This window comes from Pseudoduganella sp. jia 12 (assembly GCF_055502675.1).
Genome location: NZ_JBUXKP010000002.1, coordinates 57227 through 171263, shown reverse-complemented (window position 1 = coordinate 171263; position 114037 = coordinate 57227). Strand labels below are relative to the sequence as shown.

Genomic DNA, 114037 nt, shown 5'->3' with positions numbered 1-114037 from the left:
TCGTCGAACGAGAACACCGGGTCGCTCACGCCATGGAACACCAGCACCTTGCCGCCGCGGCTGCGCAGCGTGTCGAGGCGGCCGGGAGTCGGCGGCGTCATGAACGACATCGACGATTCCGTGAAGCGCCCGCTGGTCGCGTGGATCTTCGCGGCATCGGTGTCGAAGTTGAAATTCAGCGCGTAGTCGAGCAAGGCCGTGCCGCTTGCCGTCAGGGCGGCCGGCTCGGCCGGGGGCGTGGAAAAGATCAGCGCCATCGACGGCGCACCCAGCGTGGCCGTCAGGCCCGGCGCCGTCGCACTGCCCAGCTTCCAGGCGCGCCAGCCGGACGCGGCAAGGCCCGGGTCCCACGACCAGCGCGCATACAGCGCCGTGCCGGCCGAGTTCTTCGGGCCGTCGTAGACCTTCTGCAGCGCAGCTTTCTGCACCGTGGTGAGACACGAGCCGTCGGCCTCGCCCGTACACGTCGGCACGTCCTTCTCCAGCGAGAACGTGGCCTGGCAGCGCGCCGTATCGGCCACCATGCCGTCGGCCGCGCCGTCGAGCGCGTCGCACCGCGCCAGCACCCGGTTCGCCACCAGTGCCAGGTCGAGATTCGAGAAGCCGGCGCCGATGTTCGGGCGGCCGTCGGGGCCGCGTGGCGCGGCGCCGGCCAGCGCCTGGGCATCCCACATCTGCGTGACCGCCGCCTGCGGCAGGTTGTAGCCGGGCGCGCCGGCCAGCACGCCGTCGTACTGGTCGCCGTAGCGGCTGGCCGCCACGAGCCCATGGCGGCCGCCGTTCGAGCAGCCGACCATGTACGACCGGTCAGGCCCCTTGCCGTAGGCGGCCTTGATCAGGTTCTTCGCCATCGGCGTCAGCTGGCCCACCGCGTTGTAGCCATAATCCAGGCGCGCCTGCGGATCGAGGCCGTACACCTGGCCGGCGATCGCACCGGGCCGCGTGGCGTCGGGCACATGGCCCGCGTCGGAACTGATCACCGCATACCCCTGCAACAAGGCATTGCTCACGGGCCCGCCGCCCGGCAGGTTGCCAAAGGCCGCGTTGCCACCGGTGATGCTGCCGTCGTTGCCGCCATTGGCCTGGTAGAAGAAGCGGCCATTCCAGTCGCGCGGCAGGCGCATCTCGAAGCCGATCGCATATGGCCGGCCATCCACGCCGGTGCGTTCGTTCATCTTGCCGAGCACCACGCAGTGCTCGGGCATCGGCGTCGCCACGCCATTGAGCGTCTGCGTCACGCTGCCGGCGGGCGCCAGCGTGGCCGAGGTGATCGTCGTGCTGGCAAACGGCGCTTTCGCGGCGAGGTCCTGGCAACTGGCCAGGCTGGCGCCACTGGCGGCGGCCAGGTGCGTGGACGTCACGTGGGTGGTGCCGCTGCCGCCGCAGGCGGCCAGGGCAGCGGCCAGGGCCAGCACCGTCGGCACGGTCCGGTAAATCGGTGGTTGCATGGGTGTCTCCTCTTGTTGGTACAAGCGCGCGGGCACGGGCAATATGATCCGCCTTACAATGGCAGCCGCAGCGCGGTATCAGCGCAGTTGATATCAGGAATCCTGATATTGAAAACATACTAACCTCGTTCTTTGCCCTTTGACAAGCAGATTGCCGATGCCCAAACACGCCGATCCCTCCAAGCCCGCCGGCCTTGCCTACCTCGTCGGCCGCCTCGACCACGTGCTGAGCCGCCGCCTGCGCGACAGCCTCGCGCCGCTCGGGCTCACCGTGACCCAGTACACGGCGCTGTCGGTGTTCCGCGCCCAGGGTTCGCTGTCGAACGCGCAGCTTGCCGAGCGCACGATGGTGTCGCCGCAGTCGGCCAACGAAATGGTCAAGGCGATGGAGGCCCAAGGCTGGATCGAGCGCCGGCCCGACCCGTCGCATGGCCGCATCATCCAGATCAGCCTGACGATCGCCGGCCACGCCGTGATGGAACGCTGCGACGCCGAGGTGGTGAAAGTGGAAACGCTGATGTTCGCCGGCCTCTCGGCCGAGGAGCGCGGCGCCCTGCATGGCGCGCTGCGGGGGGCGGTGCGGGCACTGAGCGAAGCCTGAGCGGCCCGTATCCCTGGTCCTTATCCCTGGTCCATATCCTTGGCCCAAATTCGTGGCCCAAATTCGTGGCCCAGATCGGCGCGTCACACGGATGAAGCAAAAATCACCGATAATGGAGCACTTTCCGAACGAACAATATGACGCAACTATCCATCATCGTCGCCATCGACCGCCAGCGCGGCATCGGCGTGCGCAATACGCTGCCGTGGCACCTGCCGGAAGACCTGGCCCACTTCAAGCGCCTGACGACCGGCCACCCGATCATCATGGGCCGCAAGACCTTCGATTCGATCGGCAAGCCGTTGCCGAACCGGCGCAGCATCGTGATCACGCGCGACGCTGCATGGCAGCGCGATGGCGTCGAAGCGGTCCACTCGCTCGATGAGGCGGTGGCCCTCGTCGGCGACGCGCCGGCCTTCATCATCGGCGGCGCGCAGGTGTTCGACGCGGCCCTGGCCATCGCCGACAGCCTGATCGTCACCGAGATCGACAGCGAGTTCGAATGCGACACGTTCTTCCCGCCGATCGACGCGGCCACCTGGCGCGAAGGGGAACGCACGCACCACCAGTCGGCCAATGGCCTGGCGTTCGACATCGTTCGCTACGAACGCGCCGCCGGATGAGCATCGCGGCCCATGCCACGGTGGCGCCGCCGCCCGTGCATATCGGGTAATAATTTCCTACCTGAGCGGTGCGAATTCTGCGAGAATCGCGGACTTATTTTTTCCACACCCGTTTTTGCACCCCTGCCCGCCCGCCGACATGAGACCCGGGCGGTTCTTCTTTTTGTTGGAGACATCATGAAATTTCGTTTCCCCATCGTCATCATCGACGAGGACTTCCGTTCCGAGAACTCTTCCGGCCTGGGCATCCGTGCCCTCGCCGCGGCGATGGAAAAGGAAGGCATGGAAGTGCTGGGTGTGACCAGCTACGGCGACCTGTCGCAGTTCGCCCAGCAGCAGTCGCGCGCTTCCGCCTTCGTGCTGTCGATCGATGACGAGGAATTCGGCGCCGGTTCAAAGGAAGAAACGGACCACGCGCTGAAATCGCTGCGTGCGTTCGTCGAAGAGATCCGCTACAAGAACGCGGACATTCCGATCTACCTGTACGGCGAGACGCGCACGTCGCGCCACATCCCGAACGACATCCTGCGCGAGCTGCACGGCTTCATCCACATGTTCGAGGACACGCCGGAATTCGTGGCGCGCCACATCATCCGCGAAGCGAAGAGCTACCTGGACGGCCTGTCGCCGCCGTTCTTCCGCGCGCTGGTGCATTACGCGAACGACGGCTCGTATTCCTGGCACTGCCCCGGCCACTCGGGCGGCGTGGCATTCCTGAAGTCGCCGATCGGCCAGATGTTCCACCAGTTCTTCGGCGAGAACATGCTGCGCGCCGACGTCTGCAACGCCGTCGAGGAACTGGGCCAGCTGCTGGACCACACCGGCCCGGTGGCCGCCTCCGAACGCAACGCCGCGCGCATCTACAACGCCGACCACTGCTACTTCGTCACGAACGGCACGTCCACGTCGAACAAGATGGTGTGGCACTCGACCGTGGCGCCGGGCGACATCGTCGTCGTCGACCGCAACTGCCATAAATCGATCCTGCACTCGATCATCATGTGCGGCGCGATTCCCGTGTTCCTGATGCCGACCCGGAACCACCTCGGCATCATCGGCCCGATCCCGCTGGAAGAGTTCTCGATGGAATCCATCCAGCGCAAGATCGACAACAACCCGTTCGCCCGCGAGGCCAAGAACAAGAAGCCGCGCATCCTCACGATCACGCAGTCGACCTACGACGGCGTGGTGTACAACGTCGAAGTGCTGCGCGAAATGCTGGACGGGAAGATCGACACGCTGCACTTCGACGAAGCCTGGCTGCCGCACGCCACCTTCCACGACTTCTACAAGGACATGCACGCGATCGGCAAGGACCGCCCGCGCGCCAAGGAATCGCTGATCTTCTCCACGCAGTCCACGCACAAGCTGCTGGCCGGCCTGTCGCAGGCATCGCAGGTGCTGGTGCGCGATTCCGAGACCGTGAAGCTGGACAAGGACATGTTCAACGAGGCGTACCTGATGCACACGTCCACGTCGCCGCAATACTCGATCATCGCCTCGTGCGACGTGGCGGCCGCGATGATGGAAGCACCGGGCGGCACCGCGCTCGTCGAGGAATCGATCCTGGAAGCGCTCGACTTCCGCCGCGCGATGAAGAAGATCGACGAGGAATGGGGCAGCGACTGGTGGTTCAAAGTCTGGGGCCCGGACACGTTCGCCGAGGAAGGCATCGGCACGCAGGACGACTGGATCTTCAAGGACGAAAGCCAGGAGTGGCACGGCTTCGGCAAGCTGGCGCCGGGCTTCAACATGCTCGACCCGATCAAGGCCACCATCGTCAATCCGGGCCTGTCGCTGCAGGGCCAGTTTGCCGACACCGGCATTCCGGCATCGATCGTCACCAAGTACCTGGCCGAACACGGCGTCATCGTGGAGAAGTGCGGCCTGTATTCGTTCTTCATCATGTTCACGATCGGCATCACGAAAGGCCGCTGGAACACGCTGCTGACCGCGCTGCAGCAGTTCAAGGACGACTACGACAAGAATGCGCCGCTGTGGCGCATCCTGCCGGAGTTCTCGGCGAACAATCCGCGCTACGAACAGATGGGCCTGCGCGACCTGTGCCAGCAGATCCACGATTTCTACAAGGCCTACGACGTGGCGCGCCTGACGACGGAAATGTACACGTCGAGCATGGTGCCGGCGATGAAGCCGTCCGACGCGTTCGCCAAGATGGCGCACCGCGAAATCGAGCGCGTGGCCATCGACGAGCTCGAGGGCCGCATCACGTCGATCCTGCTGACGCCGTACCCGCCGGGCATTCCGCTGCTGATCCCGGGCGAACAGTTCAACCGCACGATCGTCGACTACCTGCGTTTCGCGCGCGACTTCAACGAACGCTTCCCCGGCTTCGAGACCGATGTACACGGTCTCGTCAAGCGCGAGGTCAATGGCAAGCGCGATTACTTCGTGGACTGCGTCAAGGGATAAGGGCCGAAGTATCCGGCAACGAAGCGGCCCGCGTGGCCGCTTTTTTTTGCGGCCACCGCGCGCCGGTATCGGTGTGGCAGGGCGATGTTCGCCCCGCGCGTTGGCGGAGCGATAGCGGCGAAACGATCTTCGCCGGCGGGGCGATGCGTCAGTGCGCGGTCAAGCCACGACGGCGACCGTCAGCGTGGCGACATAGCCATCCGTGGCATTGCCGGTCACCGTGGCCAGCTGCAGCGAGTAGTCGTCGCTGAAGACATTGTCGGTGGCGAAACTGATCTGTGCCAGGTTGCGCACGCTGGCGCTATAGCCGGTCGTCGCGTACACCTGGTTGCAGATATCGGTCGGGAACGCGAACTGCGACGTCTTGATGCGGTTCGACGCGCTTGCCGCCTTCGCCAGCGTGGAATACACCTCGAAGTGCACGTGCGGCATGCGGCCCGCGTAGCAGGCGGGGAAGATCGTGGTGAACGTGACGTCGCCGTTCGTATCCGCCTCCTGCACGCCGCGCAGGTAGTTCTGGTTCGTCACGCCGCCCGAGTACAGCGAGTAGTTGCCCTCGCGGTCGCAATGCCACAGATAGACGGCGAAGTTGCCCGCGGCCGCGCAGCTGTCGTTGGCATTGACGATGTGCAGCCTGATCGTCAGCGGCACGCCGGCCGCGGTGCCGCTCATCGTGCCGAAGCTGCCGCGGATGTCGCTGCGCACGACGCCGCTCTGCGTCAGCACGTTGACCACGCCGCTGCCGTTGCTGTTGGTACCGTCGGCCGGATACGGCCCGCCCGTTTCCTCGGGAATCACCGAGCAGCTGCCGCTCGTGGCCGTCGTCCCCGTCGTGCCGGTGTTAGTGGTGGTACCCGTGCCCGTGGTCCCGGTAGCGGTCGTGACGGTGTCCGCGCTTGTACTTGTACTTGTGCTGGCTTCGGTATCGGAAGATCCGCCGCATCCGAGGATGGGCAACGACGCCGCGCCGGCCAGCAGCCAGCGCAGCGACTGGCGCCGCCCGGCCGTGGTGTTCAGCATCGTTTGCAGGTCTTCTTCCAGGCTGTGGCCGTGATGTGCCATCGCTTGCTCCTTATCGTGGTGGTGGTGACTTACCGGGTGCCGGGGCGGCCTGGCTCGCGATCGCCCCCTTGCCGGGGCATCCGGGCGCTGTTCCGCTCTTCCAGCGACTTGCGCTGCTCCGCGGTCAGCACGGCCAGCACTTTCTGCTCGGTGCGCAGGTGCGACAGCGTGATGTTGGCGTCCGCCTGCGCGGCGGCCTGGGCCAGTTTCACGGCGGCGGCATCGTCGAGCTTCGCGGCGCCGTGCAGCGCGAACAGTGCACGGTCGGCTTTCTCGCGCGCTTTCGCCTGTTCGCGCAGGTACGGCACCTGGCCGTGCACGATGGCGAAGATCTTGTCCTGCTGGACTTCGCTCAGGTCGATGCCGCGCAGGTAGGGCGGCACGCCGTCGCAGCCGGGGCCTGGACCGAAGCCCGGCCCCTCCCCACGCGGGCCCCTCGGGCCGTCGTCCAGGCCGTCGTCATCCTGCAGCACCGGGCCCGGGCCGCGGCGATCATCCGCCCGCGCCCTGTCCGGGTGGCCGCCGCGCGGGCCGTCATCGCGGTCTTCGTCGCCGTTGCCTTGCGCCAGCGCCGCCAGCGGCAGGGCCAGCACGGTGGCAAGGAGGAGTCGTTGCAGGTGTTGTGTTGTGTTTTTCATCAGCGGTCCTTCGGTGACAGTGGAGCCGCCATTCTGTTGCGGGGGCGTGTAAAGCGCGGTCAGGCAGGGGTAAATCCATGTAAAGGGCGCCGCTGTAAAAGCGGGTAAAGGACGTTGCGGCAGTGCTCACCCGTGGGTGGCCGGCTGCTATCATGCCCCCTTTGCCGACTGATGAAGAAGTGATGAGCAAGGTTCTGTTGATCGACGACGATGTCGAACTGGTAAGCATGTTCCAGGAATATCTGGAGCAGGAAGGGTTCGACGTGAAGACGGCGCACGACGGCGAGGCCGGTGCCGCTGCCGCGCTGACGGGCCAGTATGCGATCGCGATCCTCGATGTGATGATGCCGCGGATGAACGGCCTGGAAACCCTGCGCCGCATTCGCGCGGCCAGCCGCATGCCGATCCTCATGCTGACCGCGCGCGGCGACGATACCGACCGCATCGTGGGCCTGGAGCTGGGCGCGGACGACTACGTGACCAAACCCTGCACGCCGCGCGAGCTGACGGCCCGTATCCGCGCGATCCTGCGCCGCACGGCCGGCACGCCGATGGATCAGCTGGCCTCGGCGCCGCTCGTCGTCGGCCAGCTGACGATGTGGCCGGAACAGCGCCGCGCCACGTGGGCCGGCGCGACCGTGGAACTGACGAGCACCGAGTTCAACCTGCTCGAAGTGCTGGCACGGAACGCGGGCAAGCCGGTCAGCAAGAACACGCTGTCCGAGCAGGGCCTGGGCCGGCCGATGGCGCGCTTCGACCGCAATATCGACGTGCACCTGTCCAGCTTGCGCCACAAGCTGGGCACGCTGGCCGACGGGCGCTCCTGCCTGCAGACCGTCTACCGCATGGGTTACCAGCTGATCAAGGATTGACGTGGGCCGCCTGTTCTGGAAGTTCTTCCTGTCGATCCTGCTGGCGCAGATCGCCGCCACCGTGGGCATCGGCGGCGCCCTCTGGCTGAAGAACAGTGCCGCCGAACGGGAAAAGCGCCCCGCGATCGACTTCAGCCCGCCGGCGGCGATGGCGATCGAATCGGCCGCCGCCACGCTGGAATTCGGCGGCCCGCAGTCCCTGAAACGCCTGCTGGAGAACATGGACCGCCACCGCGTGTTCGCCGTGGACGACCTGGGCAAGGAATTGCTGGGCCGGATCGTCAATCCAGTGCAGGTGGCGGCGGCCCGTGCCGTGCTCGACAAGGGCGACACGCGCGTGGTGCGCCGCATGACACTGCCGAACGGCCGCCGCTACCTGCTGTTCCTGCCCGCGCAGGACCGCTTGAACCCGATGAGCGCCGCCGACGCCCGCCCGCTGCTGGCCGGCGCCGGCATGCCGATGGCCGACGTCGCGCCGCGCGGGCCGGGCTTTCAGCCGAGCTTCCAGCCAACCTTCCAGCCGGGCCTGCAACCCGATTTGCCGCCCGGCCCCGTGGGCCGTGGCGAACCGCGGCCGATGGGCGCCGCCGGCCCGGGCCCGATGGCGATGGGGCCGGACGGCCCGCGCGGCCGCTTCCAGCCGCTGACACCTTTCATTCCAGTGGCCGCCGCGCTGGTCGCAAGCCTGCTGTTCGCCGCGCTGCTGGCCTGGTATTTCTCGCGCCCGATCCGCTCGCTGCGCCAGGCGTTCGAAGCGGCATCGAGCGGCGACCTCGCACCCCGCTTCGCCGACGCGGGCACGCGCGGCGACGAACTGACGGATCTGGGCCGCGATTTCGACCGCATGACCGCGCGCCTGCGCAGCCTGATGGACGGCCAGCGCCGCCTGCTGCACGACGTGTCCCACGAGCTGCGCTCGCCGCTGGCGCGGTTGCAGGCGGCGATCGGCCTGGCGCACCAGAACCCGGCGAGGATGGCGGCGTCGTTCCAGCGCATCGAACGGGAAAGCGTGCGGATGGACAAGCTGGTCGACGAGCTGCTGACGCTGTCCCGGCTGGAAGCGGGGGCGCTGGTGGGCACGCGCGAGGAGATCGACATGGGCGAGCTGCTGCACGGGATCGTCGGCGATGCGCAGTTCGAGGCAACGGCACAGGGGCGTACCGTTGCCGCGCGCGGCAGGGTCGACGTGCTGCTGCTCGGGCAGCCGGACCTGCTGGCACGCGCCATCGAAAACGTCGTGCGCAACGCGATCAAGCACAGTCCGGAAGGGGAAACGATCGTCGTCGACAGCGCCGCCGACGCGGCCACGCTGCGCATCCAGGTCCTCGACCGCGGGCCCGGCGTGGCGCCGCAGGACCTGCAGGCGATCTTCGAGCCGTTCTTCCGCAGCAGCGGCACGGAGAAGGACGTGGAGGGGCACGGCCTTGGCCTCGCCATCGCCCGCCAGGTCGTGCAGCAGCACGGCGGCACCATCGGTGCCGTCAACCGCGAAGGGGGCGGCCTGCGCGTGGAGATCGCGCTGCCGCTGGTGTAGTACAGGGCGCGTGAAAAAGGCACCCGCGGGTGCCTGGTCCTATGCGTGCTTCACGCCTTCGGCAGCGTGACGCCGTGCTGGCCCTGGTACTTGCCGTTGCGGTCCTTGTACGACGTTTCGCATTCCTCGTCGCTCTGGAAGAACAGCACCTGTGCGCAGCCTTCGCCGGCATAGATCTTGGCCGGCAGCGGCGTGGTGTTCGAGAACTCCAGCGTCACGTAGCCTTCCCATTCCGGTTCGAACGGGGTGACGTTGACGATGATGCCGCAGCGCGCATAGGTGGACTTGCCGAGGCAGACCGTCAGCACGTCGCGCGGGATGCGGAAGTATTCGATGGTGCGGGCCAGCGCGAACGAGTTCGGCGGGATGATGCAGACATCGCTCTTGACGTCGACGAACGAGTTCGAATCGAAATTCTTCGGGTCGACGATCGTGCTGTTGATGTTCGTGAAGATCTTGAACTCGTCCGCGCAGCGGATATCGTAGCCGTACGACGACGTGCCGAACGAAATGACCTTGCGGCCGTCCACTGACCTGACCTGGCCCGGTTCGAAGGGCTCGATCATTCCGGTCGATTCCGCCATCCGGCGGATCCATTTGTCGCTTTTAATCGTCATCGCAAAGGCTTTAGAAAGTCTGTTGGTGGGTGGTGCGGCCACGCCGCGTGGGCGCGATTCTACGCGAACTCGCCTTTCCCCTGAAGGCTTTTGCACGATTTCACGCCGGCTGGGCTTCCTTGCACAGCGCCAGTTCGCTACCGGTCAGCTCGCAAACCATGTCGCGCACCGCCTGTGCCGTCAGCACGGGAAACTCCATCGGGAACAGGTGGCCACCCGGCATCAGCCGGAAATTGCGCCCCACCAGCGCCTTCGTTGCAGTCAGGCCGGCCTGGCGGTTCTCGATGGAGATGCGGCCCGCCAGGTAGCCGACCGGCATCGGGAACTCACCGGCCACGAGCCGTCCGATGTGGTGGGGCAGCGTTCGGTAAACCGCCGTTTCGATGTCGCGCGAAAAGCGCAATTGCACGCCCTCCGGATGCGGCGCCAGCCCGGCGTGCAGGTAATCCTGCAGCACGCCCGGCGCCCACGCGGCGAACAGTTCCTTGCTGGCGAAGTGGCGCAGCGCTTCCGCCTCGCCGGGCCACACATTCCTGCGCCGCACCGACAGGCGCGACGGCGAATAGCGATCCTCGGCATTGAAGCGCTTGACCAGCCGCCACGCCAGCGCGCGCCAGCCCGCCACGACCGGCGAATCGAGCAGCACCACGCAGCGTGCCAGCTCGGGCCGCCGTTCGGCCGCCATCAGGCTCAGCATCCCGCCCAGCGAGTGGCCGACGAGGATCACCGGCTCGCCGCGATAGCGTGTTACCAGCTCGGCGATCAGCTCATCGACCAGTTCGTGCCAGCCATCGCGCACAGGGAAGGCCGGGTTGTGGGCATGCATGTCGAGCGCCTGGACGTCGAAGTCCCTGTCGAGCTGTTCGAATAACTGGCGGTAAGTGCCGGCGGGATAGCTGTTGGCGTGCGAGAAGTGCAGGATGGGTTTCATTGTGAGGGGCGCCGGGGCACCGGAACGACGGGCGCAGCGACAATACACGGTGAAACTTAGGTTTGCCTTATGTCAAACTTTTATCGAGAGCTCGCCGTGCGGAATCCGCTACGCCGGCCGGGCCACCGCTCCCTTCCTGCTTCGGCAGCGGCACCGGGGCGGCAGCAAACTGGACGCACGCCGGTTTCAATCGCGTGGCGGATCGGGCGCCGCATGGCCGCCATCCTGATAATGGCGATGGATATGGCGGCGCAGCGGCTCCACGGGTGTCTTCAGCTGCGCGGCGCAGCGCGCCATGTTGCCACCGCAGCTGGCGATCGATTGCGCAAGCTCTTCCGCGGGGATATGCTCCAGGCGCCGGATGTGCGGGTGACCTTCGAGCAGCTTGTAGAGCGATGGGCGGGAGATCCCGAGGGCCACCGCTGCCGCCTTGATCGTCCACCCGTTGTGCAGCATCGCGTCCAGCACGTCCTGGTCCGACAGGTCGGCGGGCTTCTTGCGCTGGGACGCATCCTCGCGCGGCGGCCCGGGCACCACGCGCGGTGCCGCGGCGGAAGCCGGGGCCGGTGCCAAGGCGCGGCCCGGCACACGCATCAACTGATCGAGCTGTACGGTACCGCCGCACTGGAGCTGCAGGGCCGCGCGCCTGAGCGTGTGGGCAAGCTGGCGGACATTGCCGGGCCAGTCATGGCAGGCAATCTCGGTGACGAACTGCCCTGGAAGCGCTGCGAGCAGTTCCCGTGATGGCAGCAGATGGACGATCAGGACGCCGATATCCTCGCGCCGCGCCCGCAGCGGCGCCAGCTGGATCGTGAAACTCTCGAGCCGCCGCAGCAGTGCCTGGTTGAACGTGGCCGCATCCAGGTCCTGGTCGGTCGCGGCGATCAGGCGGGCGGTGGCGCGCCGGTCGTGCGTCGCACCAAGCGGCCTGAAGTCGCCCCCCTCCAGTACCCGCAGCAGCATGGGCTGGATGCTGGCGGGCGCATTGCCTATTTCGTCGAGAAACAGCGTGGCGTGTTCCGCTTCGGCGAACAATCCCTTGCGTTCGGCCTGCGCCCCGGTGTATGCCCCCTTGACGGCGCCAAACAGGTCGGCGAGCGCCAGCGACTCGCTCAGCGCAGCCATGTTCACCGTGACGAGCCTTGCGCCCCTGCGCTCGCTGAGCGCATGGATCGCGCGCGCCACCACCTCCTTGCCGGTACCGGTCTCGCCGAGCAGCAGGACCGGCAGCGTCGTCGACGCGACCATCCGGACCTGCTCGCGCAGCGCGATGGCGCTGCTGCCGACGCCGACGAGGCCAGGCACGGGATCATGGCGCGGTACCACGCCCATCCAGTGCACGCACAACACGATGGCCCGCCCCAGGGTCAGGATCTGGCCCGCGGCAATCTGCGCGGCGCTCAGTTGCGCCGTTCCTTCGATGACGCGGCCGGCCAGTTGCGCCACCATGCGGCTGGCCGGCAAGGTGATCGTGACATTGTCCTTGCCGTCGCGGACGAAGCGCAGGCAGTCGCGGGAGACGCAGGCATGGCCCAGGGGCGAGGCTGCGCCGCCGGGGCGGCAAAACAAGGGCATATGACGGCTCAACTCGACGACAGGGCTGTCGCTGAGGTATTGCTCGCCAACGCGTGCGAGGTCCGGGTGCCAGATCACCGTGAGTGCCAGCGCGCTGAGCGCGCTGCAGTCGATGGCGCCTGCCGGCGAACTCAGCGTAGCATCGTGATCGATCATGATGGACCCCATGGCACTGCGTGCACCGCGGACCGGACCCGCGATGTGCTGGGCCGGCAGATGGCGGCCCGTCATGAAACCGGCTCCGGAAAGACCCGCCGTCGCACCCCGCGACGGCGGGCCTCCTCCTTGAAACGGCTCCTTGAAACGATACGACGTTTACGCCGATGTTGGTAACAACATTTTCGAAAAAACGGGGCGACTCGCAGCGTGCATTGCGTGGAAGGCACATATCGCCCTGCCTTGCCGGCGCGCATATCCTGCATACGGACTGCCCATACCGCCAGCCACGTGACGACCGGCAAGTTGCCTGCTACGCTGGCGCCATGGACAGACTCTCGACACCCGGCCAGGCGGCCCTCGCCCGCCCAGGCATCACCTCCCCCGCCGAATGGCAAACCCGCGTCGACCTTGCCGCGTGCTACCGGCTCTGCGCGCTGTACGGCTGGGACGACGGTATCTACACCCACATTTCGGCCGCCGTGCCGGGCGAACCGGGCCATTACCTGATCAATCCTTTCGGCATGCGCTTCGACGAAGTGCGGGCATCGAACCTGGTCAAGGTCGACGGCGACGGCCGTGTCGTCGGCCCGCCGCAGTACACCGTCAACCAGTCCGGCTTCCGGCTGCACGGGGCCGTGCACAAGGCGCGCCCGGACGCGGCATGCGTCATGCACCTGCACAACGTCGACGGCATCGCCGTCGGCATGCAGGAAGATGGTTTGCTGGCGCTGTCGCCCTACGCGCTGCGCTTCTACAACGAGCTGGCGTATCACGACTACGAAGGCATCGCCATGGACGAAGACGAGCAGGGGCGCCTGGTGCACGACCTGGGTTCGCGCCACGCCATGCTGCTGCGTCACCACGGCAGCCTGACGGTCGGCCGCACGATTCCCGAAGCGTTCGTGCTGATGGAAACGCTGGACCGCGCCTGTCACGTACAGCTGCGTGCGCAGGCGGCCATGGTGCCGCTGCGCCAGCCGCCCGATGCCATGTGCCGGAAGGCCAAGGAGCAATTGCTGGGCGATCATTCGCCCGAAGGCGCGCTCGAGTGGCCTTCGCTGCTGCGCCGGCTGGATGCGGAAAGTCCGCAGTACCGCACCTGATACCGACCCTGATCCATTTTCGAGGAGATGCAACGCATGCCGACCATTAATGTCCAACTGTTCGAAGGCCGTACCCCGGAGCAGAAGCGCGCCTTCGTGCAAGCCGTGACGGAAGCCACCGTCAGCACGCTGGGCTCGTCGCCCGAATCCGTCGACATCATCATCCACGAGATCAAGCGCGAGCACTGGGCCACCGGCGGCAAGCTGTGGTCGGAGGAGTGAACGAATAGCCACACTTTGGCAGAAAAATTGCTGAACTCATCCGCGCCGATCCGCCTATCATCGATCTCCACCATCGCCGAAGCCGCCACGTCCGTGGCTTTCGCTTTGCGAGCGATGCTTTCGCGCGGAGGCCCGGATGAACACAGCAATCGCAACAACGCTCGGCACGGCATGCCGGCTGGTGGCCATGGCCGCCTTGGCCGCCATGGCCGCATGCACCACGGTCCCCGCCACGAGCCCATACCCGGCCGACGCGGCCGACACGGCCGCAGTCGCGCAAGGCGGCAGCGATCCATGCACGGGCCGTGACCCGGCAACCGAGGCAAGCGCCACGCAGGGCATCTCCGCGACCTGGCCGAACAACCCCTACACCGGCAAGGACACCTACGCCAACGTCGCCATGAAGGCAGGGACGGTGTTCTATTCGCTCACGCCCGGCGACGCGCCCGGCTTTGCCGTCACCGAGGAAACGCTGCGCGACACCGGCGGCAGCTGGGAAAAATACTATGCGCTCGTACAGGTCACGACCGACCCCGGCACGGACAGGGCAGGCAAGGCGCGCAAACTGCGCGAAATGGTCAGGGCTTACCACGCCGCCGAGCCGCTCTGCGTTGCCGAGGGCATCGCACGGGAGAACCCGCAGTTCGGCCCCGGCGGCGGCAAGCAATACTACATTTCGCCCGCCGACAAGGCGAAGCTCAGGCCAGGCGAGCACCATGCGATCGCGCGCTGGCGCGTGGCGGGCCGATGATCGGCGACGGTGCGACGGATGACGGGGCGTGGATCGACAACAGCGGCGACGGCACCCTGCAATACGATTTCTATCCGCCCCGTGACTGGACGGACGAGCGCATCGCCGCCGAACAGGCGGCGATCGCCGGCCTGCTGGAACGCCCCGCCAACGCGCCGGCACCCGGCTGGCTGCGGCTCGCGTCGCGCCTCCCGGCAGGCTTGACGCGTGCCGTCATCGCCGAGCTGCGCGCCGGGAACCGCCTGACGGGCATCGGCAGCACCGGCTGGCCCGCGGATGGCAGCATCGTCGCCAACATGCGGGAACGTTTTTCGGCGGCGCGCCAGGTGCCTGGCATCGCCTGGCGCAGGCTCGACGATCCGCGCTATGCCCGCGAAGAATTGAGCGAGCAGGCCGATGGCGTCGAATGCCTCGTCATTACGTGACCCGGGCCCGCGTCGACCGGAGAAGCCCTTGCCAAAGGGCCGGGCTCGGACCCTCCGGCGCGTAGCCGGGATTTCAGCGGGCATCGCTCCCTTTCCGGCGCAGCGCTGCTGCCGTGCTGGCCAGTCCCGTCCTGCCGCCGTATCGGCTTCCGGGCCTGGCCTATCCGAACCGCATCACCGCCGCTGCCTGACTTCGCCCAGCGCGGCAACGAGCTTGCCGACATCGACGGGCTTGACGAAGTACAGGTCGAAGCCCGCGGCAATGGCCGCCGCGCGGTCCGATGCCTGGCCGTAGCCCGACAGGGCGATCAGCCGCGTTTCGCTTGTGCGCGGATCGGCGCGCAATTGCCGGGCCAGCTCCAGGCCATCGATATCCGGCAAGCCGATATCGAGCAGGCACACGTCGGGCCGCAATTGCACCGCACAACTGACCGCATCGCGCGAACTGGCCAGGCTGACGACCCGATGCCCGAGCGACGACAGCAGCATCTCCACCATGGCCAGCGCATCCTCGTTGTCGTCCACCGCCAGCACGCGCAGCGATGTGGCGCTGTGCGCCGGTTGCCAGGCGTGCGGCGCCAAGGCTTCTTCGACACTGTCGGCCAGTGGCAGGCACACGGTGAAGCACGTTCCCCTGCCCTGTCCCGCGCTGCGCGCATCGACGGTGCCGCCGTGCAGTTCCACCAGGCTGCGCACGAGCGCCAGTCCGATACCCAGCCCGCCCTGCTTGCGGTCCGGGCTGCGCTCGCCCTGCACGAACATGCCGAACACGGAGTCGATCATGTCCGGTGCGAGGCCGATGCCGTTATCGGTGACGGATGTCCGCACATGGCGCGCGTCGACGGCCAGCTCGATCTCGATCGTGCCGGCTTCCGGCGTGAACTTGGCGGCGTTGCTGAGCAGATTGGCGATGACCTGCACCAGCCGCTTCTCGTCGCCCAGCACGAGCGCCGCCAAGGGCGGCTGGTGTACGTGCAGCATGTGGCGGCGTGCCTCGAGCGCCGGGCGGGCCTGCTCCGTGGCCTGCGCGACGACACGTTTCATGTCCAGCGGCGCCTTGTCGAGGGTGATCAGCCCGCGGGTCACCCGCGCCACGTCCAGCAGTTCGTCGATGAGGCCACTCATGTGCGCGACCTGCCGGTGGATGACGGCGAGCGTCTGTTCCACCTGCCGTTCGTCGCGCCGGCCCATCGACAGCAGCGCGGCCGCCGCGCTGATCGGCGCCAGCGGATTGCGCAGCTCGTGCGCCAGCATGGCCAGGAACTCGTCCTTGCGGCGGTCCGCCACGATCAGTGCCTTTTCCGCTTCCACGCGGTCGGCGATATCCATGGCGATCGCGGTGGCGCCCGCCGGCTTGCCCGCGCCGTTCGCGACGGGCGCCGCCGACACCAGCACGATGCGGCGCGGATGGCTCCGGTCGAACGACTCCACCTCGAGCAGGCACTTGTCGACCGTTTCCCCGGCCAGCGCGCGGTACAGCGGCCAGTCTTGCGGCGCCAGCTTGACGCCGTCGCCGCCCGGACTGGAGGTCCAGCCGTTCCACGCCGCAAAGTCCAGCATGCCGTCGATGCACGGGATCGATGCGCCGAACAGCGCGTCGTTGGCCGGGTTGGCGTGCAACAGCTTGCCATGCTCGTCGAGCATCATGATACCGACCGGCGCCGACCGCAGCACCGCGGCGAGGTAGGCGCGGTGCGCTTCCGCGCTCCTGGCGCTACGCACCGCGTCTTCGCGCGCACCGCGCAGCGCCCGCTGCGCCAGTACCTCGGCCGTCACGTCCAGCGTCGTGTGCGAGATGCACAGGAGCTGCCCCGCCTCGTCGAAGATCGGCGTATTGGTCGCGGTCCAATACATGTCCTCGAACCACGTTTTTCCATCCTTCATCATGCGGACGGGGTAACGCTGGGCCGGCATCATGTGCGGCATGCGCGTGGCGATCGCCATGGCGATGGATCGCCCGAGCGGCCCCACGCCCGTGTCGCCCGTATCGCCGGGATCTTCGGCGAACGCCTCGAACAGCGGCTGGCCCAGCACTTCTTCGCGGCTGCGGGCGACCGCTTTCAGGAACGCGTCGTTGACCGCGATGATTTCCAGCCTGTCGGTCGGCGCAAGCAGGTACTGCCCGATCGGCGAGCGGTGAAATGCGGCGGTGAAGAGCGCGTCCATCATGCGGTTCCGGCGGATGAAAGCCCGATTGTGTCATCGCCCCGCCCCGCCCGGCGCCCGGAACGGCCGCGCACGCGCAGGAAGCTCGCCGACGGGCTATCATGGCGCACGGTACTGCCGCTGGTCGAGGATAAAACACCGCCGGCACGCCGTCATTTCAACCAATTGCACTGGAGAAACGCCAATGACCTATACCCTGCCACTCCTGCCCTATGCCTACGACGCGCTCGAACCGCATTTCGATGCGCGCACGATGGAAATCCACCACACGAAACACCACCAGACCTACATCACGAACCTGAACAACGCCCTCGCCGACGCGGGGGTCGAGGCCGTGCCGGTGGAGCAGCTGATCACCGCGATCGACAAGCTGCCCGCGCAGATCCAGACGGCCGTGCGCAACAATGGCGGCGGCCACGCCAACCATGCGCTGTTCTGGACCGTGCTGACGCCCGCGGGCTCCTCGCCATCCGGCAAGCTTGCGCAGGCCATCGAAACGGACCTGGGCGGCTTTGAAAAATTCCGCGAAGCCTTCACGAAAGCGGCGCAAACCCGCTTCGGCAGCGGCTGGGCATGGCTGACCGTGGATGCCAACGGCAAGCTGCTCGTTGAGAACAGCGCCAACCAGGACAGCCCGCTGATGGGCCAGTTCGCCGGCCTGTCGGGCGGTACGCCGATCCTCGGCCTCGACGTGTGGGAGCATGCCTATTACCTGAACTACCAGAACCGGCGCCCGGACTACATCGCCGCCTTCTTCAACATCATCGATTGGGATGAAGTGGCGCGCCGCTACGAAGCCGCGCTGAACTGATCCCCCGGTAGCACCCGCAGTCCCCTCCGCAGTCCCCTCCGCAGTTCCCTCCGCAGTTCCCTCCTTACCCGGACCAAGTCAGCCGACTGCCAGCCCGTTCCGGTCTTTTCCCACGCTCCCCCGCAAGTCTTCCGCTTCCCGCTTCCCGCTTCCCGCCTTCCACCGTCCGCCTCCCGCCATCGCCGCGCTCGCGCATCCCTTCGGTGCACGCCACGCAAGATATTGGGGCATGTCGCCCGGTCCGATTGTCGACAATTCCCTGCAGCGCTACTGATCCCGAAGCCACGTCCGGCAGCCCTGCCATCGCCCGAAACCCTGGCGGCATGCGCTTTCCAGCGCAGGCGACCAATGCGGATTGTCGACATTCGCATGTGTGGCACGCCGCTTGCTAATCAATCCCTGAGCCAACCAGAAATCAACGCCATGCCCGCTGCATCACCCTCCGCCCCATCGATCGCCATCGCCCCGCAAGAGCGCATGTATATCGACGTGTACGACGCCATCATGGCGCACCGCCTCCACGCCGGCACGAAGCTCACCGAGCAGGGGCTGGGCGACATCTACGGCCTGGCGCGCCACCACGTGCGCCGCGTGCTGGCCCGGCTGGCCGCCGACGGCCTCGTGGACCTGGAGCGCAACCGCGGCGCCCGCATCGCCAGCCCCGGCGCGCGCGAGGCGCAGGACATGTTCGAGCTGCGCCAGGTGCTCGAAGCGAAGGTGATGGACAAGCTGGCCGGGCATCTCACCGAGACGGACGACGCCGCGCTGCGCGACATGATCGCGCGCGAACGCGATGCGTGGATGCGCGGCGACCGGCCGCTGTGGGTGCGGCTGTCCGCCGACTTCCACATCGAACTGGCGCAACTGGCCGGCAACGCCTTGATCGTCGATGCGCTGCGCCGGCTGGTGTCGCGCACCACGCTGCTCATCTCGAACCTCGATACCGCCGGCCGGCAACCCTGCTCCTTCGACGAGCACGCGGCCGTGATCGATGCGCTGCGCGAGCCGGACAGCCGCCGCGCCAGGGCGCAGATGGCACGGCATCTGGACCAGTGCGCGTGCCGCCTGCTCGCCCGCGTGCCGGCGCCCTTCGACCTGCGCAGTGCCCTGGGCAAGGCGTGACCATTTCCATCAACTATTCAGCGGCGGCGCTTCGCCCGCCTTCACCACCGAAAGGAAGCATCATGCGTTCTCCCACCCGCTCTTCATTCTCTTCGCGCCTGTCACGGATCGCCGCCGCCCTGGCATTGGGCGTGCTGGCCCTGCCCGCGCTGGCCCAGGATACAAAGATCAAGTTCCAGCTGGACTGGCGCTTCGAAGGCCCGTCCGCGCTGTTCCTGGTGGCGAAGAGCCGCGGCTACTTCGCGCAGGAAAAGCTGGACGTGACGATCGATGCCGGCAGCGGCTCCGGCAACGCCGTCAACCGCGTGGCCTCGGGCGCCTATGACATGGGTTTCGCGGACATGGCGGCACTGATGGAATTCACGGCCAACAATCCCACCGCGCCCGGCAAGCCGGTCGGCGTGATGATGGTGTATAACGACACGCCCGCCGCCATCATGGCGCTGAAAAAATCGGGGATCAGGTCGCCGGCCGACCTGGCGGGCAAGAAGCTGGGCGCCCCAGTCTTCGATGCGGGCCGCCGTGCCTGGCCGCTGCTGGCCAGGGCCAACGGCCTCGATCCGGCGAAATCAAGCTGGACGAGCATGGAACCGGCGCTGCGCGAAACGATGCTGGTGCGGGGCGACGTGCAGGCCATCGCCGGCTTTTCGTTCACGTCGCTGCTCAACCTGAATGCGCGCGGCGTGAAGGACGCCGATATCGTCGTGATGCCGTATCCGCAGTACGGCGTGCGGCTGTACGGCAATGCGATCATCGCCTCCGATACGCTGGTCAAGGAAAAGCCCGAAGCGATCAAAGGTTTCCTGCGCGCGTTCGCCAAAGCGGCGCGCGACGTGATGGCCAATCCGGAAAGCGCCATCAAGGCCGTCAAGGAACGCGATGGCCTGATCGATGAAAAGCTCGAACTGCGCCGCCTGAAGCTGGCCATCGCCAGCGCGATCGCCACGCCGAACGCGAAGGCGGAAGGCTTCGGCCAGGTCTCCGCACCGCGCCTGTCGCTGATGGCTTCGCAGGTGTCGGACGTGTATGGCACGAAGACGCGCGTTGACCCGAAGGCCGTGTGGGTCTCCACCTTCCTGCCGTCGGCGGCCGAACTGAACGTGTTCCCGAAATGAGCGCGCTCCCGGATGCCCTGGCCGGCGAGACCTTCGTCGACTTCCGCGAAGTCTTCCTTGCCTACGACAATTCCAGCGAATGCGCGGTGGAGGACATCACGCTGCAGACCCGGCCCGGCGAATTCATCGCCATCGTCGGCCCATCGGGCTGCGGCAAGTCGACGTTCATGAAGCTGGCCACCGGGCTGAAAGCGCCCACGCGCGGCACCATCCACATCGGTGGCGAACCGGTCACCGGCCCGCTGAAGTTCGTGGGCATGGCGTTCCAGGCCCCCACGCTGCTGCCCTGGCGCACCACGCTGGACAACGTGCTGCTGCCGCTGGAAATCGTCGAACCTTACCGGAGCACGTTCAGGAAAGACCGGGCGAAGCACGTGGAGCGCGCACTCGCGCTGCTCAAGACCGTGGGCCTCGATGGCTATGCGAACAAGTATCCATGGGAGCTGTCCGGCGGCATGCAGCAGCGCGCCTCGATCTGCCGCGCACTGATCCACGAACCGAAGATGCTGCTGCTGGACGAGCCGTTCGGTGCGCTCGACGCCTTTACGCGCGAGGAACTGTGGTGCGTGCTGCGCGACCTGTGGACCGAGCGCCGCTTCAACGTGATTCTCGTCACGCACGACCTGCGCGAAGCGGCGTTCCTGGCCGACACGATCTACGTGATGAGCAAGCGGCCGGGCCGCATCGTTGCCCGCCGCGTCAACCCGCTGCCGCGGCCGCGCGACCTCGATACCACGTACACGGAGCCGTTCAGCGCCCTCGTGCACGAACTGCGCGAGCATATCGGCCGCGTGCGCAGTACCTGACTACATGACATCGGCATCTGAAGGATTCACCATGAACAGCAAGACCATCAAGACCTTTGCACCCTGGCTGCTGCTGCTCGCCATCCTGCTGCTCTGGCAGGCCATCTGCAGCGCGTTCGACGTGTCGGAGTTCATCTTCCCCAGCCCTGCCGCGATCGGCGCCGCGCTGATCGAATTCGCCGGCCCGATCGCGGGACATGCATGGCAGACGTTCTGGGTGACGATGACCGGCTTCGGCATCGCCGTCGCCGTCGGCGTGTCGCTCGGCGTACTGGTCGGCTCGTCGCCGGTGATGTACGCGGCCGCGTATCCGCTGATGACGGCCTTCAATGCGTTGCCGAAGGCGGCATTCGTGCCCATCCTGGTCGTCTGGTTCGGCATCGGCGCCGGCCCCGCGATCCTGACCGCGTTCCTGATCTCGTTCTTTCCCATCATGGTCAATATCGCCACGGGCCTGGCCACGCTGGAACCGGAGCTGGAAGACGTGCTGCGGGTACTCGGCGCACGCCGGCTGGACGTGCTGCTGAAGGTCGGCCTGCCGCGCTCGATGCCCTACTTCTTTGCATCGCTGAAGGTGGCCATCACGCTGGCGTTCGTCGGTTCCACCGTGTCGGAAATGAACGCGGCCAACGAGGGCATCGGCTACCTGCTCGTCTCGGCCGGCTCGTCGATGAAGATGCCGCTGGCGTTCGCGGGGCTGGGCGTGATCGGTGCGATGGCGATGGCGATGTACGAGCTGTTCGCCGTGGTCGAGCGGCGTTCCACGGCCTGGGCACACCGGGGAGCGCGCTAGGCGCCAGCGCGGCACATCGCTCATCGGGTTGATCGCTTCCGTATTGACAGCGCCGGCCGGGCCGCATCTACTGGCTGGCAGCGGTTCACGACAATATGGAGACAACGATGACCACGATGCGTACCCTTGCCGGGCTGCTGGGGGGATGCTGCCTGGCGCTGCCCGCACTGGCAGAAGCACCGGCGCAGCAGATAACGGTGCAGCACATACCGGTGCAGCAATACAGGAACCCGATCCTGCATGCCGACTACTCCGACCCGGACGTGATCCGGGTCGGCGAAGACTACTACCTCGTCGCCTCCAGCTTCCACTTTTCACCAGGCCTGCCGGTGTTGCAGTCGAAGGACCTGGTGCACTGGAAAATCGCCGGCCACGTGCTGCCGACACTCGGCTTTCATCCTTCCTACGACATGGGGCCGCCGTACACGCTGACCGACAGTATCTCGAAGCCCGTGGGCCCGGGCCTGCGCTACGCCGGCGGCGTGTGGGCCCCGGCCATCCGCCATCGCAACGGCACCTTCTACGTGTACTGGGCCACGCCGGACGAAGGCATCTTCATGAGCACCGCCACATCCCCGTCCGGGCCATGGTCGCCACCGGTGACCGTGCTGGCCGGTGCCGGCTACGAAGACCCGTGCCCGTTCTGGGACGACGACGGGAAAGCATGGCTGGTCCATTCAAAGGTCGGCGCCGGCCCGATCATCCTGCACGCGATGACGCCGGACGGCACCAGGCTGCTCGATGCGGGCACGACCATCGTCGAAGACAAGATCAACCTGCCGGTGCTGGAAGGCCCGAAAGTCACCAAGCGCGACGGCTGGTACTACATCTTCGCGCCAATCGGCGGCGTGGGTACCGGCCCGCAGGCCGTGCTGCGCTCGCGCACGATCCAGGGGCCGTACGAACACCGCACCGTGCTCCATCCGGGCAACGGCCTGAAAGGCCCGCACCAGGGTGGCTATGTCGAGACCCCAACGGGCGAAGGCTGGTTCATCCACTTCAACAGCACCGGTGCGTTCGGCCGCATCGCGCACCTGCAGCCCGTGACGTGGCAGGACGGCTGGCCGGTGATGGGTGCCGGCGGCCTGCCGGTGCCCGAGCATGCCGCGCCCCGCACGGTTGCACGCTCACCCGACTACCGCCTGCAGGACTCCGATGAGTTCTCCGGCACCACGCTTGGCCTGCAATGGTCGTGGAACCACAACCCCGATCCGGCGCGATGGAGCCTCGAGCAGCGCCCGGGTTTCCTGCGCATCGAGGGCAACCGGGCCAGGTATCTCGTCGGTGCACGCAATACGCTGACGCAGGTGCTGCAGGGGCCGGCCGCCGAGATCACGACACGAATCGAGCTGCAAGGGCTGTCGGAAGGTCAGCGTGCCGGGCTGACCCTCTTCGGTGTCAAGGTGCCGTGGATCGGCATCGTACGCGACGGCGGCACCAACTACGTCACCTATGCCGATGCGGGCGAGGAAACCCGCGGCGCAAGGATCGCCGGCGACGCCATCGTGCTGCGGGCCAGCGTGCGCAACGACCAGACCGTGCAGTTTGCTTACGCGCTGCGCGAGGGCGAGCCCTTCACGGCGTTCGGCCCGGTCACGGAGCTGGCAAAATTCTCGTGGTGGAAAGGCAGCCGGCCGGCGGTGTTTACCTATATCCGGGCCGATAGCGATGAAGCCAGGGCGGATCGGCCCGTGCACCAGATCCAGCGCAACTATGTCGACGTGGACTGGTTCAGGGTGCGGGTGCTAAGGTAGGAGAAACCGCAATCTTCGACGGCCAAAGGGGCGGGACCGGACTGCCAGGGGCTTTCCGACCACCTGCCTGCCGTGAAAAGCAGCACACGAGGAGCGCTTTCAAATGTCCAGCAACACATCTTCACAACGCAACTGGTTCGACCAGGGTGGCCAGGCATACGCCCGCTTCCGGCCCGAGTACCCGGCCAGCCTGGCCGCTTTCCTCGCTTCGACGAGTTCGGCATGCCGTCTTGCCGTGGACGTCGGGTGCGGAAACGGGCAGCTGACACAACTGCTGGTGCCCCACTTCGACCAGGTCATCGGCCTCGACCCGAGCGCCGACCAGATCGCCAATACGGTGGCCCATCAGCGCATCCGTTATCAATGCGCGCCCGCCGAGCAGTTGCCCGTGGCCGATGCGAGCGCGAACCTGATCACCGCGGCGCAGGCGGCCCACTGGTTCGATCTCGCGAAGTTCTATGGCGAAGTGCGCCGGGTCGCCAGCCCGGGGGCGATCCTGGCCCTGATCAGCTACGGGGTGCTGAATTTGGAACCCGCGCTGGATGGCCGCTTCCAGGACTTCTACTGGAAGGACATCGGCCCTTGGTGGCCGCCCGAGCGCAAGCTTGTCGATACCGGCTATGCGACGCTCGACTTTCCCTTCAACGAGCTGCAGGCGCCGGCCCAGGAAATCCGGCTCGAATGGCAATTGCCGGAATTCCTGGGCTACCTGCAAACCTGGTCCGCGGTGCGAAGCGCCAGGGAGGCAGGCAAGGAGGCGCTGCTCACGGGCTTCGCCGCCGATATCGCCGATGCCTGGGGCGATCCGCATCGCAGCCGTCCGATCCGCTGGCCCATCAATATGCGCATCGGGAAACTGTAGCGCCCTACAACCGCAAGTTCAGCGTGGCAAAGAACGTGCGTCCCAGCGGATCGAAGCTGGCCGATACCGTGTTGTTCGACGGCAGCTGGGTCGACCCCAGTACCGGCGGATCCCGGTCGGTCACGTTCCGAACGCCGGCGGTGAAGTTCACCGATTTGCTGAAGTCGTAGCCGGCCGTCAGGTCGAGGTAGGTATACGAGCCGATGCGCGGATTGGTCAGCGATTCGTAGGCCGGCGGCGTGACACCCCGGCGCTGCGGTATCAAGTAAGCATCCGTCGTCACGCTGCCGCTGTAGCGTGCCCGTGCGGACAGCATCAGCTTCCCGCTGTTCATCGTCACGCGCGCCGTGCCCTTCCACTTCGACACCGGCTGGCCGCACGTGCCGCCCCACGTGCCCACGCATTCGTTGGTCACGTCGGGAATGTCCTGGATCGGCGTGAACGTCAGTTCGTCGACATAGGTCCAGTTCGTGTCCAGATTCCAGCGCGTGCCCGCGCCGAGCAGGCCCCACGTGGTGTTGAAACCGTAGTGCGCCGCCAGGTCCACGCCGCGGGTCTTGATGCCGCCGATGTTCGCAGCGGTCGTCATCACGTACGTCGGCGCGGCGATCTGGCCGGTGACGGAATCGCGGTTGATCGCCCGGCAGTACACGCTGTCCACGTTCTGGATCGTCAGGTAGCACAGGTCCAGCACGGACTGGATGCCGCCGCCGCCCAGCGTGGAAATGGCGTTGTCCAGCGTGATCTTGTAGTAGTCGAGGCTGACCTGCAGGCCGCGCACCGCCGTGGGGGCGAACACGGCACCGATAGTGGTGGTATGCGACGTTTCCGCCGTCAGGTCAGGATTGCCGCCGAGGATCTGCGTGAGGAACTGGGTGGGCTGCACGGAAGCATCGAACACGAGTCCACCCGGCACGCCGGTGGCTTCGCACAGCGCGCGCACGGCGGCCGTTTGCTGGCCGGCCGGGGCGCGGCTGGAGCACGGGTCGATGGCGGTCGGCCCGTTGCGGCCCTGGCCGCCGAACAGTTCGCCCACGTTCGGCGCGCGGATCGATTTCTGCTTCTGCACGCGGAACGTCAGGCTGTCCACGGGTGCCCACTCCGTGCCGATCGAGTTCGTCCACACCTTGCCGACGGATTCCACATCGTAATCGGAACGGCGGAACGCGCCGCTCACGCTGAGGCTTTTCGCGAACGCCCTGTCCTTCAGCAGCGGCACGCGCGCCTCGCCGAAGAATTCCTTCACGGTCGCTTCGCCCTCCGTCGGCCGTGCGGCGTTCCAGCCCGACACGTCGCCCGACGCCAGGAACGCATCCGGCGTGTACTTGCTGTACGAATGGCGGCGTTCGAAGCCTGCCGAAAAGTCCACTGGGCCAGAAGGGAGCTCGAACAGCCTGCCCGTCACGTTGCCGGCCACGACCTGCTGCTCGGCGACGATATCGGAATTCGACGAAATCAGGATCGCTTCGCGCGCGGCGTCGCTGAGGTTCTGGCCGAAGGGATTCAATACCGGCGCCGCGCCGTTCTGCGACAGCAGCGCGTTCTGGAAGCGGCTCAGCGAGATCGAACCGGCCTGGTACTGCGATTCGGTGGTGCGGGCGTTCGTGTAGTACACATCGTATTTCAGGTCGTTCAGGTAGTGCTCCGACACGGCGGGCAGTTCACCCCGCAGTCCGATGGCCAGGCGGTAGACGGAATGGTCGGTCTCGGCGAGCCGGGTGCCGAGGTCGGACAGGCGGCGGTTCAGGTTGACGAGCGCCAGGCCATCGCCCGCGACCGTGGTCAACGTCTGCGAGCCATTCGTGGCGCGCAGCGTGCCGCTTTCGCGCAGGTCGAGCTGGCGCAGTACTTCCTGCATCGGTGCGCCCAGGTAGGGATTGTTCGCGTTGACGAGGAAGTTGCCGCTCGCGCTCGTCGGGCCGATCTGCACCTTGGCGATGTTGCTGCTGTAGTGCATCTCCAGGTAGCCGGTCGCGCGTTCGTTGAAGTCGTAATGGGCGAACGCATTGCCCATCCAGCGCTTTTGCGGCGTGACGACATACGACAGCGGGCCGATGTCGAAGCCATCGTCGGGCGCGACATACGGGCGCACCGCCTTGCCGCTTGCGTCGAAGATGGCGCCCAGCGTGCCCATGCCCTGCAGGCCGGCGGCGCGCAGCGCGGCATCGAGTGCCGGGTTCGACGCCGCCGAGCCGATCACGGGCAGGTTGCCGATCCGCCCCGTTGGCACGGTGGACGAACCGCTGTAGATGAGGCCCGGCCGGCCGCCGGCGGACAGGCACGTCTGCCCGGCCGGTACCGGCAACGGCGTGCCGGGGCGCGTGGCCGACCACGATGCCGGCGTCACGCAGCCGTCGCCCATCGACGGCATCGCGTAGCCGCCCAGCTCACCGCGCGTCATGCCTTCGCGGTTCATGTAGTTCAGCGACAGCACGGCGTTGCCGCGGTTGTTGGCGAAGTTGCCGCCCACGGTGAGGTCGACGCTGTTCGTGGGCGTGCTCGTTGGCTGGTCGCGCGTGTGCTGGGCGTTGATTTCCACGCCCTCGAAATTGTCGCGCAGGATGAAGTTGACGACGCCGGAAATGGCGTCGGACCCGTACACGGCCGAGGATCCGCCGGTGACGGTCTCGATGCGCCGCACCAGCGCGGCGGGAATGGCGTTGATGTCGGTGGTGAAGTCCGGCCCGGTGATCGCGAAGCGGCGGCCGTTGACGAGCACGAGGTTGCGGGTCGGGCCCAGGTTGCGCAGGTTCAGCGTGGCCGTGCCGGACGGCTGGCCCGCCTGCATCGTATTCGCCGTGGGACTACTGAGCTGGTTGGCTGTGAACTGCGGCGTATCCGTCAGCAGCGTTTCCAGGTTTTGCGTGCCGGTCACCTTCAGCTCCTGCGCATCGAGCACGGTGACGGGCGTGGGCGCCAGGAAGCCGCGGTTGACCAGGCGGGTGCCGGTGATGACGACCTTGGCGTCTTCGAGGGGCACGGCAGGCGCCTCCTGCGCGCTGGATATGCCGGTTGTGCAGGTGGCAATGAGCACTGCCGATATCGTCCTCCGTTGCTGGAGTTTCCTTTTGCTGCCGCGCTGCTGATGTGCCATGCTGTCGCCCCCGAATCGAAAATGAAGTGTTTCACCATCCGATGCTCCGGCAGTTCTTGAAGCAGCTTGCAGCCGTGAACGTAACTGATGGTATGAACCTTCGGACGAGCGCGTCAATGCGGGAACTGCTCAAGGGGATGACTAAAGTAACGGCAGTCAGGCAACTGCGCTGATCAGGCGGTTGTGTACTGCACCGTAAGCTTTTGGTCATGACAGGTGAGCGCGCGGACGATCGATCTGATCGGAACACGCCGCCGTGCGCAAGACGATGACCGGATTGGCTGGAGCGTCACTCGTGCCAGTAGCGCGGACGCGACAGCCGATACCCGTCCACGCGCAACGGCGTGGCGAGGTCGATGCGGATGGCACCCGCCGCATCGGTGCGCATCGCCGTGACCTGTCGCTTCTCGTACCGTTCCATGACTTCCCGCTTCGGGTGCCGGTAGCGGTTCCGGTATCCCACCTGGAACACGGCGACCGAAGGCTGCACGGCATCGAGGAACGCTTCGGTCGACGACGTGCCGCTGCCGTGGTGCGGCGCCAGCAGTACGTCCGACCGCAAGACGGCAGCGGAGCGGGCGAGCAGCTCGGCTTCCTGCCGCGCCTCGATATCGCCGGCCAGCAGCACGGCCTTGCCGCCGGCAGCGATGCGCAGCGTGCAGCTGCGGCCGTTGGTCTTGAGCGACGCATCGGCATAGCTGGCGGCCGTCGGGTGCAGCATCTCGAAGCGCACGCCGTCCCATTCCCAGCGCTGGCCGGCGGCGCAGTGGCGGTGCGTGGTCGACGCCAGTGCCACCGGGTGCCGCGGCGGCAGCGACGACAACGTCCATCCGGCCCGGATTTCCTTCAGTACCGCCAGCGCGCCGCCCACGTGGTCGGTATCGCCATGGCTGACGATCATGCCATCGAGCCTGCCGATCCCTCGCGCCCGCAGGTAGGGAACGATGACGCGGCTGCCCGCATTGGCATCGGGGCCGTAGGCCGGACCGGTGTCGTACAGCAGGCGGTGTCCGGCCGTTTCGACGAGCACCGCCATGCCCTGCCCCACGTCGAACGCCGTGACGCGCGCCGTGCCGGGCAGCGGCGTATCCGGCTGCGCACCCAGCAACGGCAGCCACGTGAATGCGCCCAGCCAGCGGGCCGGCCAGCCGCGCGGCGCCAGCAGCCACAGGGTGCCGGACAACGCAAGCGCGAACAGCCACCACGGCGGCACCGGCGCATGCCACACGGCCAGCGGCGCGGTACTGAGCCATTCCAGTGCCGCGGCGAGCCACTGCATCAATGCATGGGCCAGCACCAGCAGCGGCACTGCCAGCGGTTCCGGCAGCAGGCCGCCGGCCAGCGCAAGCGGTGTCACGAGCAGGCTGACGACGGGGATGGCGATCGCGTTGGCGAGCGGGCTGATGACGGATACCTGCGCGAACAGCAGCATCGTCAGCGGCACCAGGCCAAGCGTGACGGCGTATTGCGTGTTCACCGCGGCGGCCAGCGCCGCGATCGCCCGCTGGCGGCGGCTCAGCGGCGTCGCCCGGCGGGCATCGGGATCGATGGCCGCATCGTCGCCGGGATTCTTGTGCACCGCCGTGCGCCCGACCGTTGCATACAGGATGATGGCGACCGCGCCGAACGACAGCCAGAATCCCGGCCACATCACGGCCCACGGGTCCAGCAGCACGACAAGTCCCGCCGCCAGCGCCAGCACGTGCGACACGCAGGCGATGCGATCGAGCCAAAGGGCCAGGGCCACCACGCACAGCATGTACAGCGTGCGCTGGGCAGGCACGCCGAAGCCGGCCAGCAGCACGTACAGCAATGCCGCCACGATACCTGCCAGCGCGCCCACTTTCTGCGCCGGCAGCAGCAGCGGCCACTGCGCGCGGCGCAGGAAAAACGAGCGCCGCCACAGCGCCGAAGCGGCCCACGCGACCAGCCCCGCGATCATCGTGATGTGCAGCCCGGAGATCGACACGAGGTGGCCGATGCCGGTGCGCGTAAAGAGCTGCCAGTCGTCCTGGTCGATGCCGCGCTGGTCGCCCACCACGAGGGCGACGATCACTTCCGCGTAGTCGCGCCCCGCCAGCGCGCGCCGGATCTTGTCGCGCAGGCCGTGGCGCAGCCGTTCGACGACGTTGCGCAGGCTGAACGCGAAATCCTCGCGCCGCTCGTGCGGCCCTTCGGCGCGCACATACCCGGTGGCGCGGATACCCTGCTCCAGCAACCACAATTCATACTCGAAGCCGTGCGGATTGGCGTTGCCGCGCGGCCGCTGCAGCCGAACTTTCAGGCGCCACCGTTCGCCCGGCCGCAAATCGGGCACAGGCTGCGTTTCGCCACGAAAGCCGGCGTACCACGACAGGGCGATGCGGGGTGGCACCTCGACGCCTTCGGACTGTTCGACAGCGAAGAAGAAACGCGTGAACTGGGCGTTGTGGTTCGGCAGGTTGTCGATCGTGCCGGTGACGATGACGTCGCGGCCTTCGTCGGCCTTGGCCAGTTGCGGCGCCAGTGCGTGCGTCGCCAGGAGCGCGGCCCAGTAAAAGCCGATGGCTGCGCCGCACGCAGCGCCGGCGAATGGCGCCAGCCGGCCGCAGGCATGCCATGCGAGCATCGCCGCCAGCGCAAGCAGCAGGATGAGGACGTAAAGCGGATACGAAGGAAGCACCGCCTGCGTCTGCAGGAATGCCGCTCCGCCAACGAAACCAAGAATCGCGCTGCGCATGCCACCTCCCGGGAGAGCGGCACGCGCGGCGTACCGGAACGCTACAGGCCCGTGAGGGCGCGCAGCCGAGGCATTACGATATGCGCATTCGCCGTGGTGATACCTTGAAGTTCGTCAACCGGAATGCCACGCAGCTGCGCCAGCACCCCGGCAATGCCGGGCACCTGGTCCGGCGTATTGACGCCCGGATGCACCCACTGCGGCGCGATATCCGGCGCATCCGTCTCCATCACGATGGCCGACAGCGGCAGTTGTTCGGCCAGCCGCCGGATCTGTAGCGCGCGCGTAAAGGTGAGATTGCCGCCGAAGCCCAGCTTGAAGCCGATGTCGATATACCCCTGCGCCTGCTGGAAACTGCCGTTGAATGCGTGCGCAATACCGCCGGCCGGCGGGATCTGCCGCACGTGTTTCAGTACCTGGTCCTGCGACTTGCGCACGTGGGTCAGCACGGGCAGGCCGAATTCGCGGGCGATCTTCAACTGTTCGCGGAAGAACTGCACCTGTTTGTCGCGCATCTCCGGGGTGCACAACTGGGGCAGGAAGAAGTCGAGACCCACTTCGCCGATGGCCACGAAGTTCGGGTCGCCGAGCGCGGCGCGCACTGTTTCCCGCATCGCTGCCAGGTCGTCTTCGGTGGCGTTCGGCACGCAGATCGGATGGATGCCGATCGCATACGAGGCGTTCTCGGCAGCGGCGCCCAGCGCGCGTACCGCATCCCAGTTGCTCCGGTCGATGGCCGGAATGACGATCATGCCGACGCCCTTCTCCAGCGCGCGGGCGGCCACGCCGAGCGAGTCTCCGCCGAATTCGCGGGCATCGAGGTGGCAGTGCGTGTCGATCCACATGGTGTTATGCCGGCCGCAGGCCTTCGTCCGTCAGGCGCAGCACGCGGTCGCAGCGGCGCGCCAGTTCCGGGTCGTGGGTGACGATCACGAAGGCGGTACCCAGGGTGCGCGACAGCTCCAGCATCAGGTCGAAGATCGCCTCGGCCGTGGTGTGATCGAGGTTGCCGGTCGGTTCGTCCGCGAGCACGCAGGCCGGCTGCGTGACGAGGGCCCGGGCCAGCGCCACGCGCTGCCGCTCGCCGCCGGACAGTTCGCCCGGCACGTGCGTGACGCGCTTGGCCAGGTTCACGCGGGCCAGCATGGCCTGCGCCGCTTCCTCGGCCTGGGCGCGCTTCATGCGGCGGATCAGCAGCGGCATGGCCACGTTGTCCAGCGCCGAGAATTCCGGCAGCAGGTGGTGGAACTGGTAGACGAAGCCCAGCGCACTGTTGCGCAGGTCGCCCCGCGCCGCTTCGGACATGGTGGCGAAATCCTTGCCCTGCAACGTGACGTTGCCGGTGGTGGGCGTGTCGAGGCCGCCCAGCAGGTGCAGCAGCGTGGACTTGCCGGAACCGGAGGCGCCGATGATGGCCACGCGTTCGCCGCGCCGCACCTCGAAGTCGATGCCTTTCAATACCGGCACCGCGTAGCTGCCCTGTGTAAACGTCTTGCCCAGGTTGCGGCACGACAGGACGGGATTGTCGTTCATGGCGTTCATGGCTTCACTCATAGCGCAGCGCCTCCGCCGGTTTCACTTGCGAGGCCCAGCGGCTCGGCCAGATCGTGGCCACGAAGGCCAGCAGCACGGCGATCGTGCCGATCGTGGCCACGTCCGGCCAGCGCATGTCCGATGGCACGGTGGTGATGTAATAGATATCCTTCGACAAGAACTGCACTCCCAATGTTTGTTCGATGAATGGCACGATGACGTCGATGTTCGATGCCACCAGCACGCCGCCGCCCACGCCCAGAACGGTACCGAGCAGCCCCACCAGCGCGCCCTGGATGACGAAGATCTTCATGATCGAGCGGGGCGAGGCGCCCAGCGTGCGCAGGATCGCGATGTCCGGCTGCTTGTCCGTCACCGTCATCACCAGCGTCGATACGAGGTTGAACGCCGCCACCGCCACGATCAGCGTGAGGATGATGAACATCATGCGCTTTTCCGTCTGCACGGCGGCGAACCAGTTGGCGTTCAGCTTCGACCAGTCGCGCACTTCCAGGTTGGCCGGCATGAGTTTCTTGAGCTCCTCGGCCACCTGCGGCGCGCGGTGCATGTCGGCCAGGCGCAGGCGCAGCCCGGCGGGGGCCGCCATGCGCAGCATGCGCTGCGCATCTTCCAGGTGGATGAAGGCCATGCCGGCATCGAATTCCTGGTGCCGCGCGGCGAAGATGCCGACCACCATGAACGAGCGCATGCGGGGCACCAGGCCGGCCGGCGTGACGGTACCCTGCGGCAGCACCATCGTCACCTTCTCGCCAATGCCCGCGTTCAGCGACCGGGCCAGGTCGATACCCAGCACGATGTTGAATTCGCCCGGCCGCAGCGCCGTGAAGCTGCCCATCCTGATGTGCTTCGTCACGTCGGACACGGCCGGTTCCTGCTCGGGCAGCACGCCGCGCACCATGGCCGGGCGCAGCGCTTCGCCGCCATGCATCAGGCCCGCCTGCGTTTCCGAAAACGGTGCGGCGCCCTTGACTTCCGGATGGCGCAGCGCATTGCGCGCCTCCTGGCGCCAGTCCGGCATGCCGCCGGTCTTGTCGAACACCTCCACGTGCGCCAGCACCGAGAGCATGCGGTTCGTCACATCCTTCTGGAAGCCGTTCATTACGGAGAGGATGATGATCAGCGCGGCCACGCCGAGCGCGATGCCGGCCATCGAAATGAGCGAGATGAACGAGATGAAGCGGTTGCGCCCGCCGCGCTTGCCGGCGCGGGTATAGCGCAGGCCGACCTGCCATTCATACGGTAGATTCTTAACAAAGCTCATCGGTCACCATGCATTGAGGGAGCCGAAGTGTGCCACAAGTTTGCCCTATTCATATCTCAGCGCCTCCGCCGGCTTCACGCGCGCCGCCCACCAGCTCGGGTACAGCGTGGCGACGAAGGCCAGGCCCACGGCCGTGCCGCCGATCGCCGCCACGTCGCCCCAGCGCAGGTCCGAGGGCACGGCGCTGATGAAATAGATATCCTTCGACAGGAATTTCATGCCCAACACGCTTTCGATGGCGGGCACGATCACGTCCACGTTCAGCGCCAGCAGCACGCCGCCGGCCACGCCGAGCGCCGTGCCCACCACGCCGACCAGCGCGCCCTGCACCATGAACACCTTCATGATCGAGCGGGGAGAGGCACCCAGCGTGCGCAGGATGGCGATATCGGCCTGCTTGTCCGTGACCGTCATGACGAGGGTAGCCACGAGGTTGAACGCGGCCACGGCGATGATCAAGGTGAGGATGATGAACATCATGCGCTTTTGCGTCTGCACGGCGGCGAACCAGTTGGCGTTCAGCTTCGACCAGTCGCGCACGAGCAGGTCGCCCGGCATCGTCTGCTTCAGCTGGAACGCCACTTCCGGCGCCTGGTCCATGTCCGCGATCTTCAGGCGCAGGCCATAGGGGCCGGGAAGGTTCAGCAATCGCTGGCCGTCGGCCAGGTGCACGTAGGCCAGCGAGGAATCGAATTCGTTGTGGCCCGCCTCGAAGATGCCGACCACGGTGAAGGTGCGCATCGCCGGCGCACCGCCGGACAAGCCGCCTTCGGACAGCGCCATTGCCACCTTGCCGCCCACTTTGACTTCCAGTGCCCTGGCCAGCTCGACGCCGAGCACGATGCCCTGTTCGCCGGCCTTCAGGCCGGCCAGGCTGCCCTGCTTCACCTGGCGAGGAATATCGGATACCTTGCCCTCCTCTTCCGGCAGGATGCCGCGCACGATGGCGGGGCGCAGCACGTCGCCGCCATGCGCCAGCAGCGCCTGCAGCTCCACGAACGGGGCGGCGCCCTTCACTTCCGGGTTGGCGAAGGCATTGCGGGCCGTGGCGCGCCAGTCCGTCATCGGACCGCCCATCTGGTAGACCTCGATGTGTCCCAGCACGGACAGCATGCGCGTCGTGACCTCCTTCTGGAAGCCGTTGTAGACGGAGAGGACGATGATCAGCGCGGCCACGCCCAGGCCGATCCCCGCCATCGAGATCGCGGAGATGAACGAGATGAAGCTGTTGCGGCCGCTGCGGCGGCCGGCGCGCGTGTAGCGCAGGCCGACTTGCCATTCGAACGGCATCTTGTGCATGAAACTCATGGAGAAGGAGGGCTCCTGGTGCAAAGTGCGCAGTTTGCCATATAAACAGCATTGCCGGAGATACAGCTGAGCAGCCGGGCGGGAAGGCGGCGATCCGGGCAGGAAGGACATCGCTCCCGGGCGCCCCGGGCGCCGATCTTCTATAATGTGGCATGGCTTCCACGACCCTCGTTTTACCTTTCGGCCTGCCGCCGGCCGAAATGGCGCCGGACCTCGTCCGCGCGCTGCAGGCCCCTGCCCTGGCGACTTTACTTTCCCGCAATTCCACGCACACCGTGCATGCGTTCGACGCCGATTCGCGCATGCTGCCGCACGAGGCATGGCTGGCGCACGCGCTCGGCCTGGCGCCTGCGGCGGACAATGCGCCGGCCGCGCCGTTCGCGCCCGCCGTGATGCGCGGCCTGGGCCTGGCGCCGGATGCCGGCCATTGGTTCCTCTTCCACCCGGTGCACGTGGTGGTGGGCACGCACCTGATGATGCCTGACCTGCGTGGTTTGCGGATCAGCGCAGAGGAGTCTCGCGCGCTGTTCGATGCCGCGCTGCCGCTGTTCGAGGAACTGGGCAAGACGCTCGTCTACGGCGATGCTTACACGTGGTTCCTGCGCGCCGACGACTGGGCGGAGCTGGCAACGGCCTCGCCGGATGCCGCCACGGGCGACAACCTGCACCCGTGGCTGCCGGCCGGCGCCGCGGCGCGCGACTTCCGCCGCCTGCTGAACGAAGTGCAGATGCTGTGGCACGCGCACCCGGTGAACGAAGCGCGCCGGCAACCCGTCAATTCGTTCTGGCTGTGGGCCGGCGGGCCGGCTTCGCAGCCGCGCCCGGAACTGGCGCTGGCCACCAGCGCCTCTCCAGCCTGGGTCAATGCGCTGGCCACGCCGGAACTGCGCGATGCCACCTGTGTCCAATGGCTGGCAACGAAGGACCATGAGCGCGTGGCCGTGCTGGGCCACCTCGCGGGTGCCGGCCTGGCCGAGGATTGGCCCGGCTGGCTGGAATCGATGAAACAGCTCGAAGACCAGTGGTTCGCGCCGCTGCTGGGCGCGCTGCGCTCGGGGCAAACGTCCGCCGTGCGCCTCGTGCTGACCAATCGGCGCGGCTGGACCGACACCACCGCGACGAAACTGGCGCTGAACAAGTTCTGGCGCGCCGAGAACTTCAAGCACCTCCTCACCTGAATTCCTGGACCAAAGCCAACCTCATGACCCGTATCACCCACCGCCCCTGCCCGTTCCGCGAATCGGAAATGCTGCGCCAGGGAGGCATCCATCCCGTGCTGGCCCGCCTGTTCGCGGCGCGCGGCCTGACTGATCCGAAAGACCTGTCTTCCGAACTGTCGGCGCTGATCCTGCCGTCGGGCCTGCTGCACATCGATGCCGCCGCCGTGTTCCTGGCCGATGCGATCGCCGCCGGCAAGCGCATGGTCATCGTGGCCGACTACGATTGCGACGGCGCCACGGCCTGCGCCACGGCGCTGCGCGGCCTGCGCGCGATGGGGGCGAACGTCGACTTCATCGTGCCGAACCGCTTCGAGTATGGCTATGGCCTCACGCCCGAGATCGTGGCCCTGACGGCGCGCGAGAAATCGCCGGACATCATCCTCACCGTCGACAACGGCATCGCCAGCATCGATGGCGTGGAAGAAGCCAAGCGGCGCGGCATCGAGGTCGTCGTCACCGACCACCACCTGCCGGGCGACCGGCTGCCCGATGCGCGCGTGATCGTCAACCCGAACCAGCCGGCGTGCGGCTTCCCGTCGAAGAACCTGGCCGGCGTGGGCGTGGTGTTCTACGTGCTGCTGGCGCTGCGCGCGGAATTGCGCCGGCGCGGCGTGTTCGATGCGCAAACGCAGCCCAAGCTCGACTCGCTGCTCGACCTGGTGGCGCTGGGCACGGTGGCGGACGTGGTGAAACTCGACACGAACAACCGCATCCTCGTGGCGCAGGGCCTGAAACGCATGCGGGCCGGGCGCATGCATGCGGGCGTGGCGGCGCTGTTCCGCGTGGCCGGGCGCCAGGCGCGCAGCGCCACGCCGTTCGACCTGGGCTTCGCGCTGGGGCCGCGCCTGAACGCGGCGGGCCGGCTGGAAGACATGTCGCTGGGGATCGAATGCCTCGTCACCGACGACGAAGGCCGCGCCTGGGCACTGGCCCAGCAGCTCAACGAGATCAACCTGAAGCGCCGCGAGATCGAAGCGGAGATGCAGGATACGGCGCTGCTGCACCTGGATGCTTTCCAGCCATCGGAGAGTTCCACGATCAGCGTGTTCGACGAAACGTGGCACCAGGGCGTGATCGGCATCGTGGCTTCGCGCCTGAAGGAGAAGTTCTACCGGCCCACGATCACGTTCGCCCCGGCCGGCGACGGCTGGATCAAGGGTTCCGGCCGCTCGATCGCCGGCTTCCACATGCGCGATGCGCTCGACCTGGTGTCGAAGCGGGCGCCGAGCCTGATCGACAAGTTCGGCGGCCACGCGATGGCGGCCGGCCTGTCGATCCGCGCCGATGCGTTCGACGCGTTTTCGGCGGCATTCGAGACGGTCGGCCGCGCATGGCTGACGGAACAGCAGCTGGAACGGGTCGTCGAAACGGATGGCCCGCTGGAAGATGGCTACTTCACCACGGATTTCATCGAATTGATGGATGGCATCGTGTGGGGCCAGGGCTTCGCGCCGCCGGTGTTCTGCGACGAATTCCGCGTGATCAGCCAGCGTATCCTGAAGGATCGCCACCTGAAGCTGCTGCTGGAACGGAACGGTGCCCGCTACGATGCGATCTGGTTCGGCCGCACCGATGCGCTCGGCGACCGTGCCCGCATCGCCTTCCGGCTCGATGCCAACGAATACAACGGCACCACGCGCGTGCAGTTGATGGTCGAGCACGCCGAACCGGCTTGAAGTGCCGCGATGGTGGCTGAGCCGGCCGGCATGTCCGGCTCCGCCATCCGCCATGACCATTGTGCCGCTTGCGGTCGATCCGGAAACGGAGTATAAAGACTCCAGATATGGAGGAATTATGCACTTACCTCATGCGCAACCCAACGCATTTCCGTATGTCTATCCGAAGTCCCGCTACGAGCCCGTCGCGCCCGTCGACCTGAACGACCGCGAACAGCGGGAACGCCTGTCGCAATCGGCCCTGAAGGGCTTTTTCAAGCTGAAGGATGCGTGGAACGTGCGCGACGACGATGCGCGCGAGCTGCTGGGCGGCCCGTCCAGCAGTGCCTTCTACGAATGGAAGCGCAATCCCGCCCGCGTGCTCGAAGTGGACCGCATCACCCGCATCTCCTACCTGCTCGGCATCTACAAATCCCTGCACATCATCTACGGCGACCAGCTCGCCGACGAATGGATCCACCTGCCCAACAAGAATGCCATCTTCAGGGGCAGCACGCCGCTGGCCTACATGCTGGCCGGCGGCCTGCTGGCGATGCAGACCGTGCGCAAGCTGGTCGACGCGCGCCGGGGAGGCCTGTAATTGCCGGGCATCCCGCTGTTGCCCGTGCCGCCGTTGCGGCAGCTGCGCCAGTTCGACACCTGCCGGCTGATTCCTTCGCGCTTTGCGGACGTGGAGGATTCCGTGCTGGCGCCGCTGGCCGACAACGACGCCGAACTCGCCGACCTGTTCGAGCTCGATAACGCCACGAACGCGCGGCTGCTGGCCGAACATGGCGGCGCGCCCGGCATCGGCGTGGACGAGCTGCTGTCCCGGGTGCCGAACTTCCGCATCGTCAATGCCGCGTTTACCTACCCCCGCCCCGAAGGAAGCCGCTTCAACGACGGCGAGCGCGGCGCCTGGTACTGCGCGTTCGAGCCGGAAACGGCGCTTGCCGAAGTCATCTTCCACAAGACGGTGGAATATGCGGAGATCGACCGTTTCGACGACAGCGTCAGCTACCAGGCCATGCTGGCCGACTTCACGGCCCCGTTCCACGATATCCGCGGCTTGCCTGAATTCGCGCCCTGCCTCGCGCCCGACAGCTACGAAACGTCGCAACTGCTGGCCGAGCGCCTGCTCGCGGCCGGGGCGACCGGCATCATCTACCCCAGCGTGCGGCGCGCCACCGGCACCTGCCTCGCCTGCTTCCGGCCGGCGCTGGTGGGCAATGTTCGCAAAGGGCTGGCCTATCGGTTAACATGGCGGGGCAGCCCGGTGCCCGTCGTCGAGCCGCGCACCCCGTGAACCGCAGCAAAATCCACAGCAAAATCCACAGCAAAAACCCAGCAAACCCAGCATGCAACTGAATCCTGACAAAGATACCGAACTCCGCCAGAAGGTGAACCGTGAAACGGGCCGCTTGCCGTGGAGCGAACTGATGCGCCACTTCGCTTCCGGCAACGTGGTGTGGATCGCCGACGAGATGGACCTCGTCGAAGTGGCCGTGCGCATCGCCCACGACGACAAGGCCAGCGTGGGCCAGTGGATGGCCGCCGGCCAGATCGCCAAGGTCTCGGACCGGCAGGCGCAGGAATGGCTGGAAACGGATGCCTCGCTGTGGGCTTGCGTGGTCAGCCCGTTCATCCTCGTCCAGCAGCAGAAAAAGCCGCACTGACCGGGCGGGCGTACCGATGCTTGCCCCGCTCGACGCCCACCTGACCGATGCGCGCCCGCGCCAGTTGCGGGCATTCCAGCGCCCGCTCGTCGAGTTCCTGTATTTCGGCATCAAGGAAGCCCGCGCCTGCCTGTTCGCCGGCCTGTTCTTCCTGGCCATGTTCTGCATGCCGCGCGCCGGCCTGTTCGGCATGATTCCCCGCTACGACGCGCTGCTGGCCGTGGCCCTGGCCATCCAGGCGTGGATGCTGGCCACGCGCCTGGAGACGTGGGATGAAGTGAAGGCCATCGGCCTGTTTCATGTGGTCGGTTTCGCGCTCGAAGTGTTCAAGACACAGGTCGGCTCCTGGGCCTATCCGGACTTCGCCTACACCAAGATATTCGGCGTGCCGCTGTTTTCCGGTTTCATGTACGCGGCCATCGGCAGCTACATCATCCAGGCCTGGCGCCTGCTCGACCTGCGTATCCGGCACCACCCGCCGTATCCGATGGCGGCCGCGATCGCCATCCTGATCTACGTGAATTTCTGGACCCACCACTACATCGGCGACTACCGCTGGTACCTGGCCGCCTGCGCGCTGGGGCTGTACGCGCGCACCACCGTGATCTTCCGGCCGCTCGACCGCGACCGCAGGATGCCCCTGCTGCTGGGCTTCATGCTGACCGGTTTCTTCATCTGGGTGGCCGAAAACCTGGGCACGTTCGTGGGCGTGTGGCGCTACCCGAACCAGCTGGGCGCCTGGTCCGTCGTCCACGTGAGCAAGTGGAGCGCGTGGTCGCTGCTCGTCATCATGACGTTCACCATCGTGGCGAACCTGAAGCATGTGAAGGCGCGGGTGCACGTGCCGGAGTGAACGGCGCCCGAGGGCCTCGGAATCACCCTCCGGCTGCGGAAGCGACAGGCAGGCGCACCTCCGACGGCTTCGCCGGATACCAGCGCGCCCGCAGCCGTATGCATGGCGACTCCACCGCCCGATACAGCAGCCAGCCTCCGCACATGCCTGCCGCCATGACGCCGACAATCGTCGCGGGCGCCTCCGTGTCGATCCCCATCGAGACCAGTTCGGGGCGCAACGCCATGAACACGGGCTTGTGCACCAGATAGATCGCGTACTACCACAAGGCCAGGCGGGCCGCGCCGGGAACACGCAGGCGGTACAGCAGCGACGCGGGGCTGAGTGCCGCGCAGGCCAGCAAGGCAAAGCTGGCGGCGAGCAGCGGGAACCCGAAGGTGGAGGCCAGAAAAGCATTTGGCGCCTCGTTCATCACACCATACAGCACGCCGCCTGCCGCAGACAGGCCGGCAGCCAGCAACGCATTCCCGTACCGCAGCACGCGCGCAAATGCCGCGGGATGGAAATCCTTCAGCATCGTGATGGCGACACCCGGCAATAGTTCATCGAAGCGGCACAGCGTCGCGTAATACACGGGCGCCGCGAACATGTCATTGCCGTCCATGAAGGCCGTGCCACGCACCGCCATGCCGGCGGCGATCGCGGCAAGTAGCGCACACCACAGCAGGCGCGGCGACCGGCTGGTGCCGACCAGCGCCAGTACCGCAAGCGGCAGCGCCACATAGAACTGCTCCTCGGTGCACAGCGACCAGGAGTGCGTAAACGTCTGGCCATACTCCAGGCCGATGTTCTGCGTGAAAGTCAGATACCGCCACAGCGGCGCCATGGTGCTGCCGGCAATCGGGCTGTGCGGCAGCAGAACATACATGGCCAACACCACGAAATAGTTCGGCAGCGTGCGCAGGAGGCGACGCGCGAAGAACGTCTTCAGCGCCAGGCTCTCCCCGCGGCTTGCCGGCGCCAGCAACTGATTGCCGATCAGGTAGCCGCTCAGCACGAAGAACAGGTCGCCCCCGGCCCAGCCGATGCGGCCGGCGACGCCGAAGGTCAGCGCGTGGCTCACAAAGCCGTGATAGAGGGACATCAGCACCAGCACGATGGCCATGGCGCGCAGGGTATCCAGCCCGACCAGCCATGTTGGCCGGCCTCCCCAATCGCCGCCAGAGCGCCCCGAAGTTTTTGGCTATGAGATAAATATTAGCAATGCTACAATTTATTGACATAAAATTACGGGAGGTTTGAGATGCCATCCATGTTGTCCAGGCTTGTAACCGGCGCTGCTATTTGCTTGGCGACGTGCAGCGCCGCAACCGCTTCGCCCTACATTGCAACCTTCACGATGGGCGGCTTTCAGAGTGGCTCTCCCGTCGAAACAGTGAGTGGGACCATCAGTTGGGAAGCGGATTCGCTGTTCGGACCGATCCATCAAATAACCGCCATCGACTTGACCATCCTGGGACATGCGTACTCGGTCGATGAAGTTCATGTCGTGACGCAGACTTCGCCCCCGGGCGATTTTCCGTGGAACACCGTCATGATTTCGGGTGTGCTGAACGACCCAGACGCGGGAAGTGCGATCTACACTGAAACGGATGACTTCTGGCTCAGGTGGCACCGTGATACCAATGAATGGATTGATTTCCACTACGCGACAAGCGGTGTGGCGGGTATCTGGAGCGCCAGCCAGTGGGATCAGCCCCAAGTATCGCAACTGGACATCGCGCCGGCACCTGTGCCGGAACCTGCAACGTGGACGATGCTGATGGCCGCGCTACTGGTGTTTGGCGGTCAACGTGTCAGACACAGCAAGGGAATGCCGAAGTAGACCACATTATCTTCCGCCCTTCCTGATCGTCCGGCACGGTCGGGAAGGATAACCTGCAATCGTTCAGAGAGCGCTCCAGCGACTGGTCGCTCCCGCGTACTTCTTGCCGGCCGCTTGGGCACACGCGTCAGGCCGCTGATCCGGGGCGCAAGCGCAGTCAAGCGTTGGACGACACATCCCTTTGCACTAGCGACACATCCCTTTGCACGCAACGACATAAGCAGTTGCACGGTGAGTCTAGGCACATCGTTGGATCCAAGGGGAATGCATGGTGAGGCTGCACTTCTGACACGTCTGCCCCAGCGTTAATGCGACGAACCAGGTCGGTTCGTGTCAACACAACGACTGCAAGGCGCAACACTTCGTTCGATAAATTGACACCGCGCCTGTCTCAGGTGGATGGCCACCTGCACCCGCACCAGCCCAGCACCCGCGAATGATCAGAGGATTGACTCAAGTGCAGCGTCACTAAGCCCCACTTCCGCGCCGTTTTTGTTCAGTCGCGCCACTAGAAATTGCGCGACCACAGTGATGTGTTCTGCGATGCGGGAATCGATCACTTTATTTAGAAACATGAGTACATGGTTGGGGTGCAGTGTCAATCGCCCCACCATCAGAGCAACCAGGTATTCCTTTAAAGCGGGTCCGCCGCCCTGCCCTGCGGCAGTTACTTCGCCCGACTGGAAGGCGAGCATCCGCTCGCTGACGATTTCATCGCAATTGCCGTAGGCGATTTCTCCTTCCCGCGCCGCGCGAAGAAACGCTGCCTGAATTACGCCGTCACTAAACCTCTGGAAGCTCTCCGGCGAAATTACTGTGCGTTCATATGTTTTATATACAAGCTTCGGTTTCTTGGTGATGCCTTGACGATACTTGTGGAGCAGCGAAGCGATGATCGCAAACGTATCGGCCTGGCTAATGGCACGGCAGCCGTCGTACGTGGGGATCAGCGTGAAATCCGCAGCGAGCTTTAATGGAGCTCCGCCCGGTGGCGACCAGAAAAGGTCGTTCATCAATCCTGCGCTAGGCGCCAGCCGGAGCAGCTCGATACGCTCGGCGATCAGCGTGGGGACCTCGTATCCAGCCACGTCGCACCAGTAGCGCAATTCCTGCAACCGCGCAAACTCGCGCTGCCAACTGTGATCCGGCGCACACGGCGGCAGATCGATGGCAACTACGGCGAGAAGAGCGAATGTTTTTGGCCCCTGGTCGCCGAAAGTCAAGTTCGATTCCACGCGCCGACGTTCCAAGTCACTGCTGGCCCTGAAAATCGGACTGACGTATGTAATGCTGCCTCCGGATGTACGGTCCGTAGATCGCGGCTGATACCCATCAGTTCATACGTATCGTCCATGCAGCCCGAAATAACGAGCGTCGCTGCCTCCCTTTCAACGGCGGCCGACGATAAATCGCTTGCGTGGGTGACTATTAAGCCATCACGCAAGGCCTCCGGGAGCGGTACGTGCTTCGTTTGCAATCGCGGCAGCGCCGGGATAGCTTGTTGGAACAATGCGGCGCAAGTGCACAGTCGAGCCGCGGCGTACGAGGCGAGCGAGCTTACAACGAATGTCGTCAACGCGTTCCTGGGCGCTCGCTTCCCCCGCAGCGCCCTCGAGCATGTTCTCGACGTCTAGATAGAGCTCGAACTCACGCGTGCCGACGGATCTAAAGGCTTTGAACAGCCCGACGCTCGCCAACCTATCGAGCACGGCGCGGGATGCAAGCCCCCGGCAAGGGCTTCCGCCAGAACCTAGAAAGCTGCTCTCACGGTGGCCGGCGCATATTCACGCCAGGCCGTTGCCCAAGAAATTACTCTACCCGACGGAGACGATGTCATGTTCACGTGATTGTCCCAGGGTGGAACGCACGGTCGAATAAATCCCGCTAATTGCCAGAACTGCACCCTTTCTTGCACCAACGGGTTGTCCCGGTTTCGGTAAATCCAGCGCAATTCCGAATGCGTGATCGTACGTTCTTTATCATTGGTGTCAAGTGCTTTGCCATGCGGCCTATCACGGGCCAGCACAGCACCATTTTCGCCTTCAAAAAGGTGGGTCTTCGTAACGACTGCGCCCATATCGATGCTATCGAGTACGAAATGAATATGCCCGCGTTGCTGGCCTATCGTCCATGCCATTCCGAATTTTGACTTGGCGCGCCAGGCGGCATTTACTTTTTCAGGGGTGGCACTTCCAGCGGATAATTCCTCATCACAATTGAAGGCACGAATCATGACCATGTACTTACTATGTTTTCTGTGCACCTCATTAGCGCGAAGAAATTCCTGCCAAACCTTATGGGCTGCCGGGCCACGTTGCTCCACCAGACTCTTGCGGTATTGATCGACCGTAGCGACGCCCCCGGCGTTAATGATCTGCTCACCAAAATGGCTGACCAATTTCGGCCGCTCTGGAGCGAGACCATAAATCAGGTCCCCATTCTCGAAGTTAAATTTAAATGGGTTGCGAAATGGCATATTCACGATCCTCCTGTTAGTGGCGCGCAGCTGCATGATCTCCGGAAAGTCGGCGCTTCGGCACAGGCTCTGGAAAAGCTTGGGGTGCCGCAGGGAAGTTCGCCGGTTCGGGCGTCTTACGCCGGCAACCGGTGCGCCGTATTTCGCTCATTTACGGAATTGCCAAGCCGAAACAATCACTGATCTTATTGGTAATAAATATGGTGCGCGTCGCTGTCTGCCTCACCAAAATGGGCATCGAGAACGTAGTTGCGTAGCGCCACGTCGGTTTGAAATCCCGCCGTGTATGGAAGGCTGAAATACGGCATGAACATCAAATCCCGATCAAACGATTGCCAGGTACGGTATGGGGCCCCTGGGAGAGCGGGGTTCAGTTGCGGACTGTAGTTTCTGTTATCCAAGTCGTTATGCTGACCATAGGTGCAAATATGAAAGTGGCCGACGCGCGTTCTAGCTAGTAACGGGTTGCCCCATGACACTTGGGCATGTAGGTCATTGGTGTGCTCAACAATCAACAATCGACCTCGGGGACCACCGCCGTAATCGAATAGCCTTCCTTGCCGGGCATCGCCAGCAGGCACTTGGCACCTGATCTGCGCCCCTTCATTGTGTGCAATTAGAGCGACGCAATGGTATGTCCGCCGTGCATTGCGACTCACGCCTGCGAGACTTTTAGTGCGAGCCAATGCCAACTGGCGGCTCGCCCATATCTCGTTGCGGCTTGCGGTGGCAGCATAAATATGGGTTGCAGGAGCATTCGGCGGATGCCATGTCCTTGTCTTGTCGAGTGTATGCTGGGCCAGGCCACCATGGTTTTGACACTGCCGAATGGCCCGGCCACCGAATTCATTCGGGGCAAGGAGCGTCAACGGTGGTAATACCGCTCCAGCCATGAAGGCCATGGCAGCACGATCTGCTTCATCTTCAAGCTCGTCACTGTCGAGCACCGACAACAGACCGCCCGGCCCGGCGTGCCAGGTGCATTGCTGAACCACATGCGCGAATTCATGCGCCAGCACTGCATGCAGATTGTCACGTCCACGCTCAAGGGTTCGGCGCTGCAGAACAACGGTCCGTGCTTCGCAATATGCCTCTGGCATCCCAGGCAATTCCTCGCCCGTGACGAACACCTTGACGTCTCGCGCGAGCGCCCCGTAGAAGTGGGTCAGCTGTTTCCGTAACGCCGGATCAACATCGAAATTGATGAGTTGAGTAGGAGTATTGGCACTTTTCTGGACAATTGTCTCGACTGAAACAAGTGCGCGTCTTACAACCTTCGGGGGGAAACGCGTTGTTGGGGTCATCTTGATCTCGCTTGTCGCATGTGGTCACGCTCAATTGGCTACACGGTGGTTTGCTTGCCTCATGCCAGCCAGTTGCTCGCATCGGCACCCGCCGCACAAGGTCCGTCGACTTGCTGAACCGGTATTATCTAATCGCTGCAGTTTCAGGTTAGAAGCAATGTCACGCGTAACACAAGTAACAATCCATCTGTAATTGATGGCCCGAGGCGCGCTTGGCATTGCGGGGGGGCGAGTATGAGTTCGGCTTGAATGCCGGCTGCGTGGGATTGGCCGCCAAATATGGAAGCTGGCCGTCGACACCGATGCATCCTGGCAGAAGGCAGCGATGGTCTTGCCGCTCTGCGCATGCCGAAGCAAGCGGGTACGCCAGGCGGCTTCCTTTGAGGAGATTCCAGCTTTTCCATGCCCTGCTCCGTGTCGTTGAACTCGGAGAGGATTGTTCCGGCTTGAAAAAACGAACGATACAACGCCGCTCAGGAACCTCTTACCGCTACTGCGACGACGGGATGATTGAAATCGATAACTCGGCCGCGGAGCGCGCGCTGCGCGGCGTTGCTATCGGTCGGCGCAATTACCTGTTCACCGGCGCCGACACCGGGTGGCGAATGCGCAGCCGCACTCTACTCGCTGATCGGGACGGCCAAGCTCAACGGTGTCGACCCCGAAGCCTGGTTGCGCCATATGCTAGCCCACATCGCCGATCATCCCGTCAACCGCGTTGACGAGTTCCTGCCCTGGCATTGCGCCGGGCAGCTGGCACCTGCCTAAAAACACGCCGCTTCCCAGCGGTGTAATGCCATCATCTAGGAAATCGGCAGTCAGCTCAAGACGGTGCTGGGGCGACGCTTACGGATGAGAAGCACATACAAGCGCTGCCAATGCCTACCGTACGATGACTTTTAGAATACGAACACCGTATTGGTAATAAGAAGGCGCTCCCCTGACGGCGGAAAGATAGTTCTTGGTAGCCACACAGACAAAGTTTCGGTGCGGGCCTTGAAGAGTCTACGCAAATGCCTGTTGCAGAAAACCGTGCAAGTAGTTGTGTCGCTTTCTGATCACCGTGCAAGCAGATGTGTCGTTACGTGCAACTGGATCTGTCGCAGAACATTCTAAGCAGTTGATTTAGGTACCCTCCACGTGCAAGCGGATGTGTCGTCCAACGTCAAGGCAACAGCGTCTCCGTGGCGTCCTGGCTGCTGGCTTCATGCGCATGGCCAGACCCCAGCGCTCCCAGCGAACCACCCGATACCGTCATCGACCATGTTTCAACGCATGCGCCAAGGTCTTCAGCAATGCGCTGGCACGTTCGCCGTCCCCTGCCTCGTGCGACATCTGCGCAAGCTGCTGCAGCGCGGCCGGGTGTTCGCGCGCAGCCGCACGCTCGAGCCACGCATGGCCGCCAACCGGGTCGGCCGCGCCGCCCTCGCCCGCGATCAGCATATTGGCCAGCAAGAACATGGCCTCGGGTACGCCGCCGCGGGCGGCCTGCTCCAGCCAGCAGATGGCGGCCGCGCTGTCGGGCGCCGTGCCCTTGCCGTTGCGGACCATCAGCCCGGCCCAGTAGGCGGCGCGCGCGTCACCCGCCCGCGCGGCGCTCCCGAAATCGGCCAGCGCCCGTGGCCACCCCGATGGCGGCCCGGCCAGCGCCGCATGCGCCGAGGCCAGGTCAGCCGCGAATGCCGGAGCGGCGGCCAGCAGCAGCGCGGCCAGCGCCAGCGTGGCCCCCTTCATCGCGCCAGGTCGATCGCGTAGAGCGCAAAGCCCTTGCCGCCGCCATCGTCGGGGCGCAGCTCGCGCACATTGTCCAGGCCGGCTTCCCGCGCCAGCCCTGCCTTGCCGGGTGCGGAGTGGAACACCACCGGGCCCTGTGTTGCCACGCGCTCGAAGCGCCAGCTGCGGCTGTCGCCGTGGGCAGCACGGGTCAGGCTTCCCTGCTTGCGGATGTATTCGATCAGCACATCGCGATTGTTGTCAGGCGCGGCAACCACCGTGCTGCTGCCGTCGAGCCCAGGGAAGGCGCCGCCGCCGCTGGCGCGGTAGTTGTTCGTCGCCACCAGGAACGCCTGGTCCGGGCCGACGGGCATGCCGCGGAAGCGCAGGTTTTTCACGCGCTGGCCGGGCGGCTGGGTGATGTCGATCTCGTATTGCAGCTCGGTGCTGGACGGCATGTCGAAGTTATACCCGGGGAAGCCGGTGTTCACCAGTTCCTGCGGCTCCGTGCGCTGTGGGTCGATCGTGTTGAACCGCCCCGCCGCCTTCTCCAGCCAGGCTTGCAGACCGGCGCCATCCACCATCACGCCGTACAGCGCGTTCGGATACAGGTACAGGTCGGCCGCGTTGTTCAGCGCGATGGCGCCGGCCTGCACGTCGGTATAGTCCGTCACGCCGGCAGAACCGGTCTTGAACGGCGAAGATACCGACAGTACCGGCAATTGCGCGTAGTGCGGCAGGTTCGCCTTCACGTACTCGCGCAGGTAGGCTACCTGCGCTTCGTTGACGACCTGGATCGCGCTGACGTCGCCTGCGTCGGCGAAATACGTGGACATGCGGAAGTCGGTCTTGCCGATCGGTGTCTTCACATAGCGGATCGTGGCCTCGTGCTCGGCCCGCACCAGCGGCGCGATCGCGGGATCGGCGGCAACGGCATCGCGGCCGGCAGCGATCGGCCGGGCCTCTACCGTGGTGCGTTCCTTGTCGATCACCCAGGCCTTGCCGTTCCACGCCATGTGCAGGCCGATCACGCCCAGGTGCTTGCCCCACAGGCCCGCCATCACGGTCGGCACGCCGTGCACGAGGCCTTTTGCCTTGTCCACGCCCGGCAGGTCGAACTGCGGCACGGTGCTGGCCGCGTTCGGGAACACCTGGTGCGAATGGCCGATCAGCATCGCGTCGATGCCGGGCACCTGCGCGAGGTGCCAGCTGCCGTTTTCCATCGTGGGCGAGTACGCCGCCGCATCGAGGCCGCCGTGCGAGATCGCCACCACGATGTCCGCGCCCTTCGCGCGCATTTCCGGAATGTAGCGCTGCGCCGCTTCGCGCACGCCGGTGGTGTACACCTTGCCCTCCAGCCAGCGCTTGTCCCACGTGAGGATCGTGGGCGGCGTAAAGCCGATGATGCCGACGCGCAGCGTGGCCAGCACCGCCGTGCCGTCCGGGGCAGTGGCGACGATGCGCTTGTCGATGATCGCGTACGGCGCGAACAGCGGCTGGCGCGACTTGGTGCTGGCCACGTTGCTCAGCACCTGCGGGAACTTCGGCCCGGCGCATGCCTGCGTGGCGGTGACGCCGTCGACGTCGAAGCGGCTGCCCGACACCTGGTTCAGGTACGCGAGGCCGTAGTTGAAATCGTGGTTGCCGATGCCGGTGCCGTCGTAGCCCAGCGCGTTGAAGGCCTTGTAGATGGCCAGCGTTTCGCCGCAGTCCAGCGGCTGGACGATGGCCTGGTAATCGGACAGCGCCGTGCCCTGGATCGTGTCGCCGTTATCGAGCAACACGTTATTCGGGAACTCGGCGCGTGCCTGTGCAATCAGCGTGGCGGTGCGCTCGAGGCCCAGCGTGGGTTCGGGCGACAGCTTGTAATAGTCGTAGCTGACCACGTTGCCATGCAGGTCCGTCGTTTCAAGGATGGCAACCGTGGCCTGGCTGCCGGCGGGCACGCCGGAAGGCAGAACCGTGCAGCCGGCCAGCAAAAGCGGCAGGGAAATCAGGACCGGATTTTTCATTACTGAAGGAGGAAAGGAAAAGGTCATGATACGCAACGGATGGGTGCACGGACAAGAGGCGGCAGGAATGGCGTGACGGCCAGACTATATTTATCGCCATGACGAAAAAACAGCAAACTGAACAATAGATCAATTGCAACGTGATAACCTCAATACTGCTCTACAAGGGCAGCATATCGACAACCACCAACTCACGGGCACACAATGAAACTGAAGCAATTCCTGGGCACCACCGCGGTCGCGACAGCACTTCTGTTCACAGGCGCAGCAAAGGCCGACCTGTACCAGTTCACCGTCACGGGTGACTATTCCGCGACCTGGCAACTCGATACGGACGTGGAACCCGACGTGGTGATCGAGCAGCTTGGGCTCACCTACTATGACATAGCCGGCTCGTACGACGGCGCAGCTTCCGGATACGCCCACGTATCGTTCTTCTACGGCGGTTTCGGCGGCGGCCTCAGCCTGGAAGACAGTGTCACCGGGGAATACCTGCTGGTGGCGGATGGCCCGCAAATCTATGCCGGCGACGGCCTCACCCCGTCGTACGCGCCCGGCACGTATGCGCTGACCGAATACCAGGGCTCCGGCGCCTACACGCTGACGATCTCGGCGGTCCCGGAACCGGCGACGTACGGCATGCTGCTGGCCGGCATGGGCATGCTGGGCATCGCGCTGCGCCGCAAGCAGCATTGATGACCGCCTGGCGCTGTCCGCCCGGACGGCGCCGTTCGCGCTCCATCTCAATACCCTACGCGTCCGGCATAAGGAAGAATGCGGTCCCCGTAGTGCCCTCCCCACTGGTACGTGTACCGGCTCTCCACGCCGATCTTCATGATGTCGTACTGCTTGCCCACGCCCGGTGGCTTGTCGGTCGGCTGGCGGCCGCAGAAGAAGCCCGTATCCGTGGCCAGGTCGTAGAAGCGGTACCAGCTCGTCGCCCCCGGCCGGTGCACGAACGGATTCGCGCCCGTGGGCCGCGTGGCATGCGGGTCGAATGCCATGTCCCGCATCTGCACCGCGCTGCGGCGGTACCAGGCCACGCCGGCCTTCGCGGCGGCGGCCACGGCGGGGGTCTGGGGGCGGCTCATCAGGAAGGCGATCACGAGCACGGATTCCTGGCCGCTCTTCGACGGCAGTTCGAACGAGCGGCCCGTGACCGGCACATGCGTGACAGGGTCGTGCTGGGCACACCACACGGTCTTGACGCCATCCTGGACGATCTGCGCCTTCAGGATGAAATCCTCGGCGCGGCCGATCGCGTCTTCCATGCGGGTGCGCTGCCGGTCCGTAAAGACGTCGCCCACGAACGGGGGCCGTTGCCTGGCGGCGTCGTCCAGCAGTTTCAATACGCGGACCATGGCGTTGTCGTTGAACGTGACGTTGTTCGAGTAGACCGTGCCGGTGCGTGCCGGGTACACCTGCGGGTAGCCGCCGGACGGGTACTGCATCCGCAGCAGGAAGTCCATCGCCCTGCGCGCCGCGTCGCGATGGACCGTATCGCCGCCGCGCCCGTACACATCGGCCAGCACGCAGATCTCGGCAACGGTGGCGCCATTGTCGATCGTGCCCAGCTCGGCACCGCCGGCGCCGAACCAGCCGGAACGCGGCGCCGTGCCGTTCCATGGGTGGGCGTACCACCTGGTTTCCTTGTAAAACCCGCCATGCGGCATCTGCCAGGAGGCGATGTGGTCGGCCAGGCGCCGGTCTTCGGCCAGCGCCGTGGCGGCGTCGGTGCTGCCGCTGAGCCAGCGGCGATAGGACGCCAGCTCGCCGTTGAGCGGATTGCCCTCCTGCGGCAGCATCGGGGCCGCTTGCCTGCCGCGTGGCGCACCGGCACAACCGGCAGCCGACAGGGCCACCATGGACAAGGTGATAAGGCAATCTCTTCGTTGCATGGGCGCCCTCATATGGTTGGTACCGATTCTAGTTAATCGTTTAACTCCCGTAAACGACCGGCAGCTCATTGGCAGCTCATTGGCAAATTTCGAAAGCCATGCTGGTGATTTTGGTGGCGGTCACGGTGGAAGTATCCATGCAGCAACCATCATTGCCAGGATGTGATGCCGCGCAGTGCCCGTGCGCCTGGACGCCCGCATACTCGCCCTCCCGCCGGCACTGCCGGCCAATGCATGGAGGCCGTATGTTCGTTCGCCAATGGTGCGCCCCGCTGACCGGGGCGATCACGCTCTTCTATTTTGTTCTTGTGTACTTCGTCACGACCAGCCCGAGCCCCGGTGTGCTGATGAAGGCGCTCGCCGCGCCGGGGCTGCTTGCCCTCCTGCTCGGAACGCCGTTGATGGAACAGTTCGGCCTGGCTGAATGGCGCTGGATGGGCTACATGCCGACGAGCCTGGGGTTTGCTGTTCTCGTCGTGCTGTACACATTCGCCCTGTCGTCCCTGGCCGGATTCCTGGCCACGTTCACGCGACGCTGAGGGCCGGGCGACGCGCCCGGGCATGGGCAGCCCGGGCGCGTCGCCGCCTAGGGTATAATCGGAGGTTTGATCGCCCTCAAGAGACATAAAAATCATGGAAGCAGAACGCATCAATTCCCTCGCCGCCCAGCTCGCTGACCTGACGGCCCGCGAGAACGAACTTCGGAGGTATCTTTGACTTCGATGTGAAGTCGGAGAAACTGGAACAACTGAACGCCGAACTCGAAGATCCGGCGGTCTGGAACGACCCGAAGAAGGCCCAGGACATGGGCCGCGAAAAGAAAGCCCTGGAAGCCATCGTCGACACGCTGGCGAAAGCGAAAAGCGACCTGGCCGACATGGCCGAGCTGTTCGCGATGGGCAAGGAAGAAAACGACGACGACACGCTGGAATCCGTCATCGGCGATACGGCGGAAATCGCCAAGGTCATCGAAGGCCTGGAATTCCGCCGCATGTTCAACAACCCGATGGACCCGAACAACTGCTTCGTCGACATCCAGGCCGGCGCCGGCGGCACCGAGGCCCAGGACTGGGCGTCGATGCTGCTGCGCCAGTACGTGCGCTATTGCGAACGCAAGGGCTTCAAGGTCGAGGTGATGGAACAGTCGGACGGTGAAGTCGCCGGCATCAAGACAGCCACGCTGAAAGTCGAGGGCGATTACGCCTACGGACACCTGCGCACGGAAACCGGCGTGCACCGCCTCGTGCGCAAGTCGCCTTTCGACAGCGCCAACGGCCGCCACACGTCGTTCACGTCGCTGTTCGTCTACCCGGAAGTGGACGACTCGATCGAGATCGAGATCAACCCCGCGGACCTGCGCATCGACACCTACCGCGCATCGGGCGCCGGCGGCCAGCACATCAACAAGACCGACTCCGCCGTGCGTCTGACGCACGCGCCGTCCGGCATCGTCGTGCAGTGCCAGAACGACCGCTCGCAGCACCGCAACAAGGCCGAGGCGATGGAAATGCTGAAGGCCAAGCTGTTCGAGCAGGAACTGCGCAAGCGCATGAGCGAGCAGCAGAAGCTGGAAGACTCCAAGACCGATGTGGGCTGGGGCCACCAGATCCGCTCCTACGTGCTGGACCAGTCCCGCATCAAGGACTTGCGCACCGGCTTCGAGACCGGCAACACGAAGAACGTGCTGGACGGCGACCTGGACGACTTCATCGCCGCCTCGCTCAAGCAAGGGGTCTGACGCATGACCCATCATGCTTCCCGCGCCTTCATCTTCGACATGGATGGCACGATCGTCGACAACATGGCCTTCCACACGAAATCGTGGGTGGCCTTCTTCGAGCGGCGCGGCCATGCGATCGACGCGGACGATTTCTTCCGCGCGACCGCCGGCCGCCAGGGCCATGAAATCATGCGCACCTACCTCGGCGCGGACCTGACGAAGGACGACACGGTGCTGCTCGACGCGGAGAAGGAAGAACTGTACCGCGAACTGTACGCGCCGCACCTGGAAACGGTGGCCGGCTTCGAGCAGTTCATCGAAGCGGCGCAGGAGCAGGACGTGCGCCTGGCCGTGGCCACGGCCGCGCCGCCGGCCAACATCGTGTTCACGCTCGATGGCCTGGACCTGCGCCGGCACTTCGACGCGGTGGTCGGCGCGGCCGACGTGGCCCGTGGCAAGCCGAATCCGGACGTGTTCCTGCTGGCGGCCGAACGCTGCGGCGTGGCACCCGAACACTGCATCGTGTTCGAGGATGCGCCGCTGGGCGTGGAAGCCGCGCGCCGCGCCGGCATGCGGGCCGTGGTGCTGACCACCACGCTGCCGGCCGAGGCGTTCGCCGAATTCGACAACGTCATCTGCGTCGCACGCGACTTCTCGGAGCTGGACATCGCCACGCTGTTCGACACGACCAACAACATTCAACAAGCACAGTAATCATGACGACCGAAAACCAAGCGGAACCCCAGGACCAGGCGCCGGGCCTCGACGACAACAAGATCATCGCCGAGCGCCGCGCCAAGCTGGCCGCCATTCGCGAACAGGGCATCGCCTTCCCGAACGATTTCCGCCCCGAGCACAAGGCGGCCGACCTGCAGGCGCAATTCGCCGGCAAGTCGCGCGAGGAACTGGAAGCCGAGCCCGTGCCCGTGGTGCTGGCCGGCCGCATGATGCTCAAGCGCGAAGCCGGCAAGAAGGCCGCGTTCGCGACGCTGCAGGATTCGTCCGGCAAGGCCTGCGACGGCCGCATCCAGATCTACGTCACGCTGGACGCGACGGGCGAAGCGGCGATGGAAGCGTTCCGCACCTATGACCTGGGCGATATCCTGGGCGTGAAAGGCACGCTGTTCAAGACCAAGACGGATGAACTGACCGTCAAGGTCAGCGAACTGCGCCTGGTGACCAAGTCGCTGCGCCCGCTGCCGGACAAGTTCCACGGCCTGGCCGACCAGGAAACGAAGTACCGCCAGCGCTACGTGGACCTGATCATGAACGAGGACACGCGCCGCACGTTCAAGGCGCGCACCGCCGCCATCTCGTCGATCCGCCGCTTCATGCAGGAAAACGAGTTCATGGAAGTGGAAACGCCGATGCTGCACACGATCCCCGGCGGCGCGGCGGCCAAGCCGTTCATCACGCACCACAATGCGCTGGACATGCAGATGTTCCTGCGCATCGCGCCCGAGCTGTACCTGAAGCGCCTCGTCGTGGGCGGCTTCGACCGCGTGTTCGAGATCAACCGCAACTTCCGCAACGAAGGCGTGTCGATCCGTCACAACCCCGAATTCACGATGATGGAATTCTATGCGGCGTACACGGACTACCAGTGGATCATGAACTTCACGGAAGCCGTGATCCGCCAGGCCGCCGTCGATGCGCACGGCTCCGCGGTGCTGACCTACGGCGGCCGCGAGCTTGACCTGAGCAAGCCGTTCCACCGCCTCACGATCGTCGGCGCGATCAACAAGTTCGCGCCGCACTATACGAACGAGCAGCTGGAAGACGCGGAGTTCATCAAGGCCGAACTGAAGAAGTTCGGCGTGAAGCCGCACGCCCACTCGGGCCTGGGCGCGCTGCAACTGGCGCTGTTCGAGGAAACCGCCGAAGCGCAGCTGTGGGAACCGACGTTCATCATCGACTACCCGGAAGAAGTGTCGCCGCTGGCACGCGCATCGGACACCCGCAAGGGCATCACCGAGCGCTTCGAGCTGTTCATGGTAGGCCGCGAGATCGCCAACGGCTTCTCCGAGCTGAACGACGCGGAAGACCAGTCGGCCCGTTTCCTGGCCCAGGTGGCGGCCAAGGAAGCCGGCGACGACGAAGCGATGTACTACGACGCCGACTATATCCGCGCGCTGGAATACGGCATGCCGCCGGCCGGCGGCTGCGGCATCGGCATCGACCGGCTGATCATGCTGCTCACCGATTCGCCGAACATCCGCGACGTGCTGCTGTTCCCGCACCTGCGCAAGGAAGACTGACGTCTCCCTGCCCTCCCCCGAAACGCGCGGCTTCCACCGCGCGTTTTTTTTCGCCTTTCCGTGGCTGAGTCCGTGTCCCGGTGCCTGGCACGGGGACACCGCATTCTGTGCCTGAGCTCGTGTCCCGGTGCCTGGCACGGAGACACGGGCTCATGCATCGCTGTGCTGAAAAACCATCCCCCGGATTCCCGGCTTTCGCGTGTCTCGGCGCCTGGCACGAGGACACCGCATTCTGTGCCTGAGCTCGCGTCCCGGTGCCTGGCACGGGGACACGGACTCATGCATCGCTGTGCTGAAAAACCATTCTCCCGATGTCCGGCTTTCGCATTGCCGCTGAAATCGTTTTCAGCTAACCTGCCACAGCCTCGACAATAACGATCCGGAGACAGCAGTGACGAACCAGTCCCGCCGCAACGCCTTCAAGACCATCCTCGCCGGCACCGCCGCCCTCCCCGCCGCGCACGTGCTTGGTCAGCCGGCCGCGCCGCAAAGTGTGCCGGCGGCACCGCGATGGGCGCGCGGCATCGAAGGCCAGCGCAAGGCCGACCTGGGCGACGGCACGTTCATCAACCCGATCGTCGCGGGTGACCATCCGGATCCCACGATCCTCAAGGACGGCAACGATTACTACATGACGTTCTCGTCGTTCTACTCGTATCCCGGCATCGTGATCTGGCATTCGACGGACCTGGTGAACTGGGCGCCCGTCGGGCCCGCGCTGAAAAAACCGCTGGGCACGATCTGGGCACTGGACCTGTGCAAGCACGATGGCCGCTACTTCATCTACCTCCCCGCCGCACCGGATGGCAATGCCTGGTCGATCTACGCGATCTGGGCCGACCGCATCGAAGGCCCGTGGAGCGATCCGGTCGACCTGAAGATCGCCGGGTGCATCGACCCTGGCCACATCGTGGGCGAGGACGGCAAGCGCTACCTGTTCGTCAACGGCATCCGCAAGATCCGGCTCACCGACGACGGCCTGGCCACGGCCGGCAAGCTGGAGGAAGCCTACAAGCCATGGCGCTATCCGGAAGACTGGGTGGTGGAAAACTTCGCGCCCGAAGGCCCGAAACTGCTGCGCCACAGCGGGTGGTTTTACCTGGTCACCGCGGTGGGCGGCACGGCAGGTCCGGTCACCGGCCACATGGTCATCGCCGCGCGCGCAAAGTCGATCCACGGTCCGTGGGAGCACTGTCCGCACAATCCGCTGGTGCGCACCGTCAGCACCGCCGAACCGTGGTGGTCGCGCGGCCATGCCACGCTGGTCGAAGGTCCGGGCGGCGACTGGTGGATGGTCTACCACGGCTACGAGAACGGCTACCGCACGCTGGGCCGCCAGGCCTTGCTGGAGCCGATCGAATGGACGGCCGACGGCTGGTTCCGTGCCAAGGGCGGCGATTTGTCGAAGCCGCTGCCGAAACCCCGCGGGAAGGATGGGTGGCAGATCAAGGCGCGCCCCAGCGGCCAGCCGCTGTCCGACGATTTCACGCGCGACCGCTTCGGCGTCCAGTGGAGCTTCCACGACCCGGAACCGGACGAGATGGCGCGCGTGCGCTACCTGCAACCCGGCCTGCGCATCCAGGGCAAGGGCACGACGCCCGCCGACAGCGCGCCGCTGACCTGCGGCGTCGGCGACCGCTCATACCAGGCCGAAGTGACGCTGGAACTCGACGGCCCCGCCGAAGCGGGCCTGCTGCTGTTCTATAACCACAAGGCGTTCGTCGGCGTCGGCTTCACGCCGGATACCGTCAAGACATGGGAATACGCCGAGGAGCAGCAGTGGATGCGCGCGCAGCGCGCCACGAAGAGCGTGCGGGTGCGGCTGACCAACGTGGACAACGTGGTCACCTTCCATTACTCGTACGACGGCGGCAGGAGCTGGCTGCTGCACGGACTGCGCATGGAAGTCTCGGGCATCCACCACAATGTGTTCGGCGGCTTCCTCAGCCTGAAGGTGGGAATCTACTGCGCCGGCAAGGGATCGGTCACGCTGGGCGATTTCGCCTACCGCGCGCTGTAACCCGGCCGCACATAAACAGAACCGGTGACAGGCACCGGTTCTTTTGGAATATTTCTGGAAAACCGGTGTCTGTCACCGGTTTTCTCACCGGTTTTGATCCTTACATCACCACCCGGTAGCAAGGCACATACGCCTTGCCCGGCAACTTCATCCGGCTCTGCGCCACGAACGATGCCAGCAGCCGGTCCATCGGTTCCATGATCGCCGCGTCGCCGTGGATCTCGAAGTTGCCGTGCGCCTCGATGGCGCGGATACCGTCGGCCTTCACGTTGCCGGCCACCACACCGGAGAAGGCGCGCCGCAGGTGCGCAGCCAGCAGGTGCACCGGCTGGTTCCTGTGCAGCTTCAGGTTGCGCATGTTTTCATGCGAGGGCGCGAAAGGCCGCTGGAATTCCTCGTCGATGTGCAAGGCCCAGTTGAAGTAATACGCGTCGCTGCGGGCCTTGCGGTATTCGCGCACCTGCTTGATCCCTTCCTGCATCTCGCGCGCCACCGATTCCGGATCGTCGACGATGATCTTGTAGCGCTTCTGTGCTTCCTCGCCCAGCGTGACGCCGATGAACTCGTTGATCTGCGCGAAGTAGTCGCGCGACGATTCCGGACCCGTGAAGATCAGCGGGAACGGGATCTCGGCATTTTCCGGATGGAGCAGGATGCCGAGGATGTACAGGATCTCTTCCGCGGTCCCCGCGCCGCCGGGGAACACGATGATGCCGTGGCCAGTGCGCACGAACGCTTCCAGGCGCTTCTCGATATCCGGCATGATCACCAGGTCGTTGACGATCGGGTTCGGCGATTCGGCGGCGATAATGCCCGGCTCGGTGATGCCGAGGTAGCGGCCGTTGGTGAAGCGCTGCTTGGCGTGTCCGATCGTGGCGCCCTTCATCGGGCCCTTCATCGCGCCGGGGCCGCAGCCCGTGCAGATATCGAGCGCGCGCAGGCCCAGCTGGTAGCCCACTTCCTTCGAATAATTGTATTCGGCGCGATTGATCGAGTGGCCACCCCAGCACACCACCAGGTTCGGGTTGGTCTGCGGGCGCAGCACGTTGGCGTTGCGCAGGATATGGAAGACCGCGTCGGTAATGCCTTCGGTGCTGGCAAGGTCGAACTTCGGATTGTCGGTGACTTCGTTGCTCACAAAAACAATATCGCGCAGCACCGCGAACAGATGTTCGTGGATACCCTTGATCATCTTGCCGTCGACAAAGGCGATCGCGGGCGCGCCCTTGATCTCGAGCTTGATGCCGCGCTCGCGCTGCATGATGTTGATATCGAACGACTGGTAACGGTCCAGCAATTCCTTGCCGTCGTCAATCGTGCTGCCGCAATTGAGCACGGCCAGCGCGCATTGGCGGAAGGTTTTATACAGGCCGCCCTTGCCGCTATCGAGCAGTTTTACCACCTCTGCTTTCGACAGTACTTCGAGCTTGCCTTCGGGTGAAATCAGGGTATCGACAAAGCCTTGTTCCATGGTGCGTACATCCTTTATTGAGTTAATACATATTGCCCCCGTATGGCTGTCAATATACGACATCGGCGTCGTAAAAGGATGGCAATCTTTTCAAACGAACCATATTGCTGCGCTGCACCACATGAATCCGTCGACAATTTTTGTCGCTCCATTACAATGGCGGATTTTTTTCAGGAGATGCCGCATGAGCGGTTCAAGCAAGGCAGTAGAAACGGCCATCCCCGAATTCAAACAGATTTTGGGGCATCCCGCTCCACTGTGGATGTTGTTCATGACGGAGTTCTGGGAGCGCTTCGCGTTCTACGGCATCCGTTGGGCGCTCGTGCTGTATATCGTCGCCCAGTTCCACGGTGGCGCGGCTTCCGGTGAGGCCGACGCAAACCTCACCTATGGTTCGTATCTCGCGCTCGTCTATGCGGCGGCGCTTTTCGGCGGCTATGTAGCCGACCGGGTGCTCGGCTACCAGCGTTCCATCCTCGTCGGCGCAGCCTTCATGGCGGCCGGCCTGTTCATGATCGCCCTGCCCGATCCCACCATCTTCAAGGTGGGCCTGGCCACCATCATCACGGGTAACGGCCTGTTCAAGCCGAACATCTCGACGATGGTCGGCAAGCTGTATGCCGCGGCCGACTCGCGCCGCGACAGCGGCTTCACGATCTTCTACATGGGCATCAACGCCGGCGCGTTCATCGCACCGATCCTGACCCAGCACCTGGCCCAGTATGTATTCAACACGGGCGACATGCCCGAGTACAAGGTGGTGTTCATCGCATCGGGCATCGGCATGCTGATTTCGCTGGTGTGGTTCTTCTTCGGCCGCAAGGAGCTGAAAGGTATCGGCATGCCGGAACAGCACGCAGCGAGCCCGGCACGTATCCTGTACGTGATCGCAGGCTGCCTGGCCACCATCCCCGTGGTGTTCGCGCTGCTGGCCGTGGGCGCGCAGCAGCTGCAGGGCGTGCTGACCGTGCTGTTCATCCTGCTGGCGGTGATGCTGCTGGTCGAAGGCTACCGCAACGGCCCCGTGGCGCGCGATAAAGTATGGGCGATGATGATCATCTTCGCGTTCAACATCCTGTTCTGGATGTTCTTCGAACAGGCCGGCAGCTCGTTCACGTTCCTGGCCGAGAACATCGTCAACCGCGCCTTCGGCGACTGGATCTTCCCCACCGCCTGGTTCCAGAGCGTGAATTCGATCGCCATCATCACGTGCGCGCCGATCATCGCGGCGATCTGGATCTTCACGGCACGGCGCAACGTCGAACCGTCGATCCCGCGCAAGTTCGGCCTGGGCCTGATCTTCAATGGCCTGGCCTTCCTGCTGCTGGTGTTCGCGCTGAAGACGATGGTCGTCGACGGCAAGATCCCGTTCTGGACGCTGTTCATGGTGTACGTGATCCAGTCCATCGGTGAACTGTGCCTGTCGCCGATCGGCCTGTCGATGGTGACCAAGCTGGCGCCGACGCGCCTGGTGGGCCTGGGCATGGGCGGCTGGTTCCTGTCGACCGGCATCGGCAACAACCTGTCCGGCATCTTCGCCTCGCACGTCTCCGGCGAATCGGGCATGTCGGTGGAATCGGCGCTGTCCGGCTACAACTTCGGTTTCTGGTCGCTGGTGATCGGCGGCGTGCTGCTGTTCCTGCTGGCACCACTGATCCAGAAGCTGATGCATGGCGTGAAATAAGCGCGCATCGCACTGAAGAAACGGCAGCCTGCGGGCTGCCGTTTGTTATTGACCGGCCGGCTTCACCACCAGAGGGTGCGTGAGCAGCCACGCATCGAGCACCTCCGCCGCATCACGCGGCAGGTGCAATCCCAGCTTCGTGCGCCGCCACAGGATATCGTGCGCCGTCGCCGCCCACTCGTGCCGGCGCAGGTAATCCAGCTCGGCCTCGTACAGCCCGGGCAGCACCTGTTCCCCCAATTCCGCCATCGAACCGCGCCCTTGCAGCAGCGTATGGATGCGGGTGCCGTAGGCTCTCGCATAGCGGGCGATCAGCGGGCAATCGAGCCAGCCATACTGCACTTGCAACCGCGAGCGCCAGCCGTCGAATTCCAGCACCGAGCGGCTGGCCGGCACGGCGCCGAACAGGTCGCCGCCGGGCAGGCAGGCGCCGGCCGTCCACGCACCGGTGCGGTGGCCGAGCGTCTTGCAGACAAGATCGGTGGCCTCTTCCGCCAGCTTGCGGTACGTGGTCAGCTTGCCGCCGAAGACAGTCAGCAGCGGTGCGTCACCCGCCTGCGCATCGCCGTCGAGCTGCAGCCGATAGTCGCGCGTGACGGCGCTGGCCTTGGCGGACGCGTCGTCGAGCAGCGGACGCACGCCGGCATAGCTCCACACCACGTCCGCCGGCGTGACCGGCGCCTGGAAATAATGGCTGGCCACGCCGCACAGGTAGCGGATTTCGTTCTCGTCGATCGCCACCGCCGCGGGATCGCCCGTGTATTCCACGTCGGTGGTGCCGATCAGCGTGAAATCCGTTTCGTAGGGAATGGCGAAGACGATGCGGCCATCGTCGTGCTGGAACAGGTAGGCATCGTCGTGCGCGAAGATGCGCCGCACCACGATATGGCTGCCCTTCACGAGCCGCAGGCGGGTGTGCGCCTGTGCGGTTCCCGGCCGGTGCAGCGCGCCGTCCAGGAACGCCGCCGCCCACGGCCCGGCGGCATTGACGATGGCGCGCACCGCGATCTGCTTGTGCGTGCCGTCCGCCTTGCGCAGCGTGACGCGCCACGCGCCATTCTCGCGGCGCGCTTCGGTGCAGGCGGTGCGCGTCAGGATGCATGCGCCCTTCTGCGCCGCATCCATCGCGTTCAGCACGACGAGGCGGGCATCGTCGACCCAGGCGTCCGAATACACGAACGCCTGCCGGAACGCGGGCCGCAGCACCCGGCCAGCCGGGTGCGCCGACAGTTGCACGCTCTCGGAACCGGGCAGCAGCTCGCGGCGCGCCAGGCGGTCATACAGGAACAGGCCGGCGCGGATCAGTGCCGCCGGGCGCTGGCCTGTGTGCGGCATGACGAAGCGCAGCGGCCGCACCACGTGCGGTGCGGCGCGCAGCAGCACTTCGCGCTCGGCCAGTGCCTTGCGCACGAGGCCGAATTCGTAATGTTCGAGATAGCGCAGCCCGCCATGGATCAGCTTCGTGGAGGCGGACGACGTGTGCGACGCCAGGTCGTCACGCTCGCACAGGGCCACGCACAGGCCGCGGCCCGCCACGTCGCGGGCGATCCCCGCGCCGTTGATGCCGCCCCCTACCACCAATACGTCGCAATCGACATCCTGCCTTGCCGCCGCCATGGGACCTCCGGCCACTTCATTTCTCGAAGATACGACAGTTAAGGCCGGCAGTGCAAGTGCCGGCCTGTCCCGCTCATTCGTCCAGCCTCTCGACGCCACGCCGCTTGTCCCGCTTCTTTACGGTATCGGACTGTTCCTGCGCCGGCTTCGTCGCGGGCGGCGGCGCCACGGGCATCGGGAAGCCGAGGAATACCATCACCAGGAAGATGGGCAACAGCAGGTAGAACAGCGGCCGTTTCCAATTGAGTTTAGTCTTGAACATGCCGCCAAGCTCGGCGCCACGGCCCTGTTTTCAAGGAGGTAACCGATGTTTTTTTCACAAGCGTGGCAGCGGAGCGACAACCGGGGCCCATGGTGCGCTGGTCTATAATGGCCCGCGCTTTTGCAACCGATACCGTGGAATCCAAGTCTTGAGCAAGCTCCCAACCTGGCTGAACCGCCGCACCGTCGCCGTCGGCGCGATCGTCGCCGGCGGCCTCGCCATCCTCTCCGCCCTTCTCCTGCTGGGCTACCTGTTCCTGGTGGTGCGACCCAGGCTGCCCGATCTCGATGCCGTCATCGATTACAAGCCGAAGATCCCCCTGCGGGTCTACACGGCGGACAAGGTGCTGATCGGCGAATTCGGCGAGGAACACCGCGACTTCGTGCCGGTCGCCAAGATACCGGACATGATGAAGAAGGCCGTGCTGGCGATCGAGGACACGCGCTTCTACGAGCATGGCGGCGTCGACTGGGTGCGCACGCTGGGCGCCGTGAAGGCCAACCTCGCCGGCGGCTTCCGCCAGGGCGCATCGACCATCTCGATGCAGGTGGCCCGCAACTTCTACCTCACGCGCGAAAAAGTCATTTCGCGCAAGCTCAACGAGGTGATGCTGACCTACAAGATCGAGGCCGCGCTGACGAAGGACGAAATCCTCGAGCTGTACATGAACCAGATCTACCTGGGCCAGCGCTCGTTCGGCTTTGCCGCCGCCGCGCAGACGTATTTCGGCAAGTCGCTGGGCGAGCTGTCCGTCGCCGAGATCGCGATGCTTGCCGGACTGCCGAAGAATCCCGCGCGCCACAACCCGGTCACGAATTTCAAGCGCGCCAAGGCGCGCCAGCAGGTGGTGCTGCGCCGGCTGCACGACCTGAACTACATCAGCGACGCCCAGTACGAGGAAGCGCTGGACGAGGCGCTGCATGTGAACCGCAAGGGCCAGTCGTTCGACACGCATGCGGAGTACGTGGCCGAACTGGCGCGCCAGGCTGCGTTCGCGCAATACCGGGAAGCGGCGTACACACGCGGCATCGTGGTGCGCACGACGATCGTCAGCAAGGACCAGGAGGCCGCCTATGAAGCCGTGCGCCGCAACGTCATCGCCTACGACCAGCGGCACGGCTACCGCGGCCCCGAGGCATTCGTCGAACTGCCCGTCGACGAGGAGGAACGCGAGGAGGAAATCGACCGCGCCCTGTCGCGCCGCCCCGGCAGCGACGGCCTGATCGCCGCCGTCGTGCTGGCCGCGAGCCCGCGCGAAGTGCGCGCCGAAACGGCCGACGGCATCGACGTGACGATCAGCGGCGACGGGCTGAAACTCGCCAGGGCCGCGCTGTCGCCCAAGGCGAGGGACACGCTGCGCATCCGCCCTGGCGCCATCATCCGCGTGGCCCACGACAGCCGGAAAGGCTGGTCGATTACGCAGGTGCCGCAGGTGGCCGCGGCATTTGCGTCGGTCGATCCGGCCACGGGCGCCTACCGCTCCATGGTCGGCGGCTTCGACTACAACCTGCAGAAATTCAACCACGTGACGCAGGCATGGCGCCAGCCCGGTTCCGCCATCAAGCCGTTTGTCTATTCCGCCGCGGTGGACAAGGGCTATGGCCCGGCCACGCTGATCGACGACGTGCCGCTGGAACTGCCCGGCGGCGAGAATGGCGAACCGTGGCGCCCGCAGAACGACGATTTCGTGTTCGACGGGCCGATCTCCATGCGCGTCTCGCTGGCCAAGTCGAAGAACGTGCCTTCCGTGCGCATCCTGCGCACCGTCACGGTGCCGTATGCGCACGGGTTCCTGGGCCGCTTCGGACTGGACCTGTCGAAGCACCCGCAGAACCTGACCATGGCGCTGGGCACCGGCGCCGTCACGCCGGAACAGATGGCCGGCGCCTATGCGGTCTTCGCCAATGGCGGCTACCGCGTGCAGCCATGGCTGATCGCCAGCATCGAAGACGCGGACGGCAAGGTGCTGCACGCAGCGAAACATCCGCCACAGCCGGACGAGTCGGCCCGCGTGATCGACGCGCGCAACGCCTTCATCATGGACAGCATGCTGCACGAAGTGGCGCGCACCGGTACCGGCGCGGCGGCCGTGCAGCGCATCGGCCGCCCGGATATCGCCGGCAAGACCGGCACCACGAGCGACGCGTTCGACGGCTGGTTCGGCGGCTATGGCGGCGGCATCGTCGCCGTGGCATGGATGGGCTACGACGAGCCGAAATCGCTGGGCGGACGCGAATTCGGCTCCACGCTGGCACTGCCGATCTGGATCGACTACATGCGCGCCGCGCTGGCTGACCGGCCGCTCGTGGAACGGCCGGTACCGGAAGGCGTGGTGCAGGTGAACGGCGACTGGATGCTCGAGGAATACGCGAACGATCCCGCCGTGCGCGCGATCGACATCGACCCGGGAATGCTCGACGGTGCCGAACCGGCCATGCCGCTCGAAGGCGCCGAACCGGCGCAGCCGGCGATTCCCGAGCCGCCACCCGGCACGCCGCTGAACTGAGCGCTGACCTGAGCGCTGAACTGAGCACTGAAGCGACGCCGCCGGACGCTGCTTGCTGGTATGCTTGCTCCACCGATCCACGCCTTGCAGGAGCAGCCTTGGACAGCTGGAAGCCACTACCGCCGTTGCAATGCGATACGCTCGACATCGGTGCCGCATGCGGCCTTACCGACGTGGGCACGGTGCGCGCCGCGAACCAGGACAACTTCATCGTCTCGCGCGAGCTCAACCTGCTGGCCGTAGCCGATGGCATGGGTGGCCATGCGGGTGGCGAGATCGCCAGCGCCGGCGCGCTCGAACTGCTGTGCGGCCACCTGCGCACGGGCCACGACCCCGAGGCAACGTGGCCGGGTGCGCCGGCCGGCGCGCTGACCCGGCTGCGCAGCGCGATCGACTTCGCCAATGCGCGGCTGTACGGGGAAAACGTGGCCGGCCGCCATGCCGACGGCTTCGGCATGGGCACGACGCTGACGGGCCTCTGGCAGCCGGTGCCCCAGGGGCCGGCCTACGTGTTCCATGTCGGCGACAGCCGCCTGTACTGCTGGCGCGGCGGCACGCTGCAGCAGCTGACGCGGGACCAGACGCTGTACCAGCAGGCCATCGACCTGGGCGCTCACGAACCGCTGCCGCCCCGCAACCTGCTGCTGCAGGCGCTGGGGCCTTCGCCCGCCGTGCAGCCGGACCTGTCCACGTGGATGCCGGCGCCGGGCGATGTCTACCTGCTGTGCAGCGATGGCCTGCACGGCGATACACCGGCCGCGGCGATCGGCGCCGTGCTGGCCGGCGCGCGGCGCGACAACCTGCAGCAATGCTGCGCGGACCTGGTGGAGATGGCCAAGCGCGACGGCAGCCGCGACAACATCACGGCGGTGCTGCTCCGCTGCGGCGATTGACGGTTGTTTGTCCCGCCACGTGAGCGGCGCCCCGATCATGCTTCGATTATAATGTTGCGTTGCCGCCCAGCGGCCTCCCGGTCAGCTTTATCAGTCAGCAGTCACGTCAGCCTTCCTGCCGCATGCCCTTCGACTTCACACGAGCACTTCCCAAACCCGGTAATCGTTTCGCGCTGCCCGCGTTGTACGGTTCCGCCGATTCCTATGCGCTGGCACAGGCGGCGCTGCAACTGAAGAGCCAGGGCCGCATGCTGGCCATCGTCGTGGCGCAGGCCAGCGACGGCCAGCGCCTGCTGGACGAGATCCCGTGGTTCGCGCCCGGCCTGCGCTGCCACCTGCTGCCGGATTGGGAAACGCTGCCCTACGACGCGTTCTCGCCGCACCAGGACCTGGTATCGGAGCGCCTGGCCACGCTGCACGAGATCCGCAGCGGCCAGTGCGACGTGATGCTGGTACCGGCAACGTCGGCGCTGGTGCGCATGGCGCCGCCGTCGTTCCTGGCCGCCTACACGTTCTTCTTCAAGAAGGGCGAATCGCTCGACGAGGCGAAGCTGAAGGCGCAGCTGACGCTGGCCGGCTATACCCACGTGACACAGGTGATGTCGCCCGGCGAGTATTCGGTGCGCGGCGGCCTGATCGACCTGTTCCCGATGGGCTCCGCGCTGCCGTACCGGCTCGACCTGTTCGGCGACACCATCGAGACGATCCGCACGTTCGACGCCGATACCCAGCGCTCGCTGTACCCGGTGAACGAGGTGCGGCTGCTGCCGGGCCGCGAATTCCCGATGGACGAGGCGGCGCGCACCACGTTCCGCAGCCGCTGGCGCGAGACGTTCGAAGGCGATCCCTCCCGCTCGGTGGTCTACAAGGACATCAAGAGCGGCATCGCCTCGGCCGGCATCGAATATTACCTGCCGCTGTTCTTCGAAGAAACGGCCACGCTGTTCGATTACCTGCCCGAGGGCGCCGCGCTGGCGCTGGTCGGCGACATCGATGGCGCGATCCGCCGCTTCTGGGGCGATACCGAAAGCCGCTACAAATTCCTGAAGGCGGACCGCGAACGCCCGATCCTGGCGCCGGAAGCGATCTTCCTGCGCGACGAGGCGTTCTTCACGTGCGCCAAGCTGCATGCCCGCATCACGATCGGCAAGAGCCTCGACGGCGAACCTTCCGAGCTGTCGGCCCCGATCCCGAACATCGCCGTCAATCGCCACCTGGACGATCCGCTGACGAACCTGCGCGCGTATGTGATGCGCCCGGAACTGCGCGTGATGATCTGCGCCGACTCGGCGGGCCGCCGCGAAACGCTGCAGCAGTACTTCGCCGAATTCGACCTGCATCCCGCCCTCGTCGACGGCTTCGCCGGCTTCATGGCGTCGCACGACCGCCTCGTGCTGGGGGTGGCGCCGCTGCAGGCCGGCTTCGTATTGCATGCCGGCGACGAGGTCATGGTGTTCATCACGGAGACGGAGCTGTATGCCGGCTCCGGCCGCCGCGTCGGCAAGAAAAAGCAGGAAGCCGTCACGCAGGTCGAATCGATGGTGCGCGACCTGTCCGAGCTGAAGATCGGCGATCCGGTGGTGCACATCAACCACGGCATCGGCCGCTACATGGGCCTGATCAGCATGGACCTGGGCGAAGGCGAAACCGAATTCCTGCACCTGGAATACGCGAAAGACACCAAGCTGTACGTGCCCGTCTCCCAGCTGCACGTGATTTCCCGCTATTCGGGCGGCGCGCCGGAAGATGCGCCGCTGCACTCGCTGGGGTCGGGCCAGTGGGACAAGGCCAAGCGCAAGGCGGCCGAGCAGGTGCGCGACACGGCGGCAGAACTGCTGAACCTGTATGCGCGCCGCGCCGCGCGGCAGGGCCACGCATTCGAATATTCTTCGCATGACTACGAGCGCTTCGCCGAAAGCTTCGGCTTCGACGAGACACCCGACCAGGCGGCGGCCATCCTCAACGTGATCCGCGACATGACGTCCGGGAAGCCCATGGACAGGCTCGTCTGCGGCGACGTGGGCTTCGGCAAGACGGAAGTGGCGCTGCGCGCCGCCTTCATCGCCGTCATGGGCGGCAAGCAGGTGGCGATCCTGGCGCCCACCACGCTGCTGGCCGAGCAGCACGCGCAAACGTTCGCCGACCGGTTCGCGGACTGGCCGGTCAAAATCGCGGAAATGTCGCGCTTCCGCACCGGCAAGGAAATCGCCAGCGCCATGAAAGGCATGGCGGACGGCACGCTCGATATCGTGATCGGCACGCATAAACTGCTGTCGAGCGACGTGAATTTCACGCGCCTGGGCCTCGTCATCATCGACGAGGAACACCGCTTCGGCGTGCGCCAGAAAGAGGCGCTAAAATCCCTGCGCGCCGAGGTGGACGTGCTGACACTGACCGCCACGCCGATCCCGCGCACGCTGGGCATGGCGCTGGAGGGCTTGCGCGACTTTTCCGTGATCGCCACCGCGCCGCAGAAGCGCCTGGCGATCAAGACCTTCGTGCGCAGCGAGGACGGCTCGATCATCCGCGAAGCGATCCTGCGCGAACTGAAGCGCGGCGGCCAGGTCTACTTCCTGCACAACGAGGTGGAAACGATCCAGAACCGGCTGGCGCAGCTCGTCGAGCTGGTGCCGGAGGCAAGGATCGCCGTGGCCCATGGCCAGATGCACGAGCGCGACCTGGAAAAGGTGATGCGCGACTTCGTGGCGCAGCGCTACAACATCCTGCTGTGCACGACGATCATCGAGACCGGCATCGACGTGCCCACGGCGAACACGATCATCATGCACCGCGCCGACAAGTTCGGCCTGGCGCAGCTGCACCAGCTGCGCGGCCGCGTGGGCCGCTCGCACCACCAGGCCTATGCCTACCTGCTCGTGAGCGACCTGCAATCGCTGTCGAAGCAGGCGCAGCGCCGGCTCGACGCGATCCAGCAGATGGAAGAACTGGGCAGCGGCTTCTACCTCGCCATGCACGACCTCGAAATCCGCGGCGCGGGCGAAGTGCTGGGCGAAAGCCAGTCCGGCGAAATGCTCGAAGTGGGCTTCCAGCTCTATACCGACATGCTGAACGAGGCCGTGCGCGCGCTGAAGGCCGGCAAGGAACCCGACCTGGCGGCGCCGCTGTCCACCACCACCGAGATCAACCTGCACGTGCCGGCGCTGCTGCCGGCCGATTTCTGCGGCGACGTGCACGAACGCCTGTCGATCTACAAGCGCCTGGCCAACTGCACGTCGCAGGAAGCGATCGACGGCCTGCAGGAAGAACTGATCGACCGTTTCGGCAAGTTGCCCGAGGCGACGAAGGCGCTCGTTGAGACGCACCGGCTGCGGATTGCCGCAAAGACCGTGGGCATTGTTAAAATCGATGCCCACGCAGAAGCAGCGAACCTGCAATTCATGCCGCAGCCGCCCATCGACCCGATGCGCATCATCACCCTGATCCAGAAGCACAAGCACATCAAGCTGAACGGGCAGGACAAACTGAAGATCACCGCGAGCATGCCCGACCTGGCGGCACGTGTCGCGCAGATCAAGACCGCCATCAAACAACTGACTTCCGCGTGATGCCACGCCTGACGAACAAAAGCAGATGAATCAAGTACAAGACATGACCATGAACCTCGTCCTGCAAGGCCTGGACGATTGCCAGCCGCGCCTGGAGCGCATTGCCGCGCTGGCGGCCCCGCAGCGCACCGTGCGCATTTCCGCTACGGCCCTGCGCTGCGAGGGCATCACGTTCTCGCCGGCGCTGCGCCAGACCATCGAGGTGGCCGCCCATGCGGCCGAGCTGGATGCCACCTACATGATGGGGTCCCAGCACCTGGCCGACTACAAGCTCGTGGCCATGGACATGGATTCCACGCTGATCACGATCGAGTGCATCGACGAGATCGCCGACATGCAGGGCCTGAAACCGCAGGTCGCCGCGATCACCGAGGCGGCCATGCGCGGCGAACTGGATTTTTCCGAGAGCCTGCGCCGCCGCGTCGCCCTGCTCGAAGGGCTGGAGGCCACCGCGCTGGAGCGCGTGTATGACGAGCGCCTGCGCCTGTCGCCGGGCGCCGAACGCATGCTGCAGGCCGTGCGGGCCGCCGGCCTGAAGACACTGCTGGTGTCGGGCGGCTTCACTTACTTCACCAACCGGCTGAAGGAGCGCCTCGGCCTGGACTTCACGCGCGCGAACGAACTGGAAATTGTCGATGGCAAGCTGACCGGCAAGGTCGTGGGCGACATCGTGGACGCCGACGCCAAGCGTGCCACCGTCGAACAGGTGTGCGCCTCGCTGGGCATCGCGCCGGAGCAGGCCATCGTGATGGGCGATGGCGCCAACGACCTCAAGATGATGGGCATCGCCGGCATGTCGGTGGCGTTCCGTGCCAAGCCGGTCGTGCGCGAGCAGGCCACTGTCGCGCTGAACTTCGTGGGGCTGGACGGGATCCTGAACCTGCTGGACTAGTTTCTGCGCTGCACAGAACACCGCGCATGCTCGTGCGCGGTGCGTTTCCTTGCGTGTCTCCGGCAGCTGCGCTTCCCTCTGTTTCGCGGCGAATGAATGGCGCCAACGCCGATAGCGATGCATTCCGCCACATATCATTCCCTACCCGAATTATTTATGTCGCCGGCTTTTCCCGAGCTCTATTCTCATCCATAAAGCAGCGTCATAATTTTTTTGCAAGCCGCTGTTCCAATAGCACGAGTTAGCTATACAATCAGCGCGAGTCATGCCAATCAATGACCGCCGCCTTCCCCATCCCCGGTGTGACGATTTCCATCGAGCGACGTTCTCTCATGCAGTGATTTTTATCCAAAGGAAAAGATCATGGCAACCGTTCATCCTATAAAGCGTTTCCCCGTTTTTCTTGCCATTGCCGTGGTGATGTTGCTTGGAATATCGCAAGTCAAGGCGGCCGGCAATGCCGATGTATTAGCGCAGGAAATACCCGTTCATGAATTGCAGGTGGAAACCGCCGGCATCCTGAATAACGACGAGCGGGGCGCGGCAAGCAATGTCGTCCTGGACTTTTACGCAGGGCCCAACGCGCTGATCACGAGCCTGGCCTGGAACGTCAACGTGACCAGTTATCCAGGGAGTTATTTGTCCGAGATGCAGGTCACTTTCAGCGACACGGCCGGCAATGGCGTCACGTTCACCCCTGGCGATGGCGACGATTTCGATGGGACGATGGATTACGCCGGGTTCCAGGATCTGAACGACGTCGGGCTGGCGTTCCATGTAGGGACCGATGGCATCCTGCGACTCGAATTCCATGACGGCTTCAAGGATCTCGCATTCGACGAGCCCGAAGGCATATGGAACTCCGGCACCCTCACCTTTGGCATTTCCCAGGTGCCCGAGCCGGCTGCCGTCACGATGATGCTGGGTGGTTTGCTGGTGCTCTCCCGTGCAATCAGGCGGCGCCGCGATTGAAATCCGTATCTGCACGATTTTTGACATCTGTTGCCCGCGAGTGAACAGTCCCTGGATCAATCGTCATGGAGCCTGAAAAATGTCGCCACGCTCTCTTTACCAGTCCTTTAACCAGCTCATCGTCCGGATTTTCTCGGGTAACGGCGCGATCACGCTCGCACTCGCATCGGTTCTTGCTGCCGGTCCTGCGTTCGCAGGACCGAAGTTCGAAGCGGCCCAACCGGTCCCGCTCTATTCCTATTTTGCGACAGGCGATGTGGACGCCGCGGTCACCGCACCGTCAACGCTTCCCACGCCGTCTTTCGTCCTGATGGGCGGCGGTCCGGACGTGGATCCCGCGTTTCGATGGCTGATCCAGCGGGCCGGCATCAAGCCGGGCACGGGAGGACGGTTCGTCGTCATCCGGGCAACCGGAACCGAAGCTTACAACCCCTATATTTTCTACAGCGACGAAACGTTGTCGACCTCCACCACCATTGCCGACCTGTGGGTAGGCGGTGCTTCCCTGGGCCTGACCTCGGTGGAGACACTGGTGATTCCCAGCGTGAAAGCGGCCAATAACGCAGCCGTCAATGCCATCGTGGCGAAAGCCAATGTCGTCTTCATCGCCGGTGGCGACCAGAGTCATTACATCCGTTTCTGGAAAGGCACCGCGCTGGAACAGACGCTGAAGGCATTGATGGCAAAAAACGTTCCCGTTGGCGGCACCAGCGCCGGCCTCGCCGTGATGGGGCAATTCGATTACTCCGCACTCTACAAATCGGCGACGTCCGAGCTGTCGATGCTCGATCCCTATTACAAGGACATCACGTTCGATCCGAACCCGTTGAGTCTGCAGGGCGGCTTCATCGCGCCGCCGGCATTGGCCAGCATGATGTTCGATTCGCATTTCGACAGCCGCGATCGCATGGGAAGGTTGATCGCTTTTCTTTCCCGCATCGTCGCGCCGACGACCGAATCCGGGGGATCCTTTGGATGCGCAGGTGGCGTACTGCCCGCATCGTCCAGCGGGAACGCGACCGCCCGTGGCATCGGCATCGGTGTCGAGACGGCATTGCTCGTGCAGGGAAATGGCAGCGGCAAACCAGTCACGGCGAAACGGATCAGTAACGATACGACCACCACGGAAAGCGCCGTGTATTTCGTCCGCCCCTCGGTCCCGCCAAGCGTATGCGAGCCCAAAACACCGCTGACGATTTCCACCGTCGAGGTCCGCAAGCTGGCCGACCCGGATACTGTTTTCAATCTTACCGACTGGACTGGCGTTCCGGTATATGAACATCTGGACGTGAGTGCTGGCACCTTATATCCCGCCGACTGGTATTAGGGACTCCCGGCCGCCGATGCAGATGTATTATTTTTTACACACTTCGGCCGTCCTGGCGATTTACTGCCGAATCAATTGATTAATTGATCTCCCCCCGCTAGTGTAGAGCAAACGAAACTCGAAAGCCTTGCATCGATATTTGTTTGTTCATCGCTGCGACGTTGCGCGCCGCATCGCGCCACCGTCCGCGAATAAAATCACCTGGGGGTAATTGCATGCCACATCAGCACGGAACGCGTCCGGCGCGAAAGCGCGTTGTCATCAATGTATTGCAGGCTTTGAGCGCCACCGCGGCCTCGGGCCTGCTGGCCTCGGTGACATCCCCGGCCGCCGCGCAAGACGCCCAACCGATGCAGCGGGTCGAAATCACCGGCTCGTCGATCAAGCGCCTCGATGCGGAAACCGCATTGCCGGTGCAAACGATCACCCGTGCCGAGATCGAAAAGAGCAGCGTCACCACGGCTGCCGAACTGCTCTCGAAGGTGTCCGCCAACACCGCCGCCTTGACCGATGGCGCCAGTTTCAGCGACATCGCGGGACAGCGCGGCTTCAACGGCGCCAACCTGCGCGGCATCGGCGTATCGTCGACGCTGGTCCTGCTCAATGGCCGGCGCCTGGCCAACTTTGCCTCCCCGGGCGGCAACGCCGGCGTCGACCTGAACGCGATCCCGGCCGCGGCCATCGAACGGGTCGAAGTGCTCAAGGACGGCGCCTCGGCCATCTACGGCACCGACGCGATCGGCGGCGTGATCAACTTCATCACACGCCGCACCTACGAAGGGGTGGACGCAAGCGCCTATTATGCCGACACCGAGCACGGTGGCGCGCGCAAGGCGATGGCGACCCTGTCGGGCGGCATCGGCAACCTGGCGACAGACCGGTACAACGTACTGGCCGTGTTCGACTACCAGGATACGGCCAGCCTGCGCTCCTCGCAGCGCAGCTGGATCGGTTCGGCTTACCAGCCCGACATCAATCTCGATTCGGGCAGCTCGAACACCTTTCCTGCCAATGTGCGCCGCACGCGGCCCAATGGCACCAGTGCAACCGGCCCGCGGATGAATCCCAGTGCGCCGGCCTGCAATCCGCCGGCAACCGTGTATGCGCCGGAGAGCTTTGTCGGCCCCGCCGCCTGCATGTACGACTACATGCAGGACACCGAACTGTTCCCCGAATCGAAACGCGTGTCGCTGCTTACCCGTGGCGAGTTCGCGCTCGACAAGGACACGACGCTGTACGGCGAATTCCTCGTCAACGAAACGTCCACCACGTACCGCATCAGTGCACTGACGATTTCCGGTTCGATCTATCCGCTGGCCGGGCAGTACTATCCGCATGCGCTGATCACGACCGACAAGACGCCGCTCAACGTCAACATGCGCCTGACCGAAGGCGGGCCGCGCACCAACGAAATCGATGCGACGGCCACCCGCGCGGTGCTTGGCGCCAAGGGCGTGGCCCTGGGATGGGACTACGACGTGGCGCTCAACCACAGCGTCAACAAGGTCGACGACAAATATGTCGATGGCTACGTGAAGACCACGCTGTTCGACGAGGCGTTTGCTACCGGCCAGATCAATCCTTTCGGGCCGTCGGGACCCGAAGGCCTGGCGCTGCTGGCCGCTGCCAAGGTCAACGACCCGTCGCGCCACTCGCGCGGCACCACGAGCTCGTTCGACATCAAGGCCACGCGCGAGCTGTTCGACATGGCCGGCGGCCGCGCCGCCATGGCGCTTGGCGCCGAATACCGGCGCGAAAAGATGGCGTTCACGCCATCGGCGCTGCTGGCGGCCGGGGAAATCCGCGGCGAAGGCGAGGCCACGCCGTTTTCGGGCGGCCGCAATGTCAAGGCCGTGTATGCGGAGTTCAACCTGCCTCTGCTGGCAAACCTGGAAGCGCAACTGGCGCTGCGCCACGACCGCTATGACGACGTGGGCTCGACGACCAACCCGAAGATCGGCGTGCGCTGGAATCCGACGAAGCAGGTCGTGCTGCGCGGCTCGTATGGCACGGGCTTTCGCGCCCCCTCGCTGGCCGACCTGTACAGCCCGGTGCGCCTGGGCCAGGCCAACGGCATCTACAACGACCCGCTGGGCTGCATCCAGGTCGGGGCCATCGACAACACGGAGAACCCCGACTACTGCGGCCTGCAGCCCGACAAGCTCCGCGGCGGCTCGCCGTTGCTGCGGCCGGAAGAATCGAAGCAGTTCTCGGTGGGCCTGGTGCTCGAGCCGCACCGCACCGTCACGGCCACGCTCGACTACTGGCGCATCAAGAAAACGGACGTGATCGTTTCGCCGGAAGGCTCCTATTTCACCGACCCGGTGCGCAACGCCGCCTACATCATCCGCGACGTTCCCGATCCGGCGTTGCCGGGCATCCCGGGCATGATCCTGTCGATCGATTCGCGGCTGCGCAACATCGGTGCGCTGGAAACCTCGGGCGTGGATCTCGGCCTCAACTGGCGCCTGCCGGCCACGAGCCTGGGAAAATTCGCCGTGACACTCAACGGCACTTACGTGAACGAGTACAAGACCCGCGAGGCGAACGACGGCCCCGACGTCAGTGCGCTGGGCAAATACACCAACGACCAGATCGTCCAGCGCTGGCGCCATACCTTGAGCCTGGACTACGAACGCGGTCCGCTCAGTGCCACGCTGCAGCAAACCTACCTGAGCGGCTATCGCGACCAGAACCTGCTGGCCGACGGCTCGGTCCACCGGGTCGACTCGTATTCGCTGCTCGACCTGACCGGCGCGTACCAAATCACGGGAGCGTTGAAACTGCGTGCCGGCATCAAGAACCTGCTCGACAAGAATCCGCCACGCTCGAACCAGTTGTTCAGTTTCGCGGTCGGTTTCGATCCCAGCTATACGGATCCGCGGGGGCGCCAGTTCTACACTGCCCTGGCTTACGCGTTCAGGTAGCGCCCGGCCGACATGCCGGACCTGCGAAGCGGTGCCGGCTTGGCGGCCAGCACCGCCTTGCCCGGTCTCCTGTCTGCGGTGAGCCCAGGCTCGGCTACTGCACCGCGCCGCTCCCCCGCAGCCGGGCGATATCGGCTGCCGTCATGCCCAGCTGGGCCAGCACCGCATCGGTATGCTCGCCCAGCGCGGGGCCTTGCCAGCGCACGGCGCCCGGCGTTGCCGACAGTTTCGGCACAATGCCCGGCATCGCCACCTCGACCCCATCGGGCAGCTTCTGGCGAAGGATCATGTCGCGCGCCTGGTAGTGCGGGTCGGCCACGATGTCGGCCACCGAGTAGATGCGGCCGGCCGGCACCTCGGCCGCTTCCAGTTCAAGCAGCACGTGGTCGATCGGGTGGCGCGACGTCCAGCCGGCAATGGCCGCGTCGATCAGCACGGCCTGGGCGGCGCGGCCGTCGTTCTGCGCGAATCGGGGGTCGTCCGCCAGGTCCTGCCGGCCGATCACCGCCATCAGCCGCTTGTAGATCGGGTTGCTGTTGCCGGCGATGACGACGTAGGCGCCATCGCGCGTGGGATACGTGTTCGATGGCGCGATGCCGGGCAGCGCGCCGCCGCTGCGTTCGCGCACATGGCCCAGCAGGTCGTATTCCGGCACGAGGCTTTCCATCAGGTTGAACACGCTCTCGACGAGGGACACGTCGACGACCTGGCCATCGCCCTGCCCCGTCTTCACGCGCAGCACCGACATCAGCGCGCCCATCACCGCGTGCAGCGACGCCAGCGAATCGCCCAGGCTGACGCCGACGCGGGCCGGCACGCCGCCCGCCTCGCCGGTGGTGTAGCGGATGCCGCCCATCGCCTCGCCGATGGCGCCGAAGCCCGGCCGGTCCTTGTAAGGCCCCGTCTGGCCGTAGCCCGAGATGCGCACCATCGTCAGCTTCGGGTTCAGGGCGTGCAACACGTCCCAGCCCAGGCCCAGCTTTTCCAGCGCGCCCGGCTTCATGTTTTCGATGAGAACATCGGCATCTTCGAGAAGGCGCTTCACGATGGCGATGCCGTCCGCGCTTTTCAGGTTCAGCGCGATCGAGCGCTTGTTGCGCGACTGCAGGTACCACCACAGCGACGTGCCGTTGTGCAGCTTGCGCCATTTGCGGATCGGGTCGCCGTCGCCCGGTGCCTCGATCTTGATGACGTCGGCGCCGAATTCGGCCATCAGCCGCGCCGCGAACGGCGCCGCGATCAGCGCGCCGATCTCGATTACTTTTATTCCAGCCAGGGGGCCGCTCATGCTGTCTCCTCCGATGCAATCCGGTCAATCCGGGGAGGATAGACAACGGCGCCGCCGCCGTCCAGGGGCAATTACCCCAGCAGCTGCGGATTGCGCTGCCAGCAGGCGAAGGTGAGCGCGCTCGCGAACGTGACCCAGGCCAGGTAAGGCAGCAGCATCAGGCCGGCGATGCGGCGCGCCTTCCAGAATGCGGCCGTGGTGGCCAGCACCAGTGCCCACAGCACCAGCACTTCGACAAACGCCGCGGCGCCCATCTGCCATGCGAAGAACAGCCAGCTCCACAGCGCATTCGCGGCCAGCTGTACGAGATACAGCCAGAGGGTGCGGGGCGCCGTCGAAAAGCCGCGCATGCGCCAGACCAGGAAGGCGGCCAGCGCCATCAGCAGGTACAGCACCGTCCAGACGGGGCCGAACACGCCGGCGGGCGGCGCCCAGTCGGGCTTGTCCAGCTGCGCATAGAATTGCGGCGCATCCTGCGATGCCCAGGCGCCCAGCGCCGCCGCGGCGAAGGTGACCAGCAGCCAGCCGGCAAGGTGCTTGATGTTGACGGCGAGGCGGTGGGTATCCATGACGCAGGCGCATTGTTGGAGGAATGCCAACTGTAGCAGGAGCGGCCCCTGCACGGCGCACGGGCGGCCACGGCGGGTCTATAATCGCCGCATGAAACGACCCGGCCTTCACCTGATTGCGGCGCTGATGCTGCCGATGCTGCTCGCCATGCATCCCGCAGCGCATGCCCGCGCGATGGCGAACGTCCCTCCCGGCGACGCCAAGGCCGGCGCGGCGGCCTTCAGGGTGTGCGCGTCGTGCCACCAGGTGGGCCCGGGCGCCCGCAATGCGTTCGGCCCGCACCTGAACGGACTGTTCGGCCGCCGGGCCGGTACCGTGCAGTATGCCTATTCCGCCGCGATGAAGAAATCGCCGGTCGTCTGGAACGACAAGACCCTGGCCGCGTTCCTGCGCGATCCAGACGACGTCGTGCCGGGAACGAAGATGCGCCTGTGGGGCTTTTCCGACGAGCGCAAGATCGCCAACCTGCTTGCCTACCTGCGCCAATACCAATAGCCATGTCCACCACGATCACGCACCGCCGCACACGCATCGTCACCCTCGACACCGGCGAGGAACCCGGTACCCATTGCCGCCCCGGCGACATCGCCATCCAGCAGATCGAAGGCGGCTGGACGCTGTGGTTCATCGGCGACGACGGCAGCATCGAAGGCTACGACGAACCGTACCCTTCGCAAAAGGAAGCAATGTGGTCCGCCAAGGCCGCGGCCGAATATGCCGGCAGCGATCAATCCTGATCCGGGGACGCGCACTGCCGCCAGCATTGCTGCTTGCAGGGTAGCCGCCACGGCGGCATCGTGGCGGTCGAATCCCGGCGCGCTCCCGCTACGGCATTGCGACGGCCGCGGCTATTGAGCTGGACGGTACGGACACCGGGCTTGGCAAATTTGCTATAGACTTGGCCTTACTTTCATTTCAAGACAGGGAGTGCAAATGGTCCAGGACCTGGTTCTCGACGCCCGCACCGACTCGGCCAAAAGCTGGGCGCAGGGGCTGTATATCGCGCATGGGGTGTGCCTGTTGTTCACGCTGGGCACGCTGTCGTTCATTCCGCTGATCTTCAACTACGTCAAGCGGCCGGAATCGGAAGGCACGTTCGTGCACACCCACCACAACTGGCAGATCAGCTCGTTCTGGTGGTATGTGGCCTGGGTGGTCGTCGGCTGGATACTGGTGTTCACCCTCATCGGCGTGCTGATCGCGTGGATCCCCTTCATCGGCGCCTGGCTGTGGAAGGCCTACCGGATCATCCGCGGCTTCATTGCACTGAACAATAACGAGCCGATCCCCTGATGCGGGGTGCCGGGCTGCGGCCCGGCCCCCGCCCTACAGCACCCGCAGGAACGCCACCAGGTCGGCTTTCTCGCCATCGGTCAGCTTCGTCTCCAGCACGAGGTTGAAGAACTCCACCGTATCTTCCAGCGTGATCAGCCGGCCGTCGTGCAGGTATGGCGGCGACTCCTTGATGCCCCGCAGCGGAAAGGTCTTGATCTTGCCGTCGCCGACCGCCTTCATGCCGTTCACCATCTGCGTTTTATAGAACCGCTCCGTCTTCAGGTCGTGCATCAGGTTGTCCGTGTAGTACGGCGCCGCATGGCACGACACGCACTGGCCCTTGCCGTTGAAGACCGCCTCGCCACGCAGTTCCTGCGCGGTGGCCTTCTTCGGATCGAGCTTGCCCAGCACGTTCAGCTTCGGCGCCGGCGGAAAGTCCATCAGCGCCTGGAACTCGGCCATGAAGTGCACCTGGCTGCCCCGCTCGAGGATGTTGACGCCTTTCTTTGTCGCGATCACCGGATCGCCGTCGAAGTAGGCGGCACGCTGTTCGAACTCGGTGAAATCCTCGACGGTCTTCAGCGCGCGCTGGGAACCGAACAGGCGCTGCACGTTCAGGCCGCGCAAGGTGGGCGTTTCGATGCGGTGCCGCAGCTCCTGCGGGCGGATGTCGCCGACCAGGTGCGTGGAGCCATTCGTGTGGCCATTCGAGTGGCAGTCGAAGCACGACACGCCCATGCTGGGCCGTGCCGAGCGCCGGTCTTCCGTCTGGTTGAACTGCTGCTGCGGGAAGGGCGTGAGCAGCAGGCGCAAGCCTTCGATCTGCTTCGGGTTCAGCAGGCCGTTGAAGGTCTCGTAGTAGTTATCGATCGTCAGCAGCCGGCCCCTGGAGACGTCGCCCATTTCCGGATGCGTGGTCAGGAAGATCGGTGCCGGGAACTCGGGCAGGATATGATCCGGCAGGTCGAACGACAGGTCGAAGCGATTCAGGTCGCGCCGCTCCTGGCGCAGGATCTCGTCGATGTGGAACTGCGGGAACAGCATGCCGCCTTCCGGATGATTCGGGTGCGACAGCGGCAGGAAGCCCGCCGGGTACAGGCCTTTCGCCTTCACGTCGTCGGGGCTCATCCCCGCCAGCTGCTGCCATGTCACGCCTCGCGGCAGCTTCACGCGCACGCCTTCCTGCACCGGCTTCCCGCGAAACATCGTCACGCCTTGCGCGGGGCGGTTCGCCAGGTCGTAGCGCTGCGCCAGCAATTCCTGCTGGCGGCGCTCGATCGCGGGCCGGGCTGCCTTCATCCGCTCCATCGTCACCTGGAACGGCTCCGTGATATCGACCTTCATGTAGCTCGTGGGCGTTTGCGGCGGCGGCTTGGGCTTGCCGTCCTGCGTCCACACCAGCGCCGGGGAAACGGCGAACGCGGCGGCGACCGCGGTCCTGGCAAACACCATCGAAGCTTTCATGACTCCTCCTTGTCGTTATGAATGAAGGGCTGGCAAGACTTCTCCCTTCATTAAAGCAGCCGGAGTCATGTATTGAAAGGCCGGAATCGATTGTATTGATTGATCGGCCGGATAGGCAGCGGCTAAGACTGCAGCAACGCCAGTGCAGTCTCGATATCGGCGATCAGGTCGTCGGGATCCTCGAGGCCGATATTGAAGCGGACAAGGATGCCGGCATCGGGCCAGCCACGGCGCATGGCCTGGATGCGGTACGGTACGCACAGGCTGTTCGGGCCGCCCCAGCTGAAGCCGATCTTGAAGAGTTTCAGGGCGTCGACGAAGCGGTCGGTCTGTTCCTCCGTGTAGCGCGCGTCGAACAGTACCGAGAACAGGCCGCCGGCGCCCGTGAAGTCGCGCTTCCACGTGTCGTGTCCCGGACAATCCTCGAAGGCCGGATGCAGCACCTTCGTGATCTCGGGCCGCGCCTTCAGCCAGGCGGCGACCTTGCGCGCGCCGGCGTCGTGCGCATCGAAGCGCAGCTTCAGCGTCGGCAGGCCGCGCATCACGAGATAGGCATCGTCGGCACCCACGCCGTAGCCAAGCCGCATGTGCGACAGCGCCAGCCTGTCGTGCAGGGCCTTGTCCCGCGTGACGACGGCGCCCATCAGCACGTCGGCACCGCCGGACTGGTACTTCGTCAGCGCCTGCACGACGATGTCGACGCCGAGGTCGAACGCGCGCAATGCGATACCCGCCGACCAGGTGTTGTCCAGCGCGACGACCACGCCTTTTGCCTTCGCGGCCGCGCAGATGGCCGGCAGGTCCGGCACCTCCATCGACACGGAGCCGGGTGCCTCGGCCCAGATGAGCCGCGTCTCCGGGCGGATCAGCTGGGCGATGCCCGCACCGATGAGCGGATCGTAGTAGCGCGCCGTGATGCCCATCGTGTCCTGCAGCCAGTTGCCGAGCACGCGGTTCGGGTTGTAGATATTGTCCGGCAGGAGGATATCGTCGCCCGTCTTCAGCAACGCGAAGTCGACCATCGCGATCGCCGCCAGTCCGGATGGCGCGAGCAGGCAGTCGCTGCCGCCTTCGATTTCCGCAAGCCGCGCCTCCAGCGTGAACGTGGTCGGCGTGCCGTGCAGGCCGTACGTATAGGCGCTCTTGTCCTTCCAGTCACCCGAGCGCAGCGCGGCCACATTGGGGAACAGCACGGTGGACGCGTGGTGGATGGCCGGCGGGAAGGCGCCGAAGCCGGCGGGCGGTGCGTAGTCGGAGTGGATCAGCGAGGTCTGCGGGGATTTTTTGGTCGTCATGGTCGTCAACACTGCGCAAATAAAAAAGGCGGACCATCGTGGTCCGCCTCGTATTGTAGCCGTGACGCGTGTTACCGCGCTTCGCCCCATGCCTCGTGCGACACGCCCTGAGTCCTTTGTGGACTCAGGCCGCGCCCCATGCCTCGTGTGACACGCCCCGAGTCCCTTGTGGACTCAGGCCGTGCCCCACAAATCATGCGCGTCGGAGCGCGTGATCTCGACATCGAAGAACTGGCCGACAGCCAGCTTCTTGTGCGGCTCGAACGGCTTCTTCACGTGCACGACACCGTCGATCTCGGGCGCGTCGGCGGCCGAGCGGCCGATCGCGCCGGACGGGGTCAGTTCGTCGATCAGCACCTTGACGGTCTTGCCGACCTTGGCCTTCAGGCGCGCCTTGGAGATTTCCTCCTGCAGCAGCATCACGCGGCCGCGGCGCTCCTCGCGCACTTCTTCCGGCACCGGGTTGGCGATGTCGTTGGCGGTCGCGCCTTCCACCGGCGAATAGGCAAAGCAGCCCAGCCGGTCGATCTGCGCTTCCTTCAGGAAGTCCAGCAGGTACTCGAACTCGGCTTCCGTTTCGCCGGGGAAGCCGGCGATGAACGTGGAGCGGATCGTCAGGTCCGGGTTCATCTGGCGCCACTTCAGGATGCGCTCCAGGTTCTTCTCGCCGGAGGCCGGGCGCTTCATGCGCTTGAGCACTTCGGGATGGGCATGCTGCATCGGGATGTCGAGGTAAGGCAGCACATGGCCGCCGCTCATCATCGGGATGATCTCGTCCACGTGCGGGTACGGATACACGTAGTGCAGGCGTACCCACGCACCGTACTGCTTGGCCAGCTGGCCCAGCGCATCGGTCAGCTGCGTCATGTGCGTCTTGACGGGGCGGCCGTTCCAGAAGCCGGAGCGGAACTTCACGTCGATGCCGTAGGCCGACGTGTCCTGCGAAATCACCAGCAGTTCCTTGACGCCGGCCTTGAACAGGTTTTCCGCTTCCATCATCAGTTCGCCGATCGGGCGCGACACGAGGTCGCCGCGCATCGACGGGATGATGCAGAACGAGCAGCGGTGGTTGCAGCCTTCGGAGATCTTCAGGTAGGCATAGTGCTTCGGCGTGAGCTTCACGCCCTGCGGCGGCACGAGGTCGATGAACGGCTCGTGCGGCTTGGGCAGGTGCGTGTGCACTTGCGACATGACTTCGCCCACCGCGTGCGGACCGGTCACGGCCAGCACTTTCGGGTGCACCTTCTGGATCAGGTCACTGCCGTCGGCATCCTTCTTCGCGCCCAGGCAGCCCGTGACGATGACCTTGCCGTTCTCGGCCAGCGCCTCGCCGATCGCATCGAGCGATTCCTGCACGGCCGCATCGATGAAGCCGCAGGTGTTGACGATGACGAGATCGGCGCCGGCATACGACTTGGCGGTCTCGTACCCTTCCGCACGCAGCTGGGTCAGGATCTGTTCGGAATCGACCAGCGCCTTCGGGCAACCGAGCGAGACAAAGCCCACCTTGGGTGCTGGCGAACCTTGTGCTGGCGAACCTTGTGCTGGCGATGCGTCGGCGGGCTTGGTAAGACGGGAAAGTGGCTGAGATTGCATGTTCAAGTGTCAACGAATGTTCGGACCAATCGTCTATTTTACCTGAACCAACAAGCGGGCAACAGCATCCTCTGCCCAAAAACCAAAACTGGGGACGTACCCCTGTTGTCAGGAAATTTCCTGGAAACCAGGGTCTGTCCCCAGTTTTGATCTCGGCCACCGGATTTTCACCGGTCCCGGCTCATAGCCGTTGGGTAGTATCCGCGTCGAACAGCGAGACGTTGTCCGGCCGCAGCGCGAAGGCGCCGCCGGGGCGGTCGTCTGGGACGATGGCGGCCACCTCACGGCCGTGGAAGCCGTGCCACAGTACCCGGTGGGCGCCCATCGCCTCGACCAGCGTGACGGGGGCGCGGCACGGGCCGTCGGCGCGCACGTCGACGTCTTCCGGACGCACGCCCAGCACGACGCGCTGGCCGTGCACGGGCGGCTGGCGGAACGGGTAGCGCGACACGTCGAGCGCGAGGTGCTCGTTGCGGAATGCGATGCCGCTGGCGGTGTCGAGCTGTCCGTCGAACAGGTTCATGCCGGGGGAGCCGAGGAAGGTGGCGACGAACAGGTTCTCCGGCGCGCGATAGATCGCATCGGGCGTGTCGAACTGCTGGATGGCCCCGCCCCGCATGACAGCCATGCGGTCGGCGAGGGTCATGGCCTCGACCTGGTCGTGCGTCACGTAGATCATCGTGGCGCCCAGCCGCCCGTGCAGGTGTTTCAGCTCGCGCCGCAGTTCCGTGCGCAGCTTGGCGTCCAGGTTCGACAGCGGTTCGTCGAACAGGAACACGTCCGCTTCACGCACGATGGCGCGGCCGATCGCCACGCGCTGGCGCTGGCCGCCCGACAGTTGCCCGGGCTTGCGTTTCAGCAGCGGTTCGAGTTGCAGCATCTCTGCCGCGCGCGCCACCCGCCGGGCGATTTCCGCCTTCGGCGTGCCGTTGATGCGCAGGCCGAACGACATGTTCGCCTCCACGTTCATCGTCGGATACAGCGCATAGGACTGGAACACCAGCGCGATGCCGCGGTCCTTCGGGTCGGCATGCGTCATGTCATGGCCGCCGATGCAGATGCTGCCGGCGGCCGCGTCGTTCAGCCCCGCGATGCTGTGCAACAGCGTCGACTTGCCGCAGCCCGATGGGCCCAGCAGCACGATGAATTCGCCGGCCTGCACTTCCAGGTCGAGGGCATCGATGATGGTATTCGCGCCCAGCTCGATGCGCAGGTCGCGGATGGAAACATTGGCCATGAACTACCCTTTCACTGCGCCGTTGGCGATGCCGCGCACGAACCAGCGGCCGGAGAAGAAATACAGCGCCAGCGGCACGAGGGACGTGAGCAGCGTCGCCGCCATGTTCACGTTGTACTGCCGCTCGCCGGTGGTGGTGTTGATGATGTTGTTCAGCTGGACCGTCATCGGCAGGTTGTCCGAGCCGGCGAATACGAGGCCGAGCAGGAAATCGTTCCAGATGTTCGTCACCTGCATGATCGCGGCGACGACGATCACCGGCAGCGACATCGGCAGCATCAGTTCGAGGAAGATGCGCCAGAAGCCGCCGCCATCGATGCGCGCGGCCTTGAACAATTCCTGCGGCAGCGATGCATAGTAATTCCGGAACAGCAGCGTCATCATCGGCATGCCGAAGATCACGTGCACGATCACGATGCCCGGCACCGAGCTGTAAAGATCCAGTGCCGCCAGCGCGCGCACCAGCGGATACAGCATCACCTGGCCGGGGATGAAGGCGCCCACCATCAGTACCGCGAACAGCGCATTGGCGCCGCGCGGCCGCCAGAACGACAGCGCATAGCCGTTCACCGCGCCCAGCCCGATCGACAGCAGCACGCTCGGCACGGTGATCTTCACGGAATTCCAGAAGCCGCCGCGAATGCCTTCGCATTCCAGTCCCGTGCATGCCGCCTGCCATGCGTTGTGCCATGGCTGGAGCGTGGGTGCCAGCGGCAGCGCGAAGATGTTCCCCAGCCGGATTTCCGCCATCGGTTTCACGGAAGTCACCAGCATCACATACAGCGGAACGAGGAAAAACAGCGCCGCCGTCAGCAGGAACGCATAGATGCCCACGCGCGCAGGCGTGAACAAGCGCTTGCGGGGACGTGCGCGCAGGCTGGACGACAACACGGCCGGCAGCACGGCGACTTCGGCGTCGCGTCTCATGCCTTGCTCCTTTCCAGCGCCCTGGCGCGCGCGTAGTACAGCGGCGCCACGATCGCCAGCACCGTCAGCAGCAGGACGATCGAGGCGGCCGAGGCCAGCCCCACGTTGGCGCGGCCGAACAGGTAATCCATGATGAATTTCGCCGGCACCTCGCTGGCCGTGCCGGGGCCGCCCTGCGTCATCGCCACCACCGCGTCGAACAGCTTCACCACCATCACGAACAGCAGGATCAGTGCCGTCGACACGGATGGCCACAGCATCGGCAGCACGATGGACAGGTAGACGCGCCACTTCGGAATCCCGTCGATGCGCGCGGCTTGCCACAACTCCTCGTCGATGCCGCGCAGGCCGGACAGCAGCAGCGCCATCACCAGTCCGGATGCCTGCCACACGGTGGCGATGACGACCGTGTACAGCACCGTATCCTGCTGCACGATCCAGTCGAACGTGAAACCGTCGAAGCCCAGGCTGCGCGCCACCTGCTGGATGCCGAGTCCGGGATTCAGGATCCACTGCCAGACAAGCCCCGTGGCCACGAAGGACATCGCATACGGGTACAGGAATACCGTGCGCAGCACGCCCTCTCCCGCCACCTGCTGGTCGATGAACACGGCCAGCAGGAAGCCGAGCACGAGGCAGGCCGCAATGAACAGCATGCCATACACGGCCAGGTTTTCCAGCGACAGCAGCCAGCGCGCGTTGCGGAACAGGCGCTCGTACTGGCCGAGGCCCACGAAGTCGCCGGTCGGGAAGATCCGCGCCGAGGACAGCGACACGCGCGCCGTCCACAGCATCGTCAGCACGTAGGCGCCGAGCGCGACCAGCGCCATCGGCACCAGTGCCAGGTACGCGGGAATGCACACCGCCAGCCGTGCCGGGCGGCGCGCCGCTACCACGTGTTGTCCTTCATCGCCTGCGCAAAGGCCTGCTGCGCGCGTTCCGGCGTCTCGTTGCGGTTCCAGTAATTGGTCAGCACATCCTGCAGCGCGCCGTTCAGGTCCGGGTCGAGCAGCATTTCCGTGTTCGGCAACTGCCGTGCCTTGTCGGCCATGATCTCGATGCCCATGCGCGCGCACAGGTCCAGCTTCGAGACGTCGACATCGGGCCGGATCGGTATCGATCCCTTGCGGGCGCTGAACTCCACCTGGGGGCCCGGCGCCGTCATCACGGTGGCGAGCAGCTTCTGCGCCCGCACCACGTGCGGCTTGCCCGTTTTCGGGAACACGAAGGCGTCGCCGGCGACCACGTAGGGCGCCTTCGGGCCGAAGCCGGGATAGCAGCCGAATTCTCGGCCGGCCACCTGCCCGGCCGACGTGAATTCGCCCTTGGCCCAGTCGCCCATGATCTGCACGCCGGCGCGACCGGACACCACCAGCGCGGTGGCGTCGTTCCAGTTGCGCCCCGGCGCGCCGGCATCCGTGTAGGCGCGCAGCCGTTTGAATTTCACGAGCACGTCGCGAAACGCGGGCGACTGCACGGCCTTCACGTCGCGGTCGCGGTAGATCCTCAGGTACAGGTCCGGCCCGCCGACGAGCGCGAAGACGGCGTCGAACAGGATTTTTTCCTGCCAGACCTGGCCGCCGAATGCGAGCGGTATCAGGCCGGCCCGCTTGAGCCGGTCGAGGTGGCCCATGAATTCGTCGAAGGAAGCCGGCTCGGCCTTGATACCCGCCTTCGCATAGGCAGCCTTCGAGTAGAAGAACCAGGCCGGCATGTGGATGTCCACCGGTGCCGCGTAGTAGTGTCCGTTGATCTTGATGGCGTCGATGATCGTCTGCGGCAGGATGCGGTCCCAGTTGCCGCGCGCCGCCACGTCGTCGACGTTGTTCAGCAAGCCCTGGTCGACAATGTCGCGGAACTGCTTGGACGTGTTGAACTGTGCCGCCACGGGCGCGTTACCGCCAACGATGCGGTTGATCGTCGATGCGCGCGACTGGTCCGCGCCCGCCACCGCCTGGTCGATCCATTGGCCACCTGCACGCGTGAAGGCGTCGGCGAACTGGCGGATCGCCGCGGATTCGCCTCCGGATGTCCACCAGTGCGAAACGGTGGCCTTCAATGGCGCGGCATCCGGCGGCGGCGCCGTGGGCGTGCCTTGCGCCGGCACGGCCAGCGCCGATGCCAGCGCGGCTGCGACCGCCCTGCCGGCCGCGCCTGTCATAGCGTTGCTCATCTTGTCTCCGTGACACCTGTGGTGTCTTATTGGTATGCGCTTATGATAAGGGAAACAGGCTCGTCCATAGAAGGCTTTGCCATCGCCGCGATGAAACGAAGCTGTGGAATCGATTCCACTACGGTGATCATACTAGCAGCGCGACAAAAGCGGCGTCAACAGCATCATGGGCGGATATGAAGATGGCGTAGCCGGTGGCAGCGTCATTTCCCCGGGCGGGTCGCTGAATTTACACCGCTGTGGCGCGACAAAAGCGGCGTCAACAGCATCATGGGTGGATATAAAGATGGCGTAGCCGGTGGCAGTGTCATTTCCCCGGGCGGGGCGCTGAAGTTCATAACGATGTGACGCGGCAAAAGCGGCGTCAACAGCATCGTCCGCGTAAACGAAAAGGCGCTGTCAGCGCCTGAAAAAACCCGGGACATGCCCGGGTTCGAAGCAAACTGCCATGCGATCAAGCCCTGATCTTCGATGTGGCGATCTGGTCGAGAACATGTTTCGGCACCCCGGCGTAGTGCTTGAATTCCATCGTGTACGTGGCACGGCCCTGGGTCAGCGAGCGCAGGGTCGTCGAGTAGCCGAACATCTCGGCCAGCGGCACCAGCGCCCGCACCAGCTTGCCGCCACCGCCCGGGATCTCGTCCATGCCCTGCACCATGCCGCGCCGCGTCGTCAGGTCGCCCATCACGTTGCCCATGAATTCCTCGGGCGTCTCCACCTCGACGTCCATGATCGGTTCCAGCAGTTGCGGGTCGGCGCGGCGCATGCCGTCCTTGAAGGCCATCGAGCCGGCCATGCGGAAGGCGTTCTCGTTCGAATCCACGTCGTGGTAGGAACCGAACGTCAGGGTCGCGCGCACGTCCACCACGGGGTAGCCGGCCAGAACGCCGGAGCGCAGCGTTTCCGTGATGCCCTTGTCGACCGCCGGGATGAATTCGCGGGGCACCACGCCACCCTTGATCGCATCGACGAATTCATAGCCCTTGCCATGCTCCAGCGGTTCGAGCTTCAGCACCACGTGGCCGTATTGCCCCTTGCCGCCGGACTGCTTGATGAATTTGCCCTCGACGTCGGATACGGCTTTCTGGATCGTTTCGCGGTAAGCCACCTGCGGCTTGCCGACCGACGCCTCGACGCCGAACTCGCGCTTCATCCGGTCGACCAGGATTTCGAGGTGCAGCTCGCCCATGCCGGCCATGATCGTCTGGCCGGACTCCTCGTCGGTATGGACGCGGAACGACGGATCTTCCTGCGCCAGGCGCGACAGGGCGATGCCCATCTTTTCCTGGTCCGCCTTCGTCTTCGGTTCCACGGCCTGCGAAATCACGGGTTCCGGGAACACCATCTTCTCCAGCACGATCACGTGATCGGGGTTGGACAGCGTGTCGCCGGTCGTCACCCCCTTCAAGCCCACGGCCGCGGCGATGTCGCCGGCGAACACCTCCTTGATTTCCTTGCGTTCGTTGGCGTGCATCTGCAGGATGCGGCCCAGCCGCTCGCGCTGGCCCTTCGTCGGGTTGTAGACGGTGTCGCCCGAGTTCACGACACCCGAATACACGCGGAAGAAGGCCAGCTGGCCGACGAACGGGTCGGTCATGATCTTGAACGCCAGCGCGGCAAACGGATCGGAATCGGTCGGGTGACGTTCTATCTCGTTGTCGTGCTCGTCGTGGCCCGCGATCGCCGGCACATCCACCGGCGACGGCAGGTATTCGATCACCGCATCGAGCATCGCCTGCACGCCCTTGTTCTTGAACGCGCTGCCGGCCAGCATCGGCACGATCTCGCCGCGCACCGTGCGCAGGCGCAGCGCCGTCTTGATCTCGGCTTCGGACAGCGTTTCCCCTTCCAGGTATTTTTCCGTCAGCTCGGGCGTCGCCTCGGCCGCCGCTTCCACCATGTTGTCGTGCCATTTCTGCGCCAGTTCCTGCAATTCCCCGGGAATGGCTTCATACGTAAACTTCAGGCCCTGGCTGTCGTCGTCCCAGATGATCGCCCGCATCTTGACGAGATCGATAACGCCCTGGTAGTGGTCTTCGGCACCCACCGGGATCTGGATCGGCACGGCATTGCCCTTCAGCCGGTCGTGGATCTGCTGCTGGACGCGGAAGAAGTCCGCACCCACGCGGTCCATCTTGTTGACGAACGCGATGCGCGGCACCTTGTATTTGTTCGCCTGGCGCCATACGGTTTCCGATTGCGGCTGCACGCCGCCAACGGCGTCATATACCATCACGGCGCCATCGAGCACGCGCATCGAGCGCTCCACTTCGATCGTGAAATCCACGTGCCCCGGCGTGTCGATGATGTTGATGCGGTGCTCCGGGAAATTGCCGGCCATGCCGCGCCAGAACGCCGTGGTGGCCGCGGACGTGATCGTGATGCCACGCTCCTGCTCCTGCTCCATCCAGTCCATCGTGGCCGCGCCATTGTGCACCTCGCCGATCTTGTGGTTCACGCCGGTATAGAACAGGATGCGCTCGGTGGTGGTGGTCTTGCCGGCATCGATGTGGGCGCTGATGCCGATATTCCGGTAGCGCTCGATAGGGGTCTTGCGGCTCATGGCATTCTCCTTGGAGGGCGCGGCCTTCTGGCCCCGCTCAAAAATTGTAGCAGCATCGGGTCGGCCCGGTTTGCAAGCAGTTTCTTTTTTTCAAGCGCTGCCGTGCGACCGATTGGCGCTGTCATTGCTTATACTGGCGTGATGCCAAAAAACAAGATCATGACAATGAAAAAACACCTTGCCCCCTGCCTTTCGGCCATGCTGGTCCTCTCCCCTTGCGTAGTCTCCGCGCAGAATGTCCCCGCCGCCGTCGATCCGGCCCTGGGCCGCTGCGCGCTGCTGGCCGATCCCACCGAGCGCCTGGGCTGCTACGACGCGCTGGCCAACCGCGCACAGGATGCGAGACCGGTCGCCTCTGTCGCGCCGTCGTCCAGCCCGGACCAGCAGCAGGGTGCGTTCCCGGGCGGGCCCGTGGCGAAACCGGTCGAGCCGACTACGCCGGCCGCCGAACAGGCCGTGGTGTCGGTACAGGTACCGCTGTGGGAGCTGGACCAGGACAGCAAGCGCGGCGTCTTCAACTTCCGCCCGCACCGCGACAATTACCTGCTGCTGGCGAACTACAGCAACAGCACCAACACTGCGCCGTTCAACGAAGTGACGCCCGGCGGCATCGATGCCAAGCACGTCGAGCTGGCATACCAGCTGTCGTTCAAGATGAAGATGCTGGAAACGATCGCCGGCTCGCCGGTCGACCTGTGGTTCGGCTACACGCAGCAGAGCTTCTGGCAAGCCTACAACCGCAGCGAATCGAGCCCGTTCCGCGAAACCAACTACCAGCCGGAAGTCATGGCCATCGCGCCGATCGGCAAACGGCTGGGCGGCGTGGACTTCCGCTACGCGGGCCTGGGCTTCGTGCACCAGTCGAATGGCCAGACGGCGACGCTGTCGCGCAGCTGGAACCGCGTGTATGGCGAACTGGGGGCCGAGTACGGCAAGCTGGCCGTGACGGCGCGGATCTGGAAGCGGCTGGACAATTCACGCTCCGACAACGACAACCTGGACATTACCGACTTCATGGGCCACGGCGACCTGCGGCTGGTCTACCGTGACGGCGGCACCGAATACTCGCTGCTGGCGCGCCGCAACCTGCACACGGACCATGGCGCGCTGCAGCTGGGCTGGGCGACGCCGCTGCGTTCGAACCTGAAGGGCTATGTGCAATTCTTCTCGGGGTATGGCCAGAGCCTGATCGACTACAACTATTCGCAGATGTCCCTGGGCGCCGGCTTCCTCGTCGGCTTCTGATCACCGCCGCCCGCCGCCCAGCACGCGCGCGGGCAGCATCACCACCGCGCGCAGCAGCTCGAACACGGCATCGACGCCGATGCCGACCAGCCGGAATGGCAGCAACAGCAGCCATACGAGCGGATACAGCAGCAGCGCCAGCAAAGCCAGCGGCCAGCAAAGCAGCAACAGCACCAACCACAGGATAAAGCCCGGCATGGCGTCCTCGCAACGGTCATCGAAGAAGCCATGATGCCGGCCGTTGCGATGCGGCTCAACGGCGCTGCGACGGACGGCTGAAAATGGGGCGTGAATGGACAGGAATGCGGGTCGGGAATGCGCTGTCAGGCGTAGGCGACGACCTGCGGCTGCAGCGCGGCCTGGTACAGCACGCGGGCCGTCAGGCGTGCCTGCAACGACGGGATCGAACCGCCGGCACGGTAGGCAAAGTCCACCTGCAGCACGTCGCCCGCCCTGGCCGCGACCGGCTGCGCCAAAGGCAACGACATATAGTGGTTCAGCCAGTCGATGGTGGTGGCCCGTTCCTGCACGACCGAGAGGATGTTCTTCGTGATGAAGCGGATCGCGTTGACGGTGCCGTCGCGATCGATGACGAACTTGCCCACCCAGCTGAAGCTGGTGTCGTTCTCCTGGGTGAAATCGATCACCGCATAGACGGCCGGCTGCGCCATCTCCACCGTGCCCGGCTGGGCGATGGCGGGTTGCTGGAACTGCACGATCGGGGCATGGAAGCCTTCGAAGTCGTATTCCTGCTGCAGTGGCTGCGCCGCCATCAGTACCGCCTCGGGCAGGAAAACGGGCAGCTGGCCGCCGAATTTGCGCGCATAGCGGCGCTTGAAGTTTTCGATCACCTCGACCTGCTTTTCGCGCAGCATCGCCACGTGGATCATCTCGCAGATGACCACATCGACAGGTTCCGGCGGCAGGTATTCGAAGGCGTCGGCATGGATGACCTCGACCTTGCCGGCGCAGCCGTTCAGCGCCAGGAGGCGGCGCGCTTCCTGGACCATGTCCGGGTTGAAGTCCACGCAATAGACCTTGTCGGCTCGTTGCGCCGCGAAGAACGACAGCGCCCCCGTACCACCGCCCAGTTCCAGCACTTTCATGCCCGGCTTCACGACGTGCCCGATCGCTGCACGGAAGCTGTGCATGCGATCCGTATCCATCAGCATGTTGTGATGGTAGTGAACCGGGATGAACTGGCCCAGGTAGCAACTCTCGAGTTCGCGTTCGGACAGCATGGCATTTCCTTCTCGTGGCGACAGCGACATTATGTGCAACGAGTTGCCCAGGCAAAACGCCGAGGTTGACCGGAAAAACAGGCCAATTCAACGTCCTGTGCGCCGGGCTGCGTCAAATCCGTCCCGCATTGCACCGGCGATCCGCCCGACCGGTGACGGCCCGGCATTGTCGAGTTCGTGTCCCCGTGCCAGGCACGGGGACACGAACTCGACAATGTCGGCTGCCCGTTGCCTGCCCGTCGGCGCGGTATCAGCGGGCCATGATCTGTTCGGCCTGGTATTGGCGGATGGCCTTGGCGATCCAGGGCTTGTCGGCGCGCTCGGCGAATTCGGCGGCGTCGACATTGAAACCGCTGTCGCGCAGGCTGGCGTCCGCGCCTTCCTGCAGCAGCAGTTTGACGGCGTCCTCCTGCCCCTCGCGGGCGGCCAGCATCAGCGGGGTCACCTTGGTAGGCGACTCGGCGTCGATGTAGGCGTGGTGGTCGAGCAGCACGCGCATGATGTCGAGCGCGCCGGCGGCCGCGGCGTAGTGCAGCGCGGTCCAGCCGGGGTGGTTGACCTGGGCGCCCTTTGCCAGCAGCGCCTTCACCGCCGGCATGTTGTTCTTGAAGGCGGCCATCATCAGCGCGGTGTTGCCGTTACCGGCACGCGCCTCCAGGTCGATCTTCGGCTGCGCCAGCAACAGGTCGAATACGGCCATCGCATCGTTGCGCAAGGCGACGATCATGCCGGTTTCACCCCGCTCCGGTTCACGCACGTTCGGATCGAGCCCGCGCGACAGCAGCGGCTTGATGCGCCCCGCGTCGTTCACCTGGGCGGCGCGGAAGAACGACACGGCATCATCGGCATGGGCAACCGACGCCGGGACGATCGCGGACGCCACGGCCACCGTGGCGATGCCCAGGCGCAGCGCGATGCGGTTGCGCAGGCGGGAACGCATTTTCCGCAAGCGTTTCAGGAGGTTGCGCAGGGTAAGTTTCATCATGCGCCCGCGGCGGAGAACAGCTTGAAGAAGTTGGCGCTGGTGGCCGCCGCCACCTCTTCGACCGTGACGCCTTTCAGCTTGGCAATGAACTCGCCCACGTGGGCCACGTAGCCGGGCTCGTTCATCCTGCCGCGGTACGGGACCGGCGCCAGGTAGGGCGAATCGGTTTCGATCAGCATCCTGTCCAGCGGGACTTCCAGCGCCACCGCCTGCAGTTCTTTCGCGCTCTTGAACGTGACGATGCCCGAGAACGAGATATAGAAACCCATGTCCATCGATGCCTTCGCCACTTCCATCGACTCGGTAAAGCAGTGCATGACGCCGGCGACACCGCCCTGGTCGGTTCCCGCGCCTTCTTCGCGCATGATGCGGATCGTGTCCTCGCTGGCCGACCGGGTATGGATGATCAGCGGCTTGCCGGATACGCGCGACGCGCGGATATGAGTGCGGAAACGCTCGCGCTGCCATGCCAGGTCGCCTTCGAGGCGGTAGTAATCGAGGCCCGTTTCGCCGATGGCGACGATCTTCGGGTGGCGGGCCAGCTCGACCAGCTGCTCGACCGTGGGCTCGGGTGTGTCCTCGTAGTCGGGATGGACGCCGACCGAGGCGAAGATATTCGGATATTGCTCGGCCAGCGCGAGCACGCGGGGAAAGTCGGGCAGGTCGACGGATACGCACAGTGCATGCGTTACCCTGTTTTCCGCCATCTTCGCGCGCAGTTCCGGCATCCGGGCTGCCAGCTCCGGAAAATCGATATGGCAGTGTGAATCGATGAACATGGATTGATTGTAGCCGAAGCGGCAAGAAAGGGGAGGCTCGCGTTCTTTTGCAATGTTTCCTCAAAAACAAGGTCTGTCCCTAATTACAAACCGGTGACCGACACCGATTTTCTTCAAACATTCCGGGCAAACCGGTGGCGAAGCAGGGGTGTCAGGGAGCATCGTTTTCGCCAGCGTGGCGGAGATAGCGTGCCGGCCATCCCCTGCCGTCATCGGTTTTCCTGGGATGCTTGCTCAGGCGACGCGCTTGCCCAGGATGATCAGGTCGCGTTCCACGCCGTCGAGGTTGGCGACGCGGGGAAAATGCGCCCACTCCTCGAAGCCGAACTTGCGGAACAGGGCCAGGCTGGCGCCGTTGTGGCCGAAGATGAAGCCGAGCACGGTGTGCACGCTGACCTGCGGGGCAAAGGCGATCGCTTCGGTCAGCGCGTACTTGCCGATGCCCTTGCCGCGCCATGCTTCGTGGATATAGATCGACACCTCGGCCGTGCCGGAATACGCCGGGCGGCCATAGAAATTCGAGTACGAGATCCAGCCGAGGATTTCAGGGTGGGCCGACGTGTCGCCGGCGCGTTCGATGACCCACAGCGGCCGGCGTTCGGGCTGGTGGTCATGGAACCAGTTCAATCGGGATTCGACGGAGACCGGCTCCGTATCCGCGGTGACTTCGCGCGAGGCGATGGTGCTGTTGTAGATGTCGACGATGGTCGGCAGGTCGTCCAGGGTGGCGATGCGGTGGCGGAAAGACATGGGAATGATGAGAAAAAAAGCGCTTGCTCAGAGTGTATGGGTGGCGCGGGAGGAGCGCAGGGCCGCGCCGAGGATTTCCTCGATGCGCGCGCGGGTGCGCTGGCCCGCCTCGTCGTCCGGGAAGTGGACACCGATGCCCTGCGCCTTGTTGTTGTTTGCCCCGGCCGGCGTGATCCACACGACCTTGCCGGCAATCGGATACCTGGCCTGGTCGTCCATCAGCGACAGGATCAGGTAGATCTCGTCGCCGATGTTGTAGGCCCGGGTGGTCGGCACGAAGATGCCGCCGTTTTTCAGGAACGGCATATAGGCCGCATACAGCGCCGCCTTTTCCTTGATCGCGAGCGACAGCACGGCCGGCCGCGTGAGCGGGCCGGCGGCACTGGCGGGGCCGGCCGGATCAGGTGGGCGCGTGCTCATCGGCGGCCATGTCAGGTGCAGCAGGACGTATAGTCGAGCAGCATGTCTTCGAGGAACAGCTTCGGCGACAGCGGATGGTCCGACGTGGTGCGCCGCTCGGACGTGCTCTTGATCGCGGCGAGCAGCCCGGACACGGGCACCCGGTCCGAGAGGCCCTTCAGTTCGCGCTGGTAGCGCGGGTAGTAGCGGATGCGGCCCGACAGTTTCAGCGAGAACAGGTCGTACAGCCAGCGCTGCTGCCACGCGACGACGGACGTGAGCGGCACCTTCTGCATCTTGTCCGCCGTGCGCAACGCCGTTTCGACCGAGGGATGGGCCAGGTATTGCAGCAGCGTGTCCATTTCCTCGCGGTTGCCGGTTTCCGCCTGGGCCAGCGCGGCGAGCGGGGCGCCGCCCTGCTCGCTCAGCCAGCCGTCGGCCTGCGCCACGCCTTGCGATTCCAGCCACGCCACCGCGTCCGGACGGGACGGCAACGTCAGCGCGAACTTGCGGCAGCGCGACAGGATCGTCGGCAGCAAGCGGTCCAGGCTGTTCGACGACAGCAGGAACACGGTGCCCGGCGGCGGTTCTTCCAGCGTCTTGAGCAGCGCGTTCGAGGCGGGCATGTTCAGTGCCTCGGCCGGGTACAGCACCACGACCCGCAAGCCCTGCCGGTGCGTGGAGATGTTCATGAAGTCGGCCAGCTGCCGCACCTGCTCGATCTTGATTTCCTTCGATGGCGCCTTGGTTTTCTTCTTTTCCTCGCCCTCCTCGCCGTCGCCCGCCCCGTCCTCGTCGAACGCCTCGGGCCGGATGCGGCGGAAGTCCGGGTGGCTTTGCTGGACGAACCAGCCGCACGAGGCGCAGGCGTTGCACGGGTGGCCGTCGGCGCGCACGTCCTCGCACAGCAGCGCCTGCGCGAAGTGCTCGATGAAATCGGCCTTGCCGATGCCGGCGGGACCGTGGAACAGCACCGCGTGGGGCATGCGCCGGCGAATCTGCTGCAACGCCAGCCAGGCATCCTGTTGCCACGGGTAGATCGTGGAAGTGGTTTCCATGCTCACTCCAGTGCGCCGAGGATGGCGGCCAGTTGCAGGCGGATCGCTTCGATCGACTGCGTGGAATCGATCACGCGGAAGCGCCCCGGTTCCTGCGCGGCGCGGCGCAGGTATTCGTTGCGGGCGGCGAAGAAGAAGTCGGCCTTTTCCTTCTCGAACCTGTCGAGCTGGCGGGTGGCGTCGAGCCGGGCACGCGCCACCTCGAGCGGCACGTCGAACAGAATCGTCAGGTCCGGCCACAGTTCGGGGTGCACCCAGCTCGCCAGCGTGTCGAGCTTGGCGAGTGCCAGTCCCCGGCCGCCGCCCTGGTAGGCGAAGCTGGCATCGGTGAACCGGTCGGAGATCACCCAGGCGCCGCGCGCCAGCGCCGGCTCGATCACCTGCGCGATATGCTCGCGGCGGCTGGCAAAGACGAGCAGCGCTTCCGTTTCCAGGTGCATCGCTTCGTGCAGCACCAGTTCGCGCAGTTTTTCGCCCAGCGGCGTGCCGCCCGGTTCGCGCGAACTGACGAGTTCCACGCCGCGCGCGCGAATGAGCTCGGCCACGTACCGGATGTGCGTGGACTTGCCGGCACCATCGATGCCTTCGAACGTGATGAACCGGCCGCGTGCCGATGTCGTTGCCCGCGTCGGTTTCTGCGTCGGTTCTTGCGTTGGTTCGTGCATCGGTTCTTGCGTCATTGCCTGCGCTGGTACTGGTTGACCGCCCGGTTATGGTCGGTCAGGTTATCGGAAAACTGGCTCGTGCCATTGCCACGGGAAACAAAATACAATGCTTCGGACTTTGCCGGCGCCAGCGCCGCGCCCAGCGACTGCAGGCCCGGCAGCGCGATCGGCGTCGGCGGCAAGCCATTGCGGGTGTAGGTATTGTACGGGGTGTCCGTTTCCAGGTCCTTCTTGCGGATATTGCCGTCGAACTTCTCGCCCAGGCCGTAGATCACGGTGGGATCGGTCTGCAGCATCATGCCCAGCCTGAGGCGGTTGACGAAGACCGACGCGATCATCGCCCGCTCGGACTTCTGCCCCGTTTCCTTTTCCACGATCGAGGCCATCGTCAGCGCCTGGTACTTGTCCGTATACGGCAGATCCGGCGCGCGCTGCGCCCATGCCGCATCCAGGTGCTGCAGCAGCGCGGTATGCGCCTGCTTGTAGATCTGCAGCTCCGACGAGCCCTTGGCGAACAGGTAAGTGTCCGGGAAGAACAGGCCTTCGGGCTGCCGGTACGTGGAACCGATCTTTTCCATCAGCTCGTTGTCGGAAAGGCCGAGCGTGTCGTGCTTCAGGCCCTTGTGCGCGGCGACCGCCTGGCGCATCTGGCGGAACGTCCAGCCTTCGATGATCGTCAGCGTTTCCTGGGCAAATTCGCCGCGCACCAGCTGGTCGATCAGGCGCAGCGGCGTGGTGCCGGGCTTCAGCTCATACGAGCCCGCCTTCAGGTTGCCGCTCTTGCCGGTGAAACGCGCCAGCAGGTTGAACAGCAGCGGCTGGATCGGCACGCCCGCTTCGGCGATCTGCTGGCCGGCCGCGTGGGCACCGCTGCCCTTGTTGATCGTAAACGGGATGCTGTCTCCCTCGCCAACGATGGGCTGTTTCGACCACCAGGCGAACCCGCCGGCCGCGACGGCGGCGACCAGCACGCCCAGCCCGATCGTTTTTGTGATGAATGCCATGTCGTGTCTGCCCGCGCGGGGCCGCGCGACCCGTTTTGGGGGTGGCCGGCGCGTTTGGCGCGGGATCTTTATAATGAGCCCGTAATGATAATGCCTTCACAGCCCCTCAGTGTGCAATTCGTAGCCAAAGTATCCAATAATATGACCTCTTGGAATCAACTCCTCGGCCAGCCGGCCGAAACGCCGTCGCCGGGCACCCTTGCCGCCGGGTTCGTGGCGCCCGTGACGGACCTGGGCCTGATCGCCTTTTCCGGCGACGACTCGGCCACGTTCCTGCATTCGCAGCTGACCAACGATGTCGAGCACCTCGGCGCGAACGACGTGCGCCTGGCCGGTTACTGCTCGCCGAAGGGGCGACTGCTGGCCAGTTTCCTGATGTGGAAGGACGAACGGTCCATCTACCTGCAACTGGCGCGCGACATCCAGCCGGCCGTGCAGAAACGCCTGCAGATGTTCGTGCTGCGCGCAAAGACGAAGGCGGCGGACGTGACGGAAGAGCGCGTGGCGCTGGGCCTGGGCGGCGTGCTGGCGGAGGCCGTGCTGCAGACTTGGTTCGACGCCCTGCCTCCGGCGCCCTACACGAAGCTGGACCACCCCCTCGGCACCCTGCTGCGCGTGGCCGATGCCTTCGGCGCGCCACGCTACCTGTGGCTGGCGACAGCGGAAACCGTGACCACCGTCGCACCGGAACTGGCCGACCGGCTCGTGGTGGCGGGCAATGACGCATGGCGCCTGTCGGACATCCATGCGGGCGTGCCGCTGATCACGGCAGCCACGCAGGAGCAGTTCGTGCCCCAGATGATCAACTTCGAACTGCTGGGCGGCGTGAACTTCAAGAAGGGCTGCTATCCGGGACAGGAGATCGTCGCCCGCAGCCAGTACCTGGGCAAGCTGAAGCGTCGCACGGCGCTTGCGACCATCGACGATGCCGGCGTCTGTGCGGGCAGCGAGGTGTTCGCGCCGGCGGATCCCGGCCAGCCTTGCGGCATGGTTGTCAACGCCGTGCCGAACGGCGCCGGCGGCGTCGACGCGCTCGTGGAAATGAAGCTCGATGCGCTGGAAGCCGGCGACGTGCGGGCCGGCGCGGCCGATGGTCCGGCGCTCAAGTTCCAGCCGCTGCCATACGTGCTGGACAAGCTGGACGTCTGATGGACCTGTATGTCTATTACCGCGTTCGCGACGAGGATGCGGAACAGCTGCTGCCGCGCGTGCGCGGCATGCAGGCACGACTGGCGGCCGCGCATGGCGTGGCGCCGCAACTGAAACGCCGGCCGGAAAGCGCGGCAGGCATGCAGACGTGGATGGAGGTCTACCCGGCCGCCACGCCGCGTTTCACGGACGCGCTGGCGCAAGCCGCCGAGGCGTCGAACCTGGGCCCGCTCGTTGCCGGCCCCCGACATACCGAAGTGTTTATGGATATCCCCTCATGTGCCTGATCGTTTTCGCCTGGCGCGTGGTACCCGGCGTGCCGCTGATCGCCGCCGCCAACCGCGACGAATACTTTGACCGCGCCAGCGCCGCGGCTGGGCCGTGGGAGGAAAACCCGCAGGTCATCGCAGGCCGCGACCTGAAGGCCGGCGGCAGCTGGATGGGCGTGACGCGCCCCGACGGCCCCGACTGCCAGTGGCCCGCCGATGCCCTGCAACGCCTGTCGCCGCTGCGCGCGCGCTGCCAGGGCGGCGCGCTGGCGCCCATCGAGGATGCCGGCCAGGCGCCGTCGCGCTTCGCCGCCATCACCAACATCCGCGCACCGCACGACTTCAACCCGCAGGCGCCTTCGCGCGGCATGCTGGTATCGAATTTCCTGTCGGCGACGATGAGCGCGCGCGACTATGTCGAACAGATCCGGCCGGGCGCGCAGGCCTACAACGGCTTCAACCTCGTGCTGTGCGACGGCGCGGAACTCGTGTGGTTCTCGAACCGCGGCGATGCCGACCCGCGCAACGGGCAACCGCTCGAGCCGGGCGTCTACGGCCTGTCGAATGCATTGCTCGATGCGCCATGGCCGAAGGTCGTGCGCACGAAGGCGCAATTCGCCAGCCTGCTGTGCCTGGGCGCGCCGGAGGAAGCGTATTTCGAGATGCTGGCCGACACCACGCGCGCACCGGACCAGCGGCTGCCGGAGACCGGCGTTTCTCTTGAGCGCGAACGGCAGCTGTCGGCGGTGAAGATCGAGTCGCCCGATTACGGCACGCGCACGTCGACCGTGGTGAAGCTGTATGCGCAAGCACCCGCCGTGCTGCACGAGCAGGTGATCCGCTAGAAAAAACCGCGGAAAAATTGGGGACGAAAAATTGGGGACGTACCCCTGTTTTGAGGAAACGGCACGCATGCGCCGGGCGCGGGCGTTACGGCGTGTCGATAGTTTCCTGGAAACAGGGGTACGTCCCCTGTTTTGCTTTACAGTATCAGATGTCGGTGAACACCTGGTCGGCCGGCAGCCGGGATTTCGGCAGCTTCGCGTTGAAGTCTTCGCCGCTGCTGTAGCCCAGCGAGACGATCACGGTCGCGGAGAAGCCCTTGTCGCGCAGGCCCAGTTCCTTGTCCAGCACTTCGGCGCTGAACCCTTCCATCGGCGTGGCACCCACGTCGAGCAGCGCGGCGGCCTGCAGCAGGTTGCCGAGCGCGATGTAGGTCTGTTTTTCATACCAGAACGGCACGTCCTTCTGCGTGAAGCGGTGCAGGTTCGTGTACGACATGCGGCCGGCATGCTGCGACGACTTCGCCGCGTCGTTGACGAAGCGGCCATCCTTCGCCTCCTGTTCCAGCACGGCGGCCAGTTGCGCCTCGTCCGGTGCGACCTTGGTCGCCAGCACGATCACGTGCGACGCGTCGCGGATCTTCGCGGCGTTGTACTGGAAGCCGGCATCGGCGGCCCTGGCAATGCGATCCTTGCCTTCCGGCGTGGCGGCCACGACGAAATGCCACGGCTGCGAGTTGACGGACGACGGCGCGAGGCGCAGTACTTCGCGCAGCTGGGCAATGATGTCCGCCGGGACCGTGCGTTCGCGGTCGTACGATTTCACGGTGTAGCGCTGGCGCGCCTTGGCAACGATATCCACTTGGTATTTCCTTTCTGCTGTTCGAAATGGGCGCATGGTACTGCGCCGCCGCCGGCTCCGGCAACGCGGAACCGGCGCGGCGCGCAAAGGGTGATCAGAAGCCGGCCAGCACGAGCTTGCCGCGCGCCTTGCCGCTTTCGATGACGGCGTGGGCGCGGCGCAGGTTGGCCGCGTCGATCCTGCCGATGTGTTCGCCGACCGTCGTCCGCAAGGTGCCGCTGTCGACCAGCGCCGCCACGCGCTCGAGGATCTCGCGCTGGCGCGCCATGTCGGCCGTTTCATACATCGAGCGCGTAAACATCAGTTCCCAGTGCAGCGAAATGCTCTTGCGCTTGAGCGGCATCGCATCGAGCGTTTCCGGATCGTCGATCAGCGCGAACTGGCCCTGCGGCGCGAGGATGTCGACGATGTCGGCATAGTGCTGGTCGGTATGCGTCAGGCTGATGACGATGTCCGCGTACTCGAAGCCCAGTGCCTGCAACTGCGCCTTCATCGGCTTCGCGTGGTCGATGACGTGGTGGGCGCCCGCTTCGCGCACCCATTGCGTCGTCTCGGGACGGGAAGCCGTGCCGATCACCGTGAGGCCCGTGAGCTTGCTGGCCAGCTGTGCGAGGATCGAGCCGACGCCACCGGACGCGCCGATGACGAGCAGGGTGCGACCCTGGCCGCCCTCTTCCGGCACCTTCAGGCGGTCGAACAGCAGTTCCCATGCGGTGAGCGACGTCAGCGGCAACGCGGCGGCGTCCGCGAAGGATAGCGTCTTCGGCTTGTGGCCCACGATGCGCTCGTCGACCAGGTGCAACTCGCTGTACGAGCCCGGGCGGGTCAGCGAGCCGGCGTAATACACTTCGTCGCCCGGCTTGAAGGCGGTGACTTCGCTGCCCACGGCTTCGACGACGCCCGCGGCATCCCAGCCCAGCACGCGCGGCGCGGTGACGGCGGCCCCGCGGCGCACCTTGGTATCGACCGGATTGACCGAGACCGCCTGCACGCGAACCAGCAGGTCGCGCGGGCCGGGTACGGGGTCCGGCAGTTCCATCTCGACCAGCGATGCCGCGCTGTCGATCGGCAGGCCGTGTTCGGTGTACACAATCGCTTTCATGTCTTGCTCCAGTTGAAGAAGTAGGCAACATCATATGGCGCTAGTGGCAACCTGAAAACCCATATAATCGGGTAGCACTTTCTCTCGCCGAATGAAAATCACGTGCCATGATCCGTTTCGAAGACTTGCTCCTGTTTGTCCGCACCGCCGCCTGCGGCAGTTTCACCAAGGCCGCGCGGGAGGCGAACCTGCTGCCGGGCCAGGTCAGCGCCGCCATCATGCGGCTGGAACGGGACCTCGATACCCGCCTGTTCGCGCGGTCCACGCGCAGCCTGCGCCTGACCGATGAAGGTGAACGCTACCTGCCTTATGCAAGGGACATGATCGCCCTGCTGCACAGCGGCCGCGACGAACTGCGCCGCGGCGACGATGCGCTGTCCGGTACCTTGCAGATCGCCGCGCCGTCGGATTTCGGCCGCAATGTGCTGCTGCCCTGGCTGACGGCATTCCGGCGGCACCATCCGGACCTCGAGCTGCGTGTGCAGTTCTCCGACGGGCTGGCGGACGTGTTCCGCGACCCGGTCGACATCGCCCTGCGCTACGGTGCGGTCGATGATGCCAGCTTCGTGGCGCTGCCCGTCGCCCCGGACAACCGGCGCGTGCTCGTGGCCGCGCCGGGCTACCTCGAACAATGCGGCATGCCGGGCTCGCTGGACGACCTGCCCCGTCATTCCTGCCTGCTGTGGCACATGGGCGGACGGTTGTACGACAAATGGGGCTTCCCGACGGACAAGGGACGCCGCACCGTGCACGTGAACGGCCCGCTGGCCAGCGACGACGCCGACGTGGTGCGCCGCTGGGCCATCGCCGGCGAAGGCATCGCCTACAAATCGTGGCTCGATGTCAGCGCCGACGTGCGCGCCGGGCGGCTCGTGGTCGTGCTGCCCGGTCAAGCGGGCGAAGCGGCGCCGTTGCAGCTGATCTGCCCGCACCGGCGGCAATTTTCGCCCGCCGTGCGGCAGTTGCACGCGCTGCTCACCGAGCGGTGCGCGGAGATTGGCTTGCCGCCGTAGGCAAGGCACAGGGTTCGATACTGGGCCGCACGCACGGCCGGATACACCGCTACCCACGCCGCGGCAACGACAGCCCGGCCGGCGCGGCGTCCCAGCGCTCGCTGCGGTGCTCCACCGCCTCCGGGTCCACCTCGAGCACGACACTTTCGATGTCGCGGGCCAGATCCGGTGCCGGCGTGCCCGCCAGCTCGCAAGCGATGGCCAGCGCTTTGGCCAGCCCGTAGCCATATTTCTCCACGAGCAGGCCCGCCAGTTCGCGCGTCTCGGCGCCCCGCGCCACATCCTTCAGCCGGTTCGCGGCATAGCGCCGCAGCTCGGCAAGCACCCGTTCCCGTAGCTCATCCATCGTCCCTTACCTCCATCTCTTTTGGCAGTCGATCATCTTCGCAGCGTGGCGCCACGGTCAGCGCACGGATGGTTGGCCGGCCGAAGTTGCCCATGCACCGGACATGTATCCCCGTGTATCCGCCCCGGCGGCGTACACATGGGATTGCGTTCGGCCTCGGCCGCGACATGCGGGGGATACGTTGCGGCGGTGTAATGGAACCGTCGCATCAACAACGTCTTCCACCACGAAAGGATCATGATGAATTCCAGTCCCACGCAAGGAAAGACCGCCCTTGTCTTCGGCGGCTCCCGCGGCATCGGCGCCGCTATCGCCACGCGCCTCGCGAGCGACGGCGCCAACGTCGCGCTGACCTATGCATCGGCGGCCTCGAAGGCGTCGCAAGTCGCCGGCACCATCGAGCAGGCCGGCGCGCAGGCACTGGCCATCCAGGCGAACAGCGCCAGCGCGCCGGCCGTCCGGGCTGCCGTCGAGCAAACGGCCGCGCGCTTCGGCGGGATCGATATCGTCGTCGTCAACGCCGGCATCCTGCATATCGCCGATGTCGCCGGATTTTCGATCGAAGATCTCGATCGCATGCTCGACGTAAACGTGCGCGGCGTATTCCTCGCCGTCCAGGCGGCGCTGCCCCACATGAAGGCGGGTGGCCGGATCATCACGATCGGCAGCAATACGGCCGTGCGCAGCAGCCACCCTGGTTCCAGCGTGTACGCGATGACCAAGGGGGCCGTCGCCGTGATGGTCAGGGGCCTGGCGGTGGATCTGGCCTCGCGCGGCATCACGATCAACAACATCCAGCCGGGCCCGATCGAGACAGACCTGACCGCGGACATGATCGGTGTATTGAAAGACAAGATTCCACTGAAGCGTGTCGGCCAGCCTGGCGAGGTTGCCAGCCTGGCCGCGTGGCTGGCCGGGGAAGAATCCGGCTACATGACGGGCGCGAGCCTGACGATCGATGGCGGCATGTCACTGTAAAAACAAGGAGATCAGCATGAACGAAGCAGTCGTGAACGAAGCATTCAACCCGCGCCGCAGGCACTTCCTGAACACCGCGGCACTTGGCATCGCCGCGGCGCAGCTGGGCCTTGCCGGCAGCGCGATGGCCTCCCCGGCCAGCGCGCCGCCCATCGCGGGCGGCATTCCACCCGGCAGCAACACCTTCGCCGGCATCCGGCAAATCCGCGCCGGCCTGCTGGACGTGGGCTATGTCGATACCGGCCCCGCCGATGCGAAACCGATCGTGCTGTTCCACGGCTGGCCGTACGATATCCACGCCTTCATCGACGTGGCGCCGATCCTCGCCGCCGCCGGATACCGCGTGATCATCCCGCACCTGCGCGGGTATGGCACGACGCGCTTCCTCGATGCGAACACGCCGCGCAACGGCCAGCAGGCCAGCTTTACCGCGGATGCGGTGGCGTTCATCGATGCATTGAAGATCGACAAGGCCATCGTGGCCGGCTTCGACTGGGGTGCCCGCATCGCGACAACGCTGGCGGCGCTGTGGCCGCGCCGGTTCAACGGCCTGGTCTCGGTGAGCGGCTACCTGATCGGCAGCCAGGAAGGCAACCGCAAGCCGCTGCCACCCAAGGCGGAATTGCAGTGGTGGTACCAGTATTACTTCGCCACGCCGCGCGGCGAACTCGGTTACCGGGAAAACACCCATGCCTTCGCGCGGCTGATCTGGGAACTGGCGTCGCCGCAATGGAAGTTCGACGACGCGACGTTCGAGCGCTCGGCACGCTCGCTCGACAACCCGGACCATGTCGCCATCTCGATCAGCAACTACCGCTGGCGTCTCGGCCTGGCGCCCGGCGAAGACCGTTACGACAGCCTGGAACGACAGCTGGCCGCGTTCCCCGACGTGACGGTACCCGCCATCACGATGGAGGGCGACGCCAATGGCGCGCCGCATCCCGACCCGAAGGCCTATGCGAAAAAGTTCCGGAGCAAGTACGAGCACCGGCACCTGGCCGGCGGGATCGGACACAACCTGCCGCAGGAAGCGCCACGGGAGTTTGCCCAGGCGATCCTGGATGTGGCGAAGCTGGTGTGATGAAAAGGCGGATGCGCCGGACTGGCGGTTGTCAGAAGACGTGGCGCATCTCGACGTGCGCGATGCCCGCTTCGTGGAACTCCTCGCCCACCTGCACGAAACCATGGGCAAGGTAGAACGCCGCCGCATGCGTCTGGGCCGACAGCACCACGTCCGGGTGCCCCCGCTCGCGGGCATGCGCCATCATCCCGCGCAGCAGCGCGCTGCCGATGCCGGTGCCGCGTGCGCTTTTTACGACGGCCATTCGGCCGATGTGGCCGTCGGGCAGCAGGCGCGCGGTGCCGACCGGCATGCCGGCTGCGTCGTAGGCGACAGCGTGCAGGCAGACGGCATCCTTCTCGTCCATCTCGATTTCGGGTGGCACGTTCTGTTCCTGCACGAAGACCGCGATGCGGATCTCCTGCGCGTCGGCGCTGAGCGTGGCCCAGTCGCCATAACGGATTTCAACGGAAGTCATTTGTTCCTCGCTCTTGCCGGAGGCCATGTGGACACCTAGACCAGTTTTACCAGTTGCTTGCCGAAGTTGCGGCCTTTCAGCAGGCCCATGAACGCCTCGGGCGCGGACGACAGGCCCTGCGACACCGTCTCGCGGTACTTGAGCCGCCCCGCCGCCACCAGTGCACCCAGCTCGGCCAGGCCTTCCGGCCAGCAGTCCAGGTGCTCGGTGACGATGAAGCCGCGCAGCATGATGCGGTTCGCCAGCAGCAGCCGCACGTTACGTAGCGGGATGTCCGCGCCGTCGTAGCCGGCGATCATGCCGCACAGGGCCACGCGGGCAAACGGGTTGGTGCGCGCCAGTGCGGCGTCGAAGACTTCGCCGCCCACGTTCTCGAAAATGCCGTCGATACCGTCCGGCGCGGCGGCTTTCAGGTCGGCGCGCAGGTTGCCGGCCTTGTAGTCGACGCACGCATCGAAGCCGAGTTCGCGCACGACGTAGTCGCATTTTTCCTGGCCGCCGGCGATGCCGATGGCGCGGCAGCCACGCAACTTCGCCAGCTGGCCGACGGCACTGCCGACGGCGCCGCTGGCCGCGGACACGCACACCGTCTGGCCGGGTTGCAGTTCGAGGATGCGGTTCAGGCCATACCACGCCGTCATGCCGGGCATGCCGACCACGCCGAGGTGGGCGGACAGCGGCACGCTGGACGTATCGAGCTTGCGCAGGCCGGTGCCGTCCGAGACGGCCATCTCGGCCCAGCCGCCCATCGCGGCCACGAATTCCCCGGGGGCGAACGACGGGTGCCGCGACGAGACCACTTCGCCGACGGTGCCGCCGATCATGGTTTCGTCCAGCGCCTGGGGCGCCGCGTAGCTGCGGGCATCGTTCATGCGCCCGCGCATATAGGGATCCAGCGACAGGTAGTGGTTGCGGATCAGCAGCTGGCCGTCGGCCAGTTCAGGTACCGCTACCGTCTCCAGGCGGAAATGCCCGGGGTTCACTTCTGCTTGCGGGCGTTCCGCCAGCACGATTCTCTGGTATGTGTTCATTTCAATCAATCCTTTCAGACGGCCGAGACACCGCCATCGATGGCGAGGATCTGGCCAGTGATATGCCGCCCGGCACGCGAGGCGAACAGCACGACGGCGCCTTTCAGGTCGTCGTCGCCGCCCAGGCGGCCCAGCGGCGCGTCGGCAGCCAGGCGTTCACCCATTTCCCGCAGCAGGCCATGCGTCATCTTCGACGGGAAGAATCCCGGCGCGATCGCGTTCACGTTGATGCCGTAGGCGCCCCATTCGCCGGCCAGCGTGCGCGTGAAATTCACGATCGCGCCTTTCGACGTGTTGTAGGCCAATGTCTTCATCGTGCCCGGCGGGTTGCCGGACAGCCCGGCGATCGACGCGATGTTGATGATGCTGCCGGCACGGCGCGGGATCATCGAACGGCGTCCGACCGCCTGCGTGAGCAGGAAGACGCCGCGCACGTTCAGGTCCATCACCTTGTCCCATGCCTCGGGCGGCGTGTCCTCGGCCGGCGCGGCCCAGCCGGCACCGGCATTGTTGACCAGGATGTCGATGTGGCCGAGCCTGTCGATCGCTGCCATGGCCAGCGCATCGGCGGCGGCCGGATCGGCGAGGTCGGCCACCACGCCCTGGGCGGCGACGCCCTGTGCCGCGAGCGCAGCCAGCGCCTCGTCGATGCCCGCCTGCTTGCGCGCGCTGAGGACAACCGCGGCCCCCTGTTCGCCGAGCGCCAGCGCCATTTGCAGCCCCAGCCCGCGCGAGCCGCCCGTCACCAGGGCGGTCTTTCCCGCCAGGCTGAAGAGCTCGCGCACGGCCGTCATGTCATACCTCGTAGTCCATGCACTGGCGGCCTTCGCGCACCGCTGCGATGAACGGCTTGAGCGCCACGTGCTGCGGATGGTCGAGATAGGCGTCGAGCGCCGCCTTGTCGGCGAATTCGGAGTACAGCACTACGTCATACGTGGCTTCCAGGCCCGGCTGGGCCAGCACCACTTCGAACGTGCCCATGCCCGGCACCAGGCCGATGCACGCATCGAGCAATTCCTTCACCTTGCGGGCATTGGTGGCACGGTCGGCGCCTTCCGCTTCATCCTTCAGCTTCCACATCACGATGTGCTTGATCATTCTGCATCCTTGTTGTTTGCATAAGCGTACGAGCGCGGGAGGATACCACAGCGCCGGCGGCTGTCCCGGGCAAGCCGGTATCTGTCAGTTTCGTGTAAGTTTCAAGAAAGAATCGCGTAAGTTTCGGCGCCCACACTGGCCTGGGGAGGAGAGGCGGCTGGCAGGCCGCCTCCGCTACGCAGGCGTGAAGCGAGGCTTCCCGAATTCCCTACTACGCCAACATCATAAAACCGGAATCACCGGACGGCACAACCGATAAACTGGAGACTACTATCATGGCTAGCACATCTGGCACCGCGGATCCGCGGAACCTTGGGGGCAAGGGCAAGTCGACGCCAATGACAAAGGAGGAAAAGAAGGTCATCTTTGCATCGTCGCTCGGCACCGTGTTCGAGTGGTACGATTTTTACCTGTACGGTTCGCTTGCATCGATCATCGCCAAGCAGTTCTTCATCGGCGATCCGACCACTACCTTCATCTTCGCGCTGCTGGCATTCGCCGCCGGCTTCATCGTGCGCCCGTTCGGCGCCGTGGTGTTTGGCCGCCTGGGCGACATGATCGGCCGGAAGTACACGTTCCTGATCACGATCCTGCTGATGGGCCTGTCCACGTTCATCGTCGGCCTGCTGCCCGGCCATGCATCGATCGGCATCGCCGCGCCGATCATTCTCGTGACCTTGCGCATCCTGCAGGGCCTGGCGCTGGGCGGCGAATACGGGGGTGCTGCCACCTACGTGGCCGAGCATGCGCCCGAAGGCAAGCGCGGCCTGTTCACATCGTGGATCCAGACCACGGCCACGATGGGCCTGTTCCTGTCGCTGCTCGTCATCCTGGCCACCCGGACCGCCGTCGGCGAGGAGGAATTCCAGGCCTGGGGCTGGCGCATCCCGTTCCTTGTTTCCGTTCTGCTGCTCGGTATCTCGGTGTGGATCCGCATGACGATGCAGGAATCGCCGGCGTTCGCCAAGATGAAGGCCGAAGGCAAGACGTCGAAGGCGCCGCTGTCCGAAGCCTTCGGCGAATGGAAAAACCTGAAGATCGTGATCCTGGCGCTGATCGGGCTGACGATGGGCCAGGCCGTGGTGTGGTACACGGGCCAGTTCTATGCCCTGTTCTTCATGGAGAAGATCCTGATGATCGAATCGGCCACCGCGAACATCCTGATCGCGGTGGCGCTGCTGCTGGCCACGCCGTTCTTCGTGATCTTCGGCGTGCTGTCGGACCGGATCGGCCGCAAGTGGATCATCCTGGGCGGCTGCCTGATCGCCGCGCTGACGTACTTCCCGATCTTCAAGGCGCTGACGCACTACGGCAACCCGCAACTCGAAGCCGCCCAGACCAACTCGCCGGTGGTGGTGGTGGCCGATCCGGCATCCTGCCACTTCCTGTTCAACCCGACGGGCACCTCGAAATTCCCCTCGTCGTGCGACATCGCGACCGGCATCCTCTCGGCTTCGTCCGTGAACTACACGCGCCAGGATGCGCCGGCCGGCACGGTCGCGTCGATCAAGGTGGGCGACAAGCAGCTGACATCGTTCAACGCCGCCATGACGGCCGATAACCTGAACTTCGATGCGGCCAGCAAGGCGCAGGAAACGGCGTTCAAGGCCCAGGTCACTGCGGCCATCCGGGACGCCGGCTATCCGGCCAAGGCAGACCCGGATCAGATCAACAAGCCGATGATGGTGCTGTTCCTGTTCATCCTGGTGCTGTACGTGACGATGGTGTACGGACCGATCGCCGCGATGCTGGTCGAGATGTTCCCGACCAAGATCCGCTACACGTCGATGTCGCTGCCCTATCACATCGGCAATGGCTGGTTCGGCGGCCTGTTGCCGACCACCGTGTTCGCGCTGGTCGCGTTCAAGGGCGATATCTACTACGGCCTGTGGTACCCGATCGTGGTGGCGCTCGTCACGTTCGTGATCGGCGCCCTGTTCGTGCGGGAAACCAAGGATCGCGACATCTACGCTGCCGACTGATTTCGTGGGACGGCGCTACGGCGCCGTGCAGTTTGGGCCACCTTCGGGTGGCCTTTTTTACGGCCGGGCTGGTCGCAAAACAACGCTGGACAAGGGCGGGGACTGTCCCCGTTTTTGAGCAACAAATCCAGGCGACTGATTTTTCACGAAAATTTCTCGTGTCGGCACGATCGAACTGGTTGTATTACAACAGCGGGGACAGTCCCCGAATTTTGGCAACTTTTTCCCTATCGCCCTTAAAATGTCTGATGAACAACGAACTCGACAATATTCCGATGCGTGGACCTGGCCTGACGATCCGCCCGTTCGCGCTCGCCGGATGGCCCGCCTGGCGCGCCCTGCGACTGCGAGCGCTGGCCGATTCTCCCGAGGCGTTCGCGGTAACGCTGGCCGATGCGCAGGCGCGTCCCGACGAGACCTGGGAGGCGCTGCTGGCGGAAACGCTGGCGTCGGCGCAGCACCTGCCGCTGCTGGCCGTTGCCGGCGACGAGCCGGCGGGCCTGGCCTGGGCGCGGCACGAAGACGGTATCGTCACGCTGTACCAGGTGTGGGTGGCGCCGGAGCACCGCGGCCGCGGCATCGCGCATGCGCTGTTGTCGGAGGCGATCGGCTGGGCACGCGGGCAAGGTGCGCAGGCGGTGGAACTGGACGTGACCGTGGGCGATACGCCGGCCGTGCGGCTCTACAAGCGGATGGGATTCGAGGCAGTGGGCGCTCCTGTCCCGATGGAGGACAGGAGCGGGCGCCGCGGCGGCCTAGCCGAGCAGGCGATGCGTTTGCGTCTGGGGTGACGATGCGCCCAGCGCGCCGTCGACGATGCGCAGCGAATAATCGGTGGCCTTGATGTCCTTCGTCAGCGCGCCGATCGAAATGCGGTGCACCCCGGTTTCTGCGATGGCCCGCACGGTGTCGAAATTGACGCCGCCCGAAGCTTCCAGCAGTGCGCGCCCGCGGTTGACCTGCACCGCTTCGCGCATCGAGGCCAGGTCGAAGTTATCCAGCAGGATCGACGTGGCGCCGGCCGTCAGCGCTTCTTCCAGTTCGACGAGGTTTTCCACTTCGACCTGGACGGAGACGTTGCCGCCGACCCGCTTGGCCATCACCAGCGCGGACGTGATGCCGCCGGCCGCCGCGATATGGTTTTCCTTGATCAGGATGCCGTCGTACAGCGCCAGCCGCTGGTTCTGGCCACCACCCACGCGCACCGCGTACTTCTGCGCCAGGCGCAGGCCGGGCAGCGTCTTGCGCGTGTCGAGGATGGCGGCATGGGTGCCGGCGATCGCCTCGACATAGCGGCGCGTGGCCGTCGCCACGCCGGACAGCAGTTGCAGGAAATTGAGCGCCGAACGCTCGGCGGTCAGGATCGCCCGCGACGGCCCGACCAGCGTGCACACGGGCGTATCGGCTTTCATGATGTCGCCTTCGGCGTAATGCCATTCGATGCCGATCGCCGCATCCATGGCATGCATGATGCCCTCGAACCACGGCGCGCCGCACAGTACCGCGTCTTCGCGCACGATGACGCGCGCAGCCGAGCGGCTGGCCTCGGGCACGAGGTTGCCGGTCAGGTCGCCCGTGCCCACGTCTTCCAGCAGCGCGGACAGCAGGTTGGCTTCGAAGGCCTGTTTCAGGGCCGGATCGAACGGCGCGAACTTATTCAACAAGGTACTCATGCGGGTCCGATTCCAGAGAACAGTTGTGCTTCCTTTGCCAGGTCGGCGCCCGGCGCTACCCTGGCCTTCTTCGCGGCGGCGAAGTCCAGCATCCGGTTGATCGACACCTTGGCCTGTTCGCCCACGGCCGGATCGACGTGGATCTCGTTGGAGAGGTTTTCCAGCACGTCGGCCAGGTTGCGCAAGCCGTTCATCGCCATCCAGGGGCAGTGCGCGCAGCTCTTGCACGTGGCGCTGTTGCCGGCGGTCGGCGCTTCGATGAATGTCTTGTCCGGCGCGGCAAGGCGCATCTTGTGCAGGATGCCGTTGTCGGTGGCGACGATGAATTTCTTCGCCGGCAGGCTGACGGCGGCGGCGATCAGCTGCGACGTGGAGCCGATCACGTCGGCATGGTCGACGACGTTGGCGGGCGACTCCGGGTGCACCAGCACTTTCGCATCCGGGTGCTCGGCTTTCAGCAGGTCGAGTTCGACGCCCTTGAATTCGTCGTGCACCAGGCAGGAGCCCTGCCACAGCAGCATGTCCGCGCCGGTCTGCTTCTGGATGTAAGACCCCAGGTGCTTGTCCGGCGCCCACAGGATCTTCTTGCCTTCGTCGTGCAGGTGCTGGACGATATCGAGGCCGATCGACGACGTGACCATCCAGTCGGCGCGCGCCTTCACGGCGGCGCTGGTGTTGGCGTAGACGACGACGGTGCGGTCCGGATGCTGGTCGCAGAACGACGCGAATTCATCCGGATCGCAGCCCAGGTCCAGCGAACAGGTCGCGTCCAGGTCGGGCATCAGGATGGTTTTTTCCGGCGACAGGATCTTCGCCGTCTCGCCCATGAACTTCACGCCCGCCACGACGAGCGTCTTGGCCGGATGGTCGCGCCCGAAGCGCGCCATCTCGAGCGAATCGGACACGCAGCCACCGGTTTCCTCGGCCAGGTCCTGCAGGTCGCCATCCACGTAGTAGTGGGCAACCAGCACGGCATTGCGTTCGCGCAGCAAAGTGCGGATGCGCTCCTTCAGCAGGATCTTTTCATCGGCCGGCACCGGGGCCGGCGTGCGGGCCCAGGCGTGGGCCACGCAGCTGCCGCCCTGCTCGTTCTCCTCCAGCAGCGGCTTTTCGTATTCGACGGTCTTTATTGGTATGGCTACGCTGTTCATCGCTTTCGTCTCTAGCAGATTATTCTCGCAACTGTTCGGGACCTCGCCAAAGCGTAATGAGCGACGCCAGGCCTGGTTGAGGAACGCAGCCGTACTTTACGTACGGTCGGTCCGCCGCTGCGGCGTACCGCAGACCGGCGGCTGGCGTCGCGCAATCGCTTTATCGAGGTCCGCTTAGTTGATGCCCTGGCTGGTCAGGTACTCTTCGTAGTTGCCGCGGAAGTCGACCACTTCGTTTTCCTTGATCTCGATGATGCGGTTGGCCAGCGATGACACGAACTCGCGGTCGTGCGACACGAAGACCAGCGTGCCGGCGTATTTGTCCAGCGCGATGTTCAGCGATTCGATCGATTCCATGTCCATGTGGTTCGTCGGTTCGTCGAGCAGCAGCACGTTGTGGCGGCCCAGCATCAGCTTGCCGTACATCATGCGACCCTTCTCGCCACCGGACAGCACGCGCACGGATTTTTTCACTTCGTCGCCGCCGAACAGCAGGCGGCCGAGGATCGAGCGCACGGCCTGGTCGTCGTCGCCCTCTTTCGTCCAGCGTCCCATCCAGTCGGTCAGGTTCGCGTCCGTGGCGAAATCCTCGGTCGGATCCTGCGGCATGTAGCCGACGTTGGCGTTCTCCGCCCACTTCACGAAACCGGTATCGGGCTGCAGGCCGGCCAGCTCGCCGGCGATGCAGCGCAGCATGGTGGTCTTGCCCGCGCCGTTGGCGCCGATGATCGCGATGCGTTCGCCCGCCTCGACCAGGATGCTGAAGTTATTGAACAGCGTCTTGTCGTAGGTTTTCGAGATGCTGTCGACTTCCACCGCCAGGCGGTGCAGCTTCTTCTCGCCTTCGAAGCGCACGAACGGGTAGGCGCGCGAGGACGGCTTGATATCCTCGACCTTGATCTTGTCGATCATCTTGGCGCGCGAGGTTGCCTGGCGTGCCTTGGACTTGTTGGCCGAGAAGCGGCGCACGAAGTCCTGCAGTTCCGCGACCTTTTCTTTCGCCTTGGCGTTGTTGGCCAGCTGCTGGTTGCGCGCCTGCGTGGAAGCGAGCATGTACTCGTCGTAGTTGCCCGGGTAGATCTTCAGCGTGCCGTAATCCATGTCGGCCACGTGCGTGCACACCTGGTTCAGGAAGTGGCGATCGTGGGAGATGATGATCATCGTCGAGTTGCGCTGGTTCAGCACATCCTCGAGCCAGCGGATCGTATTGATGTCCAGGTTGTTGGTCGGTTCGTCGAGCAGCAGGATGTCCGGATTCGAGAACAGCGCCTGCGCCAGCAGCACGCGCAGTTTCCAGCCCGGCGCCACGGCGCTCATCGGCCCCTGGTGCAGTTCGATCCCGACACCGGCGCCCAGCAGCAGTTCGCCGGCGCGCGCCTCGGCCGTGTAGCCGTCGTATTCGGAAACCTTGCCTTCCAGGTCGGCGGCTTTCATGTAGTCGTC

General features: G+C 65.3%; 103 protein-coding genes and 1 pseudogene (2 of these 104 cut by a window edge). 50 read left to right on the top strand and 54 right to left on the bottom strand.

The genetic code is table 11. The annotated features are described in order from the left end of the window. A protein-coding gene (locus tag ACY65G_RS03930) for a tannase/feruloyl esterase family alpha/beta hydrolase (RefSeq protein ID WP_464996051.1) crosses the window boundary here: on the bottom strand, positions 1-1448 show its 5' portion. 319 nt of this gene lie to the left of the window's left edge; 1448 of the gene's 1767 nt are visible here — the first part of the coding sequence; it begins with the start codon at positions 1446-1448; its stop codon lies beyond the left edge, outside the window. A 157-nt stretch (positions 1449-1605) separates the two neighbouring features. Here ACY65G_RS03930 and ACY65G_RS03925 point away from each other — a divergent pair, with 157 nt between their 5' ends. The 3 genes from ACY65G_RS03925 to ACY65G_RS03915 all read left to right on the top strand — a co-directional run bounded on the left by ACY65G_RS03925 (position 1606) and on the right by ACY65G_RS03915 (position 5105). Next, positions 1606-2049 (top strand): MarR family winged helix-turn-helix transcriptional regulator, encoded by a 444-nt coding sequence (locus tag ACY65G_RS03925; protein WP_464996050.1) that lies wholly within the window; start codon positions 1606-1608, stop codon positions 2047-2049. Positions 2050-2186: 137 nt separating this feature from the next. Further along, positions 2187-2672: a dihydrofolate reductase gene (locus ACY65G_RS03920; protein ID WP_464996049.1), complete on the top strand. Its 486-nt coding sequence runs from the start codon at positions 2187-2189 to the stop codon at positions 2670-2672. Between the two features lie 177 nt (positions 2673-2849). Then, positions 2850-5105 (top strand): Orn/Lys/Arg family decarboxylase, encoded by a 2256-nt coding sequence (locus ACY65G_RS03915; protein ID WP_464996048.1) that lies wholly within the window; start codon positions 2850-2852, stop codon positions 5103-5105. Positions 5106-5264: 159 nt separating this feature from the next. On the opposite strand, the gene ACY65G_RS03910 is transcribed toward ACY65G_RS03915, so the two are convergent. Next, the gene (locus ACY65G_RS03910; protein ID WP_464996047.1) at positions 5265-6167 is read right to left on the bottom strand and encodes an intradiol ring-cleavage dioxygenase; all 903 of its coding nucleotides are present in this window, start codon (positions 6165-6167) and stop codon (positions 5265-5267) included. A 29-nt stretch (positions 6168-6196) separates the two neighbouring features. Further along, positions 6197-6805 carry a Spy/CpxP family protein refolding chaperone gene (locus ACY65G_RS03905; RefSeq protein ID WP_464996046.1) on the bottom strand — a complete coding sequence of 203 codons (609 nt, stop codon included), beginning with the start codon at positions 6803-6805 and terminating at the stop codon, positions 6197-6199. 182 nt (positions 6806-6987) lie between these two features. Between ACY65G_RS03905 and ACY65G_RS03900 the strand changes: the two genes are divergently transcribed. Further along, positions 6988-7677: a response regulator transcription factor gene (locus ACY65G_RS03900; protein ID WP_464996045.1), complete on the top strand. Its 690-nt coding sequence runs from the start codon at positions 6988-6990 to the stop codon at positions 7675-7677. A 1-nt stretch (position 7678) separates the two neighbouring features. Then, positions 7679-9211, top strand: coding sequence for a HAMP domain-containing sensor histidine kinase (locus ACY65G_RS03895; RefSeq protein WP_464996044.1), 1533 nt, complete (start codon positions 7679-7681; stop codon positions 9209-9211). 50 nt (positions 9212-9261) lie between these two features. On the opposite strand, the gene dcd is transcribed toward ACY65G_RS03895, so the two are convergent. The 3 genes from dcd to ACY65G_RS03880 all read right to left on the bottom strand — a co-directional run bounded on the left by dcd (position 9262) and on the right by ACY65G_RS03880 (position 12490). Further along, positions 9262-9828, bottom strand: a complete 567-nt coding sequence (gene dcd, locus ACY65G_RS03890) for a dCTP deaminase (protein ID WP_464996043.1) — start codon at positions 9826-9828, stop codon at positions 9262-9264. A 100-nt stretch (positions 9829-9928) separates the two neighbouring features. Then, positions 9929-10759 carry an alpha/beta fold hydrolase gene (locus ACY65G_RS03885; protein ID WP_464996042.1) on the bottom strand — a complete coding sequence of 277 codons (831 nt, stop codon included), beginning with the start codon at positions 10757-10759 and terminating at the stop codon, positions 9929-9931. Positions 10760-10945: 186 nt separating this feature from the next. Continuing rightward, positions 10946-12490, bottom strand: a complete 1545-nt coding sequence (locus ACY65G_RS03880; RefSeq protein WP_464996041.1) for a sigma 54-interacting transcriptional regulator — start codon at positions 12488-12490, stop codon at positions 10946-10948. Positions 12491-12816: 326 nt separating this feature from the next. On the opposite strand from ACY65G_RS03880, the gene ACY65G_RS03875 reads away from it, so the two are divergent. The 4 genes from ACY65G_RS03875 to ACY65G_RS03860 all read left to right on the top strand — a co-directional run bounded on the left by ACY65G_RS03875 (position 12817) and on the right by ACY65G_RS03860 (position 14994). Further along, positions 12817-13596 (top strand): class II aldolase/adducin family protein, encoded by a 780-nt coding sequence (locus tag ACY65G_RS03875; RefSeq protein ID WP_464996040.1) that lies wholly within the window; start codon positions 12817-12819, stop codon positions 13594-13596. 36 nt (positions 13597-13632) lie between these two features. Next, a complete protein-coding gene (locus tag ACY65G_RS03870) occupies positions 13633-13818 on the top strand; it encodes a 4-oxalocrotonate tautomerase (RefSeq protein WP_464996039.1) in 186 nt (61 codons plus the stop codon). A gap of 136 nt (positions 13819-13954) precedes the next feature. Next, positions 13955-14569, top strand: a complete 615-nt coding sequence (locus tag ACY65G_RS03865; RefSeq protein ID WP_464996038.1) for a hypothetical protein — start codon at positions 13955-13957, stop codon at positions 14567-14569. Beyond that, positions 14566-14994, top strand: a complete 429-nt coding sequence (locus ACY65G_RS03860) for a hypothetical protein (RefSeq protein ID WP_464996037.1) — start codon at positions 14566-14568, stop codon at positions 14992-14994. The genes ACY65G_RS03865 and ACY65G_RS03860 overlap by 4 nt, the downstream gene beginning before the upstream one ends. Positions 14995-15168: 174 nt before the next feature. On the opposite strand, the gene ACY65G_RS03855 is transcribed toward ACY65G_RS03860, so the two are convergent. Beyond that, a complete protein-coding gene (locus ACY65G_RS03855; protein WP_464996036.1) occupies positions 15169-17163 on the bottom strand; it encodes a hybrid sensor histidine kinase/response regulator in 1995 nt (664 codons plus the stop codon). A gap of 181 nt (positions 17164-17344) precedes the next feature. Here ACY65G_RS03855 and ACY65G_RS03850 point away from each other — a divergent pair, with 181 nt between their 5' ends. The 7 genes from ACY65G_RS03850 (at position 17345) to ACY65G_RS03820 (ending at position 24423) form a co-directional block, all read left to right on the top strand. Further along, complete coding sequence (locus ACY65G_RS03850; protein WP_464996035.1) at positions 17345-17971, top strand: superoxide dismutase; 627 nt, start codon at positions 17345-17347, stop codon at positions 17969-17971. 423 nt (positions 17972-18394) lie between these two features. After that, entirely contained in the window at positions 18395-19093 is a 699-nt protein-coding gene (locus ACY65G_RS03845; protein WP_464996034.1) for a GntR family transcriptional regulator, read from the top strand. A gap of 62 nt (positions 19094-19155) precedes the next feature. After that, on the top strand, positions 19156-20208 hold the full coding sequence (locus tag ACY65G_RS03840) for an ABC transporter substrate-binding protein (RefSeq protein ID WP_464996033.1): 1053 nt from the start codon (positions 19156-19158) through the stop codon (positions 20206-20208). Then, complete coding sequence (locus ACY65G_RS03835) at positions 20205-21014, top strand: ABC transporter ATP-binding protein (protein WP_464996032.1); 810 nt, start codon at positions 20205-20207, stop codon at positions 21012-21014. Before ACY65G_RS03840 ends, ACY65G_RS03835 begins: the two co-directional genes overlap by 4 nt. Before the next feature lie 31 nt (positions 21015-21045). After that, positions 21046-21807, top strand: coding sequence for an ABC transporter permease (locus ACY65G_RS03830; RefSeq protein ID WP_464996031.1), 762 nt, complete (start codon positions 21046-21048; stop codon positions 21805-21807). 107 nt (positions 21808-21914) lie between these two features. Then, entirely contained in the window at positions 21915-23561 is a 1647-nt protein-coding gene (locus ACY65G_RS03825; protein WP_464996030.1) for a glycoside hydrolase family 43 protein, read from the top strand. A gap of 103 nt (positions 23562-23664) precedes the next feature. Continuing rightward, positions 23665-24423: a class I SAM-dependent methyltransferase gene (locus tag ACY65G_RS03820; protein WP_464996029.1), complete on the top strand. Its 759-nt coding sequence runs from the start codon at positions 23665-23667 to the stop codon at positions 24421-24423. A gap of 4 nt (positions 24424-24427) precedes the next feature. Here the strand turns inward: ACY65G_RS03820 and ACY65G_RS03815 are convergent, their stop codons facing one another. The 6 genes from ACY65G_RS03815 to ACY65G_RS03790 form a co-directional block, all read right to left on the bottom strand. After that, complete coding sequence (locus ACY65G_RS03815; RefSeq protein ID WP_464996028.1) at positions 24428-27403, bottom strand: TonB-dependent receptor domain-containing protein; 2976 nt, start codon at positions 27401-27403, stop codon at positions 24428-24430. 403 nt (positions 27404-27806) lie between these two features. After that, entirely contained in the window at positions 27807-30236 is a 2430-nt protein-coding gene (locus tag ACY65G_RS03810) for a DNA internalization-related competence protein ComEC/Rec2 (protein ID WP_464996027.1), read from the bottom strand. A gap of 41 nt (positions 30237-30277) precedes the next feature. Then, positions 30278-31081, bottom strand: coding sequence for a TatD family hydrolase (locus ACY65G_RS03805; protein ID WP_464996026.1), 804 nt, complete (start codon positions 31079-31081; stop codon positions 30278-30280). A gap of 4 nt (positions 31082-31085) precedes the next feature. Beyond that, positions 31086-31769, bottom strand: a complete 684-nt coding sequence (gene lolD, locus ACY65G_RS03800) for a lipoprotein-releasing ABC transporter ATP-binding protein LolD (RefSeq protein WP_464996465.1) — start codon at positions 31767-31769, stop codon at positions 31086-31088. A 13-nt stretch (positions 31770-31782) separates the two neighbouring features. Further along, a complete protein-coding gene (locus ACY65G_RS03795) occupies positions 31783-33051 on the bottom strand; it encodes a lipoprotein-releasing ABC transporter permease subunit (RefSeq protein WP_464996025.1) in 1269 nt (422 codons plus the stop codon). A gap of 45 nt (positions 33052-33096) precedes the next feature. Next, positions 33097-34359, bottom strand: a complete 1263-nt coding sequence (locus tag ACY65G_RS03790) for a lipoprotein-releasing ABC transporter permease subunit (protein ID WP_464996024.1) — start codon at positions 34357-34359, stop codon at positions 33097-33099. A gap of 152 nt (positions 34360-34511) precedes the next feature. Here ACY65G_RS03790 and ACY65G_RS03785 point away from each other — a divergent pair, with 152 nt between their 5' ends. From ACY65G_RS03785 to ACY65G_RS03760, 6 genes are all read left to right on the top strand, one after another. Continuing rightward, complete coding sequence (locus tag ACY65G_RS03785) at positions 34512-35537, top strand: hypothetical protein (RefSeq protein ID WP_464996023.1); 1026 nt, start codon at positions 34512-34514, stop codon at positions 35535-35537. A gap of 23 nt (positions 35538-35560) precedes the next feature. Continuing rightward, the gene (recJ, locus tag ACY65G_RS03780) at positions 35561-37255 is read left to right on the top strand and encodes a single-stranded-DNA-specific exonuclease RecJ (protein WP_464996022.1); all 1695 of its coding nucleotides are present in this window, start codon (positions 35561-35563) and stop codon (positions 37253-37255) included. Between the two features lie 118 nt (positions 37256-37373). Continuing rightward, positions 37374-37835: a DUF2384 domain-containing protein gene (locus ACY65G_RS03775; RefSeq protein ID WP_464996021.1), complete on the top strand. Its 462-nt coding sequence runs from the start codon at positions 37374-37376 to the stop codon at positions 37833-37835. Continuing rightward, the gene (locus ACY65G_RS03770; RefSeq protein WP_464996020.1) at positions 37836-38540 is read left to right on the top strand and encodes an RES family NAD+ phosphorylase; all 705 of its coding nucleotides are present in this window, start codon (positions 37836-37838) and stop codon (positions 38538-38540) included. A gap of 52 nt (positions 38541-38592) precedes the next feature. Next, on the top strand, positions 38593-38910 hold the full coding sequence (locus ACY65G_RS03765) for a DUF2288 domain-containing protein (RefSeq protein ID WP_464996019.1): 318 nt from the start codon (positions 38593-38595) through the stop codon (positions 38908-38910). Positions 38911-38926: 16 nt separating this feature from the next. Then, complete coding sequence (locus tag ACY65G_RS03760; RefSeq protein WP_464996018.1) at positions 38927-39763, top strand: DUF817 domain-containing protein; 837 nt, start codon at positions 38927-38929, stop codon at positions 39761-39763. Between the two features lie 22 nt (positions 39764-39785). Here the strand turns inward: ACY65G_RS03760 and ACY65G_RS03755 are convergent, their stop codons facing one another. Both ACY65G_RS03755 and ACY65G_RS03750 read right to left on the bottom strand, forming a co-directional pair. Then, a complete protein-coding gene (locus tag ACY65G_RS03755) occupies positions 39786-39989 on the bottom strand; it encodes a hypothetical protein (protein WP_464996017.1) in 204 nt (67 codons plus the stop codon). A gap of 33 nt (positions 39990-40022) precedes the next feature. After that, the gene (locus ACY65G_RS03750; RefSeq protein ID WP_464996464.1) at positions 40023-40886 is read right to left on the bottom strand and encodes an acyltransferase family protein; all 864 of its coding nucleotides are present in this window, start codon (positions 40884-40886) and stop codon (positions 40023-40025) included. A gap of 120 nt (positions 40887-41006) precedes the next feature. On the opposite strand from ACY65G_RS03750, the gene ACY65G_RS03745 reads away from it, so the two are divergent. After that, positions 41007-41588 carry a PEP-CTERM sorting domain-containing protein gene (locus ACY65G_RS03745; protein WP_464996016.1) on the top strand — a complete coding sequence of 194 codons (582 nt, stop codon included), beginning with the start codon at positions 41007-41009 and terminating at the stop codon, positions 41586-41588. A 440-nt stretch (positions 41589-42028) separates the two neighbouring features. Here ACY65G_RS03745 and ACY65G_RS03740 read toward each other — a convergent pair whose 3' ends face one another. From ACY65G_RS03740 to tnpA, 4 genes are all read right to left on the bottom strand, one after another. Continuing rightward, positions 42029-42811 carry a hypothetical protein gene (locus ACY65G_RS03740; protein ID WP_464996015.1) on the bottom strand — a complete coding sequence of 261 codons (783 nt, stop codon included), beginning with the start codon at positions 42809-42811 and terminating at the stop codon, positions 42029-42031. Between the two features lie 527 nt (positions 42812-43338). Beyond that, positions 43339-44100 carry a hypothetical protein gene (locus tag ACY65G_RS03735; RefSeq protein WP_464996014.1) on the bottom strand — a complete coding sequence of 254 codons (762 nt, stop codon included), beginning with the start codon at positions 44098-44100 and terminating at the stop codon, positions 43339-43341. 149 nt (positions 44101-44249) lie between these two features. Further along, on the bottom strand, positions 44250-45368 hold the full coding sequence (locus tag ACY65G_RS03730; protein WP_464996013.1) for an eCIS core domain-containing protein: 1119 nt from the start codon (positions 45366-45368) through the stop codon (positions 44250-44252). A 30-nt stretch (positions 45369-45398) separates the two neighbouring features. After that, positions 45399-45758 (bottom strand): IS66 family insertion sequence element accessory protein TnpA, encoded by a 360-nt coding sequence (gene tnpA / locus ACY65G_RS03725; RefSeq protein WP_464996463.1) that lies wholly within the window; start codon positions 45756-45758, stop codon positions 45399-45401. A gap of 101 nt (positions 45759-45859) precedes the next feature. Here tnpA and ACY65G_RS03720 point away from each other — a divergent pair. Further along, a pseudogene (locus ACY65G_RS03720) lies at positions 45860-46136 on the top strand (transposase domain-containing protein); the annotation flags it as partial. Between the two features lie 486 nt (positions 46137-46622). Here the strand turns inward: ACY65G_RS03720 and ACY65G_RS03715 are convergent. Continuing rightward, complete coding sequence (locus ACY65G_RS03715; protein ID WP_464996012.1) at positions 46623-47102, bottom strand: tetratricopeptide repeat protein; 480 nt, start codon at positions 47100-47102, stop codon at positions 46623-46625. Then, entirely contained in the window at positions 47099-49093 is a 1995-nt protein-coding gene (locus ACY65G_RS03710) for a bifunctional 2',3'-cyclic-nucleotide 2'-phosphodiesterase/3'-nucleotidase (RefSeq protein WP_464996011.1), read from the bottom strand. Before ACY65G_RS03710 ends, ACY65G_RS03715 begins: the two co-directional genes overlap by 4 nt. 204 nt (positions 49094-49297) lie before the next feature. On the opposite strand from ACY65G_RS03710, the gene ACY65G_RS03705 reads away from it, so the two are divergent. Then, on the top strand, positions 49298-49789 hold the full coding sequence (locus tag ACY65G_RS03705) for a PEP-CTERM sorting domain-containing protein (RefSeq protein ID WP_464996010.1): 492 nt from the start codon (positions 49298-49300) through the stop codon (positions 49787-49789). Between the two features lie 47 nt (positions 49790-49836). Here the strand turns inward: ACY65G_RS03705 and pelA are convergent, their stop codons facing one another. Next, positions 49837-50991: a pectate lyase gene (gene pelA / locus ACY65G_RS03700; protein ID WP_464996009.1), complete on the bottom strand. Its 1155-nt coding sequence runs from the start codon at positions 50989-50991 to the stop codon at positions 49837-49839. Positions 50992-51236: 245 nt separating this feature from the next. Here pelA and ACY65G_RS03695 point away from each other — a divergent pair, with 245 nt between their 5' ends. The 5 genes from ACY65G_RS03695 (at position 51237) to ACY65G_RS03675 (ending at position 56989) form a co-directional block, all read left to right on the top strand. Next, positions 51237-51530, top strand: a complete 294-nt coding sequence (locus ACY65G_RS03695) for a hypothetical protein (protein ID WP_464996008.1) — start codon at positions 51237-51239, stop codon at positions 51528-51530. A gap of 94 nt (positions 51531-51624) precedes the next feature. Beyond that, a protein-coding gene (gene prfB / locus ACY65G_RS03690) for a peptide chain release factor 2 (RefSeq protein WP_464996007.1) occupies positions 51625-52729 on the top strand; the annotation gives its coding sequence in 2 pieces (ribosomal slippage) (positions 51625-51705 and positions 51707-52729; 1104 coding nt in all). 3 nt (positions 52730-52732) lie between these two features. Then, positions 52733-53425, top strand: coding sequence for an HAD family hydrolase (locus ACY65G_RS03685; protein ID WP_464996006.1), 693 nt, complete (start codon positions 52733-52735; stop codon positions 53423-53425). A 2-nt stretch (positions 53426-53427) separates the two neighbouring features. Next, positions 53428-54969, top strand: coding sequence for a lysine--tRNA ligase (gene lysS, locus ACY65G_RS03680; RefSeq protein ID WP_464996005.1), 1542 nt, complete (start codon positions 53428-53430; stop codon positions 54967-54969). A 391-nt stretch (positions 54970-55360) separates the two neighbouring features. After that, positions 55361-56989: a family 43 glycosylhydrolase gene (locus ACY65G_RS03675; RefSeq protein WP_464996004.1), complete on the top strand. Its 1629-nt coding sequence runs from the start codon at positions 55361-55363 to the stop codon at positions 56987-56989. A gap of 100 nt (positions 56990-57089) precedes the next feature. Here ACY65G_RS03675 and ppnN read toward each other — a convergent pair whose 3' ends face one another. Beyond that, entirely contained in the window at positions 57090-58460 is a 1371-nt protein-coding gene (gene ppnN, locus ACY65G_RS03670; RefSeq protein ID WP_464996003.1) for a nucleotide 5'-monophosphate nucleosidase PpnN, read from the bottom strand. 262 nt (positions 58461-58722) lie between these two features. On the opposite strand from ppnN, the gene ACY65G_RS03665 reads away from it, so the two are divergent. Further along, entirely contained in the window at positions 58723-60144 is a 1422-nt protein-coding gene (locus tag ACY65G_RS03665; RefSeq protein ID WP_464996462.1) for a peptide MFS transporter, read from the top strand. Positions 60145-60189: 45 nt separating this feature from the next. On the opposite strand, the gene glpD is transcribed toward ACY65G_RS03665, so the two are convergent. Then, positions 60190-61761 (bottom strand): glycerol-3-phosphate dehydrogenase, encoded by a 1572-nt coding sequence (glpD, locus tag ACY65G_RS03660; RefSeq protein ID WP_464996002.1) that lies wholly within the window; start codon positions 61759-61761, stop codon positions 60190-60192. 73 nt (positions 61762-61834) lie between these two features. Beyond that, complete coding sequence (locus ACY65G_RS03655) at positions 61835-62023, bottom strand: hypothetical protein (protein ID WP_464996001.1); 189 nt, start codon at positions 62021-62023, stop codon at positions 61835-61837. A 148-nt stretch (positions 62024-62171) separates the two neighbouring features. On the opposite strand from ACY65G_RS03655, the gene ACY65G_RS03650 reads away from it, so the two are divergent. The 7 genes from ACY65G_RS03650 (at position 62172) to ACY65G_RS03620 (ending at position 75106) form a co-directional block, all read left to right on the top strand. Further along, positions 62172-64529, top strand: coding sequence for a penicillin-binding protein 1A (locus tag ACY65G_RS03650; RefSeq protein WP_464996000.1), 2358 nt, complete (start codon positions 62172-62174; stop codon positions 64527-64529). Positions 64530-64627: 98 nt separating this feature from the next. Further along, positions 64628-65422, top strand: coding sequence for a PP2C family protein-serine/threonine phosphatase (locus ACY65G_RS03645; protein WP_464995999.1), 795 nt, complete (start codon positions 64628-64630; stop codon positions 65420-65422). Between the two features lie 122 nt (positions 65423-65544). Further along, positions 65545-68988 (top strand): transcription-repair coupling factor, encoded by a 3444-nt coding sequence (gene mfd, locus ACY65G_RS03640; RefSeq protein WP_464995998.1) that lies wholly within the window; start codon positions 65545-65547, stop codon positions 68986-68988. A gap of 49 nt (positions 68989-69037) precedes the next feature. Further along, positions 69038-69880, top strand: coding sequence for a phosphoserine phosphatase SerB (gene serB / locus ACY65G_RS03635; RefSeq protein ID WP_464995997.1), 843 nt, complete (start codon positions 69038-69040; stop codon positions 69878-69880). A 363-nt stretch (positions 69881-70243) separates the two neighbouring features. Then, positions 70244-70852: a PEP-CTERM sorting domain-containing protein gene (locus tag ACY65G_RS03630; RefSeq protein WP_464995996.1), complete on the top strand. Its 609-nt coding sequence runs from the start codon at positions 70244-70246 to the stop codon at positions 70850-70852. 79 nt (positions 70853-70931) lie between these two features. Then, positions 70932-72179 carry a cyanophycinase gene (locus tag ACY65G_RS03625; RefSeq protein WP_464995995.1) on the top strand — a complete coding sequence of 416 codons (1248 nt, stop codon included), beginning with the start codon at positions 70932-70934 and terminating at the stop codon, positions 72177-72179. A gap of 278 nt (positions 72180-72457) precedes the next feature. Then, positions 72458-75106 carry a TonB-dependent receptor gene (locus tag ACY65G_RS03620; protein WP_464995994.1) on the top strand — a complete coding sequence of 883 codons (2649 nt, stop codon included), beginning with the start codon at positions 72458-72460 and terminating at the stop codon, positions 75104-75106. Between the two features lie 94 nt (positions 75107-75200). Here the strand turns inward: ACY65G_RS03620 and ACY65G_RS03615 are convergent, their stop codons facing one another. Together ACY65G_RS03615 and ACY65G_RS03610 are read right to left on the bottom strand one after the other, a co-directional pair. Continuing rightward, the gene (locus tag ACY65G_RS03615; RefSeq protein WP_464995993.1) at positions 75201-76394 is read right to left on the bottom strand and encodes a CaiB/BaiF CoA transferase family protein; all 1194 of its coding nucleotides are present in this window, start codon (positions 76392-76394) and stop codon (positions 75201-75203) included. 71 nt (positions 76395-76465) lie between these two features. Further along, positions 76466-76963: a TspO/MBR family protein gene (locus ACY65G_RS03610; protein WP_464995992.1), complete on the bottom strand. Its 498-nt coding sequence runs from the start codon at positions 76961-76963 to the stop codon at positions 76466-76468. Positions 76964-77054: 91 nt separating this feature from the next. Between ACY65G_RS03610 and ACY65G_RS03605 the strand changes: the two genes are divergently transcribed. The 3 genes from ACY65G_RS03605 (at position 77055) to ACY65G_RS03595 (ending at position 78257) form a co-directional block, all read left to right on the top strand. Then, positions 77055-77459: a c-type cytochrome gene (locus ACY65G_RS03605; protein WP_464995991.1), complete on the top strand. Its 405-nt coding sequence runs from the start codon at positions 77055-77057 to the stop codon at positions 77457-77459. 2 nt (positions 77460-77461) lie between these two features. After that, the gene (locus ACY65G_RS03600; RefSeq protein ID WP_464995990.1) at positions 77462-77701 is read left to right on the top strand and encodes a hypothetical protein; all 240 of its coding nucleotides are present in this window, start codon (positions 77462-77464) and stop codon (positions 77699-77701) included. A 196-nt stretch (positions 77702-77897) separates the two neighbouring features. After that, complete coding sequence (locus ACY65G_RS03595; protein WP_464995989.1) at positions 77898-78257, top strand: DUF4870 family protein; 360 nt, start codon at positions 77898-77900, stop codon at positions 78255-78257. A 33-nt stretch (positions 78258-78290) separates the two neighbouring features. Here the strand turns inward: ACY65G_RS03595 and ACY65G_RS03590 are convergent, their stop codons facing one another. The 8 genes from ACY65G_RS03590 to fusA all read right to left on the bottom strand — a co-directional run bounded on the left by ACY65G_RS03590 (position 78291) and on the right by fusA (position 89494). Further along, entirely contained in the window at positions 78291-79703 is a 1413-nt protein-coding gene (locus ACY65G_RS03590) for a hypothetical protein (protein WP_464995988.1), read from the bottom strand. A gap of 122 nt (positions 79704-79825) precedes the next feature. Continuing rightward, on the bottom strand, positions 79826-80998 hold the full coding sequence (locus ACY65G_RS03585) for a cystathionine beta-lyase (RefSeq protein WP_464995987.1): 1173 nt from the start codon (positions 80996-80998) through the stop codon (positions 79826-79828). Between the two features lie 174 nt (positions 80999-81172). After that, positions 81173-82594: a 30S ribosomal protein S12 methylthiotransferase RimO gene (rimO, locus tag ACY65G_RS03580; protein WP_464995986.1), complete on the bottom strand. Its 1422-nt coding sequence runs from the start codon at positions 82592-82594 to the stop codon at positions 81173-81175. 181 nt (positions 82595-82775) lie between these two features. Continuing rightward, complete coding sequence (locus ACY65G_RS03575) at positions 82776-83831, bottom strand: ABC transporter ATP-binding protein (protein WP_464995985.1); 1056 nt, start codon at positions 83829-83831, stop codon at positions 82776-82778. Between the two features lie 3 nt (positions 83832-83834). Further along, the gene (locus ACY65G_RS03570) at positions 83835-84758 is read right to left on the bottom strand and encodes a carbohydrate ABC transporter permease (RefSeq protein ID WP_464995984.1); all 924 of its coding nucleotides are present in this window, start codon (positions 84756-84758) and stop codon (positions 83835-83837) included. Then, positions 84755-85588 (bottom strand): carbohydrate ABC transporter permease, encoded by an 834-nt coding sequence (locus ACY65G_RS03565; protein ID WP_464996461.1) that lies wholly within the window; start codon positions 85586-85588, stop codon positions 84755-84757. The genes ACY65G_RS03570 and ACY65G_RS03565 overlap by 4 nt, the downstream gene beginning before the upstream one ends. Positions 85589-85647: 59 nt before the next feature. Then, on the bottom strand, positions 85648-86931 hold the full coding sequence (locus ACY65G_RS03560; RefSeq protein WP_464995983.1) for an ABC transporter substrate-binding protein: 1284 nt from the start codon (positions 86929-86931) through the stop codon (positions 85648-85650). Positions 86932-87385: 454 nt separating this feature from the next. After that, the gene (fusA, locus tag ACY65G_RS03555; protein ID WP_464995982.1) at positions 87386-89494 is read right to left on the bottom strand and encodes an elongation factor G; all 2109 of its coding nucleotides are present in this window, start codon (positions 89492-89494) and stop codon (positions 87386-87388) included. 165 nt (positions 89495-89659) lie between these two features. Here fusA and ACY65G_RS03550 point away from each other — a divergent pair, with 165 nt between their 5' ends. Continuing rightward, positions 89660-90739 carry a phospholipase A gene (locus tag ACY65G_RS03550; RefSeq protein ID WP_464995981.1) on the top strand — a complete coding sequence of 360 codons (1080 nt, stop codon included), beginning with the start codon at positions 89660-89662 and terminating at the stop codon, positions 90737-90739. Here the strand turns inward: ACY65G_RS03550 and ACY65G_RS03545 are convergent, their stop codons facing one another. The 9 genes from ACY65G_RS03545 to mltG all read right to left on the bottom strand — a co-directional run bounded on the left by ACY65G_RS03545 (position 90740) and on the right by mltG (position 97620). Further along, positions 90740-90937, bottom strand: a complete 198-nt coding sequence (locus ACY65G_RS03545) for a hypothetical protein (RefSeq protein WP_464995980.1) — start codon at positions 90935-90937, stop codon at positions 90740-90742. It abuts the gene before it with no gap. 125 nt (positions 90938-91062) lie between these two features. Then, entirely contained in the window at positions 91063-91980 is a 918-nt protein-coding gene (locus ACY65G_RS03540; protein WP_464995979.1) for a methyltransferase domain-containing protein, read from the bottom strand. A gap of 250 nt (positions 91981-92230) precedes the next feature. Further along, positions 92231-92965: an ankyrin repeat domain-containing protein gene (locus tag ACY65G_RS03535; protein WP_464995978.1), complete on the bottom strand. Its 735-nt coding sequence runs from the start codon at positions 92963-92965 to the stop codon at positions 92231-92233. Beyond that, the gene (locus tag ACY65G_RS03530) at positions 92962-93744 is read right to left on the bottom strand and encodes a TatD family hydrolase (protein ID WP_464995977.1); all 783 of its coding nucleotides are present in this window, start codon (positions 93742-93744) and stop codon (positions 92962-92964) included. Before ACY65G_RS03530 ends, ACY65G_RS03535 begins: the two co-directional genes overlap by 4 nt. Positions 93745-93978: 234 nt before the next feature. Continuing rightward, positions 93979-94494, bottom strand: a complete 516-nt coding sequence (locus tag ACY65G_RS03525; RefSeq protein WP_464995976.1) for an N-acetyltransferase family protein — start codon at positions 94492-94494, stop codon at positions 93979-93981. Between the two features lie 27 nt (positions 94495-94521). After that, on the bottom strand, positions 94522-94914 hold the full coding sequence (locus tag ACY65G_RS03520; protein ID WP_464995975.1) for a PilZ domain-containing protein: 393 nt from the start codon (positions 94912-94914) through the stop codon (positions 94522-94524). Positions 94915-94925: 11 nt separating this feature from the next. Further along, positions 94926-95951, bottom strand: a complete 1026-nt coding sequence (locus ACY65G_RS03515) for a DNA polymerase III subunit delta' (RefSeq protein WP_464995974.1) — start codon at positions 95949-95951, stop codon at positions 94926-94928. Between the two features lie 2 nt (positions 95952-95953). After that, positions 95954-96616 carry a dTMP kinase gene (gene tmk / locus ACY65G_RS03510; RefSeq protein WP_464995973.1) on the bottom strand — a complete coding sequence of 221 codons (663 nt, stop codon included), beginning with the start codon at positions 96614-96616 and terminating at the stop codon, positions 95954-95956. Positions 96617-96627: 11 nt separating this feature from the next. Beyond that, entirely contained in the window at positions 96628-97620 is a 993-nt protein-coding gene (gene mltG / locus ACY65G_RS03505; protein ID WP_464995972.1) for an endolytic transglycosylase MltG, read from the bottom strand. 141 nt (positions 97621-97761) lie between these two features. On the opposite strand from mltG, the gene ygfZ reads away from it, so the two are divergent. Genes ygfZ through ACY65G_RS03490 form a run of 3 tightly spaced genes read left to right on the top strand, consistent with a single transcriptional unit; the run spans position 97762 to position 99883 of the window. Continuing rightward, on the top strand, positions 97762-98769 hold the full coding sequence (ygfZ, locus tag ACY65G_RS03500; protein WP_464995971.1) for a CAF17-like 4Fe-4S cluster assembly/insertion protein YgfZ: 1008 nt from the start codon (positions 97762-97764) through the stop codon (positions 98767-98769). Beyond that, entirely contained in the window at positions 98769-99056 is a 288-nt protein-coding gene (locus tag ACY65G_RS03495; protein WP_464995970.1) for a DUF4936 family protein, read from the top strand. The genes ygfZ and ACY65G_RS03495 overlap by 1 nt, the downstream gene beginning before the upstream one ends. Then, positions 99047-99883, top strand: a complete 837-nt coding sequence (locus tag ACY65G_RS03490; protein ID WP_464995969.1) for an NRDE family protein — start codon at positions 99047-99049, stop codon at positions 99881-99883. Before ACY65G_RS03495 ends, ACY65G_RS03490 begins: the two co-directional genes overlap by 10 nt. A gap of 145 nt (positions 99884-100028) precedes the next feature. Here ACY65G_RS03490 and nfsB read toward each other — a convergent pair whose 3' ends face one another. Then, entirely contained in the window at positions 100029-100682 is a 654-nt protein-coding gene (gene nfsB / locus ACY65G_RS03485) for an oxygen-insensitive NAD(P)H nitroreductase (RefSeq protein ID WP_464995968.1), read from the bottom strand. A 94-nt stretch (positions 100683-100776) separates the two neighbouring features. Then, the gene (locus tag ACY65G_RS03480; protein ID WP_464995967.1) at positions 100777-101784 is read right to left on the bottom strand and encodes a zinc-binding alcohol dehydrogenase family protein; all 1008 of its coding nucleotides are present in this window, start codon (positions 101782-101784) and stop codon (positions 100777-100779) included. Between the two features lie 107 nt (positions 101785-101891). On the opposite strand from ACY65G_RS03480, the gene ACY65G_RS03475 reads away from it, so the two are divergent. Next, complete coding sequence (locus ACY65G_RS03475; RefSeq protein WP_464995966.1) at positions 101892-102797, top strand: LysR family transcriptional regulator; 906 nt, start codon at positions 101892-101894, stop codon at positions 102795-102797. Positions 102798-102846: 49 nt separating this feature from the next. On the opposite strand, the gene ACY65G_RS03470 is transcribed toward ACY65G_RS03475, so the two are convergent. Beyond that, positions 102847-103143: a hypothetical protein gene (locus ACY65G_RS03470; RefSeq protein WP_464995965.1), complete on the bottom strand. Its 297-nt coding sequence runs from the start codon at positions 103141-103143 to the stop codon at positions 102847-102849. 237 nt (positions 103144-103380) lie between these two features. On the opposite strand from ACY65G_RS03470, the gene ACY65G_RS03465 reads away from it, so the two are divergent. Both ACY65G_RS03465 and ACY65G_RS03460 read left to right on the top strand, forming a co-directional pair. After that, positions 103381-104121 (top strand): 3-oxoacyl-ACP reductase family protein, encoded by a 741-nt coding sequence (locus ACY65G_RS03465; RefSeq protein WP_464995964.1) that lies wholly within the window; start codon positions 103381-103383, stop codon positions 104119-104121. A gap of 31 nt (positions 104122-104152) precedes the next feature. Next, positions 104153-105202 carry an alpha/beta fold hydrolase gene (locus tag ACY65G_RS03460; RefSeq protein WP_464996460.1) on the top strand — a complete coding sequence of 350 codons (1050 nt, stop codon included), beginning with the start codon at positions 104153-104155 and terminating at the stop codon, positions 105200-105202. 31 nt (positions 105203-105233) lie between these two features. Here ACY65G_RS03460 and ACY65G_RS03455 read toward each other — a convergent pair whose 3' ends face one another. From ACY65G_RS03455 to ACY65G_RS03440, 4 genes are read right to left on the bottom strand one after another with little or no spacing between them, the layout of a single operon-like run. Next, positions 105234-105659, bottom strand: coding sequence for a GNAT family N-acetyltransferase (locus tag ACY65G_RS03455; RefSeq protein WP_464995963.1), 426 nt, complete (start codon positions 105657-105659; stop codon positions 105234-105236). 35 nt (positions 105660-105694) lie between these two features. Continuing rightward, on the bottom strand, positions 105695-106690 hold the full coding sequence (locus ACY65G_RS03450; protein ID WP_464995962.1) for an NADP-dependent oxidoreductase: 996 nt from the start codon (positions 106688-106690) through the stop codon (positions 105695-105697). Positions 106691-106704: 14 nt separating this feature from the next. After that, positions 106705-107484, bottom strand: coding sequence for an SDR family oxidoreductase (locus ACY65G_RS03445; RefSeq protein WP_464995961.1), 780 nt, complete (start codon positions 107482-107484; stop codon positions 106705-106707). 1 nt (position 107485) lies between these two features. Next, positions 107486-107788 carry a Dabb family protein gene (locus ACY65G_RS03440; RefSeq protein ID WP_130189565.1) on the bottom strand — a complete coding sequence of 101 codons (303 nt, stop codon included), beginning with the start codon at positions 107786-107788 and terminating at the stop codon, positions 107486-107488. A 275-nt stretch (positions 107789-108063) separates the two neighbouring features. Here ACY65G_RS03440 and ACY65G_RS03435 point away from each other — a divergent pair, with 275 nt between their 5' ends. Both ACY65G_RS03435 and ACY65G_RS03430 read left to right on the top strand, forming a co-directional pair. Next, complete coding sequence (locus ACY65G_RS03435; protein WP_464995960.1) at positions 108064-109770, top strand: MFS transporter; 1707 nt, start codon at positions 108064-108066, stop codon at positions 109768-109770. Between the two features lie 248 nt (positions 109771-110018). Beyond that, positions 110019-110561, top strand: coding sequence for an N-acetyltransferase family protein (locus ACY65G_RS03430; RefSeq protein ID WP_464995959.1), 543 nt, complete (start codon positions 110019-110021; stop codon positions 110559-110561). Here ACY65G_RS03430 and nadC read toward each other — a convergent pair. The 3 genes from nadC to ACY65G_RS03415 form a co-directional block, all read right to left on the bottom strand. Further along, entirely contained in the window at positions 110526-111443 is a 918-nt protein-coding gene (gene nadC, locus ACY65G_RS03425; RefSeq protein ID WP_464995958.1) for a carboxylating nicotinate-nucleotide diphosphorylase, read from the bottom strand. The genes ACY65G_RS03430 and nadC overlap by 36 nt on opposite strands. Beyond that, positions 111440-112594 carry a quinolinate synthase NadA gene (nadA, locus tag ACY65G_RS03420; protein WP_464995957.1) on the bottom strand — a complete coding sequence of 385 codons (1155 nt, stop codon included), beginning with the start codon at positions 112592-112594 and terminating at the stop codon, positions 111440-111442. Before nadA ends, nadC begins: the two co-directional genes overlap by 4 nt. Before the next feature lie 174 nt (positions 112595-112768). After that, a protein-coding gene (locus tag ACY65G_RS03415) for an ABC-F family ATPase (protein WP_464995956.1) crosses the window boundary here: on the bottom strand, positions 112769-114037 show its 3' portion. The gene runs 330 nt beyond the window's last position; 1269 of the gene's 1599 nt are visible here — the last part of the coding sequence; its start codon lies beyond the right edge, outside the window; the stop codon is at positions 112769-112771.

What these genes read in the sequence shown, in the direction of transcription:
- ACY65G_RS03925 (WP_464996050.1), top strand. Translation starts at nt 1,606, where the DNA reads ATGCCCAAACACGCCGATCCCTCCAAGCCCGCCGGCCTTGCCTACCTC.
- ACY65G_RS03920 (WP_464996049.1), top strand. Translation starts at nt 2,187, where the DNA reads ATGACGCAACTATCCATCATCGTCGCCATCGACCGCCAGCGCGGCATC.
- ACY65G_RS03915 (WP_464996048.1), top strand. Translation starts at nt 2,850, where the DNA reads ATGAAATTTCGTTTCCCCATCGTCATCATCGACGAGGACTTCCGTTCC.
- ACY65G_RS03910 (WP_464996047.1), bottom strand. Translation starts at nt 6,167, where the DNA reads ATGGCACATCACGGCCACAGCCTGGAAGAAGACCTGCAAACGATGCTG.
- ACY65G_RS03905 (WP_464996046.1), bottom strand. Translation starts at nt 6,805, where the DNA reads ATGAAAAACACAACACAACACCTGCAACGACTCCTCCTTGCCACCGTG.
- ACY65G_RS03900 (WP_464996045.1), top strand. Translation starts at nt 6,988, where the DNA reads ATGAGCAAGGTTCTGTTGATCGACGACGATGTCGAACTGGTAAGCATG.
- dcd (WP_464996043.1), bottom strand. Translation starts at nt 9,828, where the DNA reads ATGACGATTAAAAGCGACAAATGGATCCGCCGGATGGCGGAATCGACC.
- ACY65G_RS03885 (WP_464996042.1), bottom strand. Translation starts at nt 10,759, where the DNA reads ATGAAACCCATCCTGCACTTCTCGCACGCCAACAGCTATCCCGCCGGC.
- ACY65G_RS03880 (WP_464996041.1), bottom strand. Translation starts at nt 12,490, where the DNA reads ATGATCGATCACGATGCTACGCTGAGTTCGCCGGCAGGCGCCATCGAC.
- ACY65G_RS03875 (WP_464996040.1), top strand. Translation starts at nt 12,817, where the DNA reads ATGGACAGACTCTCGACACCCGGCCAGGCGGCCCTCGCCCGCCCAGGC.
- ACY65G_RS03870 (WP_464996039.1), top strand. Translation starts at nt 13,633, where the DNA reads ATGCCGACCATTAATGTCCAACTGTTCGAAGGCCGTACCCCGGAGCAG.
- ACY65G_RS03865 (WP_464996038.1), top strand. Translation starts at nt 13,955, where the DNA reads ATGAACACAGCAATCGCAACAACGCTCGGCACGGCATGCCGGCTGGTG.
- ACY65G_RS03860 (WP_464996037.1), top strand. Translation starts at nt 14,566, where the DNA reads ATGATCGGCGACGGTGCGACGGATGACGGGGCGTGGATCGACAACAGC.
- ACY65G_RS03855 (WP_464996036.1), bottom strand. Translation starts at nt 17,163, where the DNA reads ATGATGGACGCGCTCTTCACCGCCGCATTTCACCGCTCGCCGATCGGG.
- ACY65G_RS03850 (WP_464996035.1), top strand. Translation starts at nt 17,345, where the DNA reads ATGACCTATACCCTGCCACTCCTGCCCTATGCCTACGACGCGCTCGAA.
- ACY65G_RS03845 (WP_464996034.1), top strand. Translation starts at nt 18,395, where the DNA reads ATGCCCGCTGCATCACCCTCCGCCCCATCGATCGCCATCGCCCCGCAA.
- ACY65G_RS03840 (WP_464996033.1), top strand. Translation starts at nt 19,156, where the DNA reads ATGCGTTCTCCCACCCGCTCTTCATTCTCTTCGCGCCTGTCACGGATC.
- ACY65G_RS03835 (WP_464996032.1), top strand. Translation starts at nt 20,205, where the DNA reads ATGAGCGCGCTCCCGGATGCCCTGGCCGGCGAGACCTTCGTCGACTTC.
- ACY65G_RS03830 (WP_464996031.1), top strand. Translation starts at nt 21,046, where the DNA reads ATGAACAGCAAGACCATCAAGACCTTTGCACCCTGGCTGCTGCTGCTC.
- ACY65G_RS03825 (WP_464996030.1), top strand. Translation starts at nt 21,915, where the DNA reads ATGACCACGATGCGTACCCTTGCCGGGCTGCTGGGGGGATGCTGCCTG.
- ACY65G_RS03820 (WP_464996029.1), top strand. Translation starts at nt 23,665, where the DNA reads ATGTCCAGCAACACATCTTCACAACGCAACTGGTTCGACCAGGGTGGC.
- ACY65G_RS03810 (WP_464996027.1), bottom strand. Translation starts at nt 30,236, where the DNA reads ATGCGCAGCGCGATTCTTGGTTTCGTTGGCGGAGCGGCATTCCTGCAG.
- ACY65G_RS03805 (WP_464996026.1), bottom strand. Translation starts at nt 31,081, where the DNA reads ATGTGGATCGACACGCACTGCCACCTCGATGCCCGCGAATTCGGCGGA.
- lolD (WP_464996465.1), bottom strand. Translation starts at nt 31,769, where the DNA reads ATGAACGACAATCCCGTCCTGTCGTGCCGCAACCTGGGCAAGACGTTT.
- ACY65G_RS03795 (WP_464996025.1), bottom strand. Translation starts at nt 33,051, where the DNA reads ATGAGCTTTGTTAAGAATCTACCGTATGAATGGCAGGTCGGCCTGCGC.
- ACY65G_RS03790 (WP_464996024.1), bottom strand. Translation starts at nt 34,359, where the DNA reads ATGAGTTTCATGCACAAGATGCCGTTCGAATGGCAAGTCGGCCTGCGC.
- ACY65G_RS03785 (WP_464996023.1), top strand. Translation starts at nt 34,512, where the DNA reads ATGGCTTCCACGACCCTCGTTTTACCTTTCGGCCTGCCGCCGGCCGAA.
- recJ (WP_464996022.1), top strand. Translation starts at nt 35,561, where the DNA reads ATGACCCGTATCACCCACCGCCCCTGCCCGTTCCGCGAATCGGAAATG.
- ACY65G_RS03775 (WP_464996021.1), top strand. Translation starts at nt 37,374, where the DNA reads ATGCACTTACCTCATGCGCAACCCAACGCATTTCCGTATGTCTATCCG.
- ACY65G_RS03765 (WP_464996019.1), top strand. Translation starts at nt 38,593, where the DNA reads ATGCAACTGAATCCTGACAAAGATACCGAACTCCGCCAGAAGGTGAAC.
- ACY65G_RS03760 (WP_464996018.1), top strand. Translation starts at nt 38,927, where the DNA reads ATGCTTGCCCCGCTCGACGCCCACCTGACCGATGCGCGCCCGCGCCAG.
- ACY65G_RS03755 (WP_464996017.1), bottom strand. Translation starts at nt 39,989, where the DNA reads ATGGCGTTGCGCCCCGAACTGGTCTCGATGGGGATCGACACGGAGGCG.
- ACY65G_RS03745 (WP_464996016.1), top strand. Translation starts at nt 41,007, where the DNA reads ATGCCATCCATGTTGTCCAGGCTTGTAACCGGCGCTGCTATTTGCTTG.
- ACY65G_RS03735 (WP_464996014.1), bottom strand. Translation starts at nt 44,100, where the DNA reads ATGCAGCTGCGCGCCACTAACAGGAGGATCGTGAATATGCCATTTCGC.
- ACY65G_RS03730 (WP_464996013.1), bottom strand. Translation starts at nt 45,368, where the DNA reads ATGACCCCAACAACGCGTTTCCCCCCGAAGGTTGTAAGACGCGCACTT.
- ACY65G_RS03715 (WP_464996012.1), bottom strand. Translation starts at nt 47,102, where the DNA reads ATGAAGGGGGCCACGCTGGCGCTGGCCGCGCTGCTGCTGGCCGCCGCT.
- ACY65G_RS03710 (WP_464996011.1), bottom strand. Translation starts at nt 49,093, where the DNA reads ATGAAAAATCCGGTCCTGATTTCCCTGCCGCTTTTGCTGGCCGGCTGC.
- ACY65G_RS03705 (WP_464996010.1), top strand. Translation starts at nt 49,298, where the DNA reads ATGAAACTGAAGCAATTCCTGGGCACCACCGCGGTCGCGACAGCACTT.
- pelA (WP_464996009.1), bottom strand. Translation starts at nt 50,991, where the DNA reads ATGCAACGAAGAGATTGCCTTATCACCTTGTCCATGGTGGCCCTGTCG.
- ACY65G_RS03695 (WP_464996008.1), top strand. Translation starts at nt 51,237, where the DNA reads ATGTTCGTTCGCCAATGGTGCGCCCCGCTGACCGGGGCGATCACGCTC.
- ACY65G_RS03685 (WP_464996006.1), top strand. Translation starts at nt 52,733, where the DNA reads ATGACCCATCATGCTTCCCGCGCCTTCATCTTCGACATGGATGGCACG.
- lysS (WP_464996005.1), top strand. Translation starts at nt 53,428, where the DNA reads ATGACGACCGAAAACCAAGCGGAACCCCAGGACCAGGCGCCGGGCCTC.
- ppnN (WP_464996003.1), bottom strand. Translation starts at nt 58,460, where the DNA reads ATGGAACAAGGCTTTGTCGATACCCTGATTTCACCCGAAGGCAAGCTC.
- ACY65G_RS03665 (WP_464996462.1), top strand. Translation starts at nt 58,723, where the DNA reads ATGTTGTTCATGACGGAGTTCTGGGAGCGCTTCGCGTTCTACGGCATC.
- glpD (WP_464996002.1), bottom strand. Translation starts at nt 61,761, where the DNA reads ATGGCGGCGGCAAGGCAGGATGTCGATTGCGACGTATTGGTGGTAGGG.
- ACY65G_RS03655 (WP_464996001.1), bottom strand. Translation starts at nt 62,023, where the DNA reads ATGTTCAAGACTAAACTCAATTGGAAACGGCCGCTGTTCTACCTGCTG.
- mfd (WP_464995998.1), top strand. Translation starts at nt 65,545, where the DNA reads ATGCCCTTCGACTTCACACGAGCACTTCCCAAACCCGGTAATCGTTTC.
- serB (WP_464995997.1), top strand. Translation starts at nt 69,038, where the DNA reads ATGAACCTCGTCCTGCAAGGCCTGGACGATTGCCAGCCGCGCCTGGAG.
- ACY65G_RS03630 (WP_464995996.1), top strand. Translation starts at nt 70,244, where the DNA reads ATGGCAACCGTTCATCCTATAAAGCGTTTCCCCGTTTTTCTTGCCATT.
- ACY65G_RS03625 (WP_464995995.1), top strand. Translation starts at nt 70,932, where the DNA reads ATGTCGCCACGCTCTCTTTACCAGTCCTTTAACCAGCTCATCGTCCGG.
- ACY65G_RS03615 (WP_464995993.1), bottom strand. Translation starts at nt 76,394, where the DNA reads ATGAGCGGCCCCCTGGCTGGAATAAAAGTAATCGAGATCGGCGCGCTG.
- ACY65G_RS03610 (WP_464995992.1), bottom strand. Translation starts at nt 76,963, where the DNA reads ATGGATACCCACCGCCTCGCCGTCAACATCAAGCACCTTGCCGGCTGG.
- ACY65G_RS03605 (WP_464995991.1), top strand. Translation starts at nt 77,055, where the DNA reads ATGAAACGACCCGGCCTTCACCTGATTGCGGCGCTGATGCTGCCGATG.
- ACY65G_RS03600 (WP_464995990.1), top strand. Translation starts at nt 77,462, where the DNA reads ATGTCCACCACGATCACGCACCGCCGCACACGCATCGTCACCCTCGAC.
- ACY65G_RS03595 (WP_464995989.1), top strand. Translation starts at nt 77,898, where the DNA reads ATGGTCCAGGACCTGGTTCTCGACGCCCGCACCGACTCGGCCAAAAGC.
- ACY65G_RS03590 (WP_464995988.1), bottom strand. Translation starts at nt 79,703, where the DNA reads ATGAAAGCTTCGATGGTGTTTGCCAGGACCGCGGTCGCCGCCGCGTTC.
- ACY65G_RS03585 (WP_464995987.1), bottom strand. Translation starts at nt 80,998, where the DNA reads ATGACGACCAAAAAATCCCCGCAGACCTCGCTGATCCACTCCGACTAC.
- rimO (WP_464995986.1), bottom strand. Translation starts at nt 82,594, where the DNA reads ATGCAATCTCAGCCACTTTCCCGTCTTACCAAGCCCGCCGACGCATCG.
- ACY65G_RS03575 (WP_464995985.1), bottom strand. Translation starts at nt 83,831, where the DNA reads ATGGCCAATGTTTCCATCCGCGACCTGCGCATCGAGCTGGGCGCGAAT.
- ACY65G_RS03570 (WP_464995984.1), bottom strand. Translation starts at nt 84,758, where the DNA reads ATGAGACGCGACGCCGAAGTCGCCGTGCTGCCGGCCGTGTTGTCGTCC.
- ACY65G_RS03565 (WP_464996461.1), bottom strand. Translation starts at nt 85,588, where the DNA reads ATGGCGCTGGTCGCGCTCGGCGCCTACGTGCTGACGATGCTGTGGACG.
- ACY65G_RS03560 (WP_464995983.1), bottom strand. Translation starts at nt 86,931, where the DNA reads ATGAGCAACGCTATGACAGGCGCGGCCGGCAGGGCGGTCGCAGCCGCG.
- fusA (WP_464995982.1), bottom strand. Translation starts at nt 89,494, where the DNA reads ATGAGCCGCAAGACCCCTATCGAGCGCTACCGGAATATCGGCATCAGC.
- ACY65G_RS03550 (WP_464995981.1), top strand. Translation starts at nt 89,660, where the DNA reads ATGAAAAAACACCTTGCCCCCTGCCTTTCGGCCATGCTGGTCCTCTCC.
- ACY65G_RS03545 (WP_464995980.1), bottom strand. Translation starts at nt 90,937, where the DNA reads ATGCCGGGCTTTATCCTGTGGTTGGTGCTGTTGCTGCTTTGCTGGCCG.
- ACY65G_RS03540 (WP_464995979.1), bottom strand. Translation starts at nt 91,980, where the DNA reads ATGCTGTCCGAACGCGAACTCGAGAGTTGCTACCTGGGCCAGTTCATC.
- ACY65G_RS03535 (WP_464995978.1), bottom strand. Translation starts at nt 92,965, where the DNA reads ATGATGAAACTTACCCTGCGCAACCTCCTGAAACGCTTGCGGAAAATG.
- ACY65G_RS03530 (WP_464995977.1), bottom strand. Translation starts at nt 93,744, where the DNA reads ATGTTCATCGATTCACACTGCCATATCGATTTTCCGGAGCTGGCAGCC.
- ACY65G_RS03525 (WP_464995976.1), bottom strand. Translation starts at nt 94,494, where the DNA reads ATGTCTTTCCGCCACCGCATCGCCACCCTGGACGACCTGCCGACCATC.
- ACY65G_RS03520 (WP_464995975.1), bottom strand. Translation starts at nt 94,914, where the DNA reads ATGAGCACGCGCCCACCTGATCCGGCCGGCCCCGCCAGTGCCGCCGGC.
- ACY65G_RS03515 (WP_464995974.1), bottom strand. Translation starts at nt 95,951, where the DNA reads ATGGAAACCACTTCCACGATCTACCCGTGGCAACAGGATGCCTGGCTG.
- tmk (WP_464995973.1), bottom strand. Translation starts at nt 96,616, where the DNA reads ATGCACGAACCAACGCAAGAACCGACGCAGAAACCGACGCGGGCAACG.
- mltG (WP_464995972.1), bottom strand. Translation starts at nt 97,620, where the DNA reads ATGGCATTCATCACAAAAACGATCGGGCTGGGCGTGCTGGTCGCCGCC.
- ygfZ (WP_464995971.1), top strand. Translation starts at nt 97,762, where the DNA reads ATGACCTCTTGGAATCAACTCCTCGGCCAGCCGGCCGAAACGCCGTCG.
- ACY65G_RS03495 (WP_464995970.1), top strand. Translation starts at nt 98,769, where the DNA reads ATGGACCTGTATGTCTATTACCGCGTTCGCGACGAGGATGCGGAACAG.
- ACY65G_RS03490 (WP_464995969.1), top strand. Translation starts at nt 99,047, where the DNA reads ATGTGCCTGATCGTTTTCGCCTGGCGCGTGGTACCCGGCGTGCCGCTG.
- ACY65G_RS03480 (WP_464995967.1), bottom strand. Translation starts at nt 101,784, where the DNA reads ATGAAAGCGATTGTGTACACCGAACACGGCCTGCCGATCGACAGCGCG.
- ACY65G_RS03475 (WP_464995966.1), top strand. Translation starts at nt 101,892, where the DNA reads ATGATCCGTTTCGAAGACTTGCTCCTGTTTGTCCGCACCGCCGCCTGC.
- ACY65G_RS03470 (WP_464995965.1), bottom strand. Translation starts at nt 103,143, where the DNA reads ATGGATGAGCTACGGGAACGGGTGCTTGCCGAGCTGCGGCGCTATGCC.
- ACY65G_RS03465 (WP_464995964.1), top strand. Translation starts at nt 103,381, where the DNA reads ATGATGAATTCCAGTCCCACGCAAGGAAAGACCGCCCTTGTCTTCGGC.
- ACY65G_RS03455 (WP_464995963.1), bottom strand. Translation starts at nt 105,659, where the DNA reads ATGACTTCCGTTGAAATCCGTTATGGCGACTGGGCCACGCTCAGCGCC.
- ACY65G_RS03450 (WP_464995962.1), bottom strand. Translation starts at nt 106,690, where the DNA reads ATGAACACATACCAGAGAATCGTGCTGGCGGAACGCCCGCAAGCAGAA.
- ACY65G_RS03445 (WP_464995961.1), bottom strand. Translation starts at nt 107,484, where the DNA reads ATGACGGCCGTGCGCGAGCTCTTCAGCCTGGCGGGAAAGACCGCCCTG.
- ACY65G_RS03440 (WP_130189565.1), bottom strand. Translation starts at nt 107,788, where the DNA reads ATGATCAAGCACATCGTGATGTGGAAGCTGAAGGATGAAGCGGAAGGC.
- ACY65G_RS03435 (WP_464995960.1), top strand. Translation starts at nt 108,064, where the DNA reads ATGGCTAGCACATCTGGCACCGCGGATCCGCGGAACCTTGGGGGCAAG.
- ACY65G_RS03430 (WP_464995959.1), top strand. Translation starts at nt 110,019, where the DNA reads ATGAACAACGAACTCGACAATATTCCGATGCGTGGACCTGGCCTGACG.
- nadC (WP_464995958.1), bottom strand. Translation starts at nt 111,443, where the DNA reads ATGAGTACCTTGTTGAATAAGTTCGCGCCGTTCGATCCGGCCCTGAAA.
- nadA (WP_464995957.1), bottom strand. Translation starts at nt 112,594, where the DNA reads ATGAACAGCGTAGCCATACCAATAAAGACCGTCGAATACGAAAAGCCG.